The sequence below is a fragment of the Rhizobium yanglingense genome (genome assembly GCF_977109285.1).
The window spans coordinates 452316-566559 of the sequence record NZ_CDSAWY010000002.1 but is presented as its reverse complement, the minus strand read 5'-3'; the positions used below and the strand labels follow the sequence as shown (position 1 = coordinate 566559).

Below are 114244 nucleotides of genomic sequence, written 5' to 3'. Positions count from 1 at the left end.
CCGACTGCCGCCACCAAGAATGGGTAAAAGGCCGGCGCAGCACCCGCAGTCCTTATGAACGCAACGCCACGCAGCGGCGGCAGGCTGACGGCCACGAACGCGGCCATGCCGCAAAGCACGAAGGCGAACGCCATCCGGATATCTTCATGCAACGTGTAGAGCCATGCAAGCCAGCCCACGGCAAGCAGATAGGCAAGATGCCGTGCACGATCGGCGCCGGTAAAGCGCACCAGTGCGACAATGACCACGGCCATGACGGGCGGCGCCCAGGGATCAAAGCCCACCCAGCGCGCACCGTAGTCCGTCAGATAGACAGCGAATGAGGCCCAGGACAGAAAGCCGGCTATGGCAGTCACGACACCTGAGCGGAAGAGCGCGGCAGACACGGTCGCGACCGCGAACCAGAGATACATGACAGTCTGCTCGTCACCCGACAAATGATACATCTGGCCGATGAGGGAGATCGCGCCGCCGAAGCTCAGGGCACCGATGACGAGCAGGCCGCTCGCAACCGCCGAAGCCCCTCGGGCAAACATCAGCGCGGCGCCGAGATAAACAGCCCAGATCAGGGCGAGGATCGCGCCGACGCGGACCAGCCGCGGGATCGCCTCCCAGTTGGAGGCGATGAGCAGCAGGACAGCCGCCCCAAGCAAGACCGCGGCAAGCACCATCAGCACATTGCCGAGACTGAAACTTGCCGGCCGGCTGTCATATTCGACAAGCAGCAATTCCGCCATCGCCTCGGGCAGCAGACCCTTTTCCACCCAGAGCGACAGATCCCGCTCCAACCGTCCCCGATACATGCCTGCCTCCGTGCCAATTCCAGCGGCTTTCCCATCAATCTTATAGATGGAGCAGTGTCTTTCGCAATCTCCCGAACCTATGCCGTTCAAGATACTTCACTGTGCGAACTTGGTACGGAATTAACCGGGCATTAACAGCAGCGAGCTAGTATAGAGTCCTTGCAGATAAGGCATGCATGAAACGCATGGCCACCATGAAAATATTGCACTGCAAAATAATCATTAGTCATACTATATTGACGATCAAGAAGCGCGGGTATGGCAGCCCGGCCCGGTTTACCGGATGCCTGCGGATATGATGTCCGTAACGAAATTCGGAGCAGCGCACTCCTCCTCCCAGCGCCCTCCGATAGACTGACAACACTCCTCCTCCCAGTTGTCAGTCACCAACATGACGCCCACCGGATCCTCCCCCGGTGGGCGTTTTGGTTTGGCGGCATAAAACGATTAGCCCGCCGGTTTGCAAGGATTTCGCCGAGAGACTCGCCAAGTCGTGAAACGCCCGGCTCCGACGGTTTGGGAAACGCGCCGGTCTCTTGCCAATACCAAAGCTGTGTCGAAGGGCGAGTGGTGCTGATTCGAATTTGAGAGCGACCATAGCGCAGCGATGCCGGCTGACGACGATTTGAGCAATCGAACTTAAAGCCATGCCCGCCGAAAAAACATTCTGCCTATTCGTTGACCAAAAGGCGGCGGAATCACGTAATTTGCCGCCAGAGACTTGCGTCGAATGCATAGGTGGAATGAAATCTTGTCTCTGTTAGTTCTTTGCGGCGCAACATATATTCTGGTCATCAAACGCAAGCCAGCGCTGATGGGCAGCAGCTGGCAGATGGCAAGCCCTCGGAAAGGGGATTAAAATGAACTTCACACGCTCGTTCAACAACTGGCGCAAGTACCGTCAGACGGTTACCGAACTCGGCCGCATGACCAACCGCGAATTGCACGACCTCGGCATCGACCGTTCGGACATCCATCGCGTTGCTCGCGAGGCTTCTGGCCGCTAATTCAAGGCGATCAGCGTCCTCCCAAGCTGATCTCCTCCTTCAAAACGCCCGGTGCCTTCGGCAACGGGCGTTTTCTTTTGTTCAATTTGCACCTTCGCATTAGTTGCAGCGGAAAGCGCCTTCTCTTCTACCGCTCAAAAAATGGCTTCTGCGTATTTATCGTGCATCACATTGCACAAATGCATAGCAGATGCCTTTTCTTTGCACTGCACAATATGACCGGGAACCACTATATGAATGTCAACCGCAGAGACGGCGATGGCGCCGCCCGCGAGGCAACGTTCTAAGGAAGACGACAATGAACCCGATCCGCATTGCTAAGAGCTGGATTAGCTACCGCCGCACGCTCAATGAGCTGGGCAACCTTTCGAACCAGACGCTCTCCGACATCGGCATCAGCCGCTACGAGATCCGCAACATCGCATCCCGCTCGTTCCGCTAATCGCGGCAGGCGTGATACACCAAAAACGGCGCCGATTTGGCGCCGTTTTCGTTTTTAGGTTCTGTGTCGGCTCCGGGCGCTGTGTGCCAGCGAAACGAGCAGCCTCGATCTCTTTCTTGGTGGAACGTTCGTGGGCCTGGTGGGAAAATCTAGATCGGCTAACTCTCCCACCACCTAAGCACCCGCATCGCCCGGAGGGTCACCCATCGCGAGGGCTCGCCCTGCCCGTCGTCGACCTCGAACCACACCCGCCCCGCCAGGCTCCAGTCGAGGGGCCAGGTGCCGTTCTCCAGGCGTCTGGAACGGATGTGGCCGATAGCCTCGCCAAGTCGCGGGTCGGGATCGGCGCCGGTCAACATCGCAGAGAAGCGGAAATAGTCGAGCGCACGCAAGACGTCGTAGCGCCAACGGTTCGGATGCAGGAAGCGCAGAAACCGCTCGTCTGCCGGCTCACCCGTGCCGAGACGGCGGAAGAGGTTGCGCTCCAGGAGATACTCCTCGCCAGACCTACGAGCCTCTTGAGATTGACGCGTACCCCCTGTGGCTCTCTCGTACTCCAGGAGCCCTTCCAGCACGTTGATCGTGCTGGCGAATGACGAGCGGACCGAGCCGTTGAGCCTCTCACAGTTCCAGCCGCCGTCAGCGAGACGCTCGCCTACCAGCCTGTCGACAATGGACGAGACGTCAACCCCAAAATAGGCACCATCGGCAACGGTCCGGCCGTTGATGCACTCCTCGACTTCGCCCTCCCAGTAGGGCTGGCCGCCCTCATCCCAACGTGCGTTAGCGCCGATCAATTCGACAGTTCGTTTGGCCCGATCCGACGAGGGATTGAGACCAAACTCCCGCAGCTGCGATAACGAAAAGGTCGTGGCCGTCCACGGCTGACCGTGCTGCTTCCACTCACAAGGATCAAAATCGGCTGGGACGAAGGAGCCGCCCGCCCATTGCCCGTCCTCGTCCTGGTAGGAAAGAAGCCTGGCGCCCCAGCCCTCGGTCTCCACCTTCGTCCGCTCCGCCGCCCACTCCGGCTCCGGGGCGTCAATCAGGTCGCGCATCACCTGCCATCGGATCGATGGGTCGGAGTGGAGAAGCCAGTCGATCACCGAGCCAGAGTGAACCATGTCGGGCGTGCCTATCAGCAGATCGGGGTCGATAGCTCGCTTATAATCCACTTCTGCCGGCCTGCGCCAGCCCGGTGCAGTCGCGAGAAACCGGGCTAGCCATCCACAGCTCTTGGTCGATGACGCCTAGTTCGTCTCGTCGCCCTTGATGACCCTCCAGTTGGGACGGCCGAGATTGAAGGGCCAAGCATGGACGTCGCGGTCGTTGAAATAGACGACTTCTTCCAGTTTCGGAAAATCGCTGTGCTTCAACGTCACGGTGTCGATCCACGGCCGCATGTAGGCGTCTTTCCCTTCATAGCCCAGTTCGGCTACCCAGATGGGCTTGCCGTATCCCGAGACTCGGCGGTAGCCGTCCGTCAGCGCCTGGCGGAAGTCACGCGGACCGCCATAAGCGAGTGTGTCGTAGGGCTCCAGGCCGAAGACGGAGAGGCCAACGAGATCGACATAATCGTCACCCGGATAGTAGGCATCGAGTCTCGTCCAGTCCCTTCGGCGACCACATCACTTCCACCCCAGGTGCCTCGGCACGCACGATATCCATCATCCGCCGGTATGCGGTGACATAGTCGCGCGGGTTCCAGCCAGCCCAGGAGAACCGGCTGTTCTGATCTTCCATTTCCTGCCCCCAGCGGACGATGACCGGGCTCTTGAGCTTTGTGATCATCTGGGCGATCGCACGCATGTTGACATCGTAATCGCCGCGCAGGACCTTCTGGCGCAGCTCATCGGAGGTCAGCCGCCAGTCGACATCCCATGACCAGGGTTCGACGGAAATCAGCAGGTTGCGTCCCCTCGCCTGCGCATAGGCGTCTGCCGCCTTCAGCGTTTCGAGATCGACGTCTTCCCACGGCAGGAACAGGTGTTCAGTCGCGACACCTTGCTGCGAGGTGAAATCGCCGTGCGGGTCATAGGCGCCGAACTTGATGCCGTCCGCATGCAGAACGGGGCGCTTGTCAACGATTGTCTGGCTCAAGGGTGCTGGAACTCCAGCTGCTTCCTGCGCCAGGCTCGGGTCAGCTGCAACCGACAGTAGCAGCGCGATCGCGGTGGCCGAGACTATTCTTTCCCTTAGCTTCTTCATGGCTTTCTCCTTTTACCTCCGAGCCATCAGCTTCTGCCTGTAGGCATCCGCATTGGCGCTGACGGTATCTGCCGGCACGAGCTTCAGATATTCATCGCCGGCGCGCGCTGAGGCGTGGCGGAAGATGTACCAATTGCCGTCGGGCTGGCGCTTCTGATAAATCACGCTGCCGATCTTGCGGTGACCGAAGCAGGTGCTGACGCGGGCCGGCCCCTGTTCGTTCGTCCAGGTGGCGCGCATGCACATCTGTCCGAGATCGTCGACGACCCACCGGCCCTCGGCCACCCATTGCTTTCCGCCGTCGTTCGTCCAGGCGACGAAGCGGCGGCCTTCGTCCATGAAGCGGCCGCCGCCGGCGCCCCAGGTCCAGGTCTTGTCGCGATAGAGCTGGTAGAGTTCGTAGGCGCTGAGCGGCATCGGCGCTTTCTTCGCTTCGGCTCCCGCCGCCGCGCCCGGCAAGCAAAGTACCAGGCTAAGGACGGCAGCAGCCGCGCCATATGTTCTTGTTCCTATTCTCATTGCACCCTCCTTCAACCGAAGCGCACCTGCCGACATGGCTTTCGACTCTACGCGCTCGGCTCAACTCTCTGTGATCCTGCGGCAGCCTGCTGCCGGAACCCATTCCACTTGAAGCGGAATTTGACGATCCGCGTCTTGCCACCGCCGAGACCGGCGCCTGCGACTGCGAATTTTGCTTCCGTGAAACTGACGATGCCCTGGCCATGCGACAGCGCTTCGAGACTGCTCAGGCCGTGCAGGCGGATTTCGCCGCTGCCGGCGACAAGAAGCGTCAGCGCGCTGGCCGCCACGAGCCTTAGACCGCGTGAGCGGGGCATAAGCGGCAAGCCGTTCTCGCGTGCGTGGTGCGCAACGATAAGCGTGGTCAGCGCGGCATAGATCACGGCGTTGATGCCGGCGAAGATATAAAAGCCGCGGGCAGCGCCTTGCGGCAGGTGCCAGCATCATCGCGGCAAGGGAAATACCCGCCAGGCAGCACATAGGGAAGCAGAACGACCGCCGGCAGCGTCCTCTGCGCTTGCGTGCCCTTCGGCGTGATGCGGAAATCGACAAAGGAGCCGGAGACGTGATCGCGCAGCGCAGCCAGCGCTTCCGGCAAGCGACCACGGCCAGCGTAGGAGAACGAAGGCAATGCCTTCCCAGCCGAAAAGCTTGGCGTCATGTGGCCGGAAAGTTGCACTGCAGCCTCCAGAAGAGAGCAAGCGCAATCAGCACCAGAGACAGCGGCAGAGAAATGCAGTCAGGAAGTCCGGATAGGTGACGCCGACGAAGACGTGACCTGTCAGCAAGGCGCAATGACCGGCAGGGCAAACATCAGCGCCATGAACGCCGAAAACAGCGGATACCAGACCTGCGAAAACAGGAACTGGAACTTCAGCTTGCAGCGGCAGCTTCGGGACGTAAGTGCGCGAATATTGCAGCAGGATCGTCACCAGGCTGCGCGACCACTGGAATTCCTGCGACGACGAGATCGGCAAACGTCGCCGGGCCGTCGCCATGGGCGATCGCATCGAGCGCATGCACGCCGCGCCATCCGCCGGCATTCATCATCATCGTCGTCGAGTGATCTTCGGCCAAGCTCCGGCCCGAGCCCGCCGATCTGGCGCAACGCTGCCGTGCGCACGGCATAATGCGAGCCGATGCAGAGCGGGGCCCAGCCGTCATTGTAACCCGCCTGCAGCGAACCATGCAGGCTTGCCTCGGCATAAAGCCTGCCTCTTGCGGCCCAACTGTCGTGCGGCATTCGCGATCGCAGATGCTGGGAGCCGAGACATAGCCGACGCGCGGATCGGCGAAGGGCTTCATGACTTCCTGCAGATAGGTCGGCTCCGGTACGTGGTCGGCATCGAACTGCGCCACGAAATCATAGCGGTCATAACCGTAGCGATCATAAAAGATAAGCAAGGTTGCCTTCCTTGCAGCGCGTCCGGCGCGGCCACTCAGTCCGGTGATAGGCGGCAACGCCCTTGCGCGTCGAAATGAAGATGCCATGCCGGGCGCACCAGCGTTTCGTCTCTTCCGCCGGATCCTCGTCGGCAAGCCAGATGTCGAACTCGACGCCTTTCTGATCCAGCATGGCGAGCAATGTCTTCCGCACCACCTCGAAGGGCTCGGACGGCACCTTGGTGACCACCATGGCGATGCGGCCCGGGGGGACGGCTGCCGAAGGCTTCATCCGCTTCGCATTGACGAAGATGAAGATGAAATAGGCCGGGATCAGCGTGACCCAGGCAACGGTCGCCGTCGTCATGATGAATGCCGGCGTTGAGATCACATGGGCGGGCTGCAGCCACCATGTCCAGAAATAGGCAAGCGCGGCGAGCCAGCAGGCGACGCCGAACCAGTAGGCGGCGCGGCTCCAGCCTGCAAAGATGGGCTCGAGCGCGTCCTGTCTAGCAGCAGGAGCCGCCGTCGCCCTTCTCTGTCTGGTCACGAATGGCGCTACGTTCATGCGCGCACCTCCAGACCGAAGGTCGGGCTCGCCGTGCGGATGATCGTGTCGATGTCGGAGAACTGCGGCGTGAAGCCGAGAACCGCCCGCGCCCGTGCGGTATCGGCAAAAAGCACCGGCGGGTCGCCGGCACGGCGGATATCGTAGTGAACGGGAACCTCGTGTCCGGTGATGCGATGGATGGCGCTCAGTATCTCGCCGACGGAGGTGCCATGGCCGGAGCCGAGATTGACTCGCAGCGTTTCGCCGCCGCTTGCAAGGTAGTCGACGGCGGCAAGGTGGGCCTGCGCGAGATCGCTGACATGGATGTAATCGCGAACACAGGTGCCATCCTCGGTCTCGTAGTCATTGCCGAAAACCTCCAGGCACGGCAGACGGTGTGCAGCCGCAAGCAACGCGCGCGGAATGAGATGCGTTTCAGGTTCATGACGCTCGGCAAGATCGCCCTGCGGATCGGCGCCGGCGGCATTGAAATAACGCAGCGACACGAAACGAAGGCCATAGGCGGCGGCATAATCCTCCAGCGCCATTTCGAAGATCAGTTTCGTGCGTCCGTATGGATTGACCGGCAGCTGAACCGTCTCCTCGCGGATCGGCAATGCCGCCGGAATGCCATAGGTCGCGCAGCTGCTCGAAAAGACGATGCGATCGACTTGCTGGTCCAGGCATGCTTCCAAAAGCGCAAGGCTGCCGGAAACATTGTTGCGATAGTACTTGCGCGGATCTGCGACGAACTCGCCGACATAGGCATTCGCCGCGCAATGTATGACGCATACCGGCTCGAACCGGCCGAGCGCCTTTTTCAGGGAACCGACATGCGGCGATGTCGGCATCGATCAACGGACCCCAGCGAACGGCATCCTGATGGCCGGTCGAGAGATTGTCATATGCGACCGGCGTGAACCCCGCGCCGGCCAGCGCCTTGCAGATGTGGCTGCCGATGAAGCCGGCACCACCCGTGACGATGATGTAGGGAGACATCTCATACGGCCTCCGCTACCTTTGCCGCCGGAAAGACGTGCCTCGAAATATTCGATCGTCTTTCCAAGGCCGATTCCCAGCGCGACACGCGGCTGCCAGCCGAGTTTTGCCTGTGCCCGCGAGATATCCGGCCGCCGCTGTTTCGGGTCATCGGTCACCCGAGGCAGATGAACGATGCGCGAGCGCGAGTTCGTCATCTCGCGGATCACCTCGGCGAGCTGGCGCACCGGGATTTCGGTCGGGTTGCCGAGATTGATCGGCCCGGTGCATTTCTTCCCGGCGTTCGAGAAACGAAGGAACCCTTCGATCAGATCGTCGACATAGCAGAAGGAACGGGTCTGCGAGCCATCGCCGTAAATGGTGATGTTCTTGTTCTGCAGCGCCTGGACGATGAAATTCGAGACCACGCGGCCGTCATCCGGACGCATGCGCGGCCCGTAGGTGTTGAATATCCGCCCGACCCGGATATCGACGCCGTAGCGTTCGATGGTAGTCGAAGAACAGCGTCTCGGCACTGCGCTTGCCTTCGTCATAGCAGGCACGCGGACCGACCGGGTTGACGTTGCCGCAATAGCTCTCCCGCTGCGGGCTGTGCTCCGGATCGCCGTAGACCTCGGAGGTCGAGGACTGCACGATCGTCGCCCCGTTGCGCCGTGCGAGATCGAGCGCATTGACGGCGCCAAGCACATTGGTGAGCAAGGTTCCGACTGGATCGCGCTGATAATCGGGCGGAGATGCCGGAGACGCGAAATTGAAAATCAGCGCCGCATCCACGTCAAACGGACTGCGAACATCGTGCTCGATGATCCGAAAACGTGAAAATGGCCGGAGATGGTGGACGTTGGATCGGCGGCCGGTCGAGAAATTATCGAGACAGATAACTTCGTGACCGCCCTTAAGAAGCCGCTCGCAAAGATGGGAGCCGAGGAATCCCGCGCCTCCGTTGACGAGCACTTTCTTCGGTGTCCGGCCCGATAGATTATCATAACCGGAACATATTTCGTTGGGAACGAAACTACGCATTACAAAACCCCTTCCCAATAGGACCAAGAACACTGATCCCTATTTTCTAATAGATCTCCTTCAGTCTCCAGAATTACTCCGAAGCAAAATAGATAAATACTTGAGTTATCCGAGTAGATTTTGGCCTGACCCGCCAATTCAAGTCTATCTATGGTTGATGATATTAGGCTTTTATATTACGTCAATATGAAAAGCGTGGGCTATGTCGAATTGATTACTCTACTAGTACAGTTGATGTAAGCGTGTTTAATCCTGCTTAACCATGTTGGACTTGGCTATAAAATCGACGATGCAAGCTTCGCTCAACCAATACGTTCTAGACATGGGAGCGGAAGGCAGGCAAAAGGCTGCCTTGTTGAGGGGAACGAGCGATGCGGAACTTCGATTTCACCGGAATGCGGACGTCGGATGCCGTCCGCAGGACTGCGCTAGCTTTTGGGCTGATGCTCATCGCTGCAGGACCGATTTCATGTGCGGCCGTCGATGACGACCCGGCATTTGCGTCCAATGCAAAGCCGGCAAAAACCGTGGTTACCAAAGTGCCGCGCAGCAGCAAGGTCTACAGCTATGCGGTGGCGAGCAACAAAGCGGCGCCAGTGAGCGCGGGGTCCAAGGTTTATTATGGGTCCGCGCCCTGGATCTGCACGCCGAGCGGTTTTGGCCAAAAGTCGCGCTGCTTCGCGCGACCGGCCACCTGACGACCCTGAGGGTCTAGTTTCGCCACCTGCCCGATGCGTTGCCGGCTTCATTGTTGAAGAAGCGTGAAAGCGGCCTCAGTGCGGTTGCGGACATTCATCTTCTTATAGATGTTGCGTACGTGAACCTTCACTGTATTTTCGGACAGGTGCAGCTCATCGGCGATGATCTTGTTCTGCGTACCCTTGCAGATCAGATCCAGGATCTGCACTTCGCGGGTGGTGAGCGCGGAAAGATCGCCTTGGCGAAGCCTCAAAGTGCCAGCACCGGCTGCAGCAACCGACTTCGTGTCGTAAAGCGATTTTTCCGGCTGCGCGGCCGTGAGCCGGTTAAGCAGCGCCGATGGGAAATGCTCGCCGCCCTTCATCAGAAGGTCGACCGCCGCCATGAACACGTCGAGGCGGAGATTGAGCGGCAGCACGCCATCGATGACCCGCGCTTCGACCAGCCGGTTTATATAGGGCTCCAGCATGTCGATCGCCTCGACGACGAGACCGATCGACGTCGACGGGTGGTTTTCCCGCACGACCTGAAGCGCCTCGTTCAGTTCGGGACTTGCTATATGATAGAAGAGTACGAGCTTGGCGTCATTTGCGTCGTTTTCCAGCATGGCTTTTGAATAGGCCTTGCTGACCACTTCGCAGCCTGCGAATTTCTTCGCCAAAGCCTCTGCCAGGCATTCGGAGAATAAATCCGCATTTGCAATGACCAGTATTGTATCTCCGGCCGGGCCGAACTTTCGGCTTTGGTCGGCATCCCCCGTCTTCGACGCCGTCATGAACATTTACGCCTCCCCATAGCGTTACACGTTACAGATGCTTTGGGCGATACTGTGAAACACCCAAAGAGGTGTGCCCTGAAAATTTCCGTCTTAGTTAGTTAGCCATTTCTTAATTATGGTAATATGAACAGATACGAAAATAAATGGCCCAAATGGGTTAGTTTTTGCAGATTTAAAGTGATATTTCCTATTGTTCTGGTTGTATCGGCGTAAGTACAGCTAACTTGTGGGCTATATGTTCCAATATTTTTGGCTCGAAATGGTATTTGTGTGCCATTATAAAAGACAGACTATTTTTGGTATTTTACCATCGCGGCAGCGAACTAAGAAGTTACTTATAAAAACGTTCTGGCCGCAAAACCAGCAAGCTGAACCTTCGGAACGCCAGGCCAGCCGCCTTGGGGAATCAGTATGCGAGGGCGCGACTGGATGCCCGAGTGCTTCTCTGGTCTATTTTCCATGATTACTTCCGGCTGCTTGTAGTAATTTCTGATTCGCTAGCCCGAATTGGTATCTATCACCAAAATATTTTCTCGGCCACAGTCGCATCGTTGCCAAATGGCGACATGGGAGGCGTTGAATACCACCTAGTGTCTGCGGTATCGCGGCGCCTTAGCTGGGGTAGCTCAAAGAAATAAGTGCGATCATGTCTCGCAATCTTACAATTGCGGATCAGGATACCTGCGCCTTTGTACTTAGTAACGCGCAGTTCAATGAGGGTTTGATCTACAAACCGGAACATCAAACGCAGGTGACAAGGTAGTGCTTACATCTGCCGATCTGTAACAGTATCGGAGCAAGCGCGAGCAAAATCCCGTTGAGATGAAAGGGATTTCGAAAGCTGCTCCGAATTTTTTTGGAGAAATGCGAAATGAGTAACAATTATCCGAATGGCGGCGACGAGATCGAAACAAATGTCGGCGCACTTGCCGACGGCTTCGCCAATACTGCGATCAACGATACTGACGTAGATGACGGCTCCACCGGCTATGTCGGCGGTGTGGCAAACGGCGACAACCGCAACAACAGCGACAGCAGCGTCGATGTCGACGTGGACTCCAAGATCGATGTCGATGCCAATAACGGCGACAACCGCGACAACTCATACGACTGGAGCTACGACAACAAGGAAGTGACCGTCACCGATATCGATACTGATATCAAGACGACCACTATCACCGATACCGACGTCAAAACCGACTACGACTGGAGCTACGACAGCAAGTCCTACAGCGACGACGACGTCATCACTAGCACAAAGACGGAAACCGACATCAAGACCATTACCGATACCGATATCAAGACGATCACCGATACTGACACCGATATCAAGACGATCACCGATACCAATAGCCACAATACGACGACGACCGACAGCTTCAACAAGACGGACACAGACTTCGCCGTTCTTGAGGACGTCAAGGATTTCGACAACCTCGGGATCGCCGGCGGCAACCTCAATATCGGTGACAACTTCTCGTTCACGCTTGATGTCGACAACATCCTCAACGGCTCGCTCGGTGCTGGCGGCAACGGCTTCAGCGCTGTCCAGGCCAATCATCTTGCCGACCAGGACAATGCCTGGAACATCAAGATGGACAACGAAGGGGCCCGCAACCATCTCGAAGCGGACGGCGGCAAGGCCTTCGGCTCGGAAGGCATCGACATCGGCGGTGCCGGCTGGGCAGGCGGCGCAGGCGACGACATCACCGGCACGAGCACGGCGGACGCTTCGGCGATCATTGCCAATTCCGGCTTCCATCTGGAAGTCGTTCAGGGCGCCAACCTGCTCTCCAACACCTTCGACAGCAACGTCGTAGGCGGCAACCTGGCGGGAGACGACGCCGACTCTGGAGCCTGACCTCCAACCAGTGCGGAAACAAACTGCACCGGCATCCCGCCGGTGCAGTTTGGTGGCTTGAGAAGCGGCTGAGAAGAATAGCTCGTCATCGATGAGTTTGCTGCCTTTCGGGCCAGACACCGTGTTGAACGGGAGGGGGCCGTCATGCATGCAGAGAAGATTTCGGAAATCGTTGCCCATTTCATCGGCTTATTCGGCACTGCAACCGACGAAGCGCGGATGCGAAGCAATTACCTGGACGGCGCCCGTCCGCGCGAAGCAGATCCTTCGCTGTCAGAGGACGAGGCTTTCAGCCCGGCCTTTACTTCGAACCTTCAGCTGAAGGATTACGATCCAGGCGTCGATTACCGATCCGTCAGCTATGATATTAACTACGCAGATCCGCGCCACTTCGGCGGCGTATTCGAAGAGACCCTGAAGAAGCTGGCCGAGATTGCATCGCGCGATCTCAGCGCTCCACACTTCGGCGCCAATGTCTACCTTCCCGGCGAGGAGGAGGAAGAAGAACTCGAAGTCTTCCAGGGACCAGGCTCGGTCATCAGCCATGTCGCCCAGGCGAATATGCTGATCGACGACGACCACCTGAATATGACCGGCGATCAGCCGCAGCTGCGCGACACGAGCTTCGTCACGCACCGCCTCATGGAATTCAGCGACAAGGCGGACGCCTTTACGCCCTTCTCTTCCTATGACCGCGTCGATACGCAGGAGGGCCTGCGGGCGATTGCGGACGATATCCACGAGTACATCCAGGCGGCGCGCGACAGCAGCGCCACGACGATGGAAAGCGGCGAACCGCAGATCATCGTGCTCCCAGACAACCAGATCGACGGCATTAGCACTTATACTTATGTGAACGGTCAGCTCGTCGAAGAAGCGCCTTCGATCGACGACTTCATGCCAGACCGCGGCATCGCAACGCCGCCCACGGAGCCTGAGAAAAGCGACGTACCCGTGGAACAGGACGGCGGCAGCGAAAACAGCCTCGATGTGGCCGCAGGCGCGAATGTGCTTGCAAACGTCGTGGAGATCACCGAGACGGCGAGCTTGTCGCCGGTTACCGCCGTGATGGGCAACTACCATCAGATCGATGCGATTTCGCAGTTTTACGTCTACAGCGATCGCGACGAGATCGCTTCCGTCTTCAATCATGACGACAGCGCGACGACCGTTGCGAACAACATCGCGATTTTCGAGCGCAGCACTTACGACGACGGAAAGCCGGACACAGCAGAACCGGCGGCTGAGACGATCTTTCCGACCGCATGGCGCGTCAGCGTGATCGAAGGCGATGTTTCCTTCGTGAACTGGATCGAGCAGTATCACTTCATCAGCGACAACGACACGATGACCGTAACGACAACCGGTTCGGAGGCAACCGTGCTGACAGGTGGCAATGCCGCCGTCAACCTTGCCTCCTTCCTCGGCATCGGCATGCAGTACGACCTGATCATTGTCGGCGGCGACATTCTCGACATGAATGTCATTTCGCAGATCGCCCTGCTCTACGACAATGACTGGGTGCGCGCCGAGGACGGGGCTCCCAGGAGCCACCGTGCAATCCGGCAACAATCTGATCTGGAACCTCGCCTCCATCTATAACGTCGGCGCAAACGACCGTTTCGAAGCGATGCCCGACTATGTGGTGCAGACGCAAAAGGCAATCGAGGACCGCGATGCGGCGATGCCGTCGGGGCTATCGCATGACGGCAATTTCGAAGGTTATATCGGCCTCAACGTCCTCTACATCACCGGCAATCTCTACGATGTGAACATCATCAAGCAGGTGAGCATCCTTGGCGATTCCGACGACGTGACACAGGCCGTATCGAACATTCTCGAGCATAACCAGGGCGCCGATATAAAGATCGACACGGGCAGCAATGCAGTCGTCAACATCGCGCAGATTACCGATTACGACAGCTTCGGCCAGACGACCTACCTTGCCGGCCAGCTCTATTCGGATGCCATCCTGATCCAGGGGGGCTTCGTGGAGCACGACACATCGCAGCCACAGCCGAACAGCGATCATCTCGTCAATGAAGTCATCGCATTCCTCGGGGAGGACGAGCCGCTTGGTGGATCCGAGGACGCGGTCATCAACGCAGGTCATGACCTTTCATGGACGCTGGCTCAACCGGCCGACGTAATGCAAACCGTCGTCGCCTAACCGGAGCCAGAGGGAGACGTTACGTGAACCATATTTCAAAACAGACCCTTTCCGCCGACCGCTCGCTCAGGTTTGACAGTACCGGCCGCGTCGACGAAACGCTGACGGGTGCCTGCATGTCGGCGATCGACGAAGCCGTTGCGAGCCTGCGCAAGCTCACGGAGAACCGCACGGCGCCGGCGCAGTCCGTTTCGCCCGTCGAACCGAAGGCCGAAAAAGCCCCTGAGCCGATCGAAAATCCAGCCGAGGGGACCGTCCCGCTGATCCCGCTACGCTCGCGAGCCATCCCAGGTCCTGAGCAGTCGACCGAACAGGCGAAGGCCGGGCAAACCGTTGCCAAGACAACGCCTGACACGCCCGTCGTGCCGCTCAAGACGCCGGGAGATCAGAGCGAGGCAAAGGCCAATCCCGCAATTACCTTCGGCAAGACGATCGACGGCAATCGCGGGCCAATCAGGGAGAACGAGCGCCGCCAGCGCAACGACGGCGGCAACAACGGCAAAACCCCCGATTTTGGCGGTGGTGGCGGTGGCGGCAGTGGCGGCGCCAGCTTCCACAAGCGCAGCGAACCGGTGAACTTTGCCGTTAGTCTTGCAAGGGGTATCGCAGCTGTCCGGCGCAACATGGTCATCGTCATGGCCTTCACGATCGCCATCAACGTGTTGCTGCTTGCGATCCCTCTCTATCTCTTCCAGATATCCGACCGCGTGCTGACGAGCCGTTCGATCGATACGCTGGTCATGCTCACGGTTGCCGTTCTGGGCGCCGTCATCCTGCAGGCCTTCATGGATTCGATCCGGCGCTTCATCCTGATGCGCACGGCGGTCGAGCTCGAAGTGCAACTCGGGGCGCCGATCCTGAGTGCCGCCGCTCGCGCATCGCTGCACAGCAACGGCAGGGACTACCAGACGCTGCAGGATCTGCAGCAATTGCGGTCCTTCCTGACCTCGGGCACGCTCATCGCCTTTCTCGATGCACCGCTGATGCCGCTCTTCGTCGTCGTGGTCTATCTGGTGCATCCACATCTCGGTCTCATCATTATGACCTGCTGCGCAGTGCTCTTCGTCATCGCCTATTTGAACCAGAAGTTCACGGCGCGGCAGTTCGCGGAGGCGAACGGCTATCTCAGCCGCGCGAACTTCCACCTCGATTCCATGTCGCGCAACTCGCAGATCATCAATGCGCTCGCCATGATCCCCGAAGCGGTGAAGATGTGGGGCCGGGAGACGGCCGGCTCGCTGAAATCGCATGTCTCGGCGCAGGACCGGAACATCGTCTTTTCCGGCGTCTCGAAGGCCTGCCGCATGATCACGCAGGTCGCCCTGCTCGGCTGGGGCGCGCATCTGTCGCTTTCGGGCGAGATGACGAGGCGGCATGGTAATTGCGGCCTCGATCGTTTCGGGCCGCGCGCTGGCGCCGATCGAAGGTGCAATCGAAGGCTGGCAGCAGTTCAACAAGTCGGCGTCTGCCTTCGGCAGGATCAAGCAGCTGCTGATCACCTCGCCGCTGAACTTTCCGCGGCTGCGGCTGCCCAATCCGGAAGGCCGGCTGGATGTCGAGCGTATTCTCTTCGTACCGCCGCCGCAGAAGAAGGTGATCCTGAACGGCATCTCCTTCTCCCTGAAGAAGGGCGAATCGCTGGCGATCATCGGCAATTCCGGCTCCGGCAAGACGACGCTCGGCAAGATGCTCGTCGGCTCGATCCTGCCGACTTCCGGCAACGTGCGCCTGGACCTCATGGACCTGCGCAACTGGGATCAGCGGCAGTTCGGCGAAAGCATCGGCTACCTGCCGCAAGACGTTCAGCTCTTTCCCGGTACGATCAAGGCCAACATATCGCGCATGCGCGACGACGTCGAAGACCAGCAGATCTTCGAGGCGGCCGTGCTTGCCGACGTGCACGAGCTGATCGCCAGCTTCCCACAGGGCTACGAGACGATCGTTGCCGCCGATGGTTCTCCGCTTTCCGGCGGCCAGAAACAGCGTATCGCGCTTGCCCGTGCGTTCTTCGGCGATCCGAGGTTCGTCGTTCTCGACGAGCCGAACTCCAACCTCGATTCGCAGGGCGAGGCAGCGCTTGCACGTGCCCTCATCCATGCGAAGAAAAAGGGCATCACGACGGTAACGATCACGCAGCGCCCCGCCCTGCTTCAGTGCGTCGACAAGATCCTGCTTCTGAAGGAGGGCTCCGTCGCCATGTTCGGCGAGCGTACCGAGGTCATGGAAGCGCTTTCCAAGAGTAACGGCCGGCAGCCGCCGCGTATCGAAGGTAACGACAATGGTGAGTAAAAAACCGCAACCGGCCGGCAACCCGATCGAATGGTACAGCGAAGTGCCGCGCTCCATCCGCTATCACAGCATCATCGGGCTCGGCGTCCTTTTTGCCTCCTTCGGCGGCTTCGGCTTCTGGGCGGCAACCGCACCGCTTGCCTCCGCAATCATCGCGCAGGGCAGCTTCGTCGCAACCGGCAACAACAAGATCGTGCAGCATCTCGAAGGCGGTATCATCAAGGAAATGAGCGTCAGCGAAGGCGATGTCGTCAAGGAAGGCGATGTTCTGGTGACACTCGACCCGACGGCCGCGCTCTCCAACGAGCGGATGCTGAAGCTGCGGCGCCTGCGCCTTGAAGCGGTGGTGGCTCGGCTGCGCGCCGAGGCCCAAGGCGCCCGCCAATTCAAGATACCCGACATCGTCATGGCCGAGGCGAGCGACCCAGACGTCAACGCGATCATCCAGAGCCAGAACGTTGTTTTCCACAGCAAGCAGATCAAGCTGGAAGAACAGCTCAACCTCATCGATAAGAACATCAAATCGCTGGAGTACCGCTTCAAGGGATACGACGGCCAGAGGGAGGCCTTCGAGCGCCAGCTGTCTCTTCTGACCGAAGAGCGCGATTCCAAGGCGCGTCTCGTCAAGGTCGGCTATATGCGCAAGACCGACCTTCTGGCGATCGAACGCGCCATGGCCGATGCACTGGGCGATATATCGCGGCTGACGGGCGAGCTCAATGAAAGCGAGGCGGAAGTCGCCAAGTTCCGTCAGGAAGCGGTCATCGCCGTCAACTCCAATAAGCAGGCCGCACTCGACGCGCTGGAAACTGCCGAATCCGAGCTCGACAGCGTGCGCGAGCAGGTTCGCGAAGCAGCAGGTGTCCTCGAGCGCACGGTCATCCGCTCGCCGGTCAACGGCACCGTCGTGCGCAGCTATTATCACACCGCAGGCGGCGTCATCACCACCGGCAAGCCGATCATGGAAATCCTGCCCGCGCATGTGCCGCTCATCATCGAAGCGCAGGTACTGCGCACGTCGATCGACCAGTTGCATGAGGGCCAGACGGCGGCCATACGCCTTTCCGCGCTCAACCGGCGCACGACGCCGGTGCTCAACGGCAACGTCTTCTACGTTTCCGCGGACTCGATCGAGGAGAATGCCGGCCAGCAGGTGAAGGATGTCTATATCGTGCGTGTCCAAATACCCGACGACGAGATCAGCCGGGTTCACGGCTTCCATCCGGTGCCCGGCATGCCGGCCGACGTGCTGATTCAGACATCCGAACGCACTTTCTTCGAGTATCTGACGAAACCGATCACCGACAGCATGTCGCGTGCATTCAAGGAACGCTGATGGCAGCAGTCAGCAAAAGAAAACAAAAGCCTCTCACGGCGATCTGAAGTATCGTTTCACGAGAGGATCGACGGAGGGAGGCTTTCATGGCGGCTATGTCTGACGTGCTGCTGCGGGTCGGCCGCCTGAACTATGTCTGGACCAATACGGAAAGCTTGCTGATCTACATCATTGCCCACCTTCTCAAAATCCAGAAGGACGCGGCGATCGTCGTGTTCCTGACGCTCAACACGACACGGGCGAGGATCGACCTGGTCGAGCGCCTCGCAAAGCTGCATTCCACGCCAGCAGCAGACCGCAAGGCCGTTCTTCACGCCATGTCGCGCATGAAGAAGGAATCCAAGATGCGCAACAAGTATAACCACTGCATCTACTCCTTCGACGACAAGGGCCAGATCTCCGGCACGCAACTGATGCGCTTCGTCGAGGACGACAAGGAAATCAGCTACGGCAAGGTCGAGCAACTCGACGAAAAGGAGATTGCGGCGCTGGAGAAATCGATCGCCGAGATCGTCTCGATCAGCCAATCGCTCTGGAGCTTCATCCACGCAAGCTCGCATGTAGCCGGCGAGCTTTAGCCCCTGCTCCTAACCCCCGGCGGCTAATCATATTTAATACAAACGTTTCATCCGAACGGCATATTTGAAGCCCTGCATTTGCCCTTAGAATGAAGTCTCCCGAATGTGTTATGGGTATTGGGAGGGGACCATGCGCATTGACGTGATCGACACCGCGGCCGGCTTCGAGGCTGTCCGCGAAGACTGGGATCGGGTCTATATGGACGATCCTGATGCGCAACACTTCCTGTCCTGGATATGGCTCAAGTCCTATCTTTTTCGTCGCAAACGCTGGTTCATCCTAGCGCTGCGCGAACGCGAGGATCGCTCTCCCTACGTCGCCTTCTTTCCTCTGCGTGTCACGACCCAGCATGACAAGAAGACCGGCGTCTTTTTCGACGAGATCATCATGGCCGGCAATTTTTCGGCCGACTATACCGGCTTCATCGCGCAGCCGGACTATGAGCAGCACGCGATCGCCGGATTTGCCGCCTATCTGAAACGGCAGAACTGGACGCATCTGAAGCTGGAATATTTCAGCGGCCCTCCGCAACGGCGCGAAGCACTCGTTCGCGCGCTCCAGGGGCCGGAGGTGATGTTCCGCGACAGCTCCCCGCAAAATCCCGAGAACATAGACAACTGTATCTGCCCGGTCGTGACGCTGCCACCGAGCTTTGACGACTATCTGGAACAGAAGATGAGCAGCCAGACGCGCCAGAAACTGCGGCGCTTCCTGCGCAAGGTCGAGAGCGACGACGACTATCGCATAACGATGGCGACGCCGGAAACCATCGACCGCGACCTCGATATTCTCTTCGAGCTGTGGCGCACGAAATGGATTGGCCGGAAGGGCAAGGAACGCACCGAACGGCTGATCGGAGCGACGCGCCAATTGCTGATGGACAGCTTCAAGGACGGCAATCTCGATGTGCCGGTGATGTGGTACGGCGACCGGCCGCTCGGCGCACTGGCCAACATCGTCGACCGGCAGAAGAAGTCGATCCTCTTTTACATCACCGGCCGCGATGAGACCTGGAAGACGCCCTCGCCCGGCCTCATCCTGCATGGCTACTGCATTCGCAGGGCGATCGCGGACGGATTCAGGACATACGACTTCCTGCGCGGCAACGAGCCCTATAAATACATGTTCGGCCCCGACGAGCGCCGGATCAGCTGTACATTGTTCCGCACGCGCAGCGGCCGCAATCTCGGTGACGTGATCCATCCCCGCAGCATCCCCTTCGTCTACGACCAGGCGCTGCAGATGTACCGCGACGGCGCCAAAGCTTTTGCCGAAGCGGCGTTCCGGCAGCTTCTCCAGACCGTCCCCAGCCATATGGGTGCGGAGTTCGGGCTGGCGAGCCTGATGTTCGAGAAGGGCAGGCTGCACGAAGCCGAGGCCGGCTTCACGGCGCTTATCGGCCGCATCGACGACCCGGTTCCGGTCTATCTGCGTCTTGGAGACACGCAACTCGCGCTCGGCAGCTACGAGGAGGCTGCGAGGACTTTCGGCCGCATCATCGAACGCTCGCCCTACGACGCGCAGGCGCACTACAAGCAAGGCGTGGCACTGGCGGCGGCGGGCCGCCAGCCGGAGGCTGCACGCGTCTTCGCCATGGTCGAGCAATATAACTACGACAATCCAGTGCAGCGGAAATTCGCTGAAAAATCGCGCGAGGCTCTGCGGCGGATCGTCAGCGAAACCGAACAAGCCGCAGCAGCGCCGGTTGCTGCAAGCAAACGGCAGAAGACGTCGCGACGGAACCAGACCGGCAGGGTTTCGGCAAAATTCGAGTGCGGAGCGACGGAACTTGTGCCGGCATGAGGCCGTGCTTTTTCACAGACTGCCGCACCGATATAGACTGGCACGCGCGTCACGAGATCCGCGTGGCGCTCGGCCAGAGAGCCAATGGATTCGACGGAACCAACGCCAAGGAGTAAGTGCTGGGCAATTCCTCGACGACTGCGACACACGTTCCCCTGGTGCAATCGCCAGCCACAATTTGGGGATCGGCACCTTGTGGCACTTGCGGCCTGGTTCGGCTTTTTCACGCCGGGAGTTCCCTGTTCGCGCCGGGCGTGATATCAGCCGCGCATGAACAAGACCTCTTCCTATTCCCCTATCCACGTCGTCGGCGGTGGGCTCGCCGGCTCGGAGGCCGCATGGCAGATTGCCAATGCCGGCGTGCCGGTCATCCTGCACGAAATGCGTGGCGTGCGCGGCACGGATGCGCATAAGACCGACGGCCTTGCGGAGCTCGTCTGCTCCAATTCCTTCCGCTCCGACGACGCGACGAGCAATGCCGTCGGCGTGATCCACGCCGAAATGCGCATGGCAGGCTCGCTCATCATGGCCTGTGCCGACAAGCATCAGGTTCCAGCGGGCGGGGCGCTCGCCGTCGATCGCGAGGCCTTCTCCGACTCGGTGACGAAGGTGATCAACGACCATCCGCTCGTCAGCGTCGTGCGCGAGGAAGTGACCGGGCTGCCGCCGAAGGAGTGGGATCTGGCCATCGTCGCCACCGGACCGCTGACGGCGCCGTCACTGGCTGCGGCAATCCAGGAGGAAACGGGTGCGGACGCGCTTGCCTTCTTCGATGCGATTGCACCGATCGTCTATCGCGACAGCATCGACATGGATATCTGCTGGTATCAGTCGCGCTACGACAAGGTCGGTCCCGGCGGCACCGGCAAGGACTATATCAACTGCCCGATGGACGAGGAGCAGTATAATGCCTTCGTCGACGCGCTGATCGCTGGCGACACCATCGGCTTCAAGGAGTGGGAAGGCACGCCCTATTTCGACGGCTGCTTGCCGATCGAAGTGATGGCGGAGCGCGGTCGCGAGACGCTTCGCCACGGGCCCATGAAGCCGATGGGGCTGACCAACGCGCACAATCCATCGGTCAAAGCCTATGCCGTCGTTCAGCTTCGCCAGGACAATGCGCTCGGTACGCTCTACAACATGGTCGGGTTCCAGACGAAACTGAAATACGGCGCGCAGGCGGAAATCTTCCGGATGATCCCGGGCCTGCAGAACGCCGAATTCGCCCGCCTCGGCGGCCTGCACCGCAACACCTATATCAATTCGCCGACCCTTCTCGATCCATCGCTGACCTTGAAGTCGCGGCCGGGGCTGCGGTTTGCCGGCCAGATCACCGGCTGCGAGGGCTATGTCGAAAGCGCCAGCGTCGGGCTGATGGCGGGGCGTTTCGCCGCCGCCGAACGCAAGGGCGAGGCGGTATCGCTGCCGCCGGCGACCACGGCTCTGGGTTCGCTGCTTGGCCATATCACCGGCGGGCATCTCGTCACCGACGAGGAACCGGGCAAGCGCTCCTTCCAGCCGATGAACATCAATTTCGGTCTGTTTCCGGACCTGCAGCCCGGCTCGATCGTCAAGCCGGAGGGCGTCAAGCGCTTCCGCGGCAAGGACAAGACCATCCTGAAGCGGCAGCTGATCGCCAAGCGCGCACTTGCCGATTGCGCCGCATGGCTCGGCCAGAGCGCGCCCTTTGCAGAGAGCGCCTGAGTTTTACTGATTGTTGGCTGCCGGCCTTTCGGTCGGCGGCAGCGCAAGGTCTGCGTCGGCGACGTAATTGCCGAGCAGCCAGAGCGAAACTTCGGATGCCTCCTTGGCGGAAGCGAATTCGAAAACGCCGTTGTGATGCGGGTGATCAAGGAAATCGATGACCAGGCCCCTTCCCGTTTCCGAACTGACGACGCGCACCCTGCCCGGCTCCAGCACATGGCAGGAGAAGTGGCGGTGCATATTGCGCATGAAGCCCGCTTTGTTGTCGTGCAGTCGCACGAAAACCACCTGTCCGTCGGCCGTCGCCTGAAGCTGGCGGATCGCCTCGTGCGGGAAGGCACGATTGAATTCCAGGATCGCGAGACCGGTATCGTGAAGGCCCTCCTCATCCTTGTTCTGCGCGGCCATGCGGGTCGCGACGAAGGCCAGGAAGACCACAAGGGCAAAAATGACGGACCAGACGATCATGCTCAATGCCGTTTTCTCCGATTCAGGCTTAGCGGTGGTCCGCTTATAATGCCCGAGCCTTGCGCGAGTTTGAACAGATTCAGATTTTCTTGCGCATCAGCGCCAGCGTCATGCCGAGCTGCCGGCGCCATTGCGACTGTTGCAGCGATTGATCAAACAGTGCAGCACCAGCCTTCTGCGCCTTCATGAGCATTGGCTCGGCAAGCGTCACAGGCAGGAAGGCTGGGAAAATGGCGGGCGGGAGCACGACCGCACGGGCCTTTGCGAGATGATCGCGGCCAAGACCGACGAAGGCTTCGATAGCAGCGGAAATGCGCGCCTTGTCCTTGCCCGCCAGGAAGCTATCGCGGTCGAGTCCCGTGGCGCTCAGAATTTCGAGCGGAATATAGAGCTGGCCGCGATGGCGGTGCAGCGGCATCAGCAGCAACATGCCGGCAATAGCCTGTGCGACACCGGCATGGCCCGCGGCCTCCGCGGATTTCGCCGCCTCGTCCGCCGACAAGACGAGGCTTGCCAGCTGGATCAGCGCGCAGGCCGTCTCTCCCGCATAGCCTTCAAGTGAGGTGCGCGTTTCCATCGGATCGTCGTAGAGATCAAAGATGCGCGCATCGATCATGTCGATGAGCGTCTGGCGCGGCAGGCGGTGGGCTTCGATCGCGCTCAGCAAGGATGCGGCAACAGGATTGGCCTCGGTCGAGCCGTGGGCGGTGCCTTCCAGCAGATCGCGCCAGTATTGCATGCGCACCTCGCCGGGCAGCGGCTCGTGCACGAGATCTCGGATGCGGGCGAGTTCGGCATTGAAGGCGTAAAGGGCTGCGAGTGCGCCGCGCTTGTCCTGCGGAGATAAAAGGCAGGCGAGATAGCGATCGCGGTCGCTGTCGCGCAGCATCGCCAGGCAGATCTCCTGGTTGCTCATCGGTTTGTCCGTCATTATCAGACCGCGATCAAGGCCGCCGCGACGGCGCGCGATTCTGCGAGCATGATGTTGAAGGTGCGGACTGCAGCACCCGTGCTCATCGGGTCGGAGGAAATACCGCGGGCCTTCAGGGCATCCTTAAGCTCCGGCGGCAAGCGGCGAAGCTCGGTGCCTGTCCCGACGAGCAGAACCTCGATGTCATCTGCCTCATCAAGCACTCTGTGGAAACTCTCCACGGAGAGCGCCTTCGACATATCCATGTCCCAGCCGTAGATGCCGGATGGAAGGCACAGGATGGAGCCGCGATGCGACATATCGGCAAAGCGGAAGCCGCCATTTCCGTACGTGTCGACTGGAGCGCGGCCGGGGAAATGGGCCTCGCGGATTTCGATGCCTTTAGCCATGGCTTAAACTGTGGCCTTTCCGGATTTTTCATCGGTGGCCCCATCCTCTTTCTCGTCGAGGGTCTTCGGGCGAAGCCTGAAGAGGATCAGTACCGGTGCTGCAATATAAATGGAGGAGAAGGTTCCGACGGCAACGCCGAAAAGCATGACGAGCGCGAAAGAGCGGATGACCTCGCCGCCGAAGAGGTAGAGCGCGAGCAGCGCAAGCAGCGTCGTGGCAGACGTCAGGATCGTGCGCGACAGCGTCTGGTTGATCGAGGCGTCGATCAGGATCGGTAGCGGCATCCTCCTGAAGTGCTTCAGGTTCTCGCGCATGCGGTCATAAACGACGACGGTGTCGTTCAGCGAATAGCCGACGATCACAAGCAATGCGGCGATGCTCGTCAGATTGAATTCGATCCCGGTGACGACGAAGGAACCGAGCGTCAGGATGACGTCATGCAGCGTCGCGATGATGGCGCCGACGGCGAACTGCCACTCGAAGCGGAACCAGATGTAGACGAGGATCGCCGCAAGCGAAGCAAGAACGCCGAGCGTCGCCGTCCTCGTCAGCTCGCCGGAAACGGCGGGACCGACGACTTCGACGCGGCGGAAATCATACTGGCCTGCAAGCTCACTGCGCACGAGGGTGATTGCCGACTGCTCGGCATTTTCGCCGCCGCCCTGCGCTTCAATGCGGATGATGGCGTTTGAGGCATCGCGAAGGCGCCTGGCCTGGATATCGCCTATATTCAGTTGGCTCAGCCGCGAACGGATATCCTCAAGATCGGCCGGTCCCTGCTTGGATCTCACTTCGATGACGGAGCCGCCCGTGAAATCGATGCCGAGATTCATGCCAATCGTCGTTACGGCCAGCATGGAAACGAGCGAAAGGGCCGCAAGCGCGGTGAAGCTGTAGCGGCGGATGCCCATGAAGCGGATGTTCGTGCCGTCGAAGAGATCGGTGTGGACGCTCTTCGGCAGATGCTTGAGGCGGCGGTGGCGCACCCAGGCAACGACCAGCGGGCGCGTGAAGAGGAAGGCAGTGAACGCCGTCGTTAGAATGCCGATCGCAAGCGTGACTGCAAAGCCGCGTATGGCATCGCTTCCCAGGTAGAAGAGGATCGCGGCGGCAATCAACGTCGTGATATTGGCATCGACGACGGTCATGAAGGCTCTGGAATAGCCTACCTCGATCGCCTGATCGAGATGCGCGCCGCCTTTGACCTCTTCGCGGATGCGTTCGTAGATCAGAACGGTGGCATCGACCGCAATGCCGATCGTCAACACGATGCCTGCAACACCCGGCAAGGTCAGCGGCGCTCCCGACAGACCGAGAACCGCAAGGATCATCATGATGTTGACCACAAGCGCAGCGCCGGCAATCACACCGAGGATACCGTAGAACGCCACCATCAGGCCGATCACGAAAACGGCGCCGACAAACCCTGCAACGAGGCCGGAGCGGATGGATCCGGCGCCGAAACCGGGATCGATCGTCCGCTCCTCGACAATCGTCAGCGTTACGGGAAGCGCTCCGGAGCGCAAGATTGCCGCAAGGTCTTCCGTCTCCTCCTGCGAATAGTTGAGCGGTATCTCGCCCCTATTGCCGGTGAGCGGTTCGCGGATATCAGGCGCGGCAATGACCTGATCATCCAGCAGGATCGCGAGGGACCGCCCCACATTGTTTTGCGTCAGCTCGGCAAATCGCCTGGCACTCTCGGGATTAAAGCGAAAGGTCAGGATGGAACTGTCTTCGTCGTTGCCAGGCTCGACCTTGAAATCGCTCAGATCGGCCGACGACAGCACTTCCGTGCGCTCTACAAGAAAGGCGTCCGGCGGGTCGTCCTGCGAATAGACGATCCGCGAGCGCGCCGGCACGGTGCCGCCCATCGCATCCTGCGGCGACATGCTGTTATCGATCAGGTGGAAGGAAAGCCGGCCATCCTGGGTCGAAAGATCCTTGAACCGCTGGGGGTCGGCGAGACCCGGCACCTGCACGGACAATCGATCCGGGCCGCGGGTTTCGATGACAGGATCGATCCCGCCTGCCTCGACGGCACGGCGGCCAACGATATCGACCGATTGTGTGAGCGCCGCCAACAGGCTTCGGCCGATCGCCCTGCCGGTGATTTGCAGCGTCAGCTGGCCATCATTGCCTTTCGAGAGCGTGACGTCGGGATCCCGGGCTCCGGTTGCCGCAGCGATCAGCGGCGCCAGAACGCTGACGGCCCGATCGATCTGGTTCGGATCGGTGATGCGGACCTGAATGGTCTGCCCATTGCCGGCGAGGCCCGTATAGCGAATTCCCGCTTCGCGCAGCCTGCCGCGCACGCTCGCAACGGTGTTTTCGAGCCGCTTCTGGACGATGTCGGAGCGCTCCGCCTTCAGCACGATATGCGAACCGCCCTGAAGATCGAGGCCGAGGGCCACCCGCTTGTGCGGCATCCAGCCCGGCAGCGAGACGTCCGTGAAAAGATTTGGGGCGGCGCCGAGCGCCGCCACAAAGACAATGAGCCAGATCAGAACTGTTTTCCAACGGGAAAGATGGAGCATTTCAGTCTCGACACCTCTGATCCGGCTATTCTGCCTGCCGGAATTAAGCGGCGTCTGCCTTTACGGGCTCGCCCTTCACGCGAACGTCGGCGATGCCGCTGCGGACTACGCGAACGCGCACGCCATCAGCGATTTCGACTTCCAGTTCCTTGTCGTCGACGACCTTCGTTACCTTGCCGACGAGGCCACCGGCCGTGACGACCTGGTCGCCGCGGCGGATCGCGCTCAGGGTTTCTGCACGCTTCTTGGCCTGGGCGCGCTGCGGACGGATCAGCAGGAAGTACCAGACGACCATCAGCGGCACGAACAGGATGATCATTTCGAAGCCGGAGCCGAAGGGCGACGCAGCGGCATCCGGTGCGGCCTGGGCAAATGCCGGGGTGATGAACATTGATAAGCTCCTCAACTACGGGCGGCGTATATCCGCCTCTCTTTTTCGGGTGGCCGGACTATAGTTGCGGCAAGAACGAATGCAACAAAAACAGCCTGCGGGCGTACCGATTCCCCTGTCTCATAACCTTTCCGCTGTGGAAAGGCCATGCTACTGCGCGTCGAAACCCTCGGGCGCGGATGCCGCGGCAGGAAATTCAGGAGGACATGCAATGGCCGAAGAATTGAACAGCGTCATTTTGCAGGAGCTGAGGCGGCTTGCCAATGCGGTCGAGCGGCTGGCAGGCCCGGCGCCCGGCGTCAACGACTGGAATGGCGCCGACTGTTTCGTCTGGTCGCCTGCCCGCACGCATCTGCAGCCCGTCGCGCGGCCGAACCGTGTTGCCTTGAAGCTCATCCGCGGCGTCGACCACGTGCGTGACATCCTGCACGAAAACACGGTGCGCTTTGCCGAGGGATTTGCCGCCAACAACGTGCTGCTCTGGGGCGCGCGCGGCATGGGCAAGTCGTCGCTGGTCAAAGCCGTGCATGAGGACGTGCGGCGGGAAAGCGGCGTTTCGCTGAAACTTGTAGAAGTGCATCGCGAGGACATTGCCAGCCTTCCGACCCTGCTTGATATCCTGAAGGAGGTGCCGCATCGCGTCATCGTTTTCTGCGACGACCTTTCCTTCGACCATGACGATACTGCCTACAAGTCGCTCAAGGCAGCGCTGGACGGCGGCATCGAAGGCCGGCCGGACAACGTGCTTTTCTACGCTACCTCCAACCGTCGCCACCTGCTGCCGCGGCATATGATGGAAAACGAGCAGTCGACCGCGATCAATCCATCCGAGGCCGTCGAGGAGAAGGTATCGCTTTCCGACCGTTTCGGCCTTTGGCTCGGCTTCCACAAATGCAGCCAGGAAGACTATCTCACGATGATCGACGGCTATGCCGAGCATTTCAAGCTGACGCTCGATCGCGAGAAGATGCATGCGGAAGCGCTGGAATGGGCGACCACGCGCGGTGCGCGCTCCGGCCGTGTCGCATGGCAGTACATCCAGGATCTCGCAGGGCGCATGCGCGTCGTGCTCGCCCGCGACTGAACCGAGCTACGGCTGCTGCAAAACGACAAAAGCCCGGCGGTCAGCCGAGCTTTTGCACTTCCCCGAGACGCTTTACCTACTCGAGGAAGGTGATCGGATTGACCGGCGAGGCGTCCTTGCGGACTTCAAAGTGGACCTGCGGTTGCTTGACGCTGCCGCTCATGCCGGAGACGGCGACGGTCTGGCCGCGCTGGATCTTCTGGCCACGGGCGACGCTCAGCGTGTCGGCATTGCCGTAGACGGTCACCGTGCCGTCGTCGTGGCGGATGAGGACGGTGTTGCCGAGCTCCTTCAAACCGTTGCCGGCATAGATGACCACGCCGTTTTCGGCGGCCTTGATCGGCGTGCCCTGCGGCACCGAGATGTCGATACCGTCGTTGCGGCTGCCATTGACGTTCGCGCCGTAAGCGGCGATGACGGCGCCGCGCACCGGCCAGCGATATTTGCCGATGCCGGTCGATTCAGGGGCTGCGGAGGCGACATCGGACTTCTTCTCGACTTCGTCGACGGTCTGCGTTGCGACCGGCGCCTGGTAGGAGGCCGGCTGAGCGGACGCCGTCTCAACTGCGGCCGGAGCAGCAGGCTTCGGTTCGGCCTTGGCCGGAATGGACGCAGTCTTCGTCTGATCGGCGGAACTAGAACCGTTCGGGATCGTCAGCGTCTGGCCGATGCGGATCGAGCTTGCGGAAAGGTTGTTCGCAGCCTTGAGATCATCGATCTTCGTGCCGGTCGCCTTGGCAATCTTGGCCAGGGAATCGCCCGGCTTGACCGTATAAGTGCCGCCTGCATTCGGGTCCTTTCCGGCACCGGCCGCAATCTTGCCCGCGGCAGCATCCGCGCTTGCCTGCGACTTGTCGCGAGCAGCGTTTGCGCCCGGCAACACCGCGAGGTTCTGGTCCGGCGTCTTCGACGGCTGCGGCAGCTTACCGGTCTTGGAAAGGTCGGCGGCCTGCGCCGAAGCCTTGGCAGCATTCCTGCCGCCGTTGAAGGTCGGGATGAGGATCGTTTCGCCCGGCTTGATGGCAGCGGCCGACTTCATGTTGTTGACGCGGAGGATTTCCTTTTCGGGAACGCCGTAGCGGTTGGCGAGCGTTGCCAGATTTTCGCCTGGACGTACCAGGACAGCAGGCGCGTTGGCCGCCGACCATCCGGATACCTTCGGCGTCGTGCCTGTCGTCATCGGATCGGGCGCAGCCAGCTTCGGAGCAGCCTGCCTCTGGCGGGGAGCCTGCGAGCCGGAAGGAGCTGCCGGGAACGGCTGCGCCATGGCGATCTGCTTTTCGCGCGACGGCGCCGGGGATGCACCCGTCGGCGCGGCAAGTTCGGTGCGCTGGACAGAAACTGGAGCGGACGCAAGGCGCGCGCTGGAGCTTGTCGTTGCGGTCGTCGCCGGATAAGGCTGATTCAGCGCGTCATTGCTGGCATTGTATGAGGGCTGCGCCATTCCGGACTGAAGATCGGCGCTCGGGACCGGATCGCCCTGCGAGCCACTCATGTTCCGCCTCGGTACAGAACCGGTCGTCATCTGATCCTGGCCCGACCCGGCAAAGAGGCCGCCGAAGCGGGTCACATCCGAACTGCAGCCCGTTGCGGTGCTTGCCAGCAAGGCAATAAACAAGAGATTGCCGGCCGGCTTTCCGAACTTTGGCGAAACGCTAAAACGCATGACTCGACCCACTCATAACTCAACCATTCGTGGGTATATTAAAGCGCGTTAGTGTTACCACCCGGTTAAAGCGCTGGAATCAGTGCGATTTTTTTGAGGAATTGATAACCATAGATTTGCGGGTGAGAAATCATAGCCGCCGGACACACTGGAAATGCTCGCCAAAATGGCCTTAGAGCTGGGAAGCCAATCTCGGCACGATGGGCAAATAAGGTACGTCGAAAAGCTCTTCGCGCTCGAAGCGGCTGCCGGTCTTCGTCAGCCGGACCATGCGGCACTGGTCCTCGGAGATCATCAGCGGCGCGATCATCGAACCGCCGGAGACGAGCTGGTCCGCATAAAAGCGCGGCATGGAATTGAATGCAGCCGTCACCAGGATGCGGTCGAAAGTCCCCTCGCCCTGCAGGCCGTTGCTGCCATCGGCTTGCCGGACGACGATGCTGCGAAGGCCCAGCTGATCCATGCGGCGCTGCGCATTGGCCGTCAGCGTCTTGTAGCGGTCGATCGTCAGCACGCGCTCGGCGATGCGGCCGATGACAGCTGCGGTGAAGCCACTGCCGGTACCCACTTCTAGCACACGCTGACCGGGCTTGACCTTCAGAAGGTGCAGGATGCGGACGGCAAGATCGACGCCTTCCAGGAACGAGCCGCACTCGATCGGGATCGTCCGGGTGGAATAGGCGTCGTCGGAAAATTGCGGCGGCACGAAAAGCGAGCGCGGCGTCTGCTCGACGGCAGTCAGGAGATCGATGTCTGAGATACCCTCCGCCCGCAGCCTCAAGACGAGCGCCGCAAAACCTTCCTTCTCGACCAGCCGTGCCGTCAAAACGTCCTACTCCGTACCTGAAAGCGCCCGCGCCACGCGGTCCTTCACGGAATAATCGGTCAGATCCAGTTTCAAAGGTGTTACCGAAATCTTATTATGCTTCAGCGCGTGAATATCCGTGCCCTCTGTAAAGGCGCCGCCACGCTCGCCGAACTTCAGCCAATAATAGGGCAAGCCGCGGCCGTCGGAGCGCGCATCGATCTGCAGGTTGAAGGCGAGCTTGCCCTGGGCTGTGACTTCGGCACCCTGCACATCGGCCGGACGGCAGTTCGGGAAGTTGAGGTTGAGGAAAGTGCCTTCCGGCAGGTCGACCGTCATCAGCCTGTCGAGTAGCGCCGGCGCATGGGCCTCGGCGACCTCCCACGGCACGATGCGCGCGCCGTCGGAATAGCTATAGGCCTGGCTCAGCGCAAAGGAGCGCACGCCTTGCATCGTGCCTTCGATCGCGCCGGCGATGGTGCCTGAATAGGTGACATCGTCGGCGACGTTCGAGCCTGAATTGACGCCCGAAAGCACGAGGTCAGGCTTGATGTCCATCACCTGCTTGATGCCCATGATGACGCAGTCGGTCGGCGTGCCGCGGAGGGCGAAATGCTTGTCGGCCACCTGACGCAGACGAAGCGGCTCCGAAAGGCTCAGCGAATGAGCCAGGCCGCTCTGATCCGTTTCCGGCGCGACGATCCAGACATCGTCCGAAAGGGTGCGCGCAATCCGCTCAAGTGCCGCGAGACCCTCGGCATGGATGCCGTCGTCATTGGTGAGCAGAATACGCATCGCTTCAGGCCGCCCGTTCGATCTTCGTCAAACCGCCCATATAGGGCAGCAGCGCGTCGGGGATAGTCACCGAGCCGTCCTCGTTCAGGTAGTTTTCGAGCACTGCGATCAGGCAGCGGCCGACGGCGGTGCCGGAGCCGTTCAGCGTGTGAACGAACTTCGTGCTCTTGTCTTCCTTGCCGCGATAGCGCGCATTCATGCGCCGCGCCTGGAAATCGCCGCAGACCGAGCAGGACGAGATTTCGCGATAGGCGTTCTGCCCCGGCAGCCAGACCTCGATATCGTAGGTCTTGCGCGAGCCGAAGCCCATGTCGCCGGTGCAGAGCGTCATCGTGCGGAAATGCAGGCCGAGGCGCTTCAGCACTTCTTCGGCGCAGGCCGTCATGCGTTCATGCTCGGCGATCGAGCTCTTAGCATCGGTGATCGACACGAGTTCGCACTTCCAGAACTGGTGCTGGCGCAGCATGCCGCGCGTATCGCGCCCTGCCGAACCTGCCTCAGAACGGAAGGACGGGGTCAGCGCGGTGAAGCGGAGCGGCAGCTTTTCCTGTTCGAGAATCTCACCCGAGACCAGATTGGTCAGCGTTACTTCAGCAGTCGGGATCAGCCAGCGGCCGTCCGTCGTCCTGAAGAGGTCTTCCGCGAACTTTGGAAGCTGTGCGGTGCCGAACACGGCCTCGTCGCGCACCATCAGCGGCGAGCTGACTTCGCTATAGCCATGTTCCGTCGTGTGGAGGTCGATCATGAACTGACCGAGCGCCCGCTCGAGCCTCGCAAGCGGTCCTGTCAGTACCGTGAAGCGCGAACCGGAAAGCTTGGCGGCACGTTCGAAATCCATGTAGCCGAGCGTTTCGCCGATTTCGAAATGTTCCTTCGGCGTGTGGTTCCAGCGCGGCTTTTCGCCGACCGTGCGAGCGATGACGTTGTCGTGCTCGTCCTTGCCGACCGGTACGTCGTCGAGCGGCACGTTCGGAATGTGCGCCAGCGCGTCGTTGAGCTCGGCCGTCAGCTGGCGGTCTTCCTCTTCGGCCGCCGGCAGCGAAACCTTTATCTCGGCGACTTCGGCCTTCAGCTTTTCGGCAAGCTCGCTGTTCTTCTGCGCCATCGCGGCGCCGATCTCCCTGGAGGCGGCGTTGCGGCGGGACTGCAGGTCCTGCACCTTCTGTACGGCGGAGCGGCGCTTCTCATCGAGAGCTATGAGGCTTTGGGCCAAGGGCTCGGCACCGCGCTTGGCCAGTGCTTCATCGAGCGCCTGCGGGATTCTCACGGATCCATTTGATATCGAGCATTGTCGTTCCGGGTCGTTACGAAGGACATGACCCGGCCAAAGCCTGACCGGGCCTCGACCGGATATTTTGCATGCGTTCAGGAGGGAATTTCGCAGAACCGCTCAGACGCTGTCCGTCTTGGCAACGTCCGCAGACCCGTCCGCCTCTTCGACCGCCTGCCGGGAACGCTGGCGCTCCACGAGTCGCGCAGCGTAGATGGCAATCTCGTAGAGAAGGATCGTCGGCAGTGCAAGGCCGATCTGGGACATCGGATCGGGCGGCGTCAGCACGGCGGCGACGACGAAGGCGAGCACGATCGCAAACTTGCGCTTCTCGGCAAGCCACTGCGAGGTGAGCAGGCCGACGCGCGCAAGCAGCGTCGTGACGACCGGAAGCTGGAACACGAGACCGAAGGAGAAGACGAGCGTCATGATGAGGCTCAGATATTCCGAAACCTTCGGCAACAGCGAGATCGCGACATCGCCCTCTCCCGGCGCCTGCTGCATGGTCAGGAAGAACCACATGACCATCGGCGTGAAGAAGAAATAGACGAGTGCGCCTCCAAGCAGAAACAGGACCGGCGATGCGATCAGGAACGGCAGGAAAGCCGCACGCTCGTTCTTGTAGAGGCCGGGGGCGACGAACTTATAGATTTGCGCGGCAATGATCGGGAAGGCGATCACAAGGCCGCCGAACATCGCGACCTTCACCTGCGTGAAGAAGAACTCCTGCGGAGCCGTATAGATGAGCTGCGCCTTCGTTACATCGAGGCCGGCCCAGCTGACTGCCCATTTGTAAGGGTATAACCAGGGCAGATTGAAGAGATGCTTGGCGTAATGAAGAAGCAGACGATAAAGGCGACGAAAAACGCGCCGATCAGCCCAGATCAGGCGCTGTGCGCAGCTCCATCAGGTGCTCGATCAACGGCTGCGGCTTGTCTTCGATATCACCGCTCATGCCTCGTCCTTCTTCTTGGTCGCCGGCTTCTTCGCAGCGGCTGCAGTCTTCTTTGCCAAAGCAGGCTTTGCTGGCGCAGCCTTTGTTGCTGCGGCCGGTTTTGTCGCGGCGGCGGTCTTTGCAGCAGCCGCACGCTTCGGCTTTGCAGCGGGCGCAGCCCCGGTTGCGGCCGCAGGCAGCGCCTTTTCGGCAGCAGCGCGCGGCTTGCGCACGGCCTTCGGCGTTTCGGCGACGGCTGGTGCGGGCGCCGCTTCCGGAGCCGGCGCGACGACAGGCGGCGTTTCGGGCAGGCTCATCGACGGCGCCGGCACGGTAACCGGCGGCGCTTCGGTCTTGTTTTCGACCGCCGTTGCCTTCTGCAGGTCGGCCTTGATGTCGTTGCCCATCTGGCGAAGCGGGTTCATCGCCTCGCGCAGGCTATTTGCCGGATTAAGCCGCTGCGCATCGCTGATCGTCTGTCGCACGTCATCGAGATCAGCCTCCCGCAACGCCTCGTCGAACTGGGCGCGGAATTCGCCGGCGACCTTGCGGGCACGCTGCGTCATCTTGCCGAAAGCGCGCAGCATCGGCGGCAGATCCTTCGGACCGACGACGACGATCAACACGACCGCGATGACAAGCAACTCGGTCCAGCCAATATCGAACATTCAAGGCTCCTGGAGGGGAAGCGGGGCAAAAGCCACCCGTTCCCGGACTTATTACTTCGGTTCGTCGGCCTTGTGATCGACGGTCTTCGCCGTGTCCGGCGCTTCTTCGTCGTTGATGCCCTTCTTGAAGCTCTTGATGCCCTTGGCAACGTCGCCCATGAGCTCCGGAATCTTACCGCGGCCGAACAGCAACAGCACGATGACCAGAACGATCAACCAGTGCCACATGCTAAAAGAACCCATTACGCATACTCCCTGTTGCGATCTTTCTTCGATGTAAGAGTTTCCGACATCGTTTCCAATATCGAAACTCCCCTTGAATTGACGCTTAATGTCACGGCTTCGCCCATAATGACAAGTCGTCCGGGTATCGAATTATAGTGATCTCTATTGTTTTCGTCGTCAGTGTCAAAACAAAGACCGCATGACACTAATCTTCGGAGGCTCCGCCGGGCGCGAGAAGGCCCAATTCCTCAAGGTCCATCTGCGTGATCGGATCCTCGTCCTCGGTCAGTTCGTCGCTCATCAAGGGCGATGGGATGTTGAAATTCGCAGGAATGCGGCCGGAAAGAAGGCCGGCACCCTTCAGCTCCTCCAACCCGGGCAGGTCGCGAAGTTCCTCGAGGCCGAAATGATCGAGGAAATCGCGGGTCGTGCCGAGCGTCACCGGCCGGCCGGGCGTGCGGCGGCGGCCGCGGAAGCGCACCCAGCCTGCTTCCATCAGCACGTCCAGCGTGCCGCGTCGAGGTTTGCACGCCGCGGATATCTTCGATCTCGGCGCGGGTGACCGGCTGGTGATAGGCAATGATCGCCAGAACCTCAAGGGCGGCACGCGACAGCTTCTTGACCTCGTTGTCGTCGCGGCGGATGACGAAGGAGAGATCGGCGGCGGTGCGAAAGGCCCAGGCATCCATCCGCCTGGATAAGGTTGACGCCGCGCGGCGCATACTGCTCCTTGAGCCGGAGCATGACGGCGCGAACATTGAAATTTCTCGGCAGGCGATCGGCGATGAAGGCTTCGGAAACCGGCTGCGAGGACGCAAAGACCAAGGCCTCGGCGATGCGCTCGGCCTCCATCTCCGCCTGGAAATTCTCGTGGAAAGCGCTCTCGCCTTCACCGCGGCCGATATTGTCTCATGGAGATCCATCAAGCGGGCCTCTCCTGCTCGACGACCTGCAGGGTCGCACTGCTTCGGTCCCCGGCGCATATAGAGCGGCTCGAAGGCGGCGTCCTGGCGGATCTCCAGCTTGCCCTCGCGTACGAGTTCCAGCGAGGCGGCAAAGGCGCTGGCGATTGCCGTGACGCGCTCTTCCGGCGATGCCAGATAACGCAGCAGGTAATGCTCCAGCACCGTCCAGCCGCCGATGTCGCCAATCATGCGCGTCAGCAGTTCGCGGGCATCGGTCAGGGACCAGACAGTGCGGCGCGCGATCGTGACCTGGGTCACGGCCTGGCGCTGACGGAGCGACGCATAGGCGGTCAGGAGATCGTAAAGGCTTGCCTCGTACGCGGATTTTTGCCGGTCCGGAATATGCTCCGCCGCGCCGCGGGCAAAGATATCACGGCCGAGACGGTTGCGGTTGACAAGCCCGCTTGCAGCCTCGCGCATGGCTTCGAGGCGTTTCAGGCGGAAGGCAAGCGTTGCGGCCATCTCCTCGCCGGAGGGACCGTCGTCCTTGACCTGCTGCGGGATCAGCAGGCGGGACTTGAGATAGGCGAGCCATGCCGCCATCACGAGATAATCGGCGGCAAGCTCGATGCGGATGCGGCGGGCGGTTTCGATGAACTGCAGATACTGCTCGGCAAGCGCCAGCACCGAAATGCGCGAAAGATCGACCTTCTGGTTGCGGGCGAGGTAGAGGAGGAGATCGAGCGGGCCTTCGAAGCCGGCGACGTCGATCACCAGCGCCGGCTCATGGCTCGCGCGGTCGGCACCATTGTCCTGCCAAAGCTTGTCCATCGGCGTTGCCGCCGCCTGGGTCCACTCTGTGCCTTTGACCGTGTTCACCTGTGCCTCTCTTCCATCGCTTAGACGGTTGCAAACATTCCGTCGAATTCGGCGCGGATTGCCGCCTCGTCCGCCTGGTCGACTTTTGGGAAGCCCGCCAGCACGGCATTTGCCCGCGCCAGAGCGGCATGCGCCAATACCGGCGTGTTTGCCACGACCTGCTGCATCTCGTCCATATGGCCGTTGCAATGCAGCACGATATCGCATCCGCCTGCAATGATATTTGCAGCCCGCTCGCCGATTGTCCCGGCCAAGGCGTTCATCGACGTATCATCGGAAAGCAACAGACCCTTGAAACCGATGCGCTTTCGGATCACGCCGTCGATCACCTTGCTGGAGGTCGTCGCCGGATTGTCCGGATCGATCGCCGTAAAGACGACGTGGCAGGTCATTGCCGCAGAGCTCGTCCTTCAGTGGCGATGAAGGGGGGAAGTCGTGTGCTTCCAGTTCATCGCGCGAGACCGTGACGACCGGCAGTTCGTGGTGGGAATCGGCAAAGCCGCGGCCGTGGCCCGGCATATGCTTCATCACCGGCAGCACCCCGCCGGCCTTCAGCCCCTCGGCCGCGGCACGCCCCATATCGGCGACGGTTTTCGGATCGCCGCCATAGGCGCGGTTGCCGATGACGCTGCTGCTGCCTTCGACCGGCACGTCGAGAACAGGCAGGCAATCGACATTGATGCCGAATTTGAGAAGATCGAAGGCGTGCAACCGCGACATCAGCCATGCCGCGCGCAACCCCTGCTCGCGATTGCGCCGGTAGATATCCCCGAGCGCCTGGCCGGAGGGATAGTGCTGCAGGATCGGCGGGCGGATGCGCTGCACGCGGCCACCTTCCTGATCAATCAGCACCGGCGCGTGCCAGCCGACGCTTTCGCGCATTTCGGCGACGAGATCGGCGATTTGCTGCGGGTTTGAGATATTGCGGCCGAAGAGGATGAAGCCCCAGGGCCGCTCAGCCTTGTAAGAAGGCCTTTTCTTCAGGGGTGAGTGACAGGCCGCTACAGCCCAGGATCATCGCTTTTGATTCGGTCATATCCGAATCATAGAGGCCTGTCGGGGAATTGCGAGTAAGGTCAAGCGCCATTCACAGGAAAGCAGCACACAAAAAACACAGGAAAGCAGCACACAAAAAAAGCGGCGGGACATGCCCGCCGCTCCGGATCAAACGATCAATGGTTTACTTCGAAATCAGGCAGCTGCCTCCGGCTGAGCGTATATTGCTGGCAAAGGGCTGCGGCCTCATCCTTGGAGCCGGCCGGGATCCGGACGCGGTAGAACGTGCCTTTACCGGCGATTTCGGCCTTTCGGATTTCAAAGCTGCGGCCGCCGAGAACGCTTGCAAACTTCTTCGACAGGCTCGCATAGGATTTCTTGCGCCTCTGCTTCGGACGGCAACGACGCGATCTGCATGCCGTATCCGCCAGCCGGTGCAGCCTGCTGCGGCTTGGCAGCGGCAGGCTCGACGGATGCCACTTCAGCCGGCTTCGGCTGCTGTTCGGCCGGGCGGACATTGCCTTTTTCGGTCACGGTGCCGACGACGTTTGACCGGCTGTTCGGCCGGACGGGCCGTCGGTACCGGCGCCGTATCGGCAGGCTTTTCAGCGGCGGGCGGTGTCTGAACCGGGGCAACAGGCTGATCGACCTTCGCATTTGCCGGGTCTGCAGCGGCAACCTTTTCCAGGGTAGACGTGGATGGCTGCTGAGCGGCGGGCAGCGGCGCAACGGTGGTCGTTTCAACAGGCGTCGCGCGGATATCGGCGGAGGCGACCTCGTTGCTCGCCGGGAAGCTTGCCGCCGAACCTTTAGAGGCCGTCACAGCGGCAGGCGGCTGAACGGCGGGCTCTTCAACCGGTGCGGCAGGCTCTTCGCGGGCAACCAGCGTTCCGTCCGGCTTGACGATCATTGTGCGAACCTTGCGCGGTGCAACGGCCGGCGGACGATCGCGATCGGGGCCGTCCTCGGCCGCAGCACCGTTCTCAGCCGCGTCCTCGTTCGGAAGCAGACGCGGGTCCTGCGTATCGCCGACCGGCGTACTTGCCGGATTATCGGCGATGGGTCCGTCGTTGTCTTCCGGCAGAACTTCGGGCGTCAGGGTGCGCTGAACGACATCGACGGGCTCTTCGTCGGATGAAACGAGCGCCTTCTGCTTCGGCGCTTCGGTGGCACCGGCAACGCGGTCATAGACCGCCTTGTCCTGGTTTGGCACAGTCTTGCCGCCCGGATTTTCCGGGACGATCTTGACCGGTTCCTTGTCGGCCACGATCACGCGCGGTTCGCCGCCAGCAATGCCGAGGCCGCCGTCGGTAACAACCGAATAGACGCCGTAGGCACCGCCGGCGAAGACGACGATCAGAGCGGCAGCGGCAAGCAACCGCTTCATGGAACGGGCGCGGCCCATGTCCTCGGCCTCGGCCGCGGATTGGATACGGACCTCGGCTGGCGCTTCGGCGCGGCGAACGGGTTCACGAACGCTGCGGCGGAAATCCTCCTCAAGCGCACGCTCGAATTCGTCAAGTCCGCCGGCCGACTGCGGCCGAGCCGCCACCGGCGCTGCTGCAACAACGGCAGCGGCTGCTGCAGGAGCCCAAGCGGGTGCCGCCGCAGCCGGTTCCTTTTGGACCGACGTTTCGAAGAGGCTTGCAATTTCCGCGTCGACGTCGAAATCGAAGTCATTTACCGGCGCAGCCGGCGCCGGCTGCTCGACGGGCGGCAGCGACGGCACATGCATGTCCTCGACAGTCTCGGGATGATGGTCGGCCTCGGCAATCATCGAGGCATCGAAGGGGAGATCCTCATCGGCATCGACTGCAGCGCTCACGCTCTCCGCGGCTGCGGGATGCGGCCCATCGTAAAGCGAAGCGGCAGCAACCTGCCCGACTGGCCGCGCGACAACCACGGCAGGCGGCGCTGCCGTAACGACAGGGTCAGGTTCCGGCGTCTTTGCAGGCTCGGCAAAATCGAGATCGGCGAGCTCGAGTTCGATGCCTTCGAGATCGAGTTCGAAATCGTGGCCGGCAAACGGATCTTCGCTGTCAGCATCCTGCTTGGCAGGTGCGGCCACAGCGGGAACTTCGGCGGCGGCAGCAGGAGCAACAACCACTGGAGCGGCGACAGGTGCAGCAGCAACGGGCGTGACGACCAGCGGCTCCCACTCCTCGAAAGGTGCCGCCTTCGGCTCCTCGGACGCAGAGGCCGCGCGCTGAGGAACCGGATAACGGGAAACGTCCGCCAGCAGATCATCGAAATCGAAGGCGATCAGCTGATCTTCGGGAGGCGCTTCAGTCAGCGCGGCGTCAGCCTGTACGACGCCTTCCGTTGCGGCAGCAACCAGATCGAAGGGTTCAGCTTCAACCCGCGGCTCCATCGCAACCGGCGCCTCCACAGGCGCAAGCATTTCCTGGGCTGGCGCTTCATCCATGACCACTTCGTCATGGCGATCGAGCTCGGCCGGAAAGCCCTGCGGCGCAGCCGTTTCGAATTCCTCGGCCGGATCAAAGGCGACCGGCTCCACAACCGGCTCCATAACCAGCTCCATAACCGGCTCCATGACCGGCTCGGGCTGGATAACGGGCTGAACATGCGCAACAGGCTCGGGCTGCTGTTCGGGAGCGGCGACCGCCTCGACAGGCGCAACGGCTTTTACGGGCGCTTCAACCGCCTCGTCGCGTCGAGCGGCATGGAAGTTTGCAAGCGGAAGCTTGATGCTGGCAGCCGACCACTGCGGCGCCTTGGCAGGGGCTGAAGCCTGCGGAATTTGAACCGTGGGACCGCCGATCGAGAGCTCGAGCTCCTCGATCAGATCGCGGGCGCCACCGAAAACCGGTTCGGACGCCTGGGGCGCGACCCAATCGGCGGCGGAAAGGACCTCGGCCTCCTCCCCGGCGGGCGATGTGGCAGCCGGCGGATCGACAGGCTCCGGCTCGACGATGGCCTCGGCTGCGGGATAGTCATACTCCTCGGCGGCAGGTTCGGCCGGACGATCGAGGCCGGCGAGCGGACGCGGAGCGTCGAAACGCTCGAATTCGCGGAGAAGCTCGTCCTCGAGATTGAACGCCGGCTCCTGCCGGGGCACGTCAGCAACCGTATTGGCGGCTATGCGCGGCTCGAAGCCTACGATACGCGCAAGCTCAGCCAGCGGATCGCCTTCATCGAAAAGCTCCGTCTTCTTTCCGCGTATCATACGCCAGTTGTTTGTCAGCCATACTCATCCCACCCGTAAACCCACGCGGTCAAATGCCAGCGCAATGTGGGGAAATGGTGACGTTATCGCATTTCATCCGGTGCGGCAGTGCCTGTAATGGCGAGTCCCGACTTCAAAACCGAAGCGACAGCATACACCAGCCCAAGTCTGGCAATACTCAATTCTCGGTTCTTATCGTTAACAAATCGTAAGTCCGTTTGATCTTTACCTTTATTCCAGTGCGCATGGAAGAAACTTGCGAGATCATACAGGTAAAACGCGATGCGATGGGGCTCGTGCGACTGTGCCGCAGCTTCGACGATGCGCGGGAATTCTGCAGCCTTCGCAACCAGCTGCAATTCCGTGGGATCGTAGATGCCGGAGACCGCTTCGGCAAGGTCTGCGGGCGATAGGTCAAGATCCGGAAACGCCTCCTTCGCCTGGCGGAAAACCGACATGCAGCGGGCATGCGCATACTGCACGTAAAAGACCGGATTGTCTTTCGAATGCTCCGTGACCTTGGCGAAATCGAAGTCGAGCGGCTCGGAATTCTTGCGGTAGAGCATCATGAAGCGGACCGAATCGCGGCCCACTTCCTCGACCACGTCGCGCAGCGTCACGAAGTCGCCGGAGCGTTTCGACATCTTCACCGGCTCGCCGTTGCGGTAGAGCTTCACGAGCTGGCAAAGCAGAACGGTGAGCTTCGATTTTCCTTCGGAAACGGCGCGGGCAACGGCCTCCAGGCGCTTCACGTATCCGCCGTGGTCGGCGCCGAGCACATAGATCATTTCGTCGAAGCCGCGATCGAACTTGTTCTTGAAATAGGCGACATCCGCGGCGAAATAGGTGTAGGAGCCATCCGACTTGATAAGCGGGCGATCCATGTCGTCGCCGACTTCCGTCGAGCGAAAGAGCGTCTGCTCGCGGTCTTCCCAGTCTTCCGGCACCTGGCCCTTGGGCGGCGGCAGCGCGCCCTTGTAGACATAGCCCTTGAAGGTCAGATCATTGATCGCGGTGCGGATCGCGGCAGCGCCGGCATTATGCAGCATCCGCTCGGAAAAGAAGATGTCGTGATGCACGTTGAGGGCTGCGAGATCCTCGCGGATCATCGTCATCATCGCGTCGATCGCGCGATCCTTGACGATCGGCATCCACTGCTCTTCCGGCATGTTGTGCAGCCGCACGCCATAGTCTCCAGCAAGGGACTTTCCGACCGGGATCAGATAATCGCCCGGATAAAAGCCGGCGCGGGATATCGCCGATGCTTTCGCCAAGCGCTTCGCGGTAGCGCAGGAAGACGGAGCGCGCCAGCACGTCGATCTGCGAGCCTGCATCGTTGATGTAGTATTCCTTCTCGACGGCATAGCCGGCGAAGGCAAGCAGATTAGCCAGCGCGTCTCCGACGACGGCGCCGCGGCAATGGCCGACATGCATCGGGCCGGTCGGGTTTGCCGAGACATATTCGACATTGACCTTCTTGCCGGCACCAAGCTTCGAGCGGCCGTAGTCGGTTCCGGCCGCGATGATCGAAGCAAGCAAGCGCTGCCAGTAGCCGATGGAAAGCCTGATGTTGATGAAGCCCGGACCGGCGACGGAGACGTCGGCTACGTCGGCATCTTCCTTCAACTTGGCGATGATGATTTCGGCGAGCGCGCGCGGATTGGTCCCCAGCGACTTTGCCAGCACCATCGCGGCATTGGTCGCGACATCGCCGTGGCTTGCATCACGCGGCGGCTCGACGGCGACGCGGCCGAAATCGAGCTCGGATCGCTTTTCCTTGACGATATCAATCTGTTCAAGGGCGTTCTTAATCCTGGCTTCGAAGTCGGTAAAAAGGTTCATCGCACTCTTCCATGCATAGGCTCTGCCGCAGCTCCTGCCGCGGCGCCCGCTGCCTATCGCAAATCCGGAGTGCGGTCAAACAATCGCCTGTGGGCGCTGATTGCATAGGTGTCGGTCATGCCCGCCAGATAATCGCCGACATGGCGGGCTTTCGGCGCATCGGCAAGGCCTGCAATATGGTCGACCCAGTAATGGCTCTGCATCTCCTTCGGATTGGCCATGTAGGCGGCGAAAAGATCGGTGACGATCTTTGTCGGCGCCTGCGCGGATGCGCATGATGTCGGGATGGCGGTAGATGCGCTTGAAAAGCATCTGCTTGATCTGCTTGTCGGTCTGCGACATCGCCTCCGAGAAGGTTGACGATCACCTTGCCGGCCTTGCGTACATCGCTTGACGCTTTTCGGTTTCAGCCTCACTCAGGCGCTCCTGGGCGACGGCAATGACATCTTCGACCATGCGCGTGATCTGCCGGCGCATGATCTCATGCGTGAACCGGCTCTTCTCAAGATTGGGGTAGCGCGCGCGGACCTCGGCCATCAGTCCGGCGAGGAACGGAATTTCCTCCAGCATCTCGAACGTCAGGTAGCCCGAACGCAGACCATCGTCGATGTCATGGGTGTTATAGGCGATGTCGTCGGCGATCGCTGCCACCTGTGCTTCGAGGCTGGCGAACGTCGCCAAGTTCGAGGTCGTGGATTTCGCAGTAATCGAGGATCGGCTGCGGCACCGGCCCGCGCGTGCCCTGCCCGTCGCTTCGTCAGCAGCGGCCCATTGTGCTTCACGAGGCCTTCGAGGCTCTCCCAGGTCAGGTTGATGCCGTCGAATTCGGCATAGCGCCGCTCCAGCTTGGTGACGATGCGGAGCGACTGCGCGTTGTGGTCGAAGCCGCCATAGGCGCAGCAGCACCTCGTGCAGCGCGTCCTCGCCGGTGTGGCCGAAAGGCGTGTGGCCGAAAGTCGTGCACGAGCGCCACGCCCTCCGCCAGGTCCTCGTCCAGCTTCAGCGCGCGCGCCAGCGCACGCGCGATCTGCGCGACCTCGATCGTGTGCGTCAGGCGCGTGCGATAATGATCGCCGTCCTGCGCGATGAAGACCTGCGTCTTGTGCTTCAGACGGCGAAAAGCCGTCGTATGGACGATGCGGTCGCGATCGCGCTGGAATTCGGAACGCGTAGGGCTGCAGCTTTCGGCATAAAGCCGTCCGCGCGTCGTCCAGGGGTCTGCACGCATAGGTCGCCCGCTCGCCGTTTCCGAAACCCATACGCCTGCCTGTCGATCTTCATTTTTCACCGTCATTCAACATCGCGCAGCACCTCGCCCATTGACGTCCGCATCGCGCTCTTCATACCTATAGCCAACATAAACGGCAAAGAGGCGCATTTCTTAACTGCTTTGCCGAATGATGCGTTCCGGCAACGCATGTGATAGATTCTTTTGATATCAGCCGTTTGACGATTCGATGCGGCCAGTATCAATTCTCTCCGGATCTTGACCCCGGCAGGAGAAACATGACAGATACAAGTGTAACCCTTTCCGACGCGGCGGCAAAGCGAATCGCGGCGATCGTCGGTGCCGAAACCGGCAAGAACGCGCTGCGCGTTTCGGTCGAAGGCGGCGGCTGCTCGGGCTTCTCCTACAAGTTCGACCTTGCCGTGCGATGCCCGGGACGATGACATCGTCATCGAGAAGACACGACGCCAAGGTACTGATCGACAGCCTGTCGCTGGTCTATATGGCAGGCTCGGAAATCGACTTCGTCGACGACCTGCTCGGTCAGTCCTTCCAGATCACGCAATCCCGAACGCGGTTGCAAGCTGCGGCTGCGGCACCAGCTTCTCGATTAAAGCTTGCCTGTCTATCCACATCGAACCGGCCGAAGTATCCCTTCCGGCTGGCATATCGCCTTGTCCGCACGTGGGACGGCACGATAAAAGATCAGGCACGAAGCCGCAAAAGGAACAACTCCATGAAGATCGTCGACCTGGAACATCAACGGCGTCAAGGCGCGCATCGACAACGCTCACGGCAATGGCTCAAGGATTCCGATCCGGACATCGTCTGCCTGCAGGAAATCAAGATCTGATCGATGATGGCTTTCCCGCGGCTTCGAGACTGGAAGCGCTCGGCTATCACGTCGAAACCCATGGCCAGAAGGGTTTCAATGGCGTCGCGATACTTTCCAAGGCCACGCCGGACGAGGTGAGCCGCGGGCTGCCGGGCGATGATGCTCGACGAGCAGGCGCGTCTTCATCGAAGCCGTGTTCTCGATCCCCGAGAAATCGGCGCTCTTCGCGTCTGCTGCCTCTATCTGCCGAACGGCAATCCCGATCGATACCGAAAAATATCCCTACAAGCTTGCGCTGGATGGAGCGGCTGCAGCGCAATTTGCCGAGGATCGCGCCTCGCCTATGGAGGAGCCGTCTGCATCCTGGCCGGCGACTACAACGTGATCCCCGAACCGCATCGACTGCTAGCGACCCGAAGGTCTGGGACAAGCGACGCGCTGTTTCCTGCCGGAGACCCGCGCAGGCCTTCCGGCAGGCTCGAAAATCTGCGGCTTCACCGATGCCGTCCGCAGCGTCGACGCGACGACCATGCAGCTCTATTCCTTCTGGGATTATCAGGCCGGCGCCTGGCAGAAGAACAACGGCATCCGCATCGATCACCTGATGCTGTCGCCGGAAGCCGCCGATCATTCTGACATCCGTCAGCGATCGAAAAGCATGTACGGGCCTGGGAAAAGCCGTCCGACCACGTTCCGGTCGTCGCCTATTTCGACTTCGCAGCTTAAGGTCGCAGATTAATCGCTGCCGGTCGCGATCTTGTGGGGAGAGCGAAACAGCCGTACGGCGATCACCTCTCGCTCGCGACCGAGAAGGCCTGCTCCTGCAGCGATTCTGCATCCAGCCGCAGTCCGCCGGCCGTGCAGCGGTCGAGCGCCGGCCGTCATGAAGGCGAGCCCCTGCGTCGTCTGGCCTTCCTGGAAGATCAGGTTGCCGAAGATCGACATGGCGCCGGCATGGCCGTGCTTGCGGGCCTGGTTCAGCCACTTCTTGGCCTGCTGCACATCAGCGCGGCCGCCCTCGCCGGCGAGAATCATCTCCGCCAGACGGAACTGCGCTTCAGCAACACCAAAGGTCGGAGGCCACCTGGAAATAGAGCTGTCGGGCCTGCGAAAGGTCCATTTTGACCGGGCTGCCGGGAATGCCGTGACGGTAATAATCGGCGAGAGAAAGCAGCGCATTGACGAAGAAGCCGGTATCTTCCGGAACCAGGCTCGACGCCCTGATTGGCGATTTCGCTGTAGATCTTGAAAGCTTCGAAGTCGTTCTTGGCGACGCCGTCGCCGTCGGCATCCATACTGGCGAGCGCCCAGCGCCAACCGGCTATGGCCCTTTTCGGCCGCGTATGCAGTAGGCCTCGACGGCCTCACCCTTGCTGGCCGCTCTTGTAGGCCTTGAAGCCGAACTTGAACAGGTCGAAGGGGCCGGATTCCTTGGTCACGCCCGCATTGATGTCGAAAGCCTTGGCCGGGCAGGCATATCGCCGCGCGAAAGCGCGATAGACAGCCCCATAAGCACCGGAAAATCTGAGGAGTCTGAGCTCGGATGTCAGCATCTCGCCTTCGGTTTCTTGCTACCTCGCTTCCATCGCAGACCGCCATGGCAGCATACACTCCGCTGCCCGGCTTCCCGGCGTATTCCTCCAGGCGAGCAATCCCGCGGCGGGCTCAATGGCCCCTTTGCCCGCGTCGCATCCAGCCTTCGGCCCTTCTTCGAGAGCCTGAATTTTTTGCGCATCGCGATAGACCACCCGCGTTCCGGCCTGGTCCGCCTGCAATGCCTGCGGCGTCATTCCTGCGGAGCGAACAAGCGTCCTTCCGCCTTTCAAATACTCGTAAACACCAAATGTGACCAAACCGGTGCTGGCGTGATCGCGGTGCCTGCGTGCGGCGACAATGGGCGCCGTATCATCGGGGGAAAGACAGATTGGGTGCGTGACTTCTGAGTGAATTTTTTGGGCGGAATCGCCTTGCGGGAAAAGCTAAATCGCACAAGAAGCGGCATCAAAGCCGGCGCTCATACGCTCTTTGCCCGTCGCGGAAAAAACTCGACCCATCTTGCTTCTTAAACGTACCCTACGCCTGCCATTCCCTCGCCCGCAAATATCGCTGCGCCCTGTTTGTGGCGGGAAATGGACAAATTCGCCCCGCCGGCATGATATGCGAACTGTCGTAAAAATGTGTTGCTGAATCGTCACAAAATGAGATGACTTGGAGCAAGGTTAATACGGCGGGCGCAAAGAAAAGCCCGGCGTTTTTGCCGGGCTCTTCTACGTCGTTGATGCAAGATCAGAATTTGATTTTGAGGCGCGGTCGACAATCGCAGCCACCATGATCGTTGTCCGAACGTAGTAGGAGACGTCGTCGCCGATAGGTCACGCCCTCGATCGCGTGAACCTCTCCGGACTCTCCGCTGGTCAGCAGACCCAGCGCCCCGCCAAAGGCGCCACTCGACGTTTTCCGTTCGGAGCGATACCAAGCGCCGGCACCCAGCAACCAGCTATCGGTTTGCGTCACCATAGCCGTCGCTCGTGCCGCGATCCCAGGTCAGGCTGACGGCGCCAGCTCCACTGCTCGTTGAATTTGTGACCAATCCCGCCGCTGATCGTCCAGCCATCGCGATAAGCGAAGATCGAGAGACTGGTGCACGGCCGCGCAGCCGGACCCACCCCCCGACGTCGGGCAGAAAGCCAACACGACTGCAAGCTGGCTCCAGTCCGTCCATTTCACCGAGCTCGAACGCGAGCCAATCCGGCGCGATGCCGCTCTGCACTTTCAGTTCCAGCGAATTCGGCAGCCTCGGCCGAACCGGTAGACGTCATGAAAATTATGACTGCCCCCATGGTCCGCGCACGATTGGAACCGCAGGTCAGATCGTGCCGGTCCATGTCAGCCTAGATCATACTTCACTCGGCTATGTTAGACGAGGCTGGTCGCGCAGCGCGTATTCGGGGATCTCGTACGCGATGCCCGCGCGCCAACCCCACGCTTCATCTCCCTCAAGCTCCAGGCGGCCGATGCCCGGAGCCGGAATGCCCGTGCAACGGCGGAATATCGCTGAACGAGGCCGATCTTTGAAACCATCGACCTCCTGGTAGAAGGCGCCGCCCATAAAGCGGAGCTTGGCCGGGGCCCACAGTCGAATTTGTACGAGCAGGTACCGCCATAATTGCGGCTCTTAACCTTCGGTTTCGATGTTGCTAGTTGGCGCCCGCCCAGTTGGAGCCGGGATTCGCTGTGAGCGCCCCAAGGCTCGGAGTAGTCGAGCCAAGCAGTCGACGTGCTCGCCATACGGCGCAGCCTTGAGGCCGACGCGATGGAACGCCGATAACCTTCCGCTCTCGTCCGCGGACTGTCAGGGCGGTCATTGAGGTCGCCGCCGCCGGGGCCGGTCGGGACGGGAGGAAGCGCGGTGGGGAGCGTCCGTATCCCTGCACATTCTTCAGCTTTCGCGTCGCGGCAGCGACATACGTCGCGGCCAGACTTCGGAAGGCAAATGGGCGCGAAGGATCGAACAGACTGATCGATATTATACCCGCCGCGCTCCAGCCCGCCTGCAAACGATGGCGAGGCGATGGACGAAAAGGACGGCGAGCGATGCTACGCCTTTGAAAAACATACCAGATGCCAACTGTGTCTCCCCCACTTATGCACTCCAATGGCGGCAGAGTGCAGGCGATCGCGATAAATGGCAACTTGCGCCTTCTTGCAGCCACAATGCGGGAGAGGTGTTAAATTGACGTAAGGAATTGACGGGCACGTCAATATTTTTTGTTCATAAAATTTTATCCTAATACCCTAATCATTTATGGGTATATTTGGATTGTCATTCCACACATCGCGTTATCTGTATCAATCTGACAACAGTCGTGATTTTCGCCCCGAGAGGGCAGTTCATTTCATAAATTCGCAAAACTGGACGCTTTGCAGCCGGGAATATTCAGCAAGTGCGATCGAATTCGTTCCAACGACGTAAAAAAGGCGTCCGACCAAATCAGACGCCTTAAGGTATTATACGCCAAGGGGAAGCCTAGGCCTCAATGACGCGCGACAGCGCTACTTTGAGGCTTGCGATCTGGCTCTGGAATTCGGCCAGCCGCTCGCGCTCCGCTTCCACCACGTCCCGGATTGGCATTGGCGACGAACTTCTCGTTGGAAAGCTTGCCGTTGATGCGCGCGATCTCTCCTTCGGTCTTGGTGATTGCCTTTTCCGAGCGAGTTTTTTCAACCGAAAGATCGATCAGGCTGCCGAGCGGCAGGCAGGCAGTCGCTTCGGCGACGACGATCTGCGCTGCCCCCTTCGGGGCGCTATCGGCAAGCGTAATCGCTTCGACACGGGCAAGGCGCTTGATCGCCGCCTCGTGACGGGCGAGCCGTTCGCGCGTCAGATTGTTGGCCTTGACGACCACCAGCGGCGCAGTCGCTGACGGCGGAACGTTCATTTCGGCGCGAACCGAGCGGATGCCGGAGACGAGGTCGATCAGCCAGTTGATCTCGTCGGCTGCGGCATTGTCGGCATAGGACGGCGCCGGCCATTCGGAATGGCAGATCAGCGTGTCGCGCTCAACGCCTTCACCCGCTGTATGCGCCCAAAGCTCCTCGGTCATGAACGGCATGAACGGATGCAGCAACTTGTAGATCTCTTCGAGAACATAGGCGCTGCAGGCCTGAGCCTCCTTCTTCGCGCCCTCGTCTTCGCCGCTGAAGACCGGTTTCAGCAGTTCCAGGTACCAGTCGCAGACCTGATTCCAGACGAACCGGTAAAGCGCACCGGCCGCATCGTTGAAGCGGTAGGATTCGATTGCTTCCGTTACGTCACGTTCCGTACGGGCAAGCTCCGTCAGGATCCAGCGGTTTATCGTCAGCCCCGTCGCCTCCGGTACGAAGTTCGGATCGCTTTTGACACCATTCATTTCGGCAAAGCGCGTGGCGTTCCAAAGCTTGGTGCCGAAGTTCCGGTAGCCGGCGATACGGGCCGGATCGAGCTTAACATCGCGGCCCTGTGCAGCCATGATCGCCAGCGTGAAGCGCAATGCGTCGGCGCCGTATTCGTCCATCAGTTCGAGCGGATCGATGACGTTGCCCTTCGACTTCGACATCTTCTGGCCGTTCTTGTCGCGCACGAGCGCGTGGATATAGACGGTATGGAAGGGCTCGACCGGATTGCCGTCCTCGTCCTTCATGAAGTGCAGGCCCCATCTGCATCATGCGAACCACCCAAAACGGTATGATGTCGAAGCCTGTGACGAGAACGTTCGTCGGGTAGTACCGCGCCAGTTCCGGCGTCTGCTCCGGCCAGCCGAGAGTGGAGAAAGGCCAGAGCGCCGAGGAGAACCAGGTGTCGAGAACGTCCTCGTCGCGCGTCAGGATTTCGCCCGGCTTGAAGTTTTCCAATAGGTCCTCGACATAGGCCTTCATCGGGCCTTCGTGCGAGAGGTAATGCTGGATCGCAGCCTGCAGCGCCTCCTCCTCGGTTTTCTCGACGAAGACCTGGCCGTCCGGACCGTACCAGGCCGGGATCTGATGGCCCCACCAGAGCTGGCGGGAAACGCACCAGGGCTGGATGTTCTCCATCCACTGGAAATAAGTGTTCTCCCAGTTCTTCGGAACAAACTGGGTGCGGCCTTCGCGGACCGATGCGATGGCAGGCTTCGCAAGCGTCTTGTTGTCCACCCACCATTGTTCGGTCAAACGCGGCTCGATCGGCACCCCGCCACGGTCGCCGTGCGGGACCGTATGTATGTGCGGCTCGATCTTGTCGAGCAGGCCCGCTTCCTCGAAAATCTCGACGATGATCTTCCGTGCCGTGAAGCGATCCTGGCCTTCCAGCCGGTCCCAGGCGCCATGCAAGGCGGCCGGATGGCCGAGACCTTCCAGGAAGTCCTCGTTGTCCTTGATGGTAACCGAAGCATCGGTATTGAGCACGTTGATCGCACGCAGGCCCGTGCGCTTGGCAACGTCGAAGTCGTTGAAGTCGTGCGCAGGGGTGACCTTGACGGCGCCGGTGCCGGCCGTCGGATCGGCGTAGTTGTCGGCAACGATCGGAATCTTGCGGCCGACGATCGGCAAAATGACGTGTTTGCCGATGATCGCTTTGTAGCGCTCGTCTTCGGGATTCACCGCGACGCCAGTATCGCCGAGCATGGTCTCGGGCCGCGTCGTCGCAACAACCAGGTAGTCGCGCGTTTCGAAGTCGGTTGGCTTACCCTCCTCGTCAAAGGCTACGGGATGCTGATAGGTGACGCCCTCTTCAAGCGGATAGCGCAAATGCCAGAGATTGCCTTTGACCTCAACTTGCTCGACTTCCATGTCGGAGATCGCCGTCAGAAGCTTCGGGTCCCAGTTGACGAGGCGTTTGTCCTTGTAGATCAGACCCTCTTTGTAGAGGGTGACGAAAACCTCGAGAACCGCCTCCGAGAGCCCGTCGTCCATCGTGAACCGTTCGCGCGACCAGTCGCAGGAAGCACCTAGGCGCTTCAGCTGGTTGAAGATCAAGCCGCCCGATTCCGCCTTCCACTCCCAGACCTTCTCGATGAAGGCGTCGCGGCCCATCTCGCGCCGGCCCGGCAGCTGCTGTTCCATCAGCTTGCGCTCGACGACCATCTGTGTGGCGATGCCCGCATGGTCCATGCCCGGCTGCCAGAGCACGTCCTTGCCGCGCATGCGCTCAAAGCGGACCATGATGTCCTGCAGCGTATTATTCAGCGCATGTCCCATGTGCAGCGAACCGGTCACGTTCGGCGGCGGGATGACGATCGTGAAGGTCTCGGCGCCGGGCTTTTTGTTGGCGCCCGCGCGGAACGCATCGGCCTCATCCCATTTCGCGGCGATTTTCGGTTCGACTGCGGCGGAATCATACGTCTTGTCGAGCATTTTATGACCAAACTTCGGGGTTTTAGGATGGGGGTTGTAAATAGGATGGCTGACGGCAAGTCAATAAAAAAGCCGCCCCGGAGACCGGAGCGGCTTGTTCGATAAAAGCGGTCCCGGTCAGCGGCGCGGGCCGCGCGCCACGCGTTCGATTTCTTCGCGCACCAGCCGTTCGACAAGCGTCGGCAGGTTGTCGTCCAGCCACTCGCGCAGCATCGGGCGCAGCATGTCCTCGGCAATCTCGTCCAGCGAGCGGCGCTCGGCGCCATCAATCGCAAGCGCAAGCTCCTCGAACGAGCGTGCAACCTGCAGGCCGGCGCTCTGCGAAATCAGGCTCTGGGTTTCTTCGGCGACATTCGGCAAACGCTCTTCTTCAGCGTCGGCGGCCGGCGGGACGGCAGCCCGCTGCGCCGGTTCTGCGGCGGCTGGCTGGGGCATGTCAACGCGTTCTGCCTGCGCAACGGCCGGTGCCGGCATTGCGACCGGCGGCGGAGCACCAAAAGGTGCTGAAACGGCTTCCGCCGGATGGCGGGCTTCCTGGTCGGGGGATCCGGCCGGTTCCAGTTGACGAAAGACCGGCGGCGCTTCGCGCTGCGGTTGCGGTGCGGTACGCTCCGAGGCGGCACGAACGCGGGCAGCAACATCGGCAAGCGACATCGCCCGCGCCGGCGCCGGCGCTTCCGCTTCGCGGCTGCCTGCCGAATTCGCCGCAACGAAACGCGGATCGGACATCATCATAGGCTCGGGGAACTCGACGTCAGCATAAGTCTCGTCGACCGTCAGATGGATGTTGGAGTCGCTCTCCTCGTCATCGGCGCCGTAGACAGGCGGCAGGGACGGCGAAATCGCCCTGCCCGCGCCCGGCTCATTGCTCTCGATGATCTGGCGGATCGACGCCAGAATCTCTTCCATGGACGGTTCACGCACTACGCTTGGCTGAGCCATATCTATCCCCGTTATCCCTGCAACAAGATCGGATTGCGTGGAGTGGGCATCCGAATCACCCAGACCTTAGAATACCCCAGACATGAAAAAAATCAGCGCGAATCAAATGAATGCGCCCGTGCACAGTTTTGTTGCGGCAGTCTAGGCCAGCGCCGCTGACGCTTTTGCGACAGGCCGAAAACAAAGCGGGCGCCCCGAGGCGCCCGCTTCATAAATCCTGAAAATTCCGCTCAGAAGACGAACTCTCGAACCTTGGCAAAGCCCGGCAACGGCTTGACCGAAGCATTGAAGAACACGTTTTCCGAAACAGCGTCGTTTTCGCTGAAGAACACCTTGGCGCGGGCGGCGTTGCCGTAGCCCTGAACGGTGACAAGACGGCCGCCCTCGGCGAGCTGGTCAAGAAGGGCAGCTGGGACCTCCTCGACGGAGCCATTGACGAAGATCAGATCGTAAGGCGCGCCGGCACTGTTGCCCTGCTCCAGCGCGCCAGTGACGACGGAAACGTTGGCGTAGCCGGAAAGGTTCTTCTTTGCTTCGGCTGCAAGCGCTTCGTCGCATTCAAGCGCAACCACCGAACCGGCAAGCATGGCCAGCAGAGCCGAGGTGTAGCCCGTGCCGCAGCCGACTTCGAGAACCGCATCGTCCGTGGTGATGGCAGCAAGCTGCAGCAGCTTTGCCAGCGGCGAAGCTTCCATCAGGAAGCGTGCCGACTTGTCGCCCGCTGCCGGCGAGATTTCGACATCGTTGTCGATATAGGCGAGAGCCTTGGATTTCTCCGGCACGAAGGCCTCGCGCGGCACCGTCAGGAAGGCCGTCAGCACGGAATGCGACGTGACGTCCGTCGTACGGATCTGGTTGTCAACCATCTTTGCGCGTGCTGCTTCGAAATCCATCATATCCTCTCGCCCGTTGAACGTGGCATTGTCACCCGTCCTCTTAATCTCCGCGGCGTGCGCTTTCAAGGCACAGTAAGCAACTGCGGCAAGAATCCTCCCGCTTGAGCCGGCTGGCGTCCGGCGCGGCCGGGACTGCAACTCTTGTTTGGAACAAAGAGGTGGTTTGTGGTATTCTTACAACCGGAGGAAATGGAGGAGGTGCAGGCCATGTCTGCCTTTTTCGAGTATCTCACGCTGTTCGACTTCTTCATCATCGCAGCGCTGATCGCCATATTCTGCTGCGGGCTGCTGGACAGCGAGACGACACGATAGCGTCAGTGCGCCAGTTGTGAAGTGCATCGCGCCTGAACGCGGCCCTATGCGTAAATCTGCGCGCAAGCGTCGCTCATCGACCTCGACAGCGCTTCGAATTTGACGGCTTGCCATTTCCGATAATCTTCGATCAGGCGGGCGGAAATCCAGAATTTCTCGCCATATTGCGATCCGTCCCAGCCGATGTCGCCGAGGGCTCTCGCACGGTTCAGCACGCGCACGATCTGCGTGCGCGAGACATGGTAGCGGCTTGCAAGATCTCCCGGCCTCAGTTCGCCAACATAGCAGCGCTCGGAAAGCGTATTGCCCGAGGGAAAACGGGCCACTAGGTCATGAATTACATTGCTGCCGAGATTGGTGAACGTGAAGGTCTTCACGCTTTCCGGCGGATCGTTCCAGCGCGGATCGGCGATGAGTGCCCGGGCAGCGGGCGGATGGGAATAGTAAAGCAGCCGTGGGTCGGCCTGGGAAAGAGCAAGCCGCTCTCCCCCGTCCAACCTGTCCAGCGATGCCATATGGCTGTCGAACCAGTTGCGGATAAGATGCTCCGCCGCTTCGGAAAGCGCCAACGGCCGCAGTCTCTTGTCCGGGCTCTCCCGTTCGGTGAAGAGCTTGTACTGGCGCATCTGCGCTATATAGGAAGCGATCGTATTCCTGCTGGCGAATTGGTGCAGCGGCGCGAACTCGGTAAGACGCGTAACCGTCAGATCCTCGCGGCTCGGATCTGTTCGTCGCTCGAAATAGAAGGCCAGCGCGGCCTGGGCGACGAGCCAACGGCGTAGATCAGACATATAGCGCACCGCGCGCGGCGCCTCATGATAGATGGCTATCAGGCGGCTCGCCGCTTCCGTCAGTGACATTGCAAACAGCGGCGACGCCAGAAGCTCCCGAACGCTATAGCCGGGCGGAATGTGCGCGTCCTGTCGAATTTCCTGTTCAATGGCCGGCATATCGGATCACAGCGGACTGATTTCGGCAATTCAGCCAGACCGCAGCGCCCGGCTTTTGCCTTGGAAGTTTCTCCTGGAGAGGCCCTCATTTTTCAAAAATATGATTGTTTGTCAAATAATTGCTTGGCGGACGCTGGATGCACCCGCTTTAAGAACCTCCGGCCTGTTACGGTTTCGAGCTAATCCGATTGCGAGTTTCCTTCGAGTCCCGGCGAGGCCGTCGACGACAAGTGGTGCCCGGCATGATCGCGAGGTACGCCAGAGTAAAAAATTGGGATGAAATTGGACGCGGCCAATGCGTCCACCGGTGAACGGCACCAGTCACTCGCGACAAAAGCTTGCCGAAATATTCTATCTCGTAAAATCCCGGCATTCTCCTTCGGCTTCATCATTGGACATTGGCTGACCCCGGGACGAAAAGGATGAAAACAAAGAGTGCGCCTACCTGGATTGCGCCATAAACCGTGTGGCAACCTCTAGTGTGTCACGGCGTTGTCGACAGATGGCTTTCAAAGAAGCTCGGTGGGTGATCGCGGCGCTCCAGACGCTCGACAACCTCTCTCAGCGCGATCTCGGACTTGATATCGTCGATCGCCTCGCGGAAGGTCTTCTCCATGTTCGGAGAAAGCGCGTCGATGAGGGCAGAGAGTTGCTGGCGAAGGGTGGCCATTATTCAGCGTCAGCGCTCTTGCCTACCTTCTTCGGAGGGGGAGCCTCATCCTTGATGATCTGCCCGAGGCCCGATGGCTTCGAGTGAACCGGCCCCACGCTGCGGAATGTCGAGGACCTCTCGGGGGCGTGCAGGCCCTATAGGTCTTATGCAGTAGCAACTTAGTCATAGGTGTTCCTTCCCATCGTTTCGGCTTTCGATGATACTCAGCCAAGCAGAGACACGGAGTGACGGATGGGAAACTTCGGGCCCGTGATTATCGCAAACATTCCCTATTCGGATTTGGAAAAGCTCTCAAATTCCGTGAAGAAGTGCGCCGGCGTTTACATACTGAAGGCACCAAGCGGCGGACCAGGAACGCCTGCGGTCGATGCTCACTGCTGGTTCCCATCACTCGATGACAGCATCCAATTCGAGCGCGAATGGGCAGCGCCCCAAGACGACTGAGGCGCAATTCTTCCTTGGACGACAAGGACGACGTTGGTCACGCCATCGTAATTGTTGGGATCGCCGCTGACGTCGCGATACTGCTTGCCATTTGCCGTGACGGCGAGATCGCGATCGACGGACGAGATGGAAACCTGCACGTCTCCGGCCTGAATGACAGTCCCGTCGATCTCGCGCGCCGTGTATCCCATCGGCAGGAGCTTGGCCGTGCACGAGGTTTCGACCGGATCGCCGCAAGGCAGGATCTCGAGGCGTGACGCGCGTTGTGATGCCGCTCCGGCCCAATTTCGCGATGAGGCGTTCAGCGGTGCCCTGGAAGCGCCTCTGTTAAACTGTTTCATATTGCACCGCATATTAAAATTAGCAGTTGCTTGTGCACCTGCGAAATTGTGGCATCCTGCGAGCGACCAAAAGGGGGTGTCATGACCGCCAAGCTGTACTTTATAGGTAGACCACAGCCAACACGCATGAACTGCCGGCAGATCGTCGATGCCGCCATGCTTGAGTTGGTCGAAAGGCTGCACTCAAAGGGCCTTGGACGAGCTGAGGTGGCCCTCGCCCTCGCCGACGCATCCGAAGACTACGTCATCAGGCTAGCGAGTGAGGCGGCTCACGGGGCCTAGACTACGAGCGCGCCCGCCAGGATACGAGCGTTCGGCAACAAGCTAGCCGTCATCGCGCCGACGCCTTCCCGCGACGGTTACAGCGTCGGTAAAATTCATTGTGGACCCGAGGTTAGCGACGTAGCCGGGCACTATCCCAATGGATAGGCTCGATATACACACGCACGATTCATCTTTTGGTGGCGAAGTGCTTTTCTATCGATGCTTCAAGAAGGAGGAATTCCCCATGGAAGCCCATAGGTATAACGTTCACAAGAATCTCAACATCTATTGGTCGGTGTTCGATGAAGTCACCGGGCAGAAAGCCGTGATCAACGGATTTGTCATGGACATGCTCACAGCCGAGGAGGCCAAGGAGTTGGTCGGAGCATTGAACCGCGAGGTAGATCAAGAATTTCTTCTGGCTGCGTGACACCGATAACACCGAGCATCAGACTTCCACTTCCCTGACGCTAGCAAGCCAGTCGTCGATCGCTTCCTTAAACACCTCTGGTCCGAGCAGGATCTCGCCCTGATAGGGTTCGACGGTCGCGAGTTCCGGAGCATCATCGTCGTAAGGGATGGTGATATGCAGCTTTACTCGGCGTAATCCAGCTCATGTTCGACGCAAACAGCTCTTCGAACCGCTCCATCAGCCGCGGGCCACCCCGCGGGATTTTCACTTCGTCCTCCCATGCAGAGCCCATCGCCATCCAGTCGACAGGGCTGCAGGTAATCGTCCCATGCAGGTGGTCGGCCGGCAACGTGGTTTCGAAACCTTGCCCCTTCGCCCACGCGATGATGTCTGCCGCATTGATGACCTTGCGTTTGACGTACAGTGACCGTGGAGCAGCGTCTGCGGCCTGGCGGGAGGGGCACCACTTGCCGAGGGTTGGCTCTTGCTCGCTCAAGGCCCCGCATTTCTCGATTGCGGCATCCAGCCCGGGCAGGACGCCATCCTCTACAAGGCGGTTCACGAGCGCATCCGATACAGCTTCTCGCGGTATGATCTCCTGCCCGCTTCGCGTTCAACCATCCCGCTCATCTCGGCCACCATGCCGAGATGGATGACAGTGCGAACATCATCGCCACCAGAGCGATATAGACGACCCATGCTGAAGCATTACGGACAGGACGAGGTAGGCGAGCCAGACGATCTTGCAGGCGATACGAAGGGCTTGGTCTTGGGCGAACGTCGTCTTGCCCCTCACCTTCGCCTCGTCGATTATCGCGTGTGCCGTCCATTCGAGCAGACCTAGCCAGACGCTACCCGTGACCACTGCCACGCCGGTACCTTGGATGCCGGAATGTGTGATCAGGTGATAAACGCGCAGCGGGCCAGATTGTTTGGCGTCAGAGAGGAACTGACCCTGCAGCGGATAGTCGAGCAGCCAGTGCGTAGCGAGCAACATCAGCGCCAGCATCATGAAAGTTTCGATCATCGTCTCTCAACCTGTGGAGAAGTCGAATAACCGGAAAACCACGTGCAAAGCCGTTCCTGTTGTTGAACTGCACTTGCGACTCATGGGTGTTCATTATCAATTGCTCATGCAACCAGCAAAGGAACGGCTATGGCACGGTATATTGCAGTTTACGATATCGCCGACACCCATCGAGATCCGCACGCCGCGTTTATCGCTCAAGCGGAGAAACTTGGATGGTCGACTTGGGTATGGGCGCTTACCGCAAAGAAATGGTATAAGCTACCCAACACCTCCCTGATCGGCGACTTCCAAGATCGCGACGCGGCACAAGCAGCATTCAACGCCGCAGCAAAGGCCGCCAGAGCTGAGAAGGGTGAGCTTACGGTCGAGAAGTATTTTATCGCCGACTGGGGCTCAGCCACATTTGACTCTGATGTTAAAGCTGACCCTGCGAAATGATCGCTCGTTCGGTGCGCTTAGACATAGGTGACTTTCATCATCACCCCGGAAGCCGTGTGTTGTAAGACCCTCCGGGGTGATTTCCTTCACCGTTCGTCACTGGCCTTTTCAAAGGTCAGGCGATAGACGCCGCCGATCTCGAACTGCTCGATGGCAGCCGGATTCGTGACGGTTATGGAAAGCTCGCCCTGCGGGGTATACTTCGACCAGTCGCCATTGCCTTCCGGCAGGCCCTGCAGATAGCCACCGAAGGCAGCAGCAAGCTTGATCTCGACGTTAACCTGATCGGCCTGACTGGTGGCGCGGTGATTGATTTCCTTCACGTAGAACATTGCTTGTACGCTCATGCGTCTTCTCCTTATTTGCCGGAACCCGCCGGCGCGGATGTTGGTGGCCACCGGGCCTGAAACAAATTGTCCCGATTCGCGTTTATCTTATAGGCGCTATCGCTTACGAGGCGCCGGAAAGGAGGACATCATGTCTTCCGACACCTCCTACCTGCCATACGACCGCCGCGCAGAAACAGACGGAACGTGGACCGTTGTCGATGCCATCACTGGCCATCCTGCTACGATCGGGTACAAGCAGTTGAGCGACCTGACGGGCAAGGATGCCTCTGAATTCATGGAAATCCTCAACCGGAATACGGATGAGGCCGCATGGCGTCGTCTCCCCAGGTACGCAATCCAGGGACTTCCAGCACAGATAAGCGGCGTTGATCTTGCATAGCCGCGGTCACCACAGCATTTCTGCTGAATTGAAAAGCCCGCGCCCCGGTTAAGGTGGCGGGCTGTGGGGGTCAGGCCGGTCCAGGTTCGACGCGCCGCCTTCGGTTGAGTTATCCACTAGGCTCCGGAGCGCTAATCCAAGGACCAGTTATAGGGCGATGCCGGATCATTAACGCACGCATGATCGAGGGTGCACATCTGTCCGTTGGCATCCCGCAAGCTGACGATGGCGCGCTTGTCACCCAGCTTACAGCGGGACGGCGGATAGCGGAAGCTGCGGCCGCCGAAGCCGGTGCGTACAAAAGCCGCTTTGGATTGGCGGATAATTTGCGCAATCTGGCTACACGTGTGAGCGCGGGCGTTGACTTCCACGGCCTGGGCGGCAAGGCCTGACGACGGGAGCAAAAGCGCAGCTGCTAAAATCACGTTCTTCATGGGAACTCCTCCTATGGAGGCGAGTTAAACAGCGCTGCCAGCGGCATTCAAAACAAATTCTGTATTAACAAATTCTGTATTGAGGCATTGCCTCGAATTGGTGCCTGAGCCGTAGCCCGGGCTAGTGAGGATGCATCCGGCGATCAACCCAGGCAGAACCTCAGACCTCTATGTCGCCTGACGCTTGCGGGCCTCTCGCTGACGGCGGCGTTCGTTCTGCTTTGCCGCCCAATCAAATCCAGCGAGCAAAGCGGAGCATTCACCAATGGCCACCGGGAACGGGCGGGTATATCGGGCGAACTCGTTCAACTCGCGGCTCCTGTTTCTCTTCTCCGGGATGGAACGATGTGACGTGGCGGGATTTAATATGATCGATAACCCCTACGATTGGAGCGCGGTCATGTTGGTGCACCGATGGAAGAAACCCCTCGTGCTGGGAGATCGCCGCATTCGCATTGTTGTCGGCTCCCCGAGGAGGCCATGAACTGGCTTATCCACGAGCCCAACCAAACGAGCGATAAATGGCGCCGTGCATGGCAAGCTTGCCGAGCCGCCATTGATGGTCGGATGGCAGCTGAGGACGCCAGGTCTGCGGTTCAGCTTGCGGTGAAGCGCTAAGTGACCTGCGAATCATCTGCCTTGGGTCTTGCAGCGTGCCGGAGCTTCGCTACCGCGACGATCGCAGGCCGAACCTCCGGCTCTGCGGCCTCGTAGTTCCAAGCCGCGATGGCCATTGAGGTAAGGTCGCTTTGCGCGCGGGAGCGGTTCCCAATTCGCGGAGTCGGGGTTCGTCTTGTCCCCATCCAGGCACCTCGGGAACATGCCGTCAGGCAGCGAGCCGTTCTGCTTTTCCCAGAGATATTTGTGAGCCAATAGTTGGCCGAAAATCCTTTCATTCCGCTGCATCCGCAGCGCCATCAGCGGCTCTTGATACCGGCCGGCATGAACCTTCAGTTCCCTGACACCACCAACAGATCGCAAGAGCACACATGCCTCCGCAGCATTGTGGGGGCGCGTCCTCTGAGACGGGAGACGGATGCGCATGCGCTCGCATTCGGTGACGGCGGCGCTCTTCCAGTCCTTCTTTCCCTTGTTGTCTAGCGGTGGCTTGAAGGTCTGTCCGTAGAAGCTCCTGCGCCAAGTGCCTTGCGGGAGCGTGCCCTGGGGAATGCCGAAATTAGCGATCGTCGAGACAATGGCCGTGGTCGTCACCCATGGATAAATGAGTGCGTCGGCGCTGGTGTTGCCGATCTTGGCGAGGGGTTGCTCCTCCAGCGCCACAAAATCAGGCTTGCCGTGCTCACGTATGACGGCAGCGACCTTCAAGCCGACTGGATGGAGATAGGCAGCCGATACTCCGGCCAATCCAAGGATGCCCCGAGCTCGACTATGGCCGCTATTTCAGTTCATTGGCCGTGATCAGCAGGGCCTTGTACTTGCCATCCGGTCCCATGCCTTGCATCTGGCGCGGGCCTCCGACGTAGATCTCAAGCCGTGGCGACCAGCTTTCGCCCATCTCGAACCAATCAACCGGCGTGCGGCTATAGCCCTCATCATCTCCCCTGCCGGTGGCACGCGGGCCAAAGATGGGTTCGTGTGCATTGAGCTGTTCTTCCGATACGTTCGTTAGATCGATGGTTTGGATAGGTCCGCCACCGCGGCGGGCGTGTTGAATACTGGCGAGCGTGGAATGCATGTAAGGCTGCTGCATCCTTCACGATCGACGCTGCAGCATGCCGAGTGCGCACGTCTTGCCAGCAGACTGTGGAAAAATTAATTGGGATGGAATCGGTTCAAAGCTGCTGCCGCTGAAGACGGAACCGAGGGGCTGAAACAGGAACGCATTACCACACCTCGCTTTGGTGTGGCGGAACGGTTCAAGTCAAGATTGCCACCTGAGAACAGCTGCGGCAAAATCAAGCACTTACAGGTGGGTGAAAAGTTGATTGGAGGCCTCGCCCGGAATTGAACCGGGGTACAAGGATTTGCAGTCCTCTGCGTCACCACTCCGCCACGAGGCCATCCGTAAGCGTTTTATGCTGTGGTGGCGCGGATTTAGAATGATCCTAGGAGAAGCGCAAGGGGGTTCATTCTGAATACGGTCCTTTTTTCATTCTGAATAACCGTTTTCCGAATGTTCTCGGACCCCGCAGAGTTGACTGCGGGGTTTTTCCTTTAACGGTCTGCAGATTTTACTGGCAGTTGCCGGCGGCATTTTTAACCTGGCCCGGTGCACACTCGGAAGACTCTTGTTTGCCCTGGGAATCCTTGTCTTTATCGGAAGAGCTCGTCCCAGAGGTTGAAGTGCCAGATCCGGTACCGGAACCTGAAGTGTCGCCGGACTGGCCAGAACCACTAGTTCCACCAGAACCGCCGCTGGCCTGAGCCATGGCCGAAGTTGCAAGGCCGATCGAAAGTGCAAAGACCGTGATGAGTTTCAGAAGCATTGGATGATCCTCCATTTTGAGCTTCGGTTCTGATCCACCGAACCTCGGCGAGAGGAACAGGTTCCTGCCAATTGTTTCACTCGATCTCGATAAATCTCCGCATTCTCCTCGGCATCACGCAGCCCCTTGTATGACGACTGCCGCAGCTTGCCGTCATGCGTCCAGGCGCGATATTCGACCTCGGCCACCAGCGTCGGCTTCACCCAAACGATATATTTGCGCCGGCCGGAATATTCGACAGGCGGCTTCTTCACCTTCAGCTTGTCGAGTGCGGCGCGCAGCTCATGCGCCGTGCGTTCATTGAAGCCGGTCCCGACCGATCCGACATAGACCAGCTTGCGTGCCTTGGCGCGCTCCGAGCAGCAGTGAACCGATCCCGGCACGCGCGACAAAAGAATGCTCGTAGCCGACGATCGCGAAGCCGTCGCTCTGGATGCATTTGATCTTCTGCCAGTCGCCACGCCGGCCGGAGCGATACGGGCTCTCACGGTCTTTCGCGATGATTCCCTCAAGGCCGTGCTCGCAGGCAGCAAAATACAGCCGGTCTCCGTCTGCCTCGATCTCTTCCGAGAGCCGGATGACATCGTCCCTGCTCTTGATCAGCCCCTCCAAGAGATGCCGCCGAGCGGTGAATTCCAATTTCCTCAGATCATGGCCGTCGAAATAGAGCAGGTCGAACGCCATGAAGATCGCTTCGGTTGAGATGCGCTTGCCGCCCCGGTCGCCGAGCGATTGCTGCAGCAGCCCGAAATCCGACCGGCCTTGCTCATCGAGAACGACAGCCTCGCCATCAAGGATCGCGGTCGCCACGTCGAGCTTCTTCGCCGCTTTTGCGATGGCCGGGAAGCGATCCGTCCAATCATGGCCGCCGCTGCGTGATAATGCGAACGCCTTTCGGCTCGATATGGATGGCGATGCGATATCCGTCCCATTTGATTTCGAAGGCCCACTCCGGCCCTTTGGGCGGTCCGGGTTTCAACAGCGCCAGGCACGGCTCAATGCGGTCTGGCATGGGATCGAGGGGAAGATTAGGCTGCGCCGGATCTCGCGGCTTTGCGGGCTCGTGAGCGAACCGGCTTATCGGATGGCGAGCAGAGGCTTTGAAGGTGGAGGCTTTGCCATCCGATGATTACATCAGGGAATACTTAAAAAGAAAACGAAATTTGAGGCAATGACAACGGAAAAATAGAGGTAGTGAAATGAATATAGATCTGAACCAAATACGCGATAAGTTTGATGGTTTGTGCAGCGGCTCTGCAAGTCGCGAAGAAATCGCAAGTTTTGCAAGTCGGGCGATCGAGGCGGATGATATTGGCACATTGCACTTGGAGAAGTCGAATGAAAGCAAAAATATGGGAAGCGATCCTGTACTTAAGCGGAGCGGATTTAATGGACGTTCCGGGAGAATATTTGCACACGGTATCGGATTGTGAAAATGCAAGACGTGAGCTGGGCGCGTAGTGCTCGCTTGATGCCGAGGCCTTCACGACGCAATATCAACAACGTCACGTTGAACTTTTAGAGATGCCAGCTGTGACGGGTGGGGATTAGATGAAGACGCTGCTTAAAATTTGGTCGCAACGCGGTCGCATCGATCACGGCGTATGTGATCGCACAGATTGAATCGGTGGAATTTCATGGGACTTTTGGAGCCATAGGCATGTCACTGATTATTGAAATAACGAGCCCGCCGGATAGAGAGGACCTTGTTGCGGAGATATGGGCTGGAGATGAAATATTCGCGGAAGTCTCGCTCAAGGAGTCGAACGCGGCGGTTGTGGAGTTCTACCCGCGCCAAAGTGGTGAACCGTGGATTACTGACCTTGACGAGATTACTCAAGCTCTGAATCAGTCGAAACAGCGTCTTCGCAAGGCACCTTGACTCTCCCGTTGACGAGAACATAATAAGAACAAACGGCTGCCAACTCGGGGCTATAGCATGCCGGAAATGAACTATATGCGGAAGCTGTCCCGCTGGACGCTACTGGACGCTACAGATGCCGGGCAGCTCCTGGTGATCACCTGCCAGTACTGCAACACGACGCATTGCTATAAGCCGCGCGAAATCCTGCAGTTCCGCGACAATATGAGCCTTGACCGCCCGGTGAGCAGGTTCCGCTTCGAGCGCTGTAATCGCCGCGATTATATGCACCTGCACGTGCACCATCCCAATGGTGCGGATTTCGGCAAGCTCGTCGTCCGCCGGCTGGTCAAGGTCAAGACGGTCAAAGTTCCCGTTTGGGAAGACGCCACGCTTTCAGGAGACTCCGGTGGCATCAAGACGAGATAATCCACTAGCCCGCTGGCGCCTCAACTAAGACCTGCCTTTTCATGTGATCCTCTGGTGGAGCAATTCGACCGGCCGGGAGGTAGTATGGAATTTCCCGACATTCAAAGAGCGTGGCGAGGTCCTGTCGTCATGTCTGCGGATCGATAGCAGGTGCAGGCAGTATCGCGCGCATTTCGACGGCGACGCCTATCTTGTCTTTTGCTTCCCGACTCGCGAAGCTGCCCCAGAATTTCAATCACGCTGGAACGGCCAGTTCATCGACACGGACGAAGTTTCGAACGCGGTTATTGGGAGCCGAGGGAGGGAAATGTGTGCAATCTCTACCGGATGCTGAGGAACCAGGAGGCAATCCGCGCGATCACCCGAGCGATGATCGATAGCACCGGCAATCTGCAGCCGATCGAAGAGATATGGCCCGACAGGATGGCGCCGATCGTCCGCAACACACCGGCCGGCCGAGAGCTGGCAAATGTGAGATGGGGCTTCCGAGCTCGTCACAGGCGCTGTTTCAGGCGGCCACCAAGCGAGCGGACGCTCTGCGAAAGAAAGGCAAGGACGTCGATTTCCAAGAGATCCTGAAAATGGAGCCGGACGGCGGAACAACCAATGTCCGCAATGTCGAAAGCAGGCATTGGAAGCGCTGGCACGGCGTCGAGTTTCGCTGTGTCGTTCCCTTCACGGCTTTCGCCGAGCCGGACCCGGCCAGCAAGCCCGAGGGCGGCAGAACGCCCAATGCCTGGTTTGCGGCCGACCCCGACTGTCCGCTGACGTTCTTCGCTGGATTTTGGGTGCCGCAATGGCAGAGCGTCCGCAAGATCAAGGAAGGCCTCGTGGCGGCTGATCTCCACGGCTTCCTGACCACCGAGCCGAATGCCGTCGTGGCACCGGTCCATGAAAAGGCCATGCCGGTCATCCTGTCGAATGAGCATGAAATCGAGACCTGGCTGACGGCTCCATGGGAAGAGGCACGTGCGCTGCAGCGGCCGCTACCGAATGACCAGCTCGTGCGATTGCCTGTCGAGCTGGCCGTCGCGTGATGTACGACAATTCAAATTTCGGCGACGCGCATCGCGCTTTACCCATTAAACCAGTCGTGTCCCTTACTGAAGCTTGCGCCCTCCTGGTCGAAGCGCTTGCCAAGCTGTGTCTGCGAGTTCTTCAGATCATCGATCGTATCCTCTCAGCCGTGCGGCATTGCCGTCGTGAGGCTTGAACCCAGCTTCAGCGTAAGCCTCAGTCGCCGTCTTGCCTTTGGCGAGCGCCTGGGCGAACTTCTCGTGCCGTGCGTTTTTCAGGACTGGCATGGGCTGACCTTTGGAGGAAGAGATGAAGTCTACAGATGATTGCGTTCGAATTGCTGCGGCAGGTGGCGGTCTCGATTTAACGACAGGCGCAAAGTCAACGGATGACCTCATCAGGATAGCTTCTGCTGCCTCGGCCCGAGGCGCTCCTATCTGGGTTCCAGGATCAAAATCAACGGATGACCTAAGTCGCATTGCCGCAGCCGGAAAAGGTTGCGTCATGGTTCGCTTTGATTGATTACCAGAACATCCATATCAGCGCGGCGATTGCACAGAGGCATATCACCAGCAGCGCACCGCGTTCGACCATCCCGCTCATCTCGGCCACCATGCCGAGATGGATGACAGTGCGAACATCATCGCCACCAGAGCGATATAGACGACCCATGCTGAAGCATTACGGACAGGACGAGGTAGGCGAGCCAGACGATCTTGCAGGCGATGTGGAGGGCTTGGTCCTGGGCGAACGTCGTCTTGCCCCTCACCTTCGCCTCGTCGATCATCGCGTGTGCCATCCATTCGAGCAGACCTAGCCAAACGCTACCCGTGACCACTGCCACGCCGGCGCCTTGGATGCCGGAATGAGCGATCAGGTGATAAACGCGCAGCGGGCCTGATTGTTTGGCGTCGGAGAGGAACTGTCCCTGCAGTGGGTAATCACAGAGCCAATGGGCCGCCAGCAGCATAAGCGCCAGCATCAGAATATTTTCGATCATCTTGGCTCGCATCCTGTGGAGAAGTCGAATAACGGGGGCGACAATGTGCAAAGCCGTCGAGCTCGACCTTGCCTCTCATCGGGCAACCGCGCTTGATTACCCTTGATAGTGACTGAGAGACCTGCCGTGAGCCACGCTCAGAAAATTCTAATGATATACTTCTCATATCGTTCGGCTTTGCCGTTGGTTACGTGTCCGCTGTGATCGCCAGCCTGATTGCCCTACCGTTCACATCAAGCTTCATGGCGTGGCAGCTAAGCGAAGGTTCGCTTCCGATGGCTCATCGAACATATCTTCTGGTATCGACCACGATAATTTCCCTGCTGATCCACATGGCCGTTGGCAAACGGTACTACTCAGCCCAGGGGGAAGGCCCATACGGTCCACCGCCTCCCCGTCGATCTCGCAAGTATCGCGAGCCGAAGCGCTTGGTCCCTTGGGTTCCCTACATTAGCCTGATTGCCATGTTCATCGTGTTTTGCTTCATTCTTTTGTCGCCTCTTCGAGCGTGAAGGTTAACTCGCAGGCCGGCTTGCCTTTGGCGAGCACCTGGGCGAACTTCTCGTGCCGCGCGTTTTTCAGGACAGGCATGAGCTACCTTGGAGGTCTCGGATGGAGTTGGAGTATTCTTTCGGCCGATGGAGCAGCAAGAAGGAGAGTGATTTATCTGGCTCCTTATTTGCCACCATCCGCCAGCCGATGAAGATCAATCGGCAGGCTATCACCTCCACATGTGGGCAGATATTGGGACGCCGAATATGGCGCGAAACATCTCGGTTTTTGTCCGTCCGGCCGACTTTACGAAGATCGCGAAGCTCATGATCCAGGCAGACCGTGATGCGACGCTGCAAGCGTTTGCCGAAGCGATACTGGCCTATCCTGGGGAATAACCCGGCTTACCCACTTCGCGCCGTGTATGAAAGTCAACAATGCTTCCCAATCCACATAGTCCCCTTACACCGGAAGAGCGCTTTGTTCAGACTTGGATGATCGTCACATTCCTTGTTAGCGGCGCGATCTTTGCCGGCATGGTTTTTTTGATATGGACCTGGCGCGTCCACAATTTTCCAGCACGCTGTCGCAACGATCACCGAGGTTTGGCAAAAGCAGGTTCAGGTGCGCCGCGGTACTGCCCGCGGCGCTTGGCTCGAAGACCTGATGATGGAACCAAAGTACAAGACGGTCACGATGGGACGTATCCAATTCGTGCGCACCCACAACGGCAAGGCGTACGATTGCAGCATCGCTGTGCAACTTGGTGTTCCGAGCGACGCCTACCGGGTTGGCGAGAGACTGGATGTCGTCCCCGCCACCGGAACCTGCCAACGCATCGATGTCATCGGCCGGGTGCAGTAGCAGGCAATCGCCGTCTTAGTAGTGGTCGAAAGGGGCGAAGGTCGAATAATCGGTAAACCGCGTGCAAAGCCGTTCATGTTGTTGAACAGCACTTGCAACTCATAGGCGTTCATCGTCATCTTCTGATGCACAACCCAGAAGGAAACGCACATGGCTAGATACGCTGTCTATTTGAGGCGCCCGGTTGAACAGGTTGGACATCTCACGATCGAAGACAGTCGTTCGATGGCCGATTTGGCAAACACACTTCAGAGTGTCGGCTATATCCTTACAGAGGAAGTCACGACATTGGGTGGAAGGCCGGCCAGAGCGAAGCCGTCAACAATATTCCTCCGCGACGTAAGCCGGATTCACCCAGAATAATGAAGAGCATGCCGTCCTTTTTTCAGGACTGGCATAGGTTAAATCTTTGGAGGATTGGATGCGGATCAAATGCTCAGAGTGCGGGGCGACCAACGAAGTTACCACCGAGTATTCAGCGTTCGGCCCTGCGAACCTCGAAAAGATTGAGGCAAAGTGCGCGGCTTGCGGCCACCTGCTCCGAAAATTCAAGTGCTTTGATCTTTCGGTGAAGGTGGTAGACGAATGAACGGAGGCGGGTCTCGCCTCCTCTATTGTGTGCGCCATCGGTGATCGAGACTGAGCCCGTGCGCGTCATAGCTTTCGCGATAGATCGGATGCAGGACGGCAATGATCTTGAAGGCCGAAACCTGGAGCGTCTTCAGAGACTGCCAGCACGAGGCATAGCGGACGACTGCCAGCGCGAAGGCCGCGATAGCAGATGCCACGCTGAGCAGGGTGTCGAAGAGCCGGTATGCGTATCGATACATGCGCATGCTGTTTCCTTTCTTGCTGTTGGAATGAAAAACCCGCCGACCGTTTAAGGTGGCGGGCTCGGATTAGCGGAGAGTTTTCTAGGCCTGCGCGATTTGCCAAATTTTGGATCCGGCATCTTCTCAAGCGCATGATTTGGCTTTCGAATTCGTGTCCTGCGTGGCCGTCTTTGGTCGACCATCATGATATATCTTTGTTCTTCCATCGCGCTGATGTAGACGCAGAACGCGCCGTTCACAAGAAGGTGCCGCCTCTTTGGCCGCTCATCCCGAGCTTCCGGCGCGTCACCGGCACCCTTCGAAGGCGGTCTCCGGGTCCTGTGGAGGCGCTTGGCCTCGAATGGTAAGCGGTGCATTGACCCCGTCTGGCGATAGCGGGTGATCGGGCTTATTCGTGTGAGCTCAGGGAATGAGCTTGGTATGAATTGCTATGTCTGAAGCTAAGTCCGAACATAGAACGTTCCATATGTGGGCACGGCATCAGGCCGCGCTCTGTTTCGACGAGCGGCCCCCATTCCTTCCATTCCTCCACGTTCTCCATGATGATTACGTCAGGCTTCGCACGCTCGGCCCACAGAACGATCACCCACGCCAGGTCACGGATATTGCGCTCGACAGGCTTGCCGCCCTTGGCCTTGCTGAAATGTTTGCAGTCTGGTGAGAACCAAGCCAGGCCGACATGTTTTCCGGCGACGATCGAGGGGATCGACCTTGAAGATGTTCTCAGACAGATGAACCGTCTCGGGATGGTTGGCGGCATGAAGCGCCAGCGCATCGGCGTTGTGGTTGATCGCGATGTCTGGCGAGCGGCCAAGGGCCATTTCGATTCCGGTAGACGCGCCGCCACCGCCGGCAAAACTGTCAACGATCAATGGTTCGATCATATGGCTGTAATCCTGATTTTGATTGGAAGGTGTCGGGAGAAGCATCAGAACAACTCCGCCGGTCGTTCGGGCTGCATTGAGATGTAACGGGTGTAGCGGGCCTCGAATTTCGAGGCGCTCGCGGATGGTCGGATCGCCGAAGCGGACCTTGATTGCGGCTATCTCGGCGATTCCCTCGATCTCAGAGCCGAAGACGCGATTGATGGTCGCCCAATCGGAAGGCCTTGCCGCGACGGCCTCGCGCTCGGCTTTGTATTTCTCAGGCCGGTAGAGCGTGATAACGGCGTCGTAATCTGCTCGCGCCCCTTCGCCGCCGTACAGGTCGGCAGAGATCGGCCGGGGATTGTCTCGCTTGCTGCCGCCGCCGTTGCGCTGGTTGAGGATGAGGACAGAGGCACGAGCCTCGTCAGCCAGAGACTTGAGCTCGACGGTGACTTCTCCTGATATCCTGTCAGGCGAGAGCTTCGGGTCTCTCGGCTTCACCTTGCCAATGTGGTCAATCACGATGAACGGCGTCTTGCCATTTCCGCGCTTCTTCATGAACCGGCGGGCATAGGCACCGAGGTGCCCTACCCCTTCCCGCTAGCAGCGGATGATTTCGAGCGGCTGTTGATCCAGCCATGTGGCGAAGCGGACGCAGTCGTCTTGCTCCTTCTGCGTCATCATGCGGGCCGGATCTCGCTGCTGGCGAACATCGATGCTGTGAACCTGGGAGATCATCTGCCGGACGCATTGCGCGGCCGATTGGTCATAGGAGAGGAAGAGAACTGGATGGCCTTCCCGTACAGCGTGGTAGATGAGTTGCATCGTGAGGGAGGATTTGCCTTCGCCACTCGACGACAGCAGGCCATAAAGGTTCCCGGCCTCGAAGACCGGCTCAGACAGAACCTTGGCGATTTCCGGCAGTGCGATCGGCACCCCGATAACACCGTCACGCTTCGACGATGCCTGAAAACGCGCTGAGATATGAGGCGCCAGGCGAGGATACCGACGTCGTTTCCGAGAACCGCGCCCGAATCGCAAGAGGCCATTTCCGAAAAATGTCCCCGGCAACTTCTGAACGGTGTTCCGAACCGTTCTTCACACGCTCCTTTCCTTGGCTGCTCCATCAGCCTGCGGACGTGTTCCGTCTGTGCCACCAGATGGAGAATCGGCGGCGCCATCTGCGGGCGAACGGCAGGTCGTGCGAGAGAACGATGAAGCCGAGCGGTATCATCCAGAAGCCGAGAACGGGCAGAAAGCCCAGGAGACCGCAGAAGATCAGCAGGACGCCTATGAAGCACACGGGCAATCCGCGAGCGCGGCAGAGGGATGTGCAGGGAACCGAGAACGAGCTTTCCCGTTGTATGATCGATGCCGAAGCGCTTTTCGCGCGGGTTTCTGCTATTGTCTGTCCCGTCAGTCATGCACAGGAGATGGGAACAAACGCCGCAAATGCAAGCGGATGTCATTTTTTTGAAAAAACTGCTTGGCAAATCGAACAAGCATTTGTATTAGCCCACTCACGCCGCGCCAAGCGGTGATCCCTGGTAGCTCAGCGGTAGAGCATTCGACTGTTAATCGACAGGTCGCCGGTTCGAATCCGGCCCGGGGAGCCAGATTTCCAACCTCAGTGGTTGATGCTATTGCAGGAGTCGGTTCTTGATTGAACCGGCTCCTCATTTATTCCTACTACTTATTTCCTGTTGTTGGTTAAACTCCCTGCTGTTGGCTCCGATTTTGTGCAGGAATATATATCTCGCACAGCCTTCACAAACGTGGCGAGCTCCTTTTGCAGCAGGACTTTATATCGGCCTTCCTCTCGCTCCCTACGCCGGCTCAGAAGGCTCGAAGGACTGTCCGCGGGGTTTGAAGCGCTTCAAGACCTATATGTCGAACACCAAGAGACGCGTTTATAGGCCTACGTTACCCGAGAACTGCATCGCATAATCTTAAAGGTCGCCGGCATTCGCGCCGACGGCCTGCCAATACATCTTCATCAGCGTTCGTCATTTAGCCCTTAAAAGTATCGTTGCAACCAACCTCGGTGCGACGCGTTCCTTCACGTGCGAAATCCGAGGATCAGTCATGAAACCCATTCTTTCCATTGCAGCCGTTGCCTTGGCATTGACTGCCAGCGCAAGCTTTGCCCAGCAGCCCACCGACACGCCGCGGCCGCCAGACAACGCAACAGCGGCGCCTGAATCCACTCCGTCCGGTCAGCAAGCAGCTCCCTCAGATGAGGATCGTCGTCGTCTTGGTTGGCGCAGGGGACGAATGCGTGATCGTCCGCCGCCTCCTCCCCCATCAAAGGCCGCGCATTTTCACATCCAGAATGGAGACGTTGAAATCGACATCAAGTGTGCCGATGACGAACCCACAAGGGTTTGCGCCGACCTTCTCTTGCAAATGCTGGACAGATTGGAAGGGGCATCATCGTCCAGAAGCGATCGTGATGATTACCGGTAGGAGCCTATCTCAGGGTCTGCCCGATATCATTGGTCATCGATATCCCTTGCGACAGCGGAAAAGCCAGCTCCTTAGAAGGCAGCAGGATATTGGGTCGCGGGCATGTTATGATTGGGCATGGACATCGATGAGGACAAGATCGACGACGCTGTCCTGGCACTACTATGGCTGACGCTGCATGACGGGCGTCGGGCGTGGAAGAGTTTTGATTGGAATGCAACAGATCGATTGTTCAAGAAGGGCCTCATCGGCGATCCGGTGAGCAAAACGAAGTCATTGATCTTGACGGATGAAGGCCTCCAGCGCTCCGAGGAGCTCTTTCGGGCGTTGTTTACGCGGCCGCCGCGATAGCAGCATTTTTCGCTTTCCAATTCCGAAGCTCGTCAATCTTGCCGACCGGACGATTGGCGATGCGGGCGAGCACGTCGGCGAACCAAGCTTGCGGATCAATGTCGTTGAGCTTTGCTGTGATGATCAGCGTCGCCATGAAGGCGGCGCGATCCGCACCCGTGCCGCAAGCAAAGCGGGCCGATGCCGGCGCGCGCGACAGTGGAAAGTTTTGGCGGGTTCAGGTCATTGTGGTGTGAACCGGCTCGCAGGCTGCCTGGAGACACGTACCCCAATCACTCCGCAGGATGCGGTGTCGCCGGATGGTGGCCGGACGAAGGGGGCGGATGCTTCCACCAGCGCGCCGAACGATTCACCAGCCGGAAGTAGAGGCCGTAGGGCATCAGCCCGAGGAGTTTCAGCATATAGGTGAAGCGCTTCGGAAAACTGACTTCGAAGCGACTGGATTTGAGGCCTGCCGCAATCTGCTCGGCGGCTTCCTCTGGCGACACGAGCGGCGGCATCGGGAAGCTGTTCTCGAGGCCCGCCGGCATATCGGCAAAGCCGGGGCAGATGATCTGGATGCGGATGCCCATCTTGTCGAGATCGAATTTCAGGCTTTCGGCCATGTTGATCAGCGCCGCCTCGGTGGCGCCGTAGGCCGCGCTCGTGGGCAGGCCGCCATAGCCGGCGGCGGAAGAGACGATCGCGATCTGCCCCTGCCCCTTGGCCTTCATGTGTCGGATGGCAGGCAGGAGGCAATTGACGACACCGCAGAGGTTGACGGCGAAGCTTTTCTCGAAATCCGCGCGGTTCAATTCCTCGGCATGCACAGGCTGGTAAATGCCGGTATTGAAGATCGCCAGGGCGAGCGCGCCGTGCTCGTATTCGATCGAGGCGAGCACATGCTCCATATCCTCGGGATCGGTGACGTCGCCATCGAGAACGACGATGCTGCCGGAAAGGCCGCTTGCTTCGGTCTGAAGTTCGGCCAGCTCTTCATGATTGCGCGCGGTGACGGCGACTTTGTATCCCTCGCCTGCCAGTTTCAGCGCCAATGCCCGTCCGATGCCTGAATTCGCGCCGGAAATCCAGGCGATGCCATGTTCGGGACGGGCGATGAAATCACGCATGATTGACTTCCTCCAGACTGCCGATTCAGCACAAAACCAGGACCGGAAGTTTCTCGCTGCCTCCCGGATTCATGCCTCTATCACGCTATTGTGGCTCATTTCAGCCGATCGGGCCGCCGATGATCCCGTCGAGGGTTTTGGTGTGCTTGAGGCGGGCAACCCGACGCAAATTTCAAGTCACGCGGGATTTTTGAAAGCGGAAGTCTAATTTTATCGTCGCAGGCGGGGCCATGGAATAGCATTTCTTGCCAACCCAGCCTTGTGAAGGGAAAAGACCGTTCCTAAACTACCAGTTCCACAGAGGCAGATTCCATGACCTTCCACCCATCCGTCATCGAGGCGATCGGCAACACTCCGCTCATCAAGCTCAAGGGCGCATCCGAAGCGACCGGCTGCACCATCCTCGGCAAGGCGGAGTTCCTGAACCCCGGCCAGTCGGTGAAGGACCGCGCCGCGCTTTACATCATCCGCGATGCCGAGAAGAAGGGGCTGCTGAGGCCGGGCGGCGTGATTGTCGAGGGCACCGCCGGCAATACCGGCATCGGGCTGGCGCTCGTCGCCAACGCGCTCGGCTACCGCACGGTGATCGTCATCCCGGAAACGCAGAGCCAGGAGAAGAAAGACGCGCTGAAGTTGCTCGGCGCCGAACTCGTCGAAGTGCCTGCCGTGCCTTACAAGAACCCCAACAACTATGTGAAGGTTTCCGGTCGCCTGGCAGAACAGCTGGCGAAGTCCGATCCGAACGGCGCCATCTGGGCGAACCAGTTCGACAATGTCGCGAACCGCCAGGCACACATCGAGACCACGGCCGCGGAAATCTGGAAGGATACCGACGGCAAGGTCGACGGTTTCGTCAGCGCCGTCGGCTCGGGAGGCACGCTTGCGGGCGTCGCGGCGGGCCTCAAGGCGTTCCGCAAGGACGTCAAGATCGGCATCGCCGATCCTGAGGGGGCAGCACTTTACGAGTTCTACAAGAACGGTGAATTGAAATCCTCCGGCTCCTCGATCACCGAGGGCATCGGCCAGGGCCGCATCACGGCCAATCTCGAAGGCTTCACACCGGATTTCGCCTATCAGATCTCCGACGCCGAAGCGCTGCCCTATGTCTTCGATCTCGTCGAACACGAAGGGCTCTGCCTCGGCGGTTCGACGGGAATCAATATTGCCGGTGCGGTACGTCTTGCGAAGGATCTTGGCCCGGGTCACACCGTGGTGACGATCCTTTGCGACTACGGCAACCGCTACCAGTCAAAGCTCTTCAACCCCGATTTCCTGACCTCAAAGGGCCTGCCCGTTCCCACGTGGCTGACCACGTCGCAGGACATAAAGATACCCTATGAACCAGCAGCGTGAGACCCATGCCAGTCAATGCCCTCTATCGTGACGATTTTTATCTATCGACATGCGAGGCGGTGGTCACCGCCATCCACGAAGGCGGGGGCATCGAGCTGGATCAGACCTGCTTTTATGCAGCGTCCGGCGGCCAACCGGGCGATATCGGCTTTCTCGAGCGCGCCGACGGTTCGAAGATCGAACTTGGCCCGACGAAGCACGGGGCGACCAAGGATATCGTCGTCCACGTCCCGTCTGCGGGCCAGCCGCAGCCGGTGATCGGCGAAAGGCTCGTCCTGCATGTCGACTGGCCGCGCCGCTACCGGCTGATGCGCATGCACACAGCCTGCCACCTGCTTTCGGTCGTCTGTTCCTATCCGATCACGGGTGCCGCTGTTGGCGAGGACGAGAGCCGCATCGATTTCGACATGAGCGAAACGATCGACAAGGACGAGGTGACGGCGAAGATGATGGAACTCGTCGCCCACAACTACCCGGTCTATGTCCAGTGGATCACCGACGAGGAGCTCACTGCGAACCCCGGCATCGTGAAATCGAAGAACGTGCGCCCGCCGATGGGACTTGGCCGCGTCAGCCTCGTCTGCATCGGCGAAAACTCGGCGATTGACAGCCAGCCCTGCGGCGGCACACATGTCTCCGAAACGCAGGAAGTCGGTCAAGTCCACATTGCCAAGATCGAGAAGAAGGGTAAGGAGAACCGCCGCTTCCGCATCCGCTTCGGCGTGCCCGGCAACGAAGCCTAAGACAATCAGGGAGAGATCAGAATGAGCGAAGAGAAGAGCCGTTTCGTCGTCTCGGCCGATTGGCTGCAGGGCGAGCTCGGAAAGCCGGACCTGCGGGTGCTGGATGCCTCTTTCTATCTCCCGGCGCAGAATCGCGACGCGGACGCCGAATATGCAAGTGGCCATATTCCGGGCGCGATCCGCTTCGACCAAGACAAGATCGCGGATCATTCCACCGGGCTGCCGCATACCATCCCCTCGCCGGATTATTTCGCCGAAGAAGCCGGCAAGCTCGGCATCAGCGAGACGGACCGTATCGTCGTCTATGATGGTATCGGCATGTTCGCCTCGCCGCGCGTCTGGTGGCTCTTCCGGATCATGGGCGCGAAAAACGTCTTCGTTCTCGATGGCGGACTCGACGGCTGGAAGGCGGAGGGCAGACCGCTGAAAACGGATGTGCCGAACTATAAGCCAACGACCTTCAAGACGAATTATGATGCAGGCCGCGTCGTTTCCCTCGAAACCATGCGAGACATCGTTTCGAGCGGCGCGCTGCAGATCGCCGATGCGCGCAGCGCCGGACGTTTCGCCGCCACCGAGCCGGAGCCGCGGGCCGGCATGCGCTCCGGCCATATGCCAGGCGCCCGCAACCTTCCCTCCGGCGTTTTTGCCAATCAGGGCCGTTTCAAATCGCTGCCGGAGCTGAAGCAGACCATTGAGAGTGCCGGGATCGACCTTTCGAAACCGGTCGTCACCTCCTGCGGCTCGGGGATTACGGCCGCGATCATCACGCTGGCGCTCGAATCGATCGGCCATACCGACAACAAGCTCTATGACGGCTCGTGGAGCGAGTGGGGCAGCCGCGACGATACCCCGGTGGTGACCGGCCCGCCCGACCCGATCAAGGCCTGAGACGCACCATGGCGAAGTCCCCCTCCTCGCTCACGGCGCATATCACCCGGCTGGAAATGACGGCGCCGCCCAAGGCAAGCCTACCGGTGCCGGTCAACATCCAGACGGCGATCATGCGTGCGGCGGGCATTCCGCTGCCGTTCTACCGCTATCTCTACCGCCAGGTCGGCGCCCGCTGGCAATGGGTGGACCGGCTGCGCATGAGCGACGAGGTGCTTACGGAAACTCTGCACGACAAGCGGAACAATATCAGCGTGCTCTATGTCAACGGCGCGCCTGCCGGCTTCTACGAGTATTTCTGCGAGGACGAGGATACGATCGAACTTTGCCATTTCGGCCTGATCGAGCACGCGCTCGGCCTCGGCATCGGCAAGTGGTTCCTGCTGCAGGCGCTCTACGCGATCTGGACGCTGAACCCAATGCGCGTGACGACAACGACCAACAACCTCGACCATCCGCGCGCCCTACAGCTCTATCAGATGTTCGGCTTCTCTCCAGTCTCTACCGGCACCGGCATCGTCCGGCCGCTCAGCGACAAGGAACTGCTGGAGATTGCCAGGAAGAGCTGAGCCGGCAGGAATCGGGTGGTTTGACCGGCTCTAAAAGCGCATTTCATGGCAATCACGAAGGAGATTTGCCATGTCAGCCATCCGTTTTTCCGCCATGCCGACCGCCGATGCCGAGCACCTTTGGACCGGCGGCCGCGATGCCTATGACAATCTGCCGGAAACGATGGTTTCCGATGGACCGGGGCATCCCTGCCGTCATTGCCTGAAGAATATCGATGCCGGCGACTTGCTTCTTGTTTTCGCCTACCGCCCGTTTCCGGAATTGCAGCCCTATGCCGAGACCGGCCCGATCTTCCTGCACAAGAAGCGGTGCGAGCGTTATGACGCGGAGGAAGAGCTGCCGCCGGTTCTGAAGACGAGCCGGGACTTTATCGTGCGCGGCTATGGCGAGAACAATCGCATTGTCTACGGCACCGGGGCCGTCACCGCGACCACCGATATTCCGGGCTATGCCGAAGAGCTGCTGAAACGCCGGGAGATCGCATACGTGCATGTGCGCTCGGCGCGCAACAATTGCTTCCAGTGCCGGATCGACAAGATAAAGGCGCCGGCCTTCAGCGAGACCAGCGCCTTTATCTAACGCTGCGTGATGGGAATTACGCTACGTTCAATACGCTTTCCGCTGCGTGGGCTTCATAACCCAGCGCGTCGGCGACCGGCTTGTTGGTGATGCGGCCTCTGTGGACGTTGAGACCGTTGCGCAGATGCTTGTCCTCAGCGATGGCGCGCAGGCCGCGGTCGGCAAGCGCCAGGCCATGGACGAGCGTTGCGTTGTTCAGCGCCTGCGCCGAGGTGACAGGAACCGCACCCGGCATGTTGGCGACGCAGTAGTGCACCACGCCTTCGACCTCGTAGGTCGGCTCGGAATGCGTCGTCGCATGCGAGGTTTCGAAGCAGCCGCCCTGGTCGATCGCGACATCGACGATGACTGAGCCTTTCTTCATGCCGGACAGCATTTCGCGGGTGACGAGCTTTGGTGCGGCCGCACCAGGAATGAGCACGGCGCCGATGACGAGATCGGCGGTGAAGACCTCTTCCTCCAGTGCCTGGATGCTGGAATAACGCGTGTGGATGCGCCCGCCGAAAATGTCGTCGAGCTGGCGCAGGCGCGGCAGCGACTTGTCGAGGATACTGACATCGGCGCCTAGGCCGGCTGCCATCTTGGCCGCATGCAGGCCAACGACGCCGCCGCCGATGATTGCGACCTTGGCCGGCAGCACGCCGGGAACGCCGCCGAGCAGGATGCCGAGGCCGCCATTGGCCTTTTGAAGCGCCGTGGCCCCCGCCTGGATCGACAGGCGTCCCGCGACTTCAGACATCGGGGCAAGCAGCGGCAGACCGCCGCGCTCGTCGGTAACGGTTTCATAGGCAATCGCGGTGACGCCGGACGCGAGCAGGCCCTTGGTCTGCTCTGGATCGGGCGCGAGGTGGAGATAGGTATAGAGAAGCTGGCCGTCCCGAAGCTGCACCCATTCCGAGGGCTGCGGCTCCTTGACCTTCACGACCATGTCGCACTTCTCGAAGATATCCTTGGCCGAGGCGGCGATCCTCGCGCCAGCGGCGATATAGGAAGCGTCATCGGCACCGATGCCGGCGCCTGCCTTTGTCTCGACCCAGACGTCATGGCCATGGGCGACATATTCACGAACCGAAGCAGGTGTCAGGCCGACACGATACTCATGATTCTTGATTTCCTTCGGGCAACCGACACGCATTTAAGCGTTCCTCTCATTTTATGTCCGCTTGGGGCGGAGCGTTTTGGATACCCAAATCCAAACACCGGACGCGCGAAATGTCCTTGCAAAGAGCATTTGCCTGAGAACTATTTTTCGAGGATTATTGCGGAAACAACCCTTTTTTCGAAGATTCTTCGAATGTCTGAACTCGATACCATCGATCGTGCGATTCTGAAGGCGCTTCAGGCGAACGCCCGCATCACCAATGCCGATCTTGCGAACAAGGTGGGCCTTTCGGCTTCCGCCTGTTCCAGACGGCTCGACATTCTTGAGAAGAGCGGCGTCATCGGCGGCTATCACGCGCGCCTTTCACACAAGGCACTGGACTACAAGATGATTGCCATCGTGCACATCTCGCTCTCCGGCCAGTTTGCGAAGACCCTTGCGGAATTCGAGGCGGCGGTGAAGCGCTGCCCGAACGTGCTCGTCTGCTACCTGATGTCGGGTGAGTACGACTACATTCTGCGTGTTGCCGCACGCGACCTGGAAGACTACGAGCGCATACACCGCGACTGGCTCTCCGCCCTGCCCCACGTCGTCAAGATCAATTCCAGCTTCGCGCTCCGGGAAATCATCGACAGGCCGAATGTCGGGCTTTGAGGCCTTGCAAAGCGGCATAAATCCTGGCCTAGCTTCATTCGTATGCGGGCCTCTCCCGCCTTACGGCAAGGCATGAAATCCAAGACGCAAGGCTATATCTTCGTCCTTCTGGCGATCACCATCTTTTCCGTGCAGGACGGCATCTCGAAGCACCTGGCGAGCACCTATCCCCCGGTTTTCGTGACGATGATCCGCTACTGGGCCTTTGCAATTTTCACGATCCTGCTCGCGTCGAGAATGCGCGGCGGCCTGAAGGCGACCGTGCGCACGAACCGGCCTTTGCTTCAGGTCACGCGTGGCGTGCTGCTTGCCGCGCAGGTCGTGCTGGCGATCACCTGTTTCGCGATCATCGGACTTGCGCGCACCCAGGCGATCTTTGCCGGCACTCCGATCCTGATCGCCCTGCTTTCCGTGCCGCTGCTCGGCGAGCGCGTCGGGTGGCGCCGCTGGACGGCAATCTTTGCGGGGCTTGCCGGTGTTCTTTTGATCTTGAAGCCAGAAAGTGGCTTTTTTGATCCGAAGCTGCTGCTTGCGGTCTTGGGCTGCTTCCTCTTCGCCTTCTACGTCATCGCCACCCGCCTCGTCAGCCGCGACAATTCTTCGATGACGAGCTTCTTCTATACGGGCGTCGCGGGCGGCATAACGATAACACTCATCGGTCCTTTCTACTGGACCCCGATGTCGGCCAGTGACTGGGGTTGGATGACGCTTCTCTGCCTAACCGGCATCTCCAGCCACTATTTCCTGATCCGCGCCTATGACATGCTCGATGCCGCAGCCGTTCAGCCGCTTACGTATCTGCAGCTCGTCTACGCCTCGATCATCGGCGTCGTCATCTTTGACGAAGCCCTGAGCCTCAACACGATCGCAGGCTCGGTGATCGTCGTCGCTGCCGGCATTTTCACCATCTGGCGTGAGCATGTGGTGGCGTGCAGCGGCGCTGTGCGGAGATAGAACCCATCTCGTAATTTAGCGGTTTCTATAAAAGGATTTTCAACATTTTCGCGATACCGTGCGTCAAGTATTCTATTGAGGGCTGCATAATGCGTAATTTGAATATCATTACTCGCAGGGCCGAACGCAAGTATTGCCGCATTTTCGGTAAGGTTCGCTATCTCAATAACGAAGTAGACGCCCGCATCCTCAATCTCTCGATAACGGGCGCTGCGGTGGAAATTCGAACGCCGCTTTATGCCGCATCGGGCAGCCGCGTACAAATCCTAGCGGAAGATCTTGGAACGCTGCACGGCATAATCCGGTGGAGCCACAATGGGCGCCTCGGTATCCAGTTCGACCCGAACTCCAACGCCCAGGCTCAGGTCGCATCCTACTTCCGCTTCTTCCACAAGGATGTGAAGCCGGTGTTAACGCGATAACATCCAAGGCCGGTTTGTCATTTTCCGGATGCACTGCCGTGCAAATCATCCTAGGCTCGCCGGCCGTTGAGCCATGCGTCATTTGCGAAGGAGTGTTCAATGTCTTCCATACTTGATTTGCACCCGATTACCCGCCGGTCATTGCTTGGCGGCATTGCCGCGACTTCGGCGCTTGTTCTGCTCCACCCCTTCACGGCGCGCGCGGCCGCCAATCAAGCGCATCTGCGGCTCATGGAAACCACCGACATCCATGTCAACGTTTTCCCATACGACTACTATGCCGACAAGCCGAACGACACGATGGGTCTGGCGCGCACCGCGACGATCATCGATAACATCCGCGCCGAAGCGGCCAACTCCCTGCTGATCGACAACGGTGACCTGCTGCAGGGCAATCCGATGGGCGATTACATGGCCTATCAGCACGGCATGAAGGATGGCGACGTCCACCCGGTCATCAAGGCGATGAACACGCTTGGCTATACTGTCGGCACGCTCGGAAACCACGAGTTCAACTACGGCCTCGATTTCATGTTCAAGGTGCTTGGCGGCGCGAATTTCCCGTTCGTCTGCGCCAACCTGACAAAGGGCCAGCTCGCCTCCGATCCGAAGAAGGACGATCTCTTCTTCAAGCCCTACGTGATCGTCGAAAAGCAGATCAAGGACGGCGCAGGCAACGGAGAGCCCGGTCAAGATCGGCTTCATCGGCTTCGTGCCGCCTCAGATCATGCTTTGGGACATCAAGAACCTCGAAGGCAAGGCGCAGTCCCGCGACATCGTCGAGGCCGCCAAGGCCTGGATTCCGGCGATGAAGGAGGAAGGTGCCGATATCGTCATCGCGCTTTCCCACTCCGGCATCGACGGCTCCGCCCCCTCCGAGAAGATGGAGAATGCCTCGCTGCATCTTGCCGGCGTGGACGGCATCGATGCGATCTTCACTGGCCATCAGCACCTTGTCTTCCCCGGCCCGAAGAGTTGGGACGGGATTGCCAACGCCGATCCGGTGAAAGGCACGCTGCATGGCAAGCCGACGGTCATGGCCGGATTCTGGGGCTCGCATCTCGGCCTCATCGACCTGCTGCTGGAAAAGAACGGCAAGAGCTGGACGATCGTCGATTTCACCGCCGAGGCTCGGCCGATCTATCACCGCGACGACAATAAGAAGGTCGTTGCCGACGTGGGCGACAAGAAGGACGTGATCGAAGCCGCAAAGGCCGAGCATGAGGCGACGCTCGCCTATGTCCGCACCCCGGTCGGCAAGACGTCGGCGCCGCTCTATTCCTACTTCGCCCTCGTTGCCGACGATCCCTCCGTGCAGATCGTCAGTCAGGCGCAGACCTGGTACATCAAGCAGATGCTAGCCGATACCGAATTTAAGGATCTGCCCGTCCTTTCGGCCGCTGCTCCTTTCAAGGCAGGCGGCCGCGGCGGCGCGGATTACTATACCGACGTTGCGGCGGGCGATGTCGCGATCAAGAATGTCGCCGACCTCTACCTCTATCCGAACACCGTGCAGGCAGTGGTCATTACGGGCGAGCAGGTGAAGAACTGGCTGGAAATGTCGGCCGGCATGTCTCAACGAAGTGAAGCCCGGAGCAACGGATGCGGAATTGCTCAACGGTGATTTCCCGTCCTACAACTTCGATGTCATCGACGGTGTGACCTACCAGATCGACCTTTCGCAGCCGCGCAAATACGACAATGACGGCAAGGCTATCAATGAAAACTCGAACCGCATCCAGAATCTGCAGTTCGACGGCAAGCCGATCGACCTCAAGCAGAAGTTCGTCGTGGTCACTAACAACTACCGTGCGGGCGGCGGCGGCAAGTTCCCGGAGATCTCAGCCCGACAAGGTCGTCTTCCAGGCTCCGGACACCAACCGCGACGTGATCGTCCGCTTCGTTCATCGAACAGGGCACGATCAATCCGTCCGCCGACGGCAACTGGACTTTCAAGCCGCTGCCGGGCACGAGCGCCGTCTTCCAGAGCGGGCCGAAGGCCAAGCAATTCCTGGCCGACGTCAAGAGTGTCAAGCTGGAGGATGCCGGCGAAGGCGCGGACGGATTTGCAAAGTTCAGGCTGGTTCTCTAGCCGATGTGAAAACCAGGCGAGGCGGCAGCGCCTCGCCTATTCCGCTGCAAGCGGCATGTCCGGTCCGCGAATCTCGTTCAGCGCCGCCGTGAAATCGGCGTGGTTGGGGCATTGGGACAGCCTGGTGCGGAATGCATCGATCATCCATGCCGCAGCTGGGCCTGGCGGACTGGCGAGGCGGCGCATGGCATAGATCGGATACTCGCCTTGCTCATAGGCCTCAAGGTCGAGATGAACGAGTGCGCCGCTCATCAGGTCGTCACGGATTATCGATGCAGGCAGGCCGCCCCAGCCGAGGCCGCCGCGGATCAACGCGTGCTTGGTCGCGATGTCGCTGACACGCCAGGTCTTGTAAGAAAGCACATTGAAATCGCGGCCTTTCGTCAGCCCGGACGCATCGGTGACGACGAGCTGTACTTCCTCGCGAACATCGCCAAGCGTCAACGGCCGACCTATCTGCGCTAACGGATGATTGCGCGAGGCCACCGGCATCATGAAAGAATGGCCGATTTTTTCCATCAGCATCGAGTTCGTCCGGCTTCAGGACGGCTCCGCCGATGCCGATCGTCGCCTTGCCGCTCAGGACGGTCTCCATGACCATGCCAAGCTCGCCGACCGTGAGATTGAGCGCAACGGACGGAAATTGCTCGCGGAACTCCCGCAGCACGTCTACCGTTGCCGGAGACGGCACCATGACGCTGATGGCCACAGAGACCTTCCGCTTCCAATCCTTCCTTCAGCCCTTTGACGCGGGCGCGCATCACCTGCAGATCGGTCAGCAGGCGGCGCGCATCTTCGAGCATGGCCTTGCCCGCATCCGTGAGCTTCGGCTGGCGGGCGCCGGAACGCTCAAAAAGCGGCATCTCGAGCTGTGCCTCGAGGTTCGCGATCGTGTAGCTGATCACCGACTGCGCGCGGTTGAGCGCGCGCGAGGCGGCGGAGAAGCTGCCGGTTTCCGCCACGGTAAGGAACACCTGCAGCTGATCCAATGTCGGGTTGGGAAGCATCTTCCATCCAATCTATCGATAATTTCGATCTACATTATCCCAGTTTTTTCGATAGCCGGCCAGTCCTATTTTTCCTTTGAAGGCGGCTCGAACCTCCCAAGCGAGCTCGCAGCACCCCAATTCGAGAGGAAATTCAATTATGTCGTCCATCCTGCTCCTGACATCCAGCCCGCGCGCTAAATCGCTTTCGACCACCATTGCCACCGATCTTGCCGGCAAGCTTCACGCCCAGAAGCCAGGGAGCGTCATCGTCCGCCGCGACCTCGCCGCCAACCCGCTTCCGCACATCGATGACCTGTTTACCGCCGCAATCCGCAAGCCTGCCGAAGACCGCACGGCGCAGGAAGCCGAAGCCGTGAAGACCTCCGACGCGCTCATCGACGAACTGCTCGCCGCCGACACCATCATCATCGGCACCGGCCTCATCAACTTCAACATCTATTCGTCGCTGAAGACCTGGATCGACAACGTCGCCCGCGCCGGCCGCACCTTCAAGTATACCGAAAGCGGCCCGGTCGGGCTTGCAACCGGCAAGAAGGTCTATGTCGTGCTCGCCTCCGGCGGCGTCTACTCGCAGGGTCCTGCCGCCGGCATGAACCATGCCGTTCCGTATCTGAAGTCGGTTCTGGGCTTCCTCGGCATCACCGACATCGAAACCGTCTATGTCGAAGGCCTCGCCTTCGGTCCGGAAGCTGCGGAAAAGGCGATCGGCGCCGCCAAGGCCCGCGCCGAAGAGATCGCTCTCGCCGCATAACCGCTTAGCATCGCCCCCAGAAGCGGCCGGCAATGTCCGGCCGTTTTTTGTTTCCGCTGCGCCATCCCGCGAGGATAGGGCGTTGGTAGCCCTCGTCACCACTGATCAGGCGATGTCAATCAAGCTTTCGCGTGCTTTCACTTTACTGTTGGGTGCGCCTGATGAAGTCGAGCATGAGCGACGCAGCCGCTGCCGCGTGCGTCTCGAGCAGGAGGTGGCCTACGTCGAAAACGTGAGCTTCCATCCTGGGGAGCATCCGCACCCACGACAAGATCTCAGCGAGGTCGATGAATGCGTCGTGCGCTCCCCCAGAGCATCAGGGAGGGCGGCTGCCAGAGCACGAGATATTCGGCGATAACGTCGAACCGGGCGACATCGTTCGGATAGTCTGCAATGGGCGGCGCAACGGGCCGATAGCCACTGCGTCCAGGCCAGCACTTGTCCCGCAGACACAGAACTGCCGCTCGGGCGCAATCCAGAAGCAAACGTTCTTCCGCTCATGGCCCCATTGCATTCGTCGCAGCTTAGTTGGTCGAGCGAGCAGGCTCCGGAACCAAGCGTCAGATTAGCTGACTTTAACCAGACCCGTACGGCCGAAGACGCAATTCCGGCCATTCTTCTTCGCCTGATAGAGGCGGTCATCTGCAGTCGAGAGAACCGTCATGAAGCTCACGCCATCTTCGTCGGCGGTCGCAACGCCGATGCTGACGGTGACGGGTCTTGCATCTGGTGTCCTGACGCTCGTCGCGATCGTCCATCGGAGCCGTTCTGCGACCAACAAGCCCTCCTCGTGGTCCGTGCCCGGGCAAATTGCAACGAATTCTTCGCCACCAAAGCGGAACACCCTGTCTACAGAACGCAGGATCGTCACCAGCCGGGCGGCGATCGACTTCAGCACCTCATCCCCCTGCAGATGGCCGAAGTTGTCGTTGACGTCCTTGAAGTGGTCGGCATCGATGATGATGACGGTTGTGAACTGCCCTTGCCGCAGGGCTTCCCGCATCATGACCGGTGCTTCGAGCTCCATACGCGAGCGGTCGTAGACGCCCGTCAGAATGTCCCTGCCCGTCCGCTCCAGAAGATCGTTGTACCGCTCGCGGAATGTCAGGTCGCCGAACAGATCGCTGAGCGAGCGTGCTGCCGCCGGAATGCCGTTTCGATGAATATAAAGCCGGTAGAAGGCAAAGAGCGCGGTATAGATGCAGACCGCAAACATCTTTGCCCTCCAGCCGTCCCAGAAGGCTGCAAGCGGCACGTCGAGAAAATAGTGCAAGGCGCCGAAGAAGCCAATCTGGTCGAAGGTCAGAAGTGCGAAGCCGCACAGCATGAAACGAAGGATCACCTTACGCTTCACCCAATGACCAAGGCGTTCGTATAGCAGGATGATACCGAGCGAATCGAGGTAGAGCAGCGCCGTACCCCAGACCATCAGCCAGCCCATCTCCTTCAGGAAGCTGAAATCGGCGGCATTGCCGGGTGAAATCTCGACGGTTTCATGCAGTTGCAGAACCCACGCGATCGCGACGGTCAGGAGATTGCCGAGAAACAGGCCGTAGATCGGCTGCCGGACCGTCGAAGCATCCTCCTCCAGGTAAAGCATCAGGATCATCATCAGCTTGCCGGCGAAGAAGACCGACGATCCGGGCGAGGCTACACCGAAAGGCAGCGACACGTAGAAGACGGCGGCGAGATAGGTTTCCATGAAATGCATGACGCCGAGCGCCGTCATGAAAACGCCAAGGCCCAGCCGGTGTCGGAAATGCAGCAGGCTCACCATCAGCGCGAAGTAGCCGACGGCTTCCAGCACAATGAGACCGAGATTGACAATTGCCATCGCGCTTTCCGCTCTCCAACCGCTTCTTCATAGCGCGATACGGTTAAGAAACGGTCGCGTGACGTCAGGGTGACCCGCGGCCTCCCTGTATGGCTGCCGCCGCAATGCCGTCCCGGCGAAGGCTTGGGAAGAGAGCGGCTAGACCTGCCGCTCCTTTGCACCGTCGCCGAAAAGCGAGGGGCCGTGCTGATCGATGATCTGGTGCGCTTTGCGCACCGTGCATTCGATCGCATCGTCCGACGAGGAGAACATGTCGGCGCGGATGAAATTGCGAACCAAAACCTCGCCGCCGACCGTCTTTTCGATGCGGCCTGCCAGGCGGAACTGTCCGCCTTCCTTGCGCGGCTCAGCGTAGATGGCGCAATCGGCGTAAAGCTGCGGCTCGCCCTTCGGGCCTGCGCTCGCCTCGGCCGATTTGCCGCCACCGGAAAACATCGAGAAAATGCTGGATAAGATCGAAGCCATGTTCCGCCTTTAACACGGGCCGCTCGCGCCCGCAAAGTCAAATGATGAGGTTGGCGAGGATGTCGTTCTCGGTGATGTCCTCGAAGCCCATGCCGGCCTTTTCGAAATTCGAAATCAGGGTGGCGAAGTTCTCCGGCGCCTTAGTCTCGATGCCGATCAGAACCGAGCCGAAGTTGCGCGCCGTCTTCTTCAGGTATTCGAAGCGGGCGATGTCGTCGTCAGGCCCCAGAAGATTGAGGAAATCGCGGAGCGCGCCGGGGCGCTGCGGCAGCCGCAAGATGAAGTATTTCTTCAGCCCGGCGTAACGCATCGCGCGCTCCTTGACGTCGGGCAGCCGCTCGAAGTCGAAATTGCCGCCGGAGACAACCGCGACGATCGTCTTGTCGCGAATGGTCTGCGGATCCATCGCCGCGATCGCCGTCAAAGACAGAGCCCCTGCCGGCTCCAGCACGACGCCCTCGACATTGAGCATTTCCGAGATCGTCACGCAGATGGCGTTTTCCTGCATCAACATGACCTGCGCGGCTGCAAAGCCTTTGAGCGCTGCGAAATTCAGGTCGCCGATGCGGGCAACGGCCGCGCCGTCGACAAAATTGTCGACCTTGGAAAGCGTCACCACTTCACCGGCCTCGATGCTGCGTTTCAAACTCGGCGCGCCTGCCGGCTCGGCGAAGACAAAGGCGGAATTCGTGACCGAGCCCTTGAGATAGCCCGTGATGCCCGCAGCAAGCCCGCCGCCGCCGACCGGCAGGACCAGCATGTCCGGCACCCTACCCTCCGGCAGCTGCTGCACGATTTCGGCTGCGACCGTTGCCTGCCCCTCGATGATGTCCGCATGGTCGAAGGGCGGCACCATGACGCCTCCGGCCGCCTCCGCATGGTCGCGGGCGGCCTGATAGCATTGATCGAAGAAATCGCCGTAGAGCTTGATGGTGATGAATTCGGCGCCGAACATGCGCGTCTTGTCGATCTTCTGCTGCGGCGTCGTCACCGGCATGAAGACCACGCCCTGAACGCCGAAATGGCGGCAGACATAGGCAAAGCCCTGCGCATGGTTACCCGCCGATGCGCAGATGAAGAGGCGCTCGCCGCTCCATTCGGCAATCGCCTTGCGGAAGAAATTAAAGGCGCCGCGGATCTTGTAAGAACGGACGGGCGACAGATCCTCCCGCTTCAGCCAGATTTCGGCACCGTAGCGCGCCGAAAGATGGTCGTTGAGCTGCAGCGGCGTTGCCGGAAAGAGGCTGCGCAGCGCCTCTTCCGCGCGATCTACATCCTGTCTTGTGACGGTCATCTGTCCATTCCTGTCTCAAGACTTCGCTATGGCACAGGTCGGCTGGCAAAAGAAGTCCGTTTAACCGCCGTGCGGTTCGTTCTGCGGAAAGCTTTCTTCATCGCGCTTGGCGGATTGCTGCAGCTCCCCCCGTGCGTTCGCTTTGCAATGCTGCTAACGTGAAGGGATGATGACATCCCGTTTTATGCGACCGCTCGCCTGGCTGCTGCTTGCCGCCATCATTTTCGTCACCATTTCGCCGATCGGCCTCAGGCCGCATACGATGACCAGCGTCAACGCCGACCGCGCGCTTGCCTATGCCGTCACTGGCTTCGTTTTCGCGCTCGGCTATCCGAAGCAGTGGAAGCTCGTCGCACTGCTGCTTTTCTTCGGCGCACTCGCCATCGAGTTCCTGCAATACCTGTCGCCGACACGTCATGCACGCCTGCACGACGCGGTCATCAAGGCAGCCGGCGCCATGCTCGGCGTTCTTATCGGCCGCGCTACCTACCGGCGCGGGCAGATGAAGCAGAGCATCGAGGCCGTTCCCGCTCCAAAGCCGCAAACTGGTGCCGCCGCTGGCGCTCTTGACTGAATCACTCCAGTCGTTAATTGAGGATCGCGCGCGGGCGTGGCGAAACTGGTAGACGCAAGGGACTTAAAATCCCTCGGAGCAATCCTTACGGGTTCGATCCCCGTCGCCCGCACCAGCACGCAGCCGTGACGCGAGGTTTTTGCGACGTCGGGCAGTCCACTCACCATTTCATCCGGGGGAAGTGCCAGTAGTCGGAGCCGGTTCGGCGGGAGATGAGCTTCAGCGTTCCATCCGGCTGAACCACGTATCTTTCGTAGACCCGGTATCCGAACTTATCCGGAAACTCGTGCTTGACGGTGTAGCCCGCTCGCGCGGGAACGTGGACGACTCTGCCATAGGTGAGGCTGCCGCGGATGGGCTCCGGCGGAGCCGTGCTGCATCCGGCAAGGCCAAGGGCGACCAGCAGGGAAGCAATAACAGCGCGCATCAAAATCTCCGGTCCTATTGGCACATAGGACGAAATCGCAGGTCAGTACAGCCGCGGCGGAAAGAACTATGCGCCTACTGATCTCGCCCCACCATCTTTATCAATCCCAATAAATATGATTTTATGCCGGCATCTGAAAGGTGGCAGGGCTCGAAGGCGCCTTTGCGGATGCACGAATTACTGTGCCACGATGCGTGTAAGCTTGTCTTGTGGGAGTAAGACGATGGTTTACGATTGGAGTGGAGAAAGGGCGCGGCGTCTCAAGTTTTACAAAACAGCCGCTGCGTGTTTGTTCGGGAGCATGCTTGCCGGGACCATGTTGCTGGTCATAGCCATGCAGTTTCACGGGTAGCGGCCGGCTTTGGCGCCGCGTGAATGCTGCTTCGGTTAAAATCAACAGGAATTGCACGAAAGCCCCCCACTTGCGGCCAAGCAACGGCGCAGCGATGAGCCGCGCCGCCTCTACCATTTGATCGGAAAGCGTCTTACCCGAGCTTCGCCGCGATCTTTGCGACGTGCGTGCCCTGGTATTTCGCGGCTTCCAGCTCGATTGCTGAAGGCTGGAGCGAGCCATCGCCGTCGGTGATCGTGGACGCGACGTAGGGCGAGCCGCCCTTGATCTCATCGACACCCATCTGGCCCTGGAAGCGACGGTTGCGATCCGAGCTTTCTGATCGATTTTGAATTGGAGGACTTTGCGACCTCTTCGGAAACCAGGTCCGGAACGCGCTTTACGGTGACTTCGGCGCCCGCAGACTTGGCGCCTTCCGCAACGGCATATGCCATGGTTTCGATTGGCCATAGGCCGAATAGAAAAGAACGAGGACCTTTGCCATGACGAACTCGCTTGCGGCACGGGTTTGAATAGTTGACCAGCCGAAGTCCTATCAGCGCGCTTCCTTGAGCATAACCTGACTGCGCAGAACTCGGCGATCAATGTATGTAGACTAAATTGACTTACCGTTTCCCTCGCCTCCTGCCGCGACCGGGTGCCGCCATTTGCAAGCCGGGAAAACGGCGCTACCTATAGCAAAGCCCCATCATCGGATATCTCTCATGACCACTGAAACCGTCATCACCGCCGCCATGCTCGCCATCGGCGATGAGCTTCTGTCCGGCCGAACCAAGGACAAAAACATTGGCCATTTAGCGGATATGCTTCAGCTTTCCGGCATCGATCTCAAAGAGGTGCGGATCGTCGCCGATGACGAGGACGCGATCGTCGAGGCTCTGAACGCCCTTCGCGGCAAATATGACTACGTCTTCACCTCGGGCGGCATCGGGCCGACGCATGACGATATCACCGCGGACGCAGTCTCGAAGGCTTTTGGCGTTCCCTGCGACCATGACGCTGCTGCCATGACACTGCTCGGTGACATGTACAAGCGCCGCGAGATGGAATTCACAGAAGCGCGCAAGCGTATGGCGCGCATGCCGCGCGGTGCGGCACACATCGTCAATCCGGTGTCGACTGCGCCCGGCTTCGTCATCGGCAATGTCTACGTCATGGCGGGCGTGCCGCAGGTGTTCCAGGCCATGGTCGACAATGTGCTGCCGACGCTTCGCAGCGGGCAGCGCGTGCTGTCGCTGGCGATCGCCTGCCCCTATGCCGAAGGCGATATCGGCATGCTGCTCGCTGCCATCCAGAAGGCGCACCCGGACACCAGCATCGGCTCCTATCCGCGCTATATCGGCCAGAAATTCTCGACGGAGATCGTCGTGCGCGGCCGGTCGCAGGCGGCTGTCGATGCGGCGGGCGCTGAGGTTCACGCCATGATCGAGAACATTCGCAGGACCAGGGAGATTGACGAAAACCGGTCCGCCGAAGCTTAGAGCAGCAACACACCGCCCTCGAGCAACGAAGGAACCGTTCCACCGACAACGCATTTCCTGCTTACGAAGCCATTTTCAGCCGCCGAGGAGAATTGATATGCCTTACAAGACCATACTCGCCATTCTCGATACGGCCGACAACAGCCGTGCGGTCTCCGATTTTGCCTTTGCGCTTGCCGCCGAAAACGATGCCCATGTCATCGGTCTCCACGCCGAAAACATCTCGGCCGTGCCGCTGGTCGCTCCAATGGAAATTCCCGATCCAGTCGCCCTTCAGGCGCTGCAGGACATGGCGCATTCCGAGACCGTGGAAGTGGAGCGCATCTTCCGCCAGAAAGCCGAAGCGTCCGGCGCCTCCTTCGAATGGCGCAGCTTCGCCACCTCGGCGGGCTACGGCTCGGCGCCGCTGATGGAGAGCGCCCGCAGCGCGGACCTCTTGGTCGCCTCGCAAGCGGACCCTTCCAAGCCATCTGACAGCCAGGTCGATATCGACAGCTTTCTTTTCGAAAGCGGCCGTCCGGTCCTGATGATCCCCTATATCTTGCGGCAACCGAAAGCGATCAAACGCGTGATGATTGCGTGGAACGGCTCGAAGGAAGCCGCACGCGCGACATTCGATGCCATGCCGATCCTGGAGGCTGCCGACGAAGTCGAGGTCTTTTCCGTCGATCCGGTGGATTCGGCGATGCAGACGGCGGGCCTGGCGGGAGCGGAAATCGCAGCCACGCTTTCCCGCCACGGCGTGAAGGCGACGCTTGCCGTCGCGGAAGGCACCCATAAGAGCGCCTCGAACGTCATCGAAAACCGCCTCTCCGACAGCAGCATCGATCTCCTGGTGATGGGCGCCTACACCCATTCGCGCCTCTGGCAGATGATCTTCGGCGGCACGACGAAGTCGCTCTTGCAGTCGATGACGGCGCTCACCCTCCTCTCCCGTTGACGAAGCACCGGCAGCAGGACTTGCGTTTAACCCGCAAATCCCGCTAATTGCGGCAACCGGTGACGGGCTCCGGAACTTCCTTTCGCGCGGGTTGGCCCTGCGCGATTTGCGTTTGACGGATTGCGCTTGGTCGCCGGCGGGTTTTCCTTTCATGCCGCGGAGCAGTTCGATGTCTTTTCCCGATAAAGCCTTTCCCGTTTCCTGGGATCAGTTCCATCGCGACGCCCGCGCGCTTGCCTGGCGCATCGCCGGCCTCAACAAGGAATTCAAGGGCATTGTCTGCATCACCCGCGGCGGCCTGGTTCCTGCGGCAATCATCTGCCGCGAACTCGACATCCGCCTGATCGAAACGGTCTGCGTCGCTTCGTATCATGACTACGTGAACCAGGGGGATATGGTGGTGTTGAAGGGCATTGCGCCGGAGCTCAAGGAAAATGGCGGCGAAGGCATCCTCGTCATCGACGACCTCACCGATACCGGCAAGACGGCGGTGCAAGTGCGCGCCATGCTGCCCAAGGCGCATTTTGCCTGCGTCTACGCAAAGCCGCTTGGCGTGCCGACGGTCGACACCTTCGTCACGGAGGTCAGCCAGGATACCTGGATCTACTTCCCCTGGGACATGGGCTTCACCTATCAGGAGCCGATCGCCAAGGGTCCGCGCTGACAGCGTCCGGCCATTCAGGCACGAATAAACTCCACGCGGAATTGTCATCTTAGTAATACTGCAGATGTATGATGCGAGCCTGGCTTGCACGCGCGCATCCGAGCGCCGTGCCAAAGGGCCGGGTCACGGATCGCGCGAGGGCGAAAACGCGCGGAGCAAGGACGAGGGGAATGGCATACCGGGGTTGGGTGAGAGCGGTCGTCGCTTCAGGTCTGGCGATCCCCTCTTTGTTGCCCGTGCCGGCCTTTGCCGAACCCGCTTATGTCGCCGTCGTCCGCGAATATGTGGATACCGTCGTCCGGCCGATGGTCAGCACGCCGATGGTTCTCGCGGCGATCAAAGAGCAGAACGCCAAATTCAGTGACGTCAGCAGCACGGATATCCAGGTCCTTGATTCGACCTACCGATCCGAAGTGGAAACCGGCGCCCTGCAGATGGTGTCCGCCATTCTATCCACGCCCGTTTCGCGCTACTTGAAGGAAAAACAGGATGCGTCGCAGGGCGTTATCGTCGAGTTCTTCATTACCGACAGGAATGGGCTCAATGTCGGCGAGAGCAGAGTGACGACGGATTTCTGGCAGGCCGACGAAAACAAATATCTGCAGACCTTCGCGCGCGATTCGGACGAGACTTTCGTCGATCGCGCCGAGCGCGACGAGACCACCCAGTTTCTCGAGGCGCAGGCCAGTTTTACCATCCGCGACGAGGCTGGAGCGGCGATCGGCATTGCCACCGTGACCGTCGCGCTCGATGCGATTTGAGGCCTCCCGAATCGCGATGCCGATCCGGGCCGAAAATGCCATCCTTAGATTTGGATTCGGCTAACTTTTTCTTTTCGTGCTCGCTTTTCAGGTACCTGAAGCCCGCAAAGCCCTGAAATTCAAGGCCTCCAGGCTTTTCCCCAGTCTTCACAGGGCCGTCCACAATATGTTGTGGTGAACGCTTCGTTAAAAACCACCCCTTGACGGAATCGCCCATTTCTCACTTAATGGTTCCCGATGTTGCGGCGGCAGCTGGACCGGGTTTAACGAGGCCGGTTCTCTTCAAAATTCGAGCGTGGAATCAGGGTGTTGCATCCATGATGGATGGCAGCCGTGAGGGGACCTTTTGCGCGATTTTTGACCTCCAAAAAAGTGACATCCGGGGCTGGCGATAATAAGCTGTTAATACTATATTTAGTGTTTGCAGCCACCATCACCACAAGATACAGGAAAGACATCTCCGGATGACACTCCTGTGACGGTACGGAAACGAGAACTGGCTGCGCATCTTCCGGCGCTGCCGGATGAGGAAACTTGCGTCCTGGTCAACGGGGATGGGGCGCGCAAACAGAGGTGCAAGGACATGCGCATAGAACGCCGTTTCACAAAGGCAGGCCAGAGCGCTTACGCGGACATCGAATTCCGCAAGGCGACGAGCGAGATCAAGAACCCCGACGGTTCGATCGTCTTCCGCCTTGAGAACATCGACGTTCCCGCGCAGTTCTCCCAAGTCGCGGCCGACATCCTTGCCCAGAAATATTTCCGCAAGGCCGGCGTTCCGGCAAAGCTGAAGAAGGTTGAAGAAAACGACGTTCCCTCCTTCCTGTGGCGTTCGGTTGCCGATGAGGCAGCCCTCAAGGAGCTGCCGAAGGACCAGCAGTACGGTTCCGAAATCGATGCGCGCCAGGTCTTCGACCGTCTGGCTGGCACCTGGACCTACTGGGGCTGGAAGGGCGGCTACTTCTCGTCTGAGGAAGATGCCTCTGCCTTTCGCGACGAACTCGCCTACATGCTCGCTACCCAACGCGTCGCCCCGAACTCCCCGCAGTGGTTCAACACCGGCATGCACTGGGCCTACGGCATTGACGGCCCCGGCCAGGGCCACTTCTACGTCGACCCCTTCACCGGCAAGCTGACGAAGTCCAAGTCGGCCTACGAGCATCCCCAGCCGCATGCCTGCTTCATCCAGTCGGTCGAGGACGACCTCGTCAACGAAGGCGGCATCATGGACCTCTGGGTTCGCGAAGCCCGCCTCTTCAAGTACGGCTCCGGCACCGGCTCCAACTTCTCGTATCTGCGCGGCGAAGGCGAAAAGCTTTCCGGCGGCGGCCGCTCTTCCGGCCTAATGAGCTTCCTGAAGATCGGCGACCGTGCGGCGGGCGCCATCAAGTCGGGCGGCACGACGCGCCGTGCGGCCAAGATGGTCGTCGTCGACATCGATCATCCAGACATCGAGGAATACATCAACTGGAAGGTCAAGGAAGAGCAGAAGGTTGCAGCCCTCGTCACCGGTTCGAAGATCGTCGCCAAGCACCTGAAGGCGATCATGAAAGCCTGCTTCAATTGCGAAGGCGGCGCCGATGCGGATTGCTTCGACCCGACCAAGAACCCTGCCCTCAAGCGCGAAATCCGCGCCGCCAAGAAGGACCAGGTTCCGGAAAACTATGTGAGCCGCGTCATCCAGTTCGCCCGCCAGGGCTACAAGGACATGGAGTTCAAGACCTACGACACGGACTGGGATAGTGAAGCCTACCTCACCGTTTCCGGCCAGAACTCCAACAACTCGGTCTCGATCCGCGACGACTTCCTGCGCGCCGTCGAAGCCGATGGCGACTGGAACCTGACGGCCCGCAAGGACGGTAAGGTCATGAAGACGCTGAAGGCCCGCGACCTCTGGGAGACGATCTCCTACGCCGCCTGGGCATCGGCCGATCCGGGCCTGCACTTCAACACGACGATGAACGACTGGCACACCAGCCCGGCCGCCGGCCCGATCCGCGCCTCCAACCCGTGCTCGGAATACATGTTCCTCGATGACACGGCCTGCAATCTTGCCTCGCTGAACCTCATGCAGTTCAAGGATGCGGCGACAAAGCGGATCAACATCGCCGACTACGAGCATGCCGTGCGTCTGTGGAGCGTCGTGCTCGAAATCTCCGTGATGATGGCGCAGTTCCCGTCGCGCCGCATTGCCGAACTCTCCTACGAATACCGCACGATCGGTCTCGGCTATGCCAATATCGGCGGCCTGCTGATGTCGTCCGGCATTCCTTATGACAGCGACGAAGCCCGCGCCATCGCAGGCTCCCTGACGGCGATCATGACCGGCGTTTCCTATGCCACCTCGGCGGAAATGGCTGCTGAACTCGGCCCGTTCCCGATGTTTGCGCCGAACCGCGAGAACATGCTGCGCGTCATCCGCAACCATCGCCGCGCCGCCTATGGCGAGACGTCCGGCTACGAAGGCCTGTCGATCAACCCGGTCGCCCTCATCCACGGCGAAAACCCGGATCGAGGATCTCGCCGCGCATGCCAAGGGCGCCTGGGACAAGGCACTGGAACTCGGCGAAAAGCACGGCTACCGCAACGCCCAGGCAACCGTAATTGCGCCGACCGGCACGATCGGCCTCGTCATGGATTGCGATACGACCGGCATCGAGCCCGACTTCGCGCTCGTCAAGTTCAAGAAGCTCGCCGGCGGCGGCTACTTCAAGATCATCAACCGCGCGGTACCTGAAGCGCTGCGCACGCTCGGCTACTCCGAAAGCCAGATCGCCGAGATCGAAGCCTATGCTGTCGGCCACGGCAACCTGAACCAGGCGCCCGCCATCAACCCCTCGACGCTGAAGTCCAAGGGCTTCACCGACGAGAAGGTTGAGGCCGTCAACGCGGCGCTGAAGTCTGCCTTCGACATCAAGTTCGTCTTCAACCAGTGGACGCTCGGGCTCGACTTCCTGAAGGGCACGCTGAAGGTCTCCGACGAGCAGCTTGCCGACATGAGCTTCAACCTGCTCGACCACATGGGCTTCTCGAAGAAGGACATCGAGGCTGCAAACATCCATGTTTGCGGTGCGATGACGCTGGAAGGCGCTCCGTTCCTCAAGAACGAGCACCTCGCCGTCTTCGATTGTGCCAATCCCTGCGGCAAGATCGGCAAGCGTTATCTCTCGGTCGAAAGCCACATCCGCATGATGGCGGCTGCCCAGCCCTTCATCTCGGGTGCGATCTCCAAGACGATCAACATGCCCAACGATGCAACCGTCGACGATTGCAAGAGCGCCTACATGCTCTCCTGGAAGCTCGGCCTCAAGGCCAACGCGCTTTACCGCGACGGCTCGAAGCTGTCGCAGCCGCTGAACGCTTCGCTGATCGAGGACGAAGGCGACGACGACGCGCTGGAGGAACTGCTGGCCCAGCCAGCAGCCGCCCAGGCTGTCACCGTCACCGAGAAGATCATCGAGCGGGTGATCGAGAAGGTCGTGCGCAGCCAGGAAAGGCTGCCGGGCCGCCGCAAGGGCTACACCCAGAAGGCAAAGATCGGCGGTCACGCGATTTTCCTGCGCACCGGCGAATATGACGACGGCCGCCTCGGCGAGATCTTCCTCGACATGAACAAGGAAGGTTCGGCCCTTCGTGCGTTCATCAACAACTTCGCGATCTCGGTCTCGCTCGGCCTGCAATACGGCGTGCCGCTCGAGGAATATGTCGATGCCTTCACCTTCACGAAGTTCGAGCCGGCGGGCATCGTCACCGGCAACGACGCGATCAAGAATGCGACGTCGATCCTCGACTACGTGTTCCGCGAACTCGCCATCTCTTATCTCGGCCGCCCACGATCTGGCGCACGTTGATACGTCCGAGCTTCAACAACACGGCGCTCGGTCGCGGCGTGTCGGAAGGCAAGGCGGACGTCGTCTCCAAGGGCCTGACTCGCGGCTATAAGCCGACGCTGGCGTTCCGGAAACGCGACCGAGCGCGCGGCGTCGGAGATCAAGGGTGCTGCAACCGCCGCCCCTGCTCCGCGCCTCCTCGGGCGCGACGATCACGGCGATTGCCGGCAACACCGTGCGCAAGCTCGAAACCGTCGCCGCCTCCTCCGAAGTCGTCGCCTTCAAGCGCGATTACGAGGAACGCGCCAAGGAACTGGCGGAGGAAATCGTCGAAGAGATTGCTGAGGAATCCAGCACGCTCTTCACCGACGCCGCCGCTGCCGACGCAGCCTCTGCCAAGACCGAAGCAAAGAAGGTCGAAGCCGAACGTCGCGCCCGCTCCATCATGCAGGGTTACACGGGCAATATGTGCACCGAGTGCCAGAACTTCACGATGGTGCGGAATGGGACCTGCGAGAAGTGCGATACGTGTGGCGCGACGAGCGGATGCAGCTGATTTCTGTGACCCGTGTGCCCTTTGGCCGCAGATCTGCGTCCAGACCCCATGATCTGCGTCTGAGCGCCCTTAGATTTGCGTCCAAAAAATGAAATGAAGCCTGTGATCGGTGGGTAGCCACCGGACGCAGGCGGGAGCTAGCCTCCACGGATTGGATGCGCCGCCTTCAAGCGCAAGCCCTGCCCCGCCAGCACCCAAACGTGTTGGCGGGGAACGGCTCAAGGAACAAAACAGGAATCAAACGGAAGGTGTGAAATCTCGAGATGGCAGACGCAGTGGTTGCAAACTGGGACGGGCACGACTGCCAGGGATGCTGAAAGCCCTCAAGAACGTGGCGATGTCGCAACTGGCCGCCAGCGGTCAAGACCGTCATGTCATCATGGCTACCGCCGAGAAGGCTTGTCGAAGCGACATGCGTGGCCATTCGGATAGGAAGCAACCTCTGTGCGCAATTCGTCCGCAGCACTACCAGGAAGCCACTAAGATTTGCTATCAGGCCCCTATTGATTTGGGGGCGATGGGGAAGTTCAAAAATGATGTCCAGGGAGGAGAAACGCGCCGACGCGGCTGGGCTCCGGAACCGACAAAAGGGATGTCTCCCAATAACGCCCGTCCCGGACGAATGGCACCGGCTCATCGAACTCCTGGTATTCAGCCATCACGGCGTAGGCATGGCCGAGTCTGCTCAGGATCGTCTTCGACGGCGACGACCTTCGCGGTGGCAACCCGGCGTCCACCGTTCCGCTGTGGCTCCCGATAGATTATCCGGTCGCCGACCAGGGTCTCCGCGATAGCCCGGTATTGCTTGGGGAAGTGGTATCGGAACGCGATTTCGTCGTCGTAGCCGGAGTCCCGCTCGATGCCTGCCCCTGCCCTCTCCTTCAAATCGAACGTAGAACGGGTCGCGCGCGTGAGCAACACGTCTTCGAGCAACATCAATCCTGCGTCTGGTATCGGCTTACCCTCGTAGCGCACGCGAAAATTCCTCCTGTGAAAATCCTGCTCGAAGCAGACGAAGACGAGTTCCAGGTCATTGGCGCTGTCGCGCTTCCCAAGGAGGCTGAGCGTGACAACGATAACGCCGCTGTATCCGCGCGTCAGGCGGAAAGCCGCGTTACGGATGTCAGTCCCTTCCGGATCCTTCCGGTCTTCGCGGCGCTCATAGATGACCCAGAAGCGGGCAGCATCCCAAGTCTGCCGCAGGATTTGGCTGACCTCTGTCTTGAACTCTTCGGCATGCATTGCGGGACCCCGAGACAATGCCGTCTCGCCCGCATCGCTAACGACGTTGAGGTAACCGTCATATTGGTAAGCGCCTGACAGTGACCGTTCGATCATCTCGAATGCCGAGTTTTCGCTGATTGTTGTTTTGAAGAGAATGGCCATCGAATCGCTGCGTTTCACTAACGACATGTCGGGTGGAGACGGCGAGACTACAGGGCGTCGCCTGGGCGAGCAACGGAGACTTGGTCATTGCGGAAATCGTAACGAACGGTTGAAACGCGTTGAGATCGTTCTCCGGCTGTGCTCATTGAAGGCCTCTAGGCCACACTTTGGAGAACACGTTCGCGCCGTCTCTAAGCGACCGCGTTTTCTTCAGACCTCGCCAGATTGTGAACTATTAGTAACTTGAAACACAACAGGCAAAGCGCTTTATCCGAGCGATGAATCCGAAGCACTTCATCTCGGCAATGAGCATCGCGGCTTTGGCGGCATGCTCACATATCGAGCCGCTTCGAGACGCCCCTCGCCCAGTCAGCGATCCAGCACCAGACGCCTTTGACCGATCGAGAGGTGATCGCAGATACAGTCGGTCGCGGTGCTGTCGGTGCAACTGCGCTTGCTTGGGCCAACCCATCGACGGGCAGCGCGGGCGTTATCGAACAGATCGATGCCAGTAAAGATGGGCCGGACGGATGTCGCGGTTTTGTAACCAGTCGCCAGTCGCTCGACGGCATGACGCGCTTCAACGGCGTAGCCTGCCCGTCTGGGGACAGTTGGAAATTGGGCGGGCAATCGGGTAGCGCGCGACGTCCGGTCTCGCGTCAAGGGCATCTTCGCCGTGCTCTCTAAACGATTAATCGCAAGGGCCCCATCCCCCGGGAAGCTATTAGCCTAGATCGCACCGTAACCCGATCAAGGATCGATCTCTGTTGCTTTACCGCGACGGCTTCAAGGTCACAACGGTCCCGCTGTCGACGATGATCCAGAGAGTCCGGACCATATCTGCAGCTTCGCGAAAGATTGCCGAGATATTCGCTTGGGAAAATGTGACGACGCCTTTTGCCGCGATGTCCAGGCGGACGATTGCATCGTATTCGATACCACTTCCAGGGATGCCAGCTTGCTCGCGCAGATCGCGCACCGTGGTCATCGCACGAAGCAACAACCTCTCGATTTCGCTCGCGGTCAGGCGGTCGACTTCATTCGCCGCCCTCACGCAATGGCGGTGCGTGGGTGGTGTCATCGCAGCCCGAAGGCCAGTGTGGCGTCGTCCAGCTTTCGCGGTTCGAGAAGGACCAGTCCGACACCTCCGGCCTGTTCTGCCGGTACATTGCCAGGAAAGCCGCCACCAATCCGTCGCGCACTGTGTTGCCGGGACTGGGCTGCTCGGCAGTCGATCAGGGCGAATACGTCTACGACTGGAAGAAAACTAGATCTTGACCATCTGCAGTGCGAGTTCGTCGAGTTCAGTCCGATCTGACTCGACTCCGCGACAACAAAAAAGGCCGGGGCGAAACCGCACCGACCTTCCTCATCATCGCCAATCTACCAGTGCCAGTACATCCGTGGTCAAAAGCATTTCAACGATGCGGCGTTGCGAGCAGCGAATTTCAGCGCTCATCAGCAATGCCAATGAAGATCTCCTAGCTGTGAACTGTGTTCCCAACAAGTCTCAACCGGAAATCATGCGCCCGGCCAGTCGTTGGCTGGCCCGTCGACGACGCCCGGATCGTCTGCCGGATCCGGATCCCGATCATAGGCCTCCTTCATCCGAGCCAGTTCCCTCTCAAGACGGTGACGTTCATGCTGTTACGAGCTGGACCAAGGACGAGCTCAAGCAGATGCCCGAACACCGCGACTAATGCGACCCTTCGATGTTTCCGTCCTGGCGTTCTCGTTGACGCTGCAGGGCGGAAGGGCCATTTACTGCCACATGGCAAAACCCAAGACCAATGACGATGCGGAGTTGATCAAGGAGTGGTCCCTCTCGCCCGCAGCTACGCTCGGATCATCCGTCCGCGCAAAGGGGATTCTGCTGGAAATTCGCGCTCGGCTGCCTTTGGCCGTGCGAAAGTCGCTCGATATCGAGGTGGGTGTTCTAACCTTGGCAATGCCCCAAACCGCCAGGAGTGGTTTCCGCGCTGCTACGTCGGCTGTTTCCAATGCGCTTGAAGGTATCGAAAGCCTGCCTGTCATCCCCCGTGAAATCCAGGATATCCTGACGATCTCTACCACTGAGAGGCATCGGTGGCTCAACGACGGGCGCTTGCCCAGCGCTGGAACCCGCACAGTAAAGTTGCGAGGCCGCGCGAGTAAGATTACCTTCCACGTCTTCGACCCACATGTCGTCGAGGACATCCTGGACAGGGACTTGGTGACAGTCTGGCGCGAGGAAGATGCCGAAGCTGCTGCCGAGAACAGGCGTCGGGCCGCGTTGAAAGCAAAGCCCACGCGTTCGCTACGCACCAGCAAGAAATCTTCAACAGAAGGAAGCTCCGGTGATGCCTCGCGTCCGAAGTTGAGCGGCTGGGAAGAGTTCGGCCGCGACGGGCTACTCCGCTAGTCGGATGTTTCACCGCCTGTTAGGACAAAGCCGAGAGGGCGTCCCTGACCGTCTGCACCGTGTATGCAGGGCTGGCGATGATTTGTACGTCTTCGATTGGATTCATCGCTACGACGACGACCGTGAATTGCTCGGCAACGGCGCGGCCCTGATCCCGTCTGCGAAGAAGCGCTGCGGCCTGGGCGGCGAGCTCGACGTGCCGCTCGGCCACGAGGACGCTGCCTATGTGCGCAGCCGTTTCGACGCCGTGGACGTGCGCGTGCCCGACGCTCCAGCGCCCTCGAGATCATGGTCGTCATCATCGTCACCGACAGCGGCCGTCCCTTGCCACGTGTCGGGGGGCACGGCCGAGATCAAGGGCGGGGACGGACTGCGCTAAAACGAAGGACCGAGCCGGGGCCGCGCACCGCTGAGGGTTCGCTCATTAGGGCTTGAATCCGATCACCATCGAATCCGGCCCCGCCAACGGCACGACGCGCGGGGACACGAAGCCCGCTTCGCGCATCCATGCCTGGCAGTCGACGCCAGTATAGTCGAATCCGCCGGGGGTTTCGATCAGCATGTTCAGGCTCATCAGGAGCCCAAAGGCGTTCTCGCGGCGCTCGTCATCGATGACGGCGTCGTAGGCGATCACGGCCCCGCCTTTCGGCAGCGCGGCGAAGGCCTTTTCCAGCAGCAGCTTCTTCTCGGCGAGATCCCAGTCGTGCAGGATATGTCCCATCACGATCACATCCACGTTCGGCATCGGATCGTCGAAGAAGTTGCCGCCCTGAAAGCGGATACGGTCGGAGAGGCCCTGCTGGGCGACGAACTCCTCGAATATCGGCTGCACGGTGGGCAGATCGAAGCCGATCGCCTTAAGGTGGGGATGAGCCCGCGCGACCACCACCGGCACCATGCCCTGCGCCGCGCCTACATCGGCGAATGTCGTGTATTTCGACCAATCGAACTTGGCTGCGATCGCCTGCGCCGCCCCGGCGCTGATGCCGCTCATGGCCCTGAGGAAGCCGCGCACCCGTTCCGGTTCCGCATAGAGCGTGGCGAAGAAGTCCGTCTTATGCTTGCTTTCGTTCTGCATTTCCCCCGTCCGCAGGGCTTCGGTGAGCGAGCCCCAGAAGCCGTAGAGCCGATCATTGGCCATTTCGAGGATGCCGCCGATATAGGACGGCTTGGCCCTGTCGAGGAAGAGGTCCGTATCGGGGCTGTTGCGGTAGATGCCGTCGTCGCGTTCGAGCAGCTTCAGGGCAACTAGGGCATCGAGGAAATCGCGGGCCGAGCGGGGATGCAGTTTGAGCCTGGCCTGCAATGCCGGCAGGTCGGCCGGGCCTGCGGCGAGCTCGGTGAAGACACCGAGTTCGATCGCGCTGAGCGTTGTCTTGGAGGCCCAGAAGCCCAGGCCAAGCTGCATGATGTTGTCCGGTGTCGGTGCGCCCATCGCTCGTCTCCTCGTGGATTTGTGCCGCTGAACCGGCAGCCTGGAGTGGTCTTGAAACGAAATGCTCCAAGGATGGTCCGATGCCGGCCGCGATCGGACACCGATGGCGTTCCGCGTCGTCGTGGCACCCTGCGAAGAAAATAGAACGATTTTCCGGACGATGGAATCGTAAAGAATGGCAAAGAGCAATCTGACGAAACTGCTTTGTCCTGTTGAACATTCGGTTGCGGTCTTTATAAACTCGGTAGTCGCAGGGTGGCCTGGGGCGATCACTTGTCAGTGCTGTCTCCGGTTGGTGCGTGTTAGGTTGCAAGCATGACACGAGATGCCGCAATTGCCAGAGCAGACTCCTACTTCACTTCCGGCGATTTGCGGGACGATCTGGCGCGACGGGTCGCGATGCCGACGGAGAGTCAGAACCCTGATCGCGCGCCGATGCTCGACCAGTATATTGAGACTGAGATGAAGCCGGCCTTCGAAGCCCTCGGCTTTGACTGTCGCAAGCTTTCCCAAGATGGCTGGCCTTTACGTCGAACGCCACGAGGACGCCCTTCGACCGACGGTATTGGGCTATGGTCACGGCGACGTCATTCGAGGGCTTGATGATAGCTGGGACGACGGCCTCTCTCCCTGGCAACTAACCGAGCGGGACGATAGGTGGTACGGCCGCGGCGTCGCCGACAACAAAGGCCAGCATACGATCAACATCGGCGCGCTTCGCGCCGTGATCGAAACGCGCGGAAGTTCTTGGATTCAATGCCAAGTATCTGATCGAGATGGGGGAGGAAAGGATTTCCCCTGGACTGCATGCACTGGTTACCACTCATAAGGATTTATTCCGCGCTGACGTGCTGATCGCCTCAGATGGCCCCCGTCTATGCGCCACGCGGCCGACCGTCTTTCTGGGATCGCGCGGCGCGATCAGCTTCGACGTTTGGATCGACGCGCGCAAGGGCGGCCATCATTCCGGCAACTGGGGCGGTCTGCTCTCCGATCCTGCAATCCAGCTTGCCCATGCGATCGCCAGTATCACAGAACCCTCGGGCAAAATTCTGGTTCCGGAATGGCTCCCGGTGAGTATTCCAGACAGCGTTCGCCGAGCTCTCTCGGATTGTGAGATCGAATGCCGCGCCGAAGGCCCGCAGATTGACCCCGATTGGGGCGAGCCTGGGCTGACCCCAGCGGAGAAGCTATTCGGGTGGTGCTCGTTTGCCGTGCTGGCTTTCGAGGCGGGGAACCCTAGGACGCCGGTGGGCGCTATTCCGCCGCGCGCATTGGCCCGCTGTCAGTTGCGGTTCGTCGTCGGGGTCAACGTAGAAAACGTTCTGCCAGCACTGCGGAGACACCTCGATCAACACGGTTTTTCCCATGTCCAGGTTGCGCAGGCGGGCGACGAGGTTTTTCGTGCGACCAGGCTTGATCCAGAACATCCATGGGTCAGTTGGGCGGCGATGTCCATCGCACGTACAACCGGCAAGAAGCCGGCTGTTTTGCCGAACCTTGGCGCCTCGCTGCCCAATGATGCATTTTCGGACATCCTGCAGCTTCCGACCGTGTGGATACCGCACTCATATCCGGGGTGCTCTCAGCATGCGCCGAATGAGCATCTACCTTTTGACATCGCCCGTGAAGGTCTCGCGTTGATGACAGGGCTTTATTGGGATCTAGGCGAGCTAAACGTTCCGGGAGCATCAAACGGCCATTTAACCCGCAAGTGAGCGCCTGCCGAGGTCGTCTTTGGGAAGTGGCCGCCGCTCCTTCTCCCAAGGATCGGCTGGCGCGTCAGGATAATCGGAACGCGAAGCCGTCGCCGCGGTCATCGATCTCGCGGACAATCACATGCTATCGATTGCGGCGAATGATGAAACGAGCGCCCTTATCGAGTCTTGAGGCGGATGACGTAGGCAGGGAAGCCATGAGCCGGAAAAGTGCCAATCGAAGGGGGCCGAGCCAGTCCGCACCAAGGATGTCCCTCCTCCGCCAGTGGCGGCCCCACTGCGGACCGCAACCGCAGCCGAGCTTGAAGCCATCGCGATGATCGGAGCACCTCTCAATGAGAGCGATAAGAGACGTCGCGAAGAGGCGCTGAGATTGGGATCAGAGCCTGGACCTCATCGAACAAGGTAAAACTCTACCGTTGGCGGCCTGGGGACATCGATACCCTGAGGCAGCCGTTTAAGGTTTGAGATCGAGCAGAGCGCGACCGCTTCCATCCATGGCGAATGGCACGGATGCATGTTGGTGGGACACCATCCAGCGGCCATCGCGCTTCACCAGGCCAAGGGTTTGACGAAACCAAAGATCGACCTCGGTGCCGTCAGTTTTAGTTCCTGTCATGCGCGTCAGACCACTCCAGAAAGCAACGTCTCCGCCGACCGTTAGCTTGGCATCGCAAACATCGCCGCCGATCGGACCTTCCCAGGTATTGAACCACGCCTGCAGGCCTGCCTCGTCCTTGCCGTGATAGACGAGCGGCGGTGCCAGCGAAAACTCGACAGAATCCTCGGTTTCGTAGGAAAGTGCACCCTTGGCATCTTTTTCGCCGAGCGCTGAAGCGCGCATCGTTAGCATGGCGATAATCGCCTCTTCTTCGATATTGACTTTGGTTTCGTTGCTCATCGGCCGTTCTCCTGTGCTGTTCAAGCAGAGGACGAACGGGGGAACGACAATCCGACACCGACACACGAAGCTAGTGGAAATTTCGCGCCTTCACGTTCAAGGTGTCGATATGTAAATCCGGGATTTATCCCGAGCCCGATACTATGCCGAGTAAGTTCCCTAAGGCCCGAGATTTCCGGTAGTCCAGGATCGAAAGCTCGGCATAGTTTGAACGCGTTGGAAGACCGGGTTCTGGCCAGACGACGACGTTTGCCGGGCCGCTTTCATCCTCGATCGTCAGGAACATGACGCCCTTCGCGGAGCCGGGCTTCTGCCGGACGAGAACTAGACCGGCCGTCATCAGCCATCGACCGTCGCGGGCGTTCATCGCCTCGTGGCACGTGACGATGTTTCGTCGCTTCTTCGCCGCTTTTGCGATGGCCGGGAAGCGATCCGTCCAGTCATGGCCGCCTCTGGTAATAATGCGAACGCCTTTCGGCTCGATATGGATGGCGATGCGATATCCGTCCCATTTGATTTCGAAGGCCCACTCTGGCCCTTTGGGAGGTCCTGCTTTCAACAGTGCCAGGCACGGCTCAATGCGGTCTGGCATGGGATCGAGGGGAAGATTAGGCTGCGCGGGATCTCGCGGCTTTGCGGGCTCTTGACCGAACCGGCTTATCGGATCTCAGCAGAGGCTTTGAAGGTGGAGGGCTTTGCCATCCGACGATTACATCAGGGAAAACTTAAAAAGAAAACGAAATTTGAGGCAATGACAACGGAAAAATAGAGGTAGTGAAATGAATATAGATCTGAACCAAATACGCGATAAGTTTGATGGTTTGTGCAGCGGCTCTGCGAGTTGCGAAGAAATCGCAAGTTTTGCAAGTCGGGCGATCGAGGCGGATGATATTGGCACATTGCACTTGGAGAAGTCGAATGAAAGCAAAAATATGGGAAGCGATCCTGTACTTAAGCGGAGCGGATTTAATGGACGTTCCGGGAGAATATTTGCACACGGTATCGGATTGTGAAAATGCAAGACGTGAGCTGGGCGCGTAGTGCTCGCTTGATGCCGTCGCACTTCCTTAGCCGTGAGCCGTCGCGTGATGTACGGCAATGACGGACACATATCGGCTCCCAAGGATTACACCAGGGAAGGCTTAAAAAGAAAACGAAATTTGAGGCAATGACGACGGCATTCAGGCCGAAAAGCTCGCGCCGCATCACCGCTCTGAGAGATGCCCCTCCACATATCCGTTCACAGAGTCCCATTTCATGCCGAGGTCCTGCCTAACCAGGTCGTAGTGGTCGTTGAACCTCTTGAGGCGCCCTCCAGATCCGGTTCCCACATGGTTGCTTCATGGCCGAGACGAGTGCTGACAAACACCGAAAACTCTCTGAGGCCGAACGGTCTTTCGTCATCTGTACGCATGAGTTCGATGAACTCGTCATCAAAGAGCGGTTACTTGATTGTTCATCGATATTCGCCATTTCGCAAACCGTAAGCAAACTGGTACCGCAAGAATTGTATTTCGCTTTTCGCAACTTTCAACAGATCTCGATCGCGGAAGGCCGATCGGCTATCACAACAAACTCAAATCGAACAGGCCGACATAGAACGTCCTACCGACCCACACGCGGAACAAACACGCCATCGCTTCATTTCTCCACCACCAGAGAGATGAGGAAAGTGGCATGACATACGACCCAAACAACCCAAACGACCCGAACCGCCCGCTTAAACCGACCAGCCAGCCTGACCTACGCACGACACCGGTTCGCCGGCCCTCGTGGGGCGCTTGGATCGCCGGTATCGTGGTCTTCGCGATTGCGGCTTTCGCACTCGTAGAGTGGCTCGATGGGCCGGACACGGACCCTGCGACAACGGCTTCGACGACGAATTCGGAGCCTGCTCCAGCACCGGCAACGCCGACCGCACCGGCTGACAACAATGTAACCCCGGCGCCGGCCACTCCTCCAGCGGCTCCGGCGCAGCAGTAGCTTGTCTTGACGGCTGATCGCGCATGTTCGGCAGGGATACGGGCCACCTTTTTCAGTGGCCGCTCAGCGCAAACAGTTCCCGGTTTTTCTACTGCGTCGGGCTACCCGGAGGACCGGCGCGCGCAAGGTCTGCGGCGGCTTGATCGAGAATGGAAGTATCTCGGAAGTTCCAGGTCTGACGCCACGACTGGATCGTCGCCCCCGGAGCTAACTTGAGCATCTTTTCGACGGCAGCTCGAGCGTCCGCTTGGCGCCCGAGACGCATGTACGCGATGGCTAGCTGCAATGGAGCGTCGGCGAATTCCGTGGTCTTCAGCGCCTCAACTGCGTCTTTCGTTTTTGCCAAGCACGATAAAGATGAAACCTCGCACGTAGTTAACGAACCACGACAATCCCGGATCCCGCGCGGCGGCAGCGTCGGTCAACTCCAGTGCCTTTTCCGGCTGACCGGCCTGAAAAAAAATGCTTCCGGTTATCGGTACTGGAACGGTTTGGAAATCTTACGCCACTACTTGTCCGAGAGCCGGGCCTGTTCAGGGGCAATGCCTTCAAGCCGCTATCTCGGACCAAGCGGCCCACGCTTGCTTGACACGTCATCGCTGGAGCCGGTTCCTTCGCTCCATCAGAAGCTCGTGCTCAACCAGACGCTTACCTGCGGCACTGAGACCTATTCCGCCGACAGTTCTTTCAATAACGCCAAGCTCGACGAACCTCCGATCAATTTCGTCCGCCAATGCAGCGTTCTCATGCCGGTAGAGCTGCAAAAGGATGCTCCATTCCTCGTAAGTGAAGTCTCGCCGAGCGCTCATGCTTGGTGCCTTTCTGTCGAACGAATGGACCATAGCATGATTTTGTTGTTTGAAGGCACCACACATCTGATCCTCAAATGGTCGTGCGACTGCACTACTTCGGCCGTTTTTTTGCGCAGTATCAGCTTCGTAACCGACGACGTTCGCTTCTAGCACCACGTCTGCGAAATAAGATCGACAAGCGAGAACGGCCCCCCTTGTGGCCAACCCATAAGAAGGATCGGCGAGTAGCGCAAAAACGACTGAAAGAACTGCAAATCGAACCAATTTTAAACTCGTCCCGTCATGCATCGGAAGCACCGGGCATCCAACCGGTCGCGGCCGCCCAGCGGTCAGCGCGGCGAATGACACTCCAGAAATGGTCATCCTAACCTTCGGTAGAGGCCGCTCTTTCACCCGCGAACCGTTCCGCCAGCGCACGCTTCACTTGACGTAAGGCGCGTGCTCTTCTCCATGAAGGCGCCATGTAGTCCCGAAACAGCAATGACCGTTGCTCATGCCAGCTGCCCAGCTGCCGTACGTGAGTCCCGGCGTAGCCTTCAGATGGCGCACCAATCGGTGAACGGGTCTGCTAGGTCGAATTGCCAACCGGACCTCCTTCAAACCTTTCGAAGCTAGGTAAGTGGCATCGGCGTCTGTGATGTGCTGCCCCGGGCAACATGATTCAACTTGCTAAACATGTGACAAAAGTCTGGCAATAGAGTTGCTAAACATATGGCAAGTGACTAGCAAGGAACAACATGCAGCCTCTGCCCTTGTCGCTCTACAAACGGCTGTACTCTCTTGTCTCGCTCCCCGAGAGTGCGGACCCGACCGCCGGTCGTCTTCTTGCATCGCGCGGAATGCGCGCGTTTGCGGACGGCCTCGTCAGCCTTTCGTTACCGATCTACCTCGCGTCCATCGGCTTCGATCTGTTCGAGGTAGGTGTGCTGACCACGGCGACGCTCGCCGGGTCGGCCATCCTCACCCTGTCCGTTGGCATGGTCTCGCATCATTTCTCCCAGCGCCGGATGCTACTGTCAGCCGCGACGCTGATGATGCTGACGGGTCTTGCATTTTTCTTTGTGAAGGACTTCTGGCCACTGGTGATCGTGGCCTTCGTCGGAACGCTGAATCCGTCTTCCGGCGACGTGAGCGTCTTCCTGCCTCTGGAGCATGCCAAGCTCGCCCATTGTGTCTCCGACAGGGATCGCACCGCAATGTTCGCGCGCTACAGCCTGATCGGCTCGCTTTTTGGCGCTTTCGGTGCACTCGCCGCGGGAGTTCCAGAGCTTCTCCAGACCGTGATGGGACTTAGCGTCGGGCAGGCCTTGCAGCCGGTGTTCCTGCTCTACACCGTCGTGGGACTTGCGTCGTTTCTGGTGTATCGGCGTGTGCCGCGTGATCAGGCCAACGTCAACACATCCCCGGCTCAGCCGCTTCAAAAGTCGAGGACGCTCGTTCTGACGCTCGCCACCCTCTTCAGCCTTGACGCCTTTGCCGGCGGCCTGATCGTGCAGTCGCTTCTGGCCCTATGGCTTTATCATCGCTTCGGATTATCTCTTGCGGCGACAGGAGCGATCTTCTTCTGGTCCGGAGTTTTTTCGGCCGCCTCCTATCTGGTCGCGGTCCGCCTCTCCAACCGAATTGGGCTCGTGAACACGATGGTCTTCACGCACCTGCCTTCAAGCGTTTGTCTACTGCTGATCCCCTTTGTTCCGGACCTTGCGACGACGATCGTCCTACTTCTGATACGAAGCGCCCTGTCGCAGATGGACGTTCCTACACGCACCTCCTACGTCATGGCAATCGTCACCCCCGGCGAACGGGCGGCGGCGGCAAGCGTCACGGCCGTTCCACGGAGCCTGGCGGCAGCGTCGAGTCCCCTTCTTGCAGGCTGGCTGATGTCCGTTTCCAGTTTCGGCTGGCCCCTCGTCGCCGCAGCGGCATTGAAGATCGTCTATGACCTCCTGCTGCTCTTCATGTTCCGGAAGCATCGTCCGCCAGAGGAGCGCTGACGACATCGACCGCCTCAACCGATCCATTGGCTCATGCCAGGGACGCGCGCCGTCGGCCGGATAATTGGCCCTCTGGGATGTCGGGAGGACTGGTCTTCAATTCTCCAGGCGAGGTCATCGGTCTTGTTAGCAGAAGCATCGCACCATCGGAGGATGACGAGCTTGGTCTGGCTTGGGCAGATTGGTTGGCAGCGTCGGTCGCCCCTAGTATGTGGCCGGACAGCTTGGGTGCTGTGCGGATTGATCCTTGGGCAATTGTGAGATGCAGAAAGTGGGGCTCTCAGAAATCAACCAGATTGAAATACAAAGATCGCGCAGGGAAGGTCCGAGACGGGTGGGTAAGCAGTCACTCGCCAAGGTAGCTCGTCATTGCTCTCTTGCGCCAATAGGGGCGTTGCTATTTCGCACGGCGGACTGGTCTTCGGGCATGCGTCGCTATCGGGAAGTCGACATTCATGAGAAAATAAAATGGTGAGGGGGCTATCGTAGGGAGGAACACGCAGATGACAAAAGGAACTCTAAGAACCCTGGCGTCCGCTATTGCAGCAATGGGCCTTCTGGTCGGACCGGCCGCCGCGCTGGAGGTCGCCAGTTCCGCCACTGTGGCGGGCAAACCGGATGCGGTCTGGCAGAAGATCGGCGACTTCTGCGCCATTCAGACTTGGCATCCCGCCATATCGAAATGCGCGCAGAGCGAGGAAGGTGGTGCGACCTATCGCACGCTCACGACCTCCGACGGCGGCACAGTCAAGGAGAAACTCGTCGAGCACACGGATACCAGCTACACCTATGACATCATCGATTCGCCGCTTCCCGTCGCGAACTATCGCGCCACGATCAGCGTCTCGGCAGAAGGAGATCGGACCAGGGTGGACTGGAAAAGCAGCTTTGACGCAAAGGGCAAATCGGATAGCGAGGCCAAGGACGTCATCAGCGGCATTTACAAAGCCGGTCTCGACAAGATCGCCGAAATGAGCGGAAACTGATCCGCGGGGTCGGCAGCGCGGGCAAGGATTGATCCCGTGCAAAAGAGCCCGGGGTCGTGCCGGGCTCTTGGGACCGATTGTCGGCCAGCGGGCTTGTGGTGGGACATCGAATTCCCGTCACCACTTGGCTTTCAAATGGTCATTGCCGTAATTTCAGATGGTCACAGGTCTAGGGGACGTCTCTTCTCAGCGTCTCGATGAAGCGGATCACGTCGCCCACCATGCTGTCGTTAAAAATGTCGTTGTGACCCGAGCCGTCGTAGATCAGCATTTGCTTGGGTTCGGGAGCGATGCGGTATAACGCCTCGCCCGAAGATAGGGGAATGCTCTCGTCACGTCGACCGTGGATGAAAAGCTTCGGTTGTCTCACCTTTGCGATCTTGAGGTCTGAACGGAATGGGTCCTTTATAAGAAGCGCAACCGGAAAGAACGGATAATGCGTCTGCGCCACTGACAGAACCGACAGGTATGGGGACACCAGGATGACGCCGAAGGCCGGCCTCTGCCCGGCCGTGTTCACTGCGACGCCGGTGCCAAGCGACCGGCCTAGTACAATGATCTTGCTTTTGGAGCGTACCGAAAGCCAGTCAAACGCGGCGATGCCGTCGGTCAGCAGCCCCTCCTCGCTCGGCGAACCCGTCGATTCCGGATAGCCTCGATAGGAAATGGCCAGTATTCCAACGCCTCGCGCGGCCAGCGCCCGCGCGAGAAAGCCGTAATTGTCGACGAGGTCACCGTTTCCGAAAAAGAACAGCACGCAGGGCTTGTCGAATTCGCCCTGGCTGTAGAGTCCATGAAGCGCCTCTCCGTCGGGCGTCTGGATATATACGCTCTCGCCCCAGCGCGCACGCTCTGGAGCAGGTGTGGCGCTGGCACCGGGAAAGAGGAGAGCACGCTGAGAAAAATACACCGGGCCCACAAGGGCCAAGTAGACGAAAACCGCCATCAGCGGCAGGATCAGTAGCAGTCTTGTGGCGCTCACGGCAGCATGTCCCCGCGTGGCCTTCATTTCATTCGGCCCGAGGCCCCACACTATGCATCCGGTCTGATCCGCTCCGCAACCAGAGCCTGCAAACGCCAAAGGTTACGATCGCGGATGCCTTGCTCCTCGAGATGCACTACTGTGTTGTGGAGATACTCGGCGCCGGAACCCCAGTGGCCGCAAGCTTCCGCCAGCACGTCGGCAACCTCCTCAGGTGGCAGTCTGCCCGTATAGAAGCGCGACTGGCGGTTCATCACGAAGGCGATGGCGCGCAGCGATCCCTGATCCGTTTCGACTGTGACCCAGCGCGGGATGTTGTTGGGCGGCTTTACCGTGATCTCACGCCGCACCAGCTTGTCCAACTGGCTTTCCAGATCGTCCGGTGGCAGTCTGAAGACGACGCCCCGACATTGGCCGCCCCGGTCGAGCGACATCATCAGTCCCGGCTTGTGCTTGGTGCCCCGGAACCGCTCGATCCGGAAGCAGAAGGAGCGGTGCCATCCTCGGGCCGTAGCGCGGCGTGCCTCAACATGGACGAGCTCAGGTTTCCAGATCAGGGAGCCGTAGGCGAAGAGCCACGCGTCCGGCCCGCCAGGATGCGAAGCCAGCAGGCCCTGCACGATGGCCTTATAGATCTTGGTCGGCGTGATAGGTCCAAGTTGGATCCGGACCAGGATCCTCCAAGATGCGATGAACCTGAGCCAGATGCTCTGGCGTGAGCGCTATTTGACGGGTTCGCATTAGATCATACCGCTGAAGGGACTATTGCTGACAAATGATACTTCCAAGCAAAGCCCGTGTCGCCAGTTAACGCTTCGTCAGTAAGCATAAGCATCTTTCACCTCCAGGTTCACGATGAGAGTTACACTCGAACTCAAGTTGGATTGAGGTCAATAGTGTTTGCCTCCTTAAGACGCCAAGGAGCCGGTAGGGGTCAGCTCTCGACTTCATTTTCGAGGGGATCTGGAGAAATCTGCAATTCGGCCACGTTTTCCGCGAAGACTCCAGGTCATCTTTGGCCAAATGTCAGCTCTCGCGGAGGGGAAGAAAGAGTTCACTCGCAGTGATTTGGAACGGCAGGGGCGCTAAAGGCTCTCAAATTAAAAGGGGTCTCGCAAAGCGGACTGAATGATGCTGAATTTGAGGACGCCAAGTTTGAATGGGGCTTTGCGATCACCCACCGGGAAAAGATAAGCCACCTCTATTTGGTCCGACGCTGTAGATGGACAACCGACGTGCAACGTCTATCGGTTACCAGTGCGGTTTTCGGGCCGCAATCGGATCGGAGGCCCAGCCCATGCGGGGATCTTTTCGGACAAGGAGGGGAAGCTGGCGGAGTAGTCCCTCTCCAACGAGATTTTTCGAGCCTGTTTCCGTAGCCGAGCCATAGCTGGCGCATTCAGCAGGCCCGACTCGTGTAAGGCGAAATGCGATAGCTGTCAGTGGCTGTTGTAGAGCGGCGGCGACACGTCTTCGGCGGCCAGATCGGGATAGAGCCTAAGCCTGATGCGTTCCAGCTCCTCGACGTTCCGCCGCTCCCGCTCCATCACCTCGATCGTCACATTGCGCCATGGAGATCCGGCCGGCTGGTCCCATACCGTTCCGCCGGATGCAATGAACTCGCAGAACCTCCTGCCCGATCTGATGCGGCTGGTGATCTCTATGTAATGGTTGAGGCGGTGATCCATGGAAGCCTCTCAAGCTCGTTCAAACGGTCGCTCTTAAAGATGACGAGATGATGACGCCCTCAGGCAACGCTATTCGTCGATCAGCAACAGGCCTCGTTTTTTGTCGCCGTCCATGGTGTCCATCGCAGAAAAAAGGCGCTCGCGCTCGATCAGCCAGGGTTTGAAGTCTTCGTTCACATCGAGAACGAACACCATGTCCTCGGTTTCCAGATAGCCCCCAATTGGCGAGTGGTGGCCGACGCCGGCGCCAAAAATCCTCTCACGGCTGAAATTGATGATGTAGCGGCGGCCGGGATCGTTGGCTCGCCTCATATGCTCGTGAAACGCCTCGCTCGTAAGATCGCGGAGGACCGAAACGTCCCTTGTGGTCTGTGCCTTTGCGACTTCGGCGAGCTCATCAAGCGTCAGTCCCATGATGCAGATGCCCGTCCAGCATTTTCCAGTGCCGTCGAGGACCTCGGCTTCCGTCGTCTCCTCCTCGCCTGATCGATCGGAACACATTTGCCACGCTCGCCGGGCCGCAACGCGAACCGTTCGATTGCCATGTGACGTTCGACTTGAAAGTGGCGGCTACCGGGAGCACCCAGGCGCGGTTGATCAGATCCGGCGCTTGGGTAACCGAGTCCTGGATCTGATCAGGCGAAACCTTGGACGGGCTGACGACATACAGCGCGGCGGCGGCCGACAGGCCGACGCCAGCAATCAAACCGAAAATCCACCCGCGCTTCATCGCCGAACCTCGACGTCGATGAGCACCAGACGATACTTCAGAGCAGCCGCAACAGCAACGAGGCACTAGAGGCAGGCAAGCCGTGGTGCCCAAATGCGCGGAAATTTGCCGAACGTACTTCAATTTTTGCCCGCAGTAGCCTAACATCAGGCGGTGACTCCAGTTCCCCTGGGAAGACCTCCCAACCTTGGCCCGCTCCGGCGGGCTTCTTCTTGTCTCGGCTGTCCGGCTCGCAACGGCAGTTCCGGGCTGTCTCGCACGCCGGCCACCGCC

General features: G+C 59.7%; 89 protein-coding genes, 3 tRNA genes and 37 pseudogenes (1 of these 129 running past the window's edge). 56 read left to right on the top strand and 73 right to left on the bottom strand.

Going from position 1 to position 114244, the window contains the following annotated elements; translation table 11 throughout:
• On the bottom strand, positions 1-803 hold the 5' portion of the coding sequence (locus ACW4PC_RS04165; protein ID WP_455872897.1) for a DUF2157 domain-containing protein. Its footprint begins 301 nt before the window's first position; the window shows 803 of its 1104 coding nt (coding positions 1-803); the start codon lies at positions 801-803; its stop codon lies off the left edge, out of view.
• Positions 804-1663: 860 nt separating this feature from the next.
• Between ACW4PC_RS04165 and ACW4PC_RS04160 the strand changes: the two genes are divergently transcribed.
• Together ACW4PC_RS04160 and ACW4PC_RS04155 are read left to right on the top strand one after the other, a co-directional pair.
• Entirely contained in the window at positions 1664-1810 is a 147-nt protein-coding gene (locus tag ACW4PC_RS04160; RefSeq protein WP_022715389.1) for a DUF1127 domain-containing protein, read from the top strand.
• Positions 1811-2108: 298 nt separating this feature from the next.
• Complete coding sequence (locus ACW4PC_RS04155) at positions 2109-2252, top strand: DUF1127 domain-containing protein (protein WP_074061123.1); 144 nt, start codon at positions 2109-2111, stop codon at positions 2250-2252.
• A 158-nt stretch (positions 2253-2410) separates the two neighbouring features.
• On the opposite strand, the gene ACW4PC_RS04150 is transcribed toward ACW4PC_RS04155, so the two are convergent.
• The 9 genes and pseudogenes from ACW4PC_RS04150 to ACW4PC_RS04110 all read right to left on the bottom strand — a co-directional run bounded on the left by ACW4PC_RS04150 (position 2411) and on the right by ACW4PC_RS04110 (position 8934).
• Entirely contained in the window at positions 2411-3376 is a 966-nt protein-coding gene (locus ACW4PC_RS04150) for a squalene cyclase (protein ID WP_455872951.1), read from the bottom strand.
• Positions 3377-3502: 126 nt separating this feature from the next.
• Positions 3503-4460: pseudogene (locus ACW4PC_RS04145) on the bottom strand (glycoside hydrolase family 26 protein).
• A gap of 12 nt (positions 4461-4472) precedes the next feature.
• Positions 4473-4979, bottom strand: coding sequence for a DUF995 domain-containing protein (locus ACW4PC_RS04140; protein ID WP_455872896.1), 507 nt, complete (start codon positions 4977-4979; stop codon positions 4473-4475).
• A gap of 47 nt (positions 4980-5026) precedes the next feature.
• Positions 5027-5362, bottom strand: coding sequence for a hypothetical protein (locus tag ACW4PC_RS04135; protein WP_455872895.1), 336 nt, complete (start codon positions 5360-5362; stop codon positions 5027-5029).
• The gene (locus ACW4PC_RS04130) at positions 5359-5658 is read right to left on the bottom strand and encodes a hypothetical protein (RefSeq protein ID WP_455872894.1); all 300 of its coding nucleotides are present in this window, start codon (positions 5656-5658) and stop codon (positions 5359-5361) included. The genes ACW4PC_RS04135 and ACW4PC_RS04130 overlap by 4 nt, the downstream gene beginning before the upstream one ends.
• Before the next feature lie 194 nt (positions 5659-5852).
• Positions 5853-6383, bottom strand: a complete 531-nt coding sequence (locus ACW4PC_RS04125) for a glycosyltransferase (protein WP_455872893.1) — start codon at positions 6381-6383, stop codon at positions 5853-5855.
• Positions 6367-6930, bottom strand: coding sequence for a hypothetical protein (locus ACW4PC_RS04120; protein ID WP_455872892.1), 564 nt, complete (start codon positions 6928-6930; stop codon positions 6367-6369). Before ACW4PC_RS04120 ends, ACW4PC_RS04125 begins: the two co-directional genes overlap by 17 nt.
• Positions 6927-7911: pseudogene (gene galE / locus ACW4PC_RS04115) on the bottom strand (UDP-glucose 4-epimerase GalE). Before galE ends, ACW4PC_RS04120 begins: the two are co-directional and overlap by 4 nt.
• A gap of 1 nt (position 7912) precedes the next feature.
• Positions 7913-8934 (bottom strand): annotated as a pseudogene (locus tag ACW4PC_RS04110) (UDP-glucuronic acid decarboxylase family protein).
• Positions 8935-9305: 371 nt separating this feature from the next.
• Between ACW4PC_RS04110 and ACW4PC_RS04105 the strand changes: the two are divergent.
• Positions 9306-9632 (top strand): hypothetical protein, encoded by a 327-nt coding sequence (locus ACW4PC_RS04105; protein WP_455872891.1) that lies wholly within the window; start codon positions 9306-9308, stop codon positions 9630-9632.
• Between the two features lie 13 nt (positions 9633-9645).
• Here ACW4PC_RS04105 and ACW4PC_RS04100 read toward each other — a convergent pair.
• Positions 9646-10414: pseudogene (locus tag ACW4PC_RS04100) on the bottom strand (helix-turn-helix transcriptional regulator).
• 868 nt (positions 10415-11282) lie between these two features.
• On the opposite strand from ACW4PC_RS04100, the gene ACW4PC_RS04095 reads away from it, so the two are divergent.
• The 7 genes and pseudogenes from ACW4PC_RS04095 (at position 11283) to trmFO (ending at position 22153) form a co-directional block, all read left to right on the top strand.
• Positions 11283-12272 (top strand): fibrinogen-binding protein, encoded by a 990-nt coding sequence (locus ACW4PC_RS04095; protein ID WP_455872890.1) that lies wholly within the window; start codon positions 11283-11285, stop codon positions 12270-12272.
• 144 nt (positions 12273-12416) lie between these two features.
• A pseudogene (locus tag ACW4PC_RS04090) lies at positions 12417-14442 on the top strand (hypothetical protein).
• A gap of 116 nt (positions 14443-14558) precedes the next feature.
• Positions 14559-16731: pseudogene (locus tag ACW4PC_RS04085) on the top strand (type I secretion system permease/ATPase).
• Positions 16721-18067: an HlyD family type I secretion periplasmic adaptor subunit gene (locus ACW4PC_RS04080; RefSeq protein ID WP_455872889.1), complete on the top strand. Its 1347-nt coding sequence runs from the start codon at positions 16721-16723 to the stop codon at positions 18065-18067. The pseudogene ACW4PC_RS04085 and the gene ACW4PC_RS04080 overlap by 11 nt, the downstream one beginning before the upstream one ends.
• An 86-nt stretch (positions 18068-18153) precedes the next feature.
• On the top strand, positions 18154-18645 hold the full coding sequence (locus ACW4PC_RS04075; RefSeq protein WP_455872888.1) for a hypothetical protein: 492 nt from the start codon (positions 18154-18156) through the stop codon (positions 18643-18645).
• A gap of 130 nt (positions 18646-18775) precedes the next feature.
• Positions 18776-20449, top strand: a complete 1674-nt coding sequence (locus ACW4PC_RS04070) for a GNAT family N-acetyltransferase (RefSeq protein WP_455872887.1) — start codon at positions 18776-18778, stop codon at positions 20447-20449.
• Positions 20450-20719: 270 nt separating this feature from the next.
• Complete coding sequence (gene trmFO / locus ACW4PC_RS04065) at positions 20720-22153, top strand: methylenetetrahydrofolate--tRNA-(uracil(54)-C(5))-methyltransferase (FADH(2)-oxidizing) TrmFO (protein WP_455872886.1); 1434 nt, start codon at positions 20720-20722, stop codon at positions 22151-22153.
• A gap of 3 nt (positions 22154-22156) precedes the next feature.
• Here trmFO and ACW4PC_RS04060 read toward each other — a convergent pair whose 3' ends face one another.
• The 5 genes from ACW4PC_RS04060 to yajC all read right to left on the bottom strand — a co-directional run bounded on the left by ACW4PC_RS04060 (position 22157) and on the right by yajC (position 26867).
• Positions 22157-22627 (bottom strand): hypothetical protein, encoded by a 471-nt coding sequence (locus tag ACW4PC_RS04060; protein ID WP_455872885.1) that lies wholly within the window; start codon positions 22625-22627, stop codon positions 22157-22159.
• A 73-nt stretch (positions 22628-22700) separates the two neighbouring features.
• Positions 22701-23537 (bottom strand): phytoene/squalene synthase family protein, encoded by an 837-nt coding sequence (locus ACW4PC_RS04055; RefSeq protein ID WP_455872884.1) that lies wholly within the window; start codon positions 23535-23537, stop codon positions 22701-22703.
• A gap of 17 nt (positions 23538-23554) precedes the next feature.
• Positions 23555-23941, bottom strand: coding sequence for an Mth938-like domain-containing protein (locus ACW4PC_RS04050; RefSeq protein ID WP_455872883.1), 387 nt, complete (start codon positions 23939-23941; stop codon positions 23555-23557).
• Positions 23942-23944: 3 nt separating this feature from the next.
• Positions 23945-26476, bottom strand: a complete 2532-nt coding sequence (gene secDF, locus ACW4PC_RS04045) for a protein translocase subunit SecDF (RefSeq protein WP_455872882.1) — start codon at positions 26474-26476, stop codon at positions 23945-23947.
• A 43-nt stretch (positions 26477-26519) separates the two neighbouring features.
• Positions 26520-26867: a preprotein translocase subunit YajC gene (gene yajC / locus ACW4PC_RS04040; protein ID WP_039844719.1), complete on the bottom strand. Its 348-nt coding sequence runs from the start codon at positions 26865-26867 to the stop codon at positions 26520-26522.
• Between the two features lie 211 nt (positions 26868-27078).
• Here yajC and ACW4PC_RS04035 point away from each other — a divergent pair, with 211 nt between their 5' ends.
• Positions 27079-27951, top strand: a complete 873-nt coding sequence (locus tag ACW4PC_RS04035) for an ATP-binding protein (protein ID WP_455872881.1) — start codon at positions 27079-27081, stop codon at positions 27949-27951.
• Positions 27952-28027: 76 nt separating this feature from the next.
• Here the strand turns inward: ACW4PC_RS04035 and ACW4PC_RS04030 are convergent, their stop codons facing one another.
• The 13 genes and pseudogenes from ACW4PC_RS04030 to ACW4PC_RS03970 all read right to left on the bottom strand — a co-directional run bounded on the left by ACW4PC_RS04030 (position 28028) and on the right by ACW4PC_RS03970 (position 43382).
• Complete coding sequence (locus ACW4PC_RS04030) at positions 28028-29617, bottom strand: peptidoglycan DD-metalloendopeptidase family protein (RefSeq protein WP_455872880.1); 1590 nt, start codon at positions 29615-29617, stop codon at positions 28028-28030.
• A 172-nt stretch (positions 29618-29789) separates the two neighbouring features.
• Positions 29790-30443, bottom strand: a complete 654-nt coding sequence (locus tag ACW4PC_RS04025; protein WP_022715364.1) for a protein-L-isoaspartate(D-aspartate) O-methyltransferase — start codon at positions 30441-30443, stop codon at positions 29790-29792.
• 6 nt (positions 30444-30449) lie between these two features.
• Positions 30450-31217 (bottom strand): 5'/3'-nucleotidase SurE, encoded by a 768-nt coding sequence (surE, locus tag ACW4PC_RS04020; RefSeq protein WP_455872879.1) that lies wholly within the window; start codon positions 31215-31217, stop codon positions 30450-30452.
• 4 nt (positions 31218-31221) lie between these two features.
• Positions 31222-32506, bottom strand: a pseudogene (gene serS, locus ACW4PC_RS04015) (serine--tRNA ligase).
• A 101-nt stretch (positions 32507-32607) separates the two neighbouring features.
• Positions 32608-33442, bottom strand: a pseudogene (tatC, locus tag ACW4PC_RS04010) (twin-arginine translocase subunit TatC).
• Positions 33439-34089, bottom strand: a complete 651-nt coding sequence (tatB, locus tag ACW4PC_RS04005) for a Sec-independent protein translocase protein TatB (protein WP_455872878.1) — start codon at positions 34087-34089, stop codon at positions 33439-33441. The pseudogene tatC and the gene tatB overlap by 4 nt, the downstream one beginning before the upstream one ends.
• 51 nt (positions 34090-34140) lie before the next feature.
• Complete coding sequence (locus ACW4PC_RS04000) at positions 34141-34332, bottom strand: twin-arginine translocase TatA/TatE family subunit (RefSeq protein WP_022715359.1); 192 nt, start codon at positions 34330-34332, stop codon at positions 34141-34143.
• A 187-nt stretch (positions 34333-34519) separates the two neighbouring features.
• Positions 34520-35166, bottom strand: a pseudogene (gene scpB, locus ACW4PC_RS03995) (SMC-Scp complex subunit ScpB).
• Positions 35167-35236: 70 nt separating this feature from the next.
• Positions 35237-36098: pseudogene (locus ACW4PC_RS03990) on the bottom strand (segregation and condensation protein A).
• Positions 36099-36118: 20 nt separating this feature from the next.
• Positions 36119-37134 (bottom strand): annotated as a pseudogene (gene nagZ, locus ACW4PC_RS03985) (beta-N-acetylhexosaminidase).
• Between the two features lie 144 nt (positions 37135-37278).
• Positions 37279-40303, bottom strand: a pseudogene (locus ACW4PC_RS03980) (SPOR domain-containing protein).
• Positions 40304-40364: 61 nt separating this feature from the next.
• Positions 40365-42123: pseudogene (argS, locus tag ACW4PC_RS03975) on the bottom strand (arginine--tRNA ligase).
• A gap of 53 nt (positions 42124-42176) precedes the next feature.
• Positions 42177-43382, bottom strand: a pseudogene (locus ACW4PC_RS03970) (deoxyguanosinetriphosphate triphosphohydrolase).
• 247 nt (positions 43383-43629) lie between these two features.
• On the opposite strand from ACW4PC_RS03970, the pseudogene erpA reads away from it, so the two are divergent.
• A pseudogene (erpA, locus tag ACW4PC_RS03965) lies at positions 43630-43963 on the top strand (iron-sulfur cluster insertion protein ErpA); the annotation flags it as partial.
• A 146-nt stretch (positions 43964-44109) separates the two neighbouring features.
• Positions 44110-44912, top strand: a pseudogene (gene xth / locus ACW4PC_RS03960) (exodeoxyribonuclease III).
• Positions 44913-44921: 9 nt separating this feature from the next.
• Here the strand turns inward: xth and exoR are convergent.
• The 4 genes and pseudogenes from exoR to ACW4PC_RS03940 all read right to left on the bottom strand — a co-directional run bounded on the left by exoR (position 44922) and on the right by ACW4PC_RS03940 (position 52894).
• Positions 44922-45739: pseudogene (gene exoR, locus ACW4PC_RS03955) on the bottom strand (exopolysaccharide production regulator ExoR).
• A gap of 2474 nt (positions 45740-48213) precedes the next feature.
• Positions 48214-51056 (bottom strand): annotated as a pseudogene (locus ACW4PC_RS03950) (valine--tRNA ligase).
• A gap of 117 nt (positions 51057-51173) precedes the next feature.
• Positions 51174-51998 carry a PopZ family protein gene (locus tag ACW4PC_RS03945; RefSeq protein ID WP_455872877.1) on the bottom strand — a complete coding sequence of 275 codons (825 nt, stop codon included), beginning with the start codon at positions 51996-51998 and terminating at the stop codon, positions 51174-51176.
• 230 nt (positions 51999-52228) lie between these two features.
• Complete coding sequence (locus ACW4PC_RS03940) at positions 52229-52894, bottom strand: protein-L-isoaspartate O-methyltransferase family protein (RefSeq protein WP_455872950.1); 666 nt, start codon at positions 52892-52894, stop codon at positions 52229-52231.
• 165 nt (positions 52895-53059) lie between these two features.
• Here ACW4PC_RS03940 and ACW4PC_RS03935 point away from each other — a divergent pair, with 165 nt between their 5' ends.
• Positions 53060-53206, top strand: coding sequence for a hypothetical protein (locus ACW4PC_RS03935; protein WP_455872957.1), 147 nt, complete (start codon positions 53060-53062; stop codon positions 53204-53206).
• Positions 53207-53250: 44 nt separating this feature from the next.
• Here ACW4PC_RS03935 and ACW4PC_RS03930 read toward each other — a convergent pair whose 3' ends face one another.
• From ACW4PC_RS03930 to ACW4PC_RS03920, 3 genes and pseudogenes are all read right to left on the bottom strand, one after another.
• Entirely contained in the window at positions 53251-54156 is a 906-nt protein-coding gene (locus ACW4PC_RS03930; RefSeq protein WP_455872876.1) for a hypothetical protein, read from the bottom strand.
• A gap of 529 nt (positions 54157-54685) precedes the next feature.
• Positions 54686-54826: pseudogene (locus ACW4PC_RS03925) on the bottom strand (head morphogenesis protein); the annotation flags it as partial.
• A 449-nt stretch (positions 54827-55275) separates the two neighbouring features.
• Positions 55276-55567, bottom strand: a pseudogene (locus ACW4PC_RS03920) (hypothetical protein); the annotation flags it as partial.
• 555 nt (positions 55568-56122) lie between these two features.
• Here ACW4PC_RS03920 and ACW4PC_RS03915 point away from each other — a divergent pair.
• Positions 56123-56308, top strand: a complete 186-nt coding sequence (locus ACW4PC_RS03915) for a hypothetical protein (protein ID WP_028739658.1) — start codon at positions 56123-56125, stop codon at positions 56306-56308.
• A gap of 133 nt (positions 56309-56441) precedes the next feature.
• Here the strand turns inward: ACW4PC_RS03915 and ACW4PC_RS03910 are convergent, their stop codons facing one another.
• Together ACW4PC_RS03910 and ACW4PC_RS03905 are read right to left on the bottom strand one after the other, a co-directional pair.
• Complete coding sequence (locus ACW4PC_RS03910; RefSeq protein ID WP_455872875.1) at positions 56442-56852, bottom strand: hypothetical protein; 411 nt, start codon at positions 56850-56852, stop codon at positions 56442-56444.
• Positions 56853-56957: 105 nt separating this feature from the next.
• Positions 56958-57317 (bottom strand): DUF3307 domain-containing protein, encoded by a 360-nt coding sequence (locus ACW4PC_RS03905; protein ID WP_455872874.1) that lies wholly within the window; start codon positions 57315-57317, stop codon positions 56958-56960.
• A gap of 129 nt (positions 57318-57446) precedes the next feature.
• Here ACW4PC_RS03905 and ACW4PC_RS03900 point away from each other — a divergent pair, with 129 nt between their 5' ends.
• Positions 57447-57758 carry a hypothetical protein gene (locus ACW4PC_RS03900; RefSeq protein WP_455872873.1) on the top strand — a complete coding sequence of 104 codons (312 nt, stop codon included), beginning with the start codon at positions 57447-57449 and terminating at the stop codon, positions 57756-57758.
• A gap of 86 nt (positions 57759-57844) precedes the next feature.
• Here ACW4PC_RS03900 and ACW4PC_RS03895 read toward each other — a convergent pair whose 3' ends face one another.
• Complete coding sequence (locus tag ACW4PC_RS03895; protein ID WP_455872872.1) at positions 57845-58105, bottom strand: hypothetical protein; 261 nt, start codon at positions 58103-58105, stop codon at positions 57845-57847.
• Positions 58106-58235: 130 nt separating this feature from the next.
• Between ACW4PC_RS03895 and ACW4PC_RS03890 the strand changes: the two genes are divergently transcribed.
• Positions 58236-58487: a hypothetical protein gene (locus ACW4PC_RS03890; protein WP_455872871.1), complete on the top strand. Its 252-nt coding sequence runs from the start codon at positions 58236-58238 to the stop codon at positions 58485-58487.
• Between the two features lie 131 nt (positions 58488-58618).
• Here the strand turns inward: ACW4PC_RS03890 and ACW4PC_RS03885 are convergent, their stop codons facing one another.
• The gene (locus tag ACW4PC_RS03885) at positions 58619-58921 is read right to left on the bottom strand and encodes a hypothetical protein (RefSeq protein ID WP_455872870.1); all 303 of its coding nucleotides are present in this window, start codon (positions 58919-58921) and stop codon (positions 58619-58621) included.
• 414 nt (positions 58922-59335) lie between these two features.
• Between ACW4PC_RS03885 and ACW4PC_RS03880 the strand changes: the two genes are divergently transcribed.
• The gene (locus ACW4PC_RS03880; RefSeq protein ID WP_455872869.1) at positions 59336-59539 is read left to right on the top strand and encodes a DUF982 domain-containing protein; all 204 of its coding nucleotides are present in this window, start codon (positions 59336-59338) and stop codon (positions 59537-59539) included.
• Between the two features lie 12 nt (positions 59540-59551).
• On the opposite strand, the gene ACW4PC_RS03875 is transcribed toward ACW4PC_RS03880, so the two are convergent.
• The 5 genes and pseudogenes from ACW4PC_RS03875 to ligD form a co-directional block, all read right to left on the bottom strand.
• A complete protein-coding gene (locus ACW4PC_RS03875) occupies positions 59552-60286 on the bottom strand; it encodes a hypothetical protein (protein WP_455872868.1) in 735 nt (244 codons plus the stop codon).
• Positions 60287-60317: 31 nt separating this feature from the next.
• Positions 60318-60632 (bottom strand): hypothetical protein, encoded by a 315-nt coding sequence (locus ACW4PC_RS03870; RefSeq protein ID WP_455872867.1) that lies wholly within the window; start codon positions 60630-60632, stop codon positions 60318-60320.
• Between the two features lie 236 nt (positions 60633-60868).
• Positions 60869-60942, bottom strand: a tRNA-Cys gene (locus ACW4PC_RS03865).
• A gap of 171 nt (positions 60943-61113) precedes the next feature.
• A complete protein-coding gene (locus tag ACW4PC_RS03860; RefSeq protein WP_455872866.1) occupies positions 61114-61368 on the bottom strand; it encodes a hypothetical protein in 255 nt (84 codons plus the stop codon).
• A pseudogene (gene ligD, locus ACW4PC_RS03855) lies at positions 61359-62490 on the bottom strand (non-homologous end-joining DNA ligase). The gene ACW4PC_RS03860 and the pseudogene ligD overlap by 10 nt, the downstream one beginning before the upstream one ends.
• A gap of 77 nt (positions 62491-62567) precedes the next feature.
• On the opposite strand from ligD, the gene ACW4PC_RS03850 reads away from it, so the two are divergent.
• The 4 genes and pseudogenes from ACW4PC_RS03850 (at position 62568) to ACW4PC_RS03835 (ending at position 64695) form a co-directional block, all read left to right on the top strand.
• The gene (locus ACW4PC_RS03850) at positions 62568-62801 is read left to right on the top strand and encodes a hypothetical protein (RefSeq protein WP_455872865.1); all 234 of its coding nucleotides are present in this window, start codon (positions 62568-62570) and stop codon (positions 62799-62801) included.
• Between the two features lie 227 nt (positions 62802-63028).
• The gene (locus tag ACW4PC_RS03845; RefSeq protein WP_455872864.1) at positions 63029-63250 is read left to right on the top strand and encodes a hypothetical protein; all 222 of its coding nucleotides are present in this window, start codon (positions 63029-63031) and stop codon (positions 63248-63250) included.
• Between the two features lie 75 nt (positions 63251-63325).
• Entirely contained in the window at positions 63326-63658 is a 333-nt protein-coding gene (locus ACW4PC_RS03840; protein WP_455872863.1) for a hypothetical protein, read from the top strand.
• Positions 63659-63967: 309 nt separating this feature from the next.
• Positions 63968-64695, top strand: a pseudogene (locus ACW4PC_RS03835) (SOS response-associated peptidase family protein).
• 126 nt (positions 64696-64821) lie between these two features.
• Here the strand turns inward: ACW4PC_RS03835 and ACW4PC_RS03830 are convergent.
• Both ACW4PC_RS03830 and ACW4PC_RS03825 read right to left on the bottom strand, forming a co-directional pair.
• Positions 64822-64962: a hypothetical protein gene (locus tag ACW4PC_RS03830; RefSeq protein WP_455872862.1), complete on the bottom strand. Its 141-nt coding sequence runs from the start codon at positions 64960-64962 to the stop codon at positions 64822-64824.
• Positions 64963-65315: 353 nt separating this feature from the next.
• Complete coding sequence (locus ACW4PC_RS03825; RefSeq protein ID WP_455872861.1) at positions 65316-65675, bottom strand: DUF3307 domain-containing protein; 360 nt, start codon at positions 65673-65675, stop codon at positions 65316-65318.
• 758 nt (positions 65676-66433) lie between these two features.
• Between ACW4PC_RS03825 and ACW4PC_RS03820 the strand changes: the two genes are divergently transcribed.
• Both ACW4PC_RS03820 and ACW4PC_RS03815 read left to right on the top strand, forming a co-directional pair.
• Positions 66434-66565: a hypothetical protein gene (locus tag ACW4PC_RS03820; RefSeq protein ID WP_455872860.1), complete on the top strand. Its 132-nt coding sequence runs from the start codon at positions 66434-66436 to the stop codon at positions 66563-66565.
• Positions 66566-66833: 268 nt separating this feature from the next.
• Positions 66834-67031, top strand: coding sequence for a hypothetical protein (locus ACW4PC_RS03815; protein ID WP_455872859.1), 198 nt, complete (start codon positions 66834-66836; stop codon positions 67029-67031).
• A gap of 611 nt (positions 67032-67642) precedes the next feature.
• Here the strand turns inward: ACW4PC_RS03815 and ACW4PC_RS03810 are convergent.
• The 5 genes and pseudogenes from ACW4PC_RS03810 to ACW4PC_RS03790 all read right to left on the bottom strand — a co-directional run bounded on the left by ACW4PC_RS03810 (position 67643) and on the right by ACW4PC_RS03790 (position 70154).
• Complete coding sequence (locus ACW4PC_RS03810; protein WP_455872858.1) at positions 67643-67867, bottom strand: hypothetical protein; 225 nt, start codon at positions 67865-67867, stop codon at positions 67643-67645.
• Positions 67868-68312: 445 nt separating this feature from the next.
• Positions 68313-68793: pseudogene (locus ACW4PC_RS03805) on the bottom strand (DNA cytosine methyltransferase); the annotation flags it as partial.
• A gap of 204 nt (positions 68794-68997) precedes the next feature.
• Positions 68998-69300: pseudogene (locus ACW4PC_RS03800) on the bottom strand (DnaB-like helicase C-terminal domain-containing protein); the annotation flags it as partial.
• A gap of 30 nt (positions 69301-69330) precedes the next feature.
• On the bottom strand, positions 69331-69666 hold the full coding sequence (locus ACW4PC_RS03795) for a DnaB-like helicase C-terminal domain-containing protein (protein ID WP_455872857.1): 336 nt from the start codon (positions 69664-69666) through the stop codon (positions 69331-69333).
• Positions 69667-69856: 190 nt separating this feature from the next.
• A pseudogene (locus ACW4PC_RS03790) lies at positions 69857-70154 on the bottom strand (hypothetical protein).
• Here ACW4PC_RS03790 and ACW4PC_RS03785 point away from each other — a divergent pair.
• The 4 genes from ACW4PC_RS03785 to ACW4PC_RS03770 all read left to right on the top strand — a co-directional run bounded on the left by ACW4PC_RS03785 (position 70095) and on the right by ACW4PC_RS03770 (position 71547).
• Positions 70095-70271: a hypothetical protein gene (locus ACW4PC_RS03785; protein WP_455872956.1), complete on the top strand. Its 177-nt coding sequence runs from the start codon at positions 70095-70097 to the stop codon at positions 70269-70271. The pseudogene ACW4PC_RS03790 and the gene ACW4PC_RS03785 overlap by 60 nt on opposite strands.
• Positions 70272-70346, top strand: a tRNA-Asn gene (locus ACW4PC_RS03780). It begins immediately after the preceding gene.
• A gap of 469 nt (positions 70347-70815) precedes the next feature.
• The gene (locus tag ACW4PC_RS03775; RefSeq protein ID WP_455872856.1) at positions 70816-71196 is read left to right on the top strand and encodes a hypothetical protein; all 381 of its coding nucleotides are present in this window, start codon (positions 70816-70818) and stop codon (positions 71194-71196) included.
• Positions 71197-71313: 117 nt separating this feature from the next.
• Positions 71314-71547, top strand: coding sequence for a DUF6429 family protein (locus ACW4PC_RS03770; protein WP_455872855.1), 234 nt, complete (start codon positions 71314-71316; stop codon positions 71545-71547).
• On the opposite strand, the pseudogene ACW4PC_RS03765 reads toward ACW4PC_RS03770, so the two are convergent.
• Both ACW4PC_RS03765 and ACW4PC_RS03760 read right to left on the bottom strand, forming a co-directional pair.
• Positions 71528-71704, bottom strand: a pseudogene (locus tag ACW4PC_RS03765) (transposase domain-containing protein); the annotation flags it as partial. The gene ACW4PC_RS03770 and the pseudogene ACW4PC_RS03765 sit on opposite strands and share 20 nt — an antisense overlap.
• Positions 71705-71819: 115 nt before the next feature.
• Positions 71820-72656, bottom strand: a complete 837-nt coding sequence (locus ACW4PC_RS03760) for an SDR family NAD(P)-dependent oxidoreductase (protein WP_455872854.1) — start codon at positions 72654-72656, stop codon at positions 71820-71822.
• Between ACW4PC_RS03760 and ACW4PC_RS03755 the strand changes: the two genes are divergently transcribed.
• The 6 genes from ACW4PC_RS03755 to ACW4PC_RS03730 all read left to right on the top strand — a co-directional run bounded on the left by ACW4PC_RS03755 (position 72655) and on the right by ACW4PC_RS03730 (position 76792).
• Positions 72655-72864, top strand: coding sequence for a hypothetical protein (locus ACW4PC_RS03755; RefSeq protein ID WP_455872853.1), 210 nt, complete (start codon positions 72655-72657; stop codon positions 72862-72864). The two genes, ACW4PC_RS03760 and ACW4PC_RS03755, sit on opposite strands and share 2 nt — an antisense overlap.
• Positions 72865-72968: 104 nt before the next feature.
• Entirely contained in the window at positions 72969-74009 is a 1041-nt protein-coding gene (locus ACW4PC_RS03750) for a cysteine synthase A (RefSeq protein ID WP_455872852.1), read from the top strand.
• A 5-nt stretch (positions 74010-74014) separates the two neighbouring features.
• Positions 74015-74752 carry an alanyl-tRNA editing protein gene (locus tag ACW4PC_RS03745; protein WP_455872851.1) on the top strand — a complete coding sequence of 246 codons (738 nt, stop codon included), beginning with the start codon at positions 74015-74017 and terminating at the stop codon, positions 74750-74752.
• Between the two features lie 21 nt (positions 74753-74773).
• Positions 74774-75643: a 3-mercaptopyruvate sulfurtransferase gene (sseA, locus tag ACW4PC_RS03740; protein ID WP_455872850.1), complete on the top strand. Its 870-nt coding sequence runs from the start codon at positions 74774-74776 to the stop codon at positions 75641-75643.
• A gap of 8 nt (positions 75644-75651) precedes the next feature.
• Positions 75652-76212 (top strand): GNAT family N-acetyltransferase, encoded by a 561-nt coding sequence (locus ACW4PC_RS03735; RefSeq protein ID WP_455872849.1) that lies wholly within the window; start codon positions 75652-75654, stop codon positions 76210-76212.
• A gap of 70 nt (positions 76213-76282) precedes the next feature.
• The gene (locus tag ACW4PC_RS03730; protein ID WP_455872848.1) at positions 76283-76792 is read left to right on the top strand and encodes a DUF1203 domain-containing protein; all 510 of its coding nucleotides are present in this window, start codon (positions 76283-76285) and stop codon (positions 76790-76792) included.
• Positions 76793-76808: 16 nt separating this feature from the next.
• Here ACW4PC_RS03730 and ald read toward each other — a convergent pair whose 3' ends face one another.
• Positions 76809-77927 (bottom strand): alanine dehydrogenase, encoded by a 1119-nt coding sequence (ald, locus tag ACW4PC_RS03725; protein WP_455872847.1) that lies wholly within the window; start codon positions 77925-77927, stop codon positions 76809-76811.
• 159 nt (positions 77928-78086) lie between these two features.
• On the opposite strand from ald, the gene ACW4PC_RS03720 reads away from it, so the two are divergent.
• From ACW4PC_RS03720 to ACW4PC_RS03705, 4 genes and pseudogenes are all read left to right on the top strand, one after another.
• Positions 78087-78548, top strand: a complete 462-nt coding sequence (locus tag ACW4PC_RS03720; RefSeq protein ID WP_022718321.1) for an Lrp/AsnC family transcriptional regulator — start codon at positions 78087-78089, stop codon at positions 78546-78548.
• Between the two features lie 72 nt (positions 78549-78620).
• Positions 78621-79502 (top strand): DMT family transporter, encoded by an 882-nt coding sequence (locus tag ACW4PC_RS03715; RefSeq protein ID WP_455872846.1) that lies wholly within the window; start codon positions 78621-78623, stop codon positions 79500-79502.
• Between the two features lie 89 nt (positions 79503-79591).
• On the top strand, positions 79592-79924 hold the full coding sequence (locus ACW4PC_RS03710) for a PilZ domain-containing protein (protein WP_239599056.1): 333 nt from the start codon (positions 79592-79594) through the stop codon (positions 79922-79924).
• 99 nt (positions 79925-80023) lie between these two features.
• A pseudogene (locus ACW4PC_RS03705) lies at positions 80024-82016 on the top strand (bifunctional 2',3'-cyclic-nucleotide 2'-phosphodiesterase/3'-nucleotidase).
• A gap of 36 nt (positions 82017-82052) precedes the next feature.
• Here the strand turns inward: ACW4PC_RS03705 and ACW4PC_RS03700 are convergent.
• Positions 82053-83023 (bottom strand): annotated as a pseudogene (locus tag ACW4PC_RS03700) (LysR family transcriptional regulator).
• A gap of 139 nt (positions 83024-83162) precedes the next feature.
• On the opposite strand from ACW4PC_RS03700, the gene ACW4PC_RS03695 reads away from it, so the two are divergent.
• Positions 83163-83777 (top strand): FMN-dependent NADH-azoreductase, encoded by a 615-nt coding sequence (locus ACW4PC_RS03695; RefSeq protein WP_455872845.1) that lies wholly within the window; start codon positions 83163-83165, stop codon positions 83775-83777.
• 565 nt (positions 83778-84342) lie between these two features.
• Here the strand turns inward: ACW4PC_RS03695 and ACW4PC_RS03690 are convergent.
• From ACW4PC_RS03690 to ilvA, 3 genes are all read right to left on the bottom strand, one after another.
• Positions 84343-85611 carry a diguanylate cyclase gene (locus tag ACW4PC_RS03690; RefSeq protein ID WP_455872844.1) on the bottom strand — a complete coding sequence of 423 codons (1269 nt, stop codon included), beginning with the start codon at positions 85609-85611 and terminating at the stop codon, positions 84343-84345.
• Between the two features lie 138 nt (positions 85612-85749).
• A complete protein-coding gene (locus tag ACW4PC_RS03685; protein WP_039844674.1) occupies positions 85750-86076 on the bottom strand; it encodes an HlyU family transcriptional regulator in 327 nt (108 codons plus the stop codon).
• Positions 86077-86113: 37 nt separating this feature from the next.
• Positions 86114-87370 carry a threonine ammonia-lyase gene (gene ilvA, locus ACW4PC_RS03680; protein WP_455872843.1) on the bottom strand — a complete coding sequence of 419 codons (1257 nt, stop codon included), beginning with the start codon at positions 87368-87370 and terminating at the stop codon, positions 86114-86116.
• Positions 87371-87536: 166 nt separating this feature from the next.
• Between ilvA and ACW4PC_RS03675 the strand changes: the two genes are divergently transcribed.
• Both ACW4PC_RS03675 and ACW4PC_RS03670 read left to right on the top strand, forming a co-directional pair.
• Complete coding sequence (locus tag ACW4PC_RS03675) at positions 87537-87944, top strand: VanZ family protein (protein WP_455872842.1); 408 nt, start codon at positions 87537-87539, stop codon at positions 87942-87944.
• Between the two features lie 30 nt (positions 87945-87974).
• Positions 87975-88059: transfer RNA gene (locus ACW4PC_RS03670), tRNA-Leu, on the top strand.
• 45 nt (positions 88060-88104) lie between these two features.
• On the opposite strand, the gene ACW4PC_RS03665 is transcribed toward ACW4PC_RS03670, so the two are convergent.
• Positions 88105-88371, bottom strand: a complete 267-nt coding sequence (locus ACW4PC_RS03665) for a hypothetical protein (RefSeq protein ID WP_455872841.1) — start codon at positions 88369-88371, stop codon at positions 88105-88107.
• A 485-nt stretch (positions 88372-88856) separates the two neighbouring features.
• Positions 88857-89207 (bottom strand): annotated as a pseudogene (locus ACW4PC_RS03660) (flavodoxin domain-containing protein).
• Positions 89208-89427: 220 nt separating this feature from the next.
• On the opposite strand from ACW4PC_RS03660, the gene ACW4PC_RS03655 reads away from it, so the two are divergent.
• The 5 genes and pseudogenes from ACW4PC_RS03655 (at position 89428) to ACW4PC_RS03635 (ending at position 96955) form a co-directional block, all read left to right on the top strand.
• The gene (locus tag ACW4PC_RS03655) at positions 89428-90204 is read left to right on the top strand and encodes a competence/damage-inducible protein A (RefSeq protein ID WP_455872840.1); all 777 of its coding nucleotides are present in this window, start codon (positions 89428-89430) and stop codon (positions 90202-90204) included.
• 97 nt (positions 90205-90301) lie between these two features.
• Positions 90302-91144, top strand: a complete 843-nt coding sequence (locus tag ACW4PC_RS03650; protein ID WP_455872839.1) for a universal stress protein — start codon at positions 90302-90304, stop codon at positions 91142-91144.
• Positions 91145-91313: 169 nt separating this feature from the next.
• On the top strand, positions 91314-91808 hold the full coding sequence (gpt, locus tag ACW4PC_RS03645; RefSeq protein WP_074061031.1) for a xanthine phosphoribosyltransferase: 495 nt from the start codon (positions 91314-91316) through the stop codon (positions 91806-91808).
• A 170-nt stretch (positions 91809-91978) separates the two neighbouring features.
• Positions 91979-92569, top strand: a complete 591-nt coding sequence (locus tag ACW4PC_RS03640) for a hypothetical protein (protein ID WP_455872838.1) — start codon at positions 91979-91981, stop codon at positions 92567-92569.
• A gap of 583 nt (positions 92570-93152) precedes the next feature.
• Positions 93153-96955 (top strand): annotated as a pseudogene (locus ACW4PC_RS03635) (vitamin B12-dependent ribonucleotide reductase).
• A gap of 945 nt (positions 96956-97900) precedes the next feature.
• Here the strand turns inward: ACW4PC_RS03635 and ACW4PC_RS03630 are convergent.
• A pseudogene (locus tag ACW4PC_RS03630) lies at positions 97901-98341 on the bottom strand (hypothetical protein); the annotation flags it as partial.
• A gap of 408 nt (positions 98342-98749) precedes the next feature.
• Here ACW4PC_RS03630 and ACW4PC_RS03625 point away from each other — a divergent pair.
• On the top strand, positions 98750-99028 hold the full coding sequence (locus ACW4PC_RS03625; protein ID WP_455872949.1) for an RT0821/Lpp0805 family surface protein: 279 nt from the start codon (positions 98750-98752) through the stop codon (positions 99026-99028).
• An 85-nt stretch (positions 99029-99113) separates the two neighbouring features.
• On the opposite strand, the gene ACW4PC_RS03620 is transcribed toward ACW4PC_RS03625, so the two are convergent.
• Positions 99114-99422 carry a hypothetical protein gene (locus tag ACW4PC_RS03620; protein ID WP_455872837.1) on the bottom strand — a complete coding sequence of 103 codons (309 nt, stop codon included), beginning with the start codon at positions 99420-99422 and terminating at the stop codon, positions 99114-99116.
• Between ACW4PC_RS03620 and ACW4PC_RS03615 the strand changes: the two genes are divergently transcribed.
• From ACW4PC_RS03615 to ACW4PC_RS03600, 4 genes and pseudogenes are all read left to right on the top strand, one after another.
• On the top strand, positions 99416-99619 hold the full coding sequence (locus ACW4PC_RS03615) for a hypothetical protein (RefSeq protein WP_455872836.1): 204 nt from the start codon (positions 99416-99418) through the stop codon (positions 99617-99619). The two genes, ACW4PC_RS03620 and ACW4PC_RS03615, sit on opposite strands and share 7 nt — an antisense overlap.
• Before the next feature lie 347 nt (positions 99620-99966).
• Positions 99967-100041, top strand: a pseudogene (locus ACW4PC_RS03610) (PRC-barrel domain containing protein); the annotation flags it as partial.
• Positions 100042-100112: 71 nt separating this feature from the next.
• Positions 100113-100742 (top strand): hypothetical protein, encoded by a 630-nt coding sequence (locus ACW4PC_RS03605; RefSeq protein ID WP_455872835.1) that lies wholly within the window; start codon positions 100113-100115, stop codon positions 100740-100742.
• A gap of 121 nt (positions 100743-100863) precedes the next feature.
• Positions 100864-101121: pseudogene (locus ACW4PC_RS03600) on the top strand (amino acid synthesis family protein); the annotation flags it as partial.
• Between the two features lie 45 nt (positions 101122-101166).
• Here the strand turns inward: ACW4PC_RS03600 and ACW4PC_RS03595 are convergent.
• Positions 101167-102177 carry a methyltransferase gene (locus tag ACW4PC_RS03595; RefSeq protein ID WP_455872834.1) on the bottom strand — a complete coding sequence of 337 codons (1011 nt, stop codon included), beginning with the start codon at positions 102175-102177 and terminating at the stop codon, positions 101167-101169.
• Positions 102178-102492: 315 nt separating this feature from the next.
• Between ACW4PC_RS03595 and ACW4PC_RS03590 the strand changes: the two are divergent.
• Positions 102493-103895: pseudogene (locus tag ACW4PC_RS03590) on the top strand (M20 family metallopeptidase).
• Between the two features lie 457 nt (positions 103896-104352).
• Here ACW4PC_RS03590 and ACW4PC_RS03585 read toward each other — a convergent pair.
• Both ACW4PC_RS03585 and ACW4PC_RS03580 read right to left on the bottom strand, forming a co-directional pair.
• Complete coding sequence (locus ACW4PC_RS03585) at positions 104353-104796, bottom strand: YybH family protein (protein WP_074066482.1); 444 nt, start codon at positions 104794-104796, stop codon at positions 104353-104355.
• A 397-nt stretch (positions 104797-105193) separates the two neighbouring features.
• Positions 105194-105506: pseudogene (locus ACW4PC_RS03580) on the bottom strand (ATP-dependent DNA ligase); the annotation flags it as partial.
• Positions 105507-105575: 69 nt separating this feature from the next.
• Between ACW4PC_RS03580 and ACW4PC_RS03575 the strand changes: the two are divergent.
• Together ACW4PC_RS03575 and ACW4PC_RS03570 are read left to right on the top strand one after the other, a co-directional pair.
• Entirely contained in the window at positions 105576-105809 is a 234-nt protein-coding gene (locus ACW4PC_RS03575; RefSeq protein WP_455872833.1) for a hypothetical protein, read from the top strand.
• Positions 105810-106473: 664 nt separating this feature from the next.
• Positions 106474-106779 (top strand): hypothetical protein, encoded by a 306-nt coding sequence (locus ACW4PC_RS03570; protein WP_455872832.1) that lies wholly within the window; start codon positions 106474-106476, stop codon positions 106777-106779.
• Positions 106780-106867: 88 nt separating this feature from the next.
• On the opposite strand, the pseudogene ACW4PC_RS03565 reads toward ACW4PC_RS03570, so the two are convergent.
• The 3 genes and pseudogenes from ACW4PC_RS03565 to ACW4PC_RS03555 all read right to left on the bottom strand — a co-directional run.
• A pseudogene (locus ACW4PC_RS03565) lies at positions 106868-107249 on the bottom strand (tetratricopeptide repeat protein); the annotation flags it as partial.
• A 123-nt stretch (positions 107250-107372) separates the two neighbouring features.
• The gene (locus ACW4PC_RS03560; RefSeq protein WP_455872831.1) at positions 107373-107879 is read right to left on the bottom strand and encodes a hypothetical protein; all 507 of its coding nucleotides are present in this window, start codon (positions 107877-107879) and stop codon (positions 107373-107375) included.
• Positions 107880-107955: 76 nt separating this feature from the next.
• Positions 107956-108144 carry a GrpB family protein gene (locus ACW4PC_RS03555; RefSeq protein ID WP_455872948.1) on the bottom strand — a complete coding sequence of 63 codons (189 nt, stop codon included), beginning with the start codon at positions 108142-108144 and terminating at the stop codon, positions 107956-107958.
• Between the two features lie 184 nt (positions 108145-108328).
• Here ACW4PC_RS03555 and ACW4PC_RS03550 point away from each other — a divergent pair, with 184 nt between their 5' ends.
• On the top strand, positions 108329-109585 hold the full coding sequence (locus ACW4PC_RS03550; RefSeq protein ID WP_455872830.1) for an MFS transporter: 1257 nt from the start codon (positions 108329-108331) through the stop codon (positions 109583-109585).
• 503 nt (positions 109586-110088) lie between these two features.
• Positions 110089-110571: an SRPBCC family protein gene (locus ACW4PC_RS03545; protein ID WP_455872829.1), complete on the top strand. Its 483-nt coding sequence runs from the start codon at positions 110089-110091 to the stop codon at positions 110569-110571.
• Positions 110572-110740: 169 nt separating this feature from the next.
• Here ACW4PC_RS03545 and ACW4PC_RS03540 read toward each other — a convergent pair whose 3' ends face one another.
• The 4 genes and pseudogenes from ACW4PC_RS03540 to ACW4PC_RS03525 form a co-directional block, all read right to left on the bottom strand.
• On the bottom strand, positions 110741-111553 hold the full coding sequence (locus tag ACW4PC_RS03540; protein WP_455872947.1) for an alpha/beta hydrolase: 813 nt from the start codon (positions 111551-111553) through the stop codon (positions 110741-110743).
• Between the two features lie 50 nt (positions 111554-111603).
• Positions 111604-112173, bottom strand: a complete 570-nt coding sequence (locus ACW4PC_RS03535) for a gamma-glutamylcyclotransferase (RefSeq protein WP_455872828.1) — start codon at positions 112171-112173, stop codon at positions 111604-111606.
• Between the two features lie 819 nt (positions 112174-112992).
• A complete protein-coding gene (locus ACW4PC_RS03530; RefSeq protein WP_455872827.1) occupies positions 112993-113241 on the bottom strand; it encodes a hypothetical protein in 249 nt (82 codons plus the stop codon).
• Between the two features lie 69 nt (positions 113242-113310).
• Positions 113311-113971: pseudogene (locus tag ACW4PC_RS03525) on the bottom strand (phytochelatin synthase family protein).
• Positions 113972-114244: the final 273 nt, after the last annotated feature.

Bases quoted from the DNA above. Each gene is read 5' to 3' on its own strand.
- ACW4PC_RS03560 (WP_455872831.1), bottom strand. From the start codon at position 107,879: ATGCATGACGGGACGAGTTTAAAATTGGTTCGATTTGCAGTTCTTTCA.
- ACW4PC_RS03530 (WP_455872827.1), bottom strand. From the start codon at position 113,241: ATGGATCACCGCCTCAACCATTACATAGAGATCACCAGCCGCATCAGA.
- ACW4PC_RS03650 (WP_455872839.1), top strand. From the start codon at position 90,302: ATGCCTTACAAGACCATACTCGCCATTCTCGATACGGCCGACAACAGC.
- ald (WP_455872847.1), bottom strand. From the start codon at position 77,927: ATGCGTGTCGGTTGCCCGAAGGAAATCAAGAATCATGAGTATCGTGTC.
- ACW4PC_RS04120 (WP_455872892.1), bottom strand. From the start codon at position 6,930: ATGAACGTAGCGCCATTCGTGACCAGACAGAGAAGGGCGACGGCGGCT.
- ACW4PC_RS03890 (WP_455872871.1), top strand. From the start codon at position 58,236: ATGTCTTCCGACACCTCCTACCTGCCATACGACCGCCGCGCAGAAACA.
- ACW4PC_RS04000 (WP_022715359.1), bottom strand. From the start codon at position 34,332: ATGGGTTCTTTTAGCATGTGGCACTGGTTGATCGTTCTGGTCATCGTG.
- ACW4PC_RS03620 (WP_455872837.1), bottom strand. From the start codon at position 99,422: ATGACACCACCCACGCACCGCCATTGCGTGAGGGCGGCGAATGAAGTC.
- ACW4PC_RS03735 (WP_455872849.1), top strand. From the start codon at position 75,652: ATGGCGAAGTCCCCCTCCTCGCTCACGGCGCATATCACCCGGCTGGAA.
- ACW4PC_RS03895 (WP_455872872.1), bottom strand. From the start codon at position 58,105: ATGAGCGTACAAGCAATGTTCTACGTGAAGGAAATCAATCACCGCGCC.
- ACW4PC_RS03905 (WP_455872874.1), bottom strand. From the start codon at position 57,317: ATGATCGAAACTTTCATGATGCTGGCGCTGATGTTGCTCGCTACGCAC.
- ACW4PC_RS03840 (WP_455872863.1), top strand. From the start codon at position 63,326: ATGCGGAAGCTGTCCCGCTGGACGCTACTGGACGCTACAGATGCCGGG.
- ACW4PC_RS03810 (WP_455872858.1), bottom strand. From the start codon at position 67,867: ATGCGCATGTATCGATACGCATACCGGCTCTTCGACACCCTGCTCAGC.
- ACW4PC_RS03760 (WP_455872854.1), bottom strand. From the start codon at position 72,656: ATGCGTGATTTCATCGCCCGTCCCGAACATGGCATCGCCTGGATTTCC.
- ACW4PC_RS03690 (WP_455872844.1), bottom strand. From the start codon at position 85,611: ATGGCAATTGTCAATCTCGGTCTCATTGTGCTGGAAGCCGTCGGCTAC.
- ACW4PC_RS03880 (WP_455872869.1), top strand. From the start codon at position 59,336: ATGGAAGAAACCCCTCGTGCTGGGAGATCGCCGCATTCGCATTGTTGT.
- ACW4PC_RS03755 (WP_455872853.1), top strand. From the start codon at position 72,655: ATGATTGACTTCCTCCAGACTGCCGATTCAGCACAAAACCAGGACCGG.
- ACW4PC_RS04035 (WP_455872881.1), top strand. From the start codon at position 27,079: ATGGCCGAAGAATTGAACAGCGTCATTTTGCAGGAGCTGAGGCGGCTT.
- ilvA (WP_455872843.1), bottom strand. From the start codon at position 87,370: ATGACCGTCACAAGACAGGATGTAGATCGCGCGGAAGAGGCGCTGCGC.
- secDF (WP_455872882.1), bottom strand. From the start codon at position 26,476: ATGCTCCATCTTTCCCGTTGGAAAACAGTTCTGATCTGGCTCATTGTC.
- ACW4PC_RS03595 (WP_455872834.1), bottom strand. From the start codon at position 102,177: ATGGGCGCACCGACACCGGACAACATCATGCAGCTTGGCCTGGGCTTC.
- ACW4PC_RS03685 (WP_039844674.1), bottom strand. From the start codon at position 86,076: ATGGCTTCGATCTTATCCAGCATTTTCTCGATGTTTTCCGGTGGCGGC.
- yajC (WP_039844719.1), bottom strand. From the start codon at position 26,867: ATGTTCATCACCCCGGCATTTGCCCAGGCCGCACCGGATGCCGCTGCG.
- ACW4PC_RS03665 (WP_455872841.1), bottom strand. From the start codon at position 88,371: ATGCGCGCTGTTATTGCTTCCCTGCTGGTCGCCCTTGGCCTTGCCGGA.
- ACW4PC_RS03845 (WP_455872864.1), top strand. From the start codon at position 63,029: ATGTCACTGATTATTGAAATAACGAGCCCGCCGGATAGAGAGGACCTT.
- tatB (WP_455872878.1), bottom strand. From the start codon at position 34,089: ATGTTCGATATTGGCTGGACCGAGTTGCTTGTCATCGCGGTCGTGTTG.
- ACW4PC_RS03785 (WP_455872956.1), top strand. From the start codon at position 70,095: ATGATCGATGCCGAAGCGCTTTTCGCGCGGGTTTCTGCTATTGTCTGT.
- ACW4PC_RS03915 (WP_028739658.1), top strand. From the start codon at position 56,123: ATGGAAGCCCATAGGTATAACGTTCACAAGAATCTCAACATCTATTGG.
- ACW4PC_RS04095 (WP_455872890.1), top strand. From the start codon at position 11,283: ATGAGTAACAATTATCCGAATGGCGGCGACGAGATCGAAACAAATGTC.
- ACW4PC_RS03750 (WP_455872852.1), top strand. From the start codon at position 72,969: ATGACCTTCCACCCATCCGTCATCGAGGCGATCGGCAACACTCCGCTC.
- ACW4PC_RS04050 (WP_455872883.1), bottom strand. From the start codon at position 23,941: ATGGCTAAAGGCATCGAAATCCGCGAGGCCCATTTCCCCGGCCGCGCT.
- ACW4PC_RS04075 (WP_455872888.1), top strand. From the start codon at position 18,154: ATGGCGGCTATGTCTGACGTGCTGCTGCGGGTCGGCCGCCTGAACTAT.
- ACW4PC_RS03775 (WP_455872856.1), top strand. From the start codon at position 70,816: ATGAAACCCATTCTTTCCATTGCAGCCGTTGCCTTGGCATTGACTGCC.
- ACW4PC_RS03575 (WP_455872833.1), top strand. From the start codon at position 105,576: ATGAATATAGATCTGAACCAAATACGCGATAAGTTTGATGGTTTGTGC.
- ACW4PC_RS03545 (WP_455872829.1), top strand. From the start codon at position 110,089: ATGACAAAAGGAACTCTAAGAACCCTGGCGTCCGCTATTGCAGCAATG.
- ACW4PC_RS03940 (WP_455872950.1), bottom strand. From the start codon at position 52,894: ATGATGGATTTCGAAGCAGCACGCGCAAAGATGGTTGACAACCAGATC.
- ACW4PC_RS03730 (WP_455872848.1), top strand. From the start codon at position 76,283: ATGTCAGCCATCCGTTTTTCCGCCATGCCGACCGCCGATGCCGAGCAC.
- ACW4PC_RS03850 (WP_455872865.1), top strand. From the start codon at position 62,568: ATGAATATAGATCTGAACCAAATACGCGATAAGTTTGATGGTTTGTGC.
- ACW4PC_RS03695 (WP_455872845.1), top strand. From the start codon at position 83,163: ATGTCGTCCATCCTGCTCCTGACATCCAGCCCGCGCGCTAAATCGCTT.
- ACW4PC_RS04030 (WP_455872880.1), bottom strand. From the start codon at position 29,617: ATGCGTTTTAGCGTTTCGCCAAAGTTCGGAAAGCCGGCCGGCAATCTC.
- ACW4PC_RS03605 (WP_455872835.1), top strand. From the start codon at position 100,113: ATGGCAAAACCCAAGACCAATGACGATGCGGAGTTGATCAAGGAGTGG.
- ACW4PC_RS03640 (WP_455872838.1), top strand. From the start codon at position 91,979: ATGGCATACCGGGGTTGGGTGAGAGCGGTCGTCGCTTCAGGTCTGGCG.
- ACW4PC_RS03550 (WP_455872830.1), top strand. From the start codon at position 108,329: ATGCAGCCTCTGCCCTTGTCGCTCTACAAACGGCTGTACTCTCTTGTC.
- ACW4PC_RS03860 (WP_455872866.1), bottom strand. From the start codon at position 61,368: ATGCTTCTGAAACTCATCACGGTCTTTGCACTTTCGATCGGCCTTGCA.
- ACW4PC_RS04080 (WP_455872889.1), top strand. From the start codon at position 16,721: ATGGTGAGTAAAAAACCGCAACCGGCCGGCAACCCGATCGAATGGTAC.
- ACW4PC_RS04160 (WP_022715389.1), top strand. From the start codon at position 1,664: ATGAACTTCACACGCTCGTTCAACAACTGGCGCAAGTACCGTCAGACG.
- ACW4PC_RS03675 (WP_455872842.1), top strand. From the start codon at position 87,537: ATGATGACATCCCGTTTTATGCGACCGCTCGCCTGGCTGCTGCTTGCC.
- gpt (WP_074061031.1), top strand. From the start codon at position 91,314: ATGTCTTTTCCCGATAAAGCCTTTCCCGTTTCCTGGGATCAGTTCCAT.
- ACW4PC_RS03830 (WP_455872862.1), bottom strand. From the start codon at position 64,962: ATGCCAGTCCTGAAAAACGCACGGCACGAGAAGTTCGCCCAGGCGCTC.
- ACW4PC_RS03745 (WP_455872851.1), top strand. From the start codon at position 74,015: ATGCCAGTCAATGCCCTCTATCGTGACGATTTTTATCTATCGACATGC.
- ACW4PC_RS03815 (WP_455872859.1), top strand. From the start codon at position 66,834: ATGATGGAACCAAAGTACAAGACGGTCACGATGGGACGTATCCAATTC.
- ACW4PC_RS04155 (WP_074061123.1), top strand. From the start codon at position 2,109: ATGAACCCGATCCGCATTGCTAAGAGCTGGATTAGCTACCGCCGCACG.
- ACW4PC_RS03770 (WP_455872855.1), top strand. From the start codon at position 71,314: ATGGACATCGATGAGGACAAGATCGACGACGCTGTCCTGGCACTACTA.
- ACW4PC_RS03710 (WP_239599056.1), top strand. From the start codon at position 79,592: ATGCGTAATTTGAATATCATTACTCGCAGGGCCGAACGCAAGTATTGC.
- ACW4PC_RS04105 (WP_455872891.1), top strand. From the start codon at position 9,306: ATGCGGAACTTCGATTTCACCGGAATGCGGACGTCGGATGCCGTCCGC.
- surE (WP_455872879.1), bottom strand. From the start codon at position 31,217: ATGCGTATTCTGCTCACCAATGACGACGGCATCCATGCCGAGGGTCTC.
- ACW4PC_RS03945 (WP_455872877.1), bottom strand. From the start codon at position 51,998: ATGGCTCAGCCAAGCGTAGTGCGTGAACCGTCCATGGAAGAGATTCTG.
- ACW4PC_RS04070 (WP_455872887.1), top strand. From the start codon at position 18,776: ATGCGCATTGACGTGATCGACACCGCGGCCGGCTTCGAGGCTGTCCGC.
- ACW4PC_RS03870 (WP_455872867.1), bottom strand. From the start codon at position 60,632: ATGCAGCAGCCTTACATGCATTCCACGCTCGCCAGTATTCAACACGCC.
- ACW4PC_RS03715 (WP_455872846.1), top strand. From the start codon at position 78,621: ATGAAATCCAAGACGCAAGGCTATATCTTCGTCCTTCTGGCGATCACC.
- ACW4PC_RS04140 (WP_455872896.1), bottom strand. From the start codon at position 4,979: ATGAGAATAGGAACAAGAACATATGGCGCGGCTGCTGCCGTCCTTAGC.
- ACW4PC_RS03585 (WP_074066482.1), bottom strand. From the start codon at position 104,796: ATGAGCAACGAAACCAAAGTCAATATCGAAGAAGAGGCGATTATCGCC.
- ACW4PC_RS04055 (WP_455872884.1), bottom strand. From the start codon at position 23,537: ATGAGCAACCAGGAGATCTGCCTGGCGATGCTGCGCGACAGCGACCGC.
- ACW4PC_RS04150 (WP_455872951.1), bottom strand. From the start codon at position 3,376: ATGGTTCACTCTGGCTCGGTGATCGACTGGCTTCTCCACTCCGACCCA.
- ACW4PC_RS03720 (WP_022718321.1), top strand. From the start codon at position 78,087: ATGTCTGAACTCGATACCATCGATCGTGCGATTCTGAAGGCGCTTCAG.
- ACW4PC_RS03825 (WP_455872861.1), bottom strand. From the start codon at position 65,675: ATGATCGAAAATATTCTGATGCTGGCGCTTATGCTGCTGGCGGCCCAT.
- ACW4PC_RS03655 (WP_455872840.1), top strand. From the start codon at position 89,428: ATGACCACTGAAACCGTCATCACCGCCGCCATGCTCGCCATCGGCGAT.
- ACW4PC_RS03900 (WP_455872873.1), top strand. From the start codon at position 57,447: ATGGCACGGTATATTGCAGTTTACGATATCGCCGACACCCATCGAGAT.
- ACW4PC_RS03930 (WP_455872876.1), bottom strand. From the start codon at position 54,156: ATGCCGGCCATTGAACAGGAAATTCGACAGGACGCGCACATTCCGCCC.
- ACW4PC_RS03570 (WP_455872832.1), top strand. From the start codon at position 106,474: ATGACATACGACCCAAACAACCCAAACGACCCGAACCGCCCGCTTAAA.
- sseA (WP_455872850.1), top strand. From the start codon at position 74,774: ATGAGCGAAGAGAAGAGCCGTTTCGTCGTCTCGGCCGATTGGCTGCAG.
- ACW4PC_RS03885 (WP_455872870.1), bottom strand. From the start codon at position 58,921: ATGAAGAACGTGATTTTAGCAGCTGCGCTTTTGCTCCCGTCGTCAGGC.
- ACW4PC_RS03820 (WP_455872860.1), top strand. From the start codon at position 66,434: ATGGCGCGAAACATCTCGGTTTTTGTCCGTCCGGCCGACTTTACGAAG.
- trmFO (WP_455872886.1), top strand. From the start codon at position 20,720: ATGAACAAGACCTCTTCCTATTCCCCTATCCACGTCGTCGGCGGTGGG.